We start from the raw sequence: 115,343 nt of genomic DNA on the forward strand, positions 1-115,343 counted from the left end.
CATCGCGAAGCGGCAACGAGCGTAGGCAGGCCTGATAGAGCGCTTCGGTGCAATCCGACAGGTCTGTCGCTCGTGACCCAACTCGCGTCGACGACGCGTCGGGTGCGATGAGCTGGACGGGGCTGCGCGAGTCGTTCTCGCAGAATTGATCGACAACATCTTCTAGCATAGTGGCATCTTCTAGCATAGTGGCAACCCCGCTTGGCTGTTGCGCTGCTCTGCAGGGTCCATTCGGGTGGAAACCTCCTCTCCGTGTCGGACAGAGCGTTGGTCATTGCAGACGCTACGACCGGCATATCGCGCGTTCGTTTGCCCCTGCATGATGTGCACCGCGTACCCATCGTAAAGTCGCGAACTGCAGCTGGAAGCGTACTTGCCGCTTCAGATCGATTTTTTCCGTTTCCTTGTTTCTCATTGCCGTTTTTGATGAGCAATTTAAGCGCTTCGATTCTGCAACGGCTTGGTATCTCTTAAGGGTTTCACGTGTGGTGTTGGCCTGCTTCTTGCTATTCGAACGTCAGCAATTCGCCGCAGGAGATAGCAGATCACATGGAACGGGTGATGGGCGGGGCAACGGAAACGTTTTACAGCGTGATCAGACGTCAGGGTATCACGCGTCGCAGTTTCTACAAATTCTGCAGTCTAATGGCGACGAGCCTCGGGCTCGGCTCGCTCGCGGCAAGCCAAATTGCCAACGCGCTGGAAACCAAGCCGCGTGTGCCCGTGATCTGGATGCATGGGCTCGAATGCACGTGCTGCTCGGAAAGCTTTATCCGCTCGGCCCATCCGCTGGTCAAAGATGCGGTGCTGTCGATGATCTCGCTGGATTATGACGATACCATCATGGCGGCGGCAGGACACCAAGCCGAAGCCATCCTCGATGAGACCCGCGCTAAGTATAAAGGCCAGTATATACTTGCCGTCGAGGGCAATCCGCCGCTGAACGAAGACGGCATGTTCTGCATCGATGGCGGCAAGCCGTTCATCGAAAAGCTCAGAGCGATGGCGGAAGATTCGATGGCGATCATTGCTTGGGGCACTTGTGCGTCCTGGGGCTGCGTGCAGGCGGCCAAGCCTAATCCGACTCAGGCGAGGCCGATCGACAAGGTGATTACGAACAAGCCGATCATCAAGGTGCCGGGCTGCCCGCCGATCGCAGAGGTCATGACCGGCGTGGTGACCTTCATCACCACGTTCGGAAGACTTCCCGAGCTCGATCGACAGGGGCGTCCAAAAATGTTCTATTCCCAGCGTATCCACGACAAATGCTATCGACGCGCGCATTTCGACGCCGGCCAGTTTGTCGAGGAGTGGGACGACGAGTCCGCGCGCAAGGGCTATTGTCTTTACAAGTTGGGCTGCAAGGGACCAACCACATACAACGCCTGTTCCGCCGTTCGGTGGAACGGCGGTGTTTCCTTCCCGATCCAATCCGGCCACGGCTGCTTCGGCTGCTCCGAAGATGGCTTCTGGGACAAGGGCTCGTTTTACGACCGACTCTCGGCCATCAAGCAATTCGGCCTCGAGAAGGAGGCCGATCAGATCGGCATGGCGGCCGCGGGCGTGGTCGGCGCAGCGATAGCCGCACATGCGGCGGTGACGGCGGTGAAACGGCTGACAAGCAAACGCGAAGGCGCGGCCCAAGACAATTAATCGAATTCAGAGGAACGATGGGCATCAGGACACCCAATGGGTTCAAGCTCGACGATTCGGGCAAGCGCATTGTCGTCGATCCGCTGACTCGGATCGAAGGTCACCTGCGTATCGAGGTCAATGTCGATTCTGACAATGTGATCCGAAACGCGGTCTCGAGCGGAACGATGTGGCGCGGCATCGAGACGATCCTGCGTGGACGCGATCCTCGCGATGCCTGGGCGTTCACCGAGCGGATTTGCGGCGTCTGCACCGGCACGCATGCGCTCACCTCGGTGCGTGCGGTGGAGAACGCGCTGGGCATCACCATTCCCGAGAATGCCAATTCCATCCGCAATATTATGCAACTCTGCCTGCACGTACACGATCATCTTGTGCACTTCTATCATCTGCACGCGCTGGATTGGGTCGACGTAATCTCCGCGCTCAGGGCCGATCCCAAGGTGACCTCTGCTTTGGCGCAGTCGGTCTCGTCCTGGCCGCTATCATCGCCAGGCTATTTCAAGAATCTGCAGATCAGGCTCACCAGGTTCATGGAATCGGGGCAGCTCGGTCCGTTCAAGAATGCCTATTGGGGACATCCGGCCTATAAGCTTCCGCCGGAAGCAAATCTGATGGCCTTGGCGCATTATCTGGAAGCGCTCGATTTTCAGAAGGACATCGTCAAGATCCACGCCATCTATGGCGGCAAGAATCCGCATCCGAACTGGCTGGTCGGTGGCGTGCCCTGTCCCATCAATGTCGATGGCACCGGAGCGGTGGGTGCCATCAATATAGAGCGGCTGAACCTGGTGTCCTCGATCATCGATCGCTCGATCGAATTCGTCGAGCAGGTTTATCTGCCCGACATTGCCGCGATTGGCTCGTTCTACAAGGAGTGGCTCTATGGCGGTGGTCTGTCGGGCGAGAGCGTAATGTCTTTTGGCGACATTCCCGAGAACGCCAATGATTACTCCACCAAAAACCTCAAGCTGCCGCGCGGCGTGATCCTCGACGGCAATCTCAAGGAAGTCCTGCCGATCGATCACGGCGATCCCGAGCAGATCCAGGAGTTCGTCGCCCATTCCTGGTACAAATATCCCGATGAAACCAGGGGACTGCATCCCTGGGATGGCGTCACCGAGCCGAATTTTCAGCTCGGGCCCAACGTCAAGGGCACCAAGACCGACATCAAGGAGCTTGACGAAGGCGGCAAATATTCCTGGATCAAGGCACCGCGCTGGCGTGGCAACGCCGTCGAGGTGGGGCCGCTGGCGCGATACATCATAGGTTATGCGCAAGGCAAAGCGGAGTTCAAGGAGCCGACCGAGAAGCTGCTGAAGGCGCTTGATCTTCCCGTCGCTGCGCTCTTCTCGACGCTCGGGCGCACCGCGGCGCGTGCGCTGGAAAGCCAGTGGGCCGCGCATCAGATGCGCAAGTTCCAAGACAAGCTTATGGCGCATATCAAAGCGGGTGACACCGCTACCGCCAATGTCGATAAATGGAAGCCGGAGAGCTGGCCGAACGAAGTCAAGGGCTACGGTTTCACCGAGGCGCCGCGTGGTGCGCTCGGGCACTGGATCAAGATCAAGGAGACCAAGATCGATAACTACCAGTGCGTCGTTCCGACAACATGGAACGGCTCGCCGCGTGATCCCAAGGGCAATATCGGTGCATTTGAAGCCTCGCTGATGGATACGCCGATGGCTGATCCGGAGAAGCCGCTGGAAATCCTGCGCACGATCCATTCCTTTGATCCATGCCTGGCCTGCTCGACCCATGTGATGGGACCGGACGGCCAGGAAATGGCAACGGTTAAGATCCGCTAGGGGAGGCGGCGTTGCTGGACAAAGCTCCGCAAGCGCTAAACGTCGCTGTCGCGGCCGACGCGGTACGCACCGGCCGCTGCGTCGAGCGTGACGTCTTCTACGTCTACGAGGCGCCGGTGCGGCTGTGGCATTGGATCAATGCCGCGGCAATCCTGGTGTTGGGTCTCACCGGCTATCTCATCGGCAATGGGACGCCGACCATGCCGGGTGAGGCAAGCGACGGTTTCCTGTTCGGCTATATCCGCTTTACGCATTTCTCCGCAGGCTATCTGCTCACGCTCGGCTTCCTCCTGCGCATCTACTGGGCGTTCATGGGCAACGCCTATGCCAAGCAGGTCTTCTATGTGCCGGTCTGGCGCAGGAGCTATTGGGACCAGGTGTGGCATGAGATGCGCTGGTACGCACTCCTTCCGACCAAGCCGAAGAAGCATGTCGGGCACAATCCGCTAGCCCAGCTCGCGATGTGCCTCGCGTTTATGCCGACGATCGTGTTCATGATCTTCACCGGCTTTGCACTGTATGGGCAGGGCACGGGCAACGACAGCTGGCAGAACGAGTTGTTCGGCTGGGTGTTTGCGATCTGGCCGAACAGCCAGGACGTCCATACCTGGCACCATCTCGGCCTGTGGGTGATCGTGACGTTTGCGCTCGTCCACATCTACGCGGCGATCCGGGAAGACATCATGTCGCGCCAGAGCATCATCTCCTCGATGATCTCGGGTGAGCGCGAATTCCGCGATTGATTGGGGATGCCGATGCCGACTCCGGAGAACACGAAAAGGATCCTGGTGCTCGGCATCGGCAATATCCTATGGGCCGATGAGGGGTTCGGCGTGCGTGCGGTGGAGGAGTTCCATTGCCGCTATGTCGTCCCTGACGGCGTCACTATCCTCGATGGCGGCACGCAGGGGCTTTATCTCGTCAATTTTCTCGAGAAAGCCGATTGCCTGATCGTGTTCGATGCCATCGACTATGGACTCCTGCCCGGGCAGTTGAAGCTTGTGCGAGACGACGAGGTGCCGAAATTCACCGCCGCCAAGAAGGTGAGTCTCCATCAGACCGGCTTCCAGGAGGTCTTAAGTGCGGCCGATCTGCTTGGCCGCTGCCCGCGAGAGCTCGCTCTAATCGGCTGTCAGCCGCTGGATTTGGAGGACTGGGGCGGGCCGCTGACCGCTCCGGTGCGCGCTCAGATTGCGCCTGCGATCGAACTGGCTTGCGAACTGTTGGCGCAGTGGGGTTCGCCGGCAACACTGCGGACAGAGCCGCTGCCGAAATCGCAACGTCTGCTCGCGAATGATATCGACCATGCCAACTATGAGATGAGGGCGCGACCGATTTAGCGGCTCGCGGGTTGCCATGTGCCTTGGCTTGCCAATGACCATTATTGAGACCGACGGTATGTCGGCGCTGTGCCAATATGGCAATGAACAGAGGCGCGTCTCGGTCATGCTGCTCTCCGAGCCCCCGGTCGGCGGTAAGGTGCTTGTCTGTATCGATACCGCGGTGCGGCTCTTGAATGACGACGAAGCACGGTTGTTGGGGGACGCGCTCGCCGGCATTGATGCGGCCCTCAATGGTCACGATTGCGATCGCTTCTTTGCGGACTTGACTGGTCACGAGCCGCAACTGCCCGAGCACCTGCGCTAGCCCGGTGCCGCTTGCCGACACTGCGCTCCTCGCGCTTGCCAAGATGATACATGAAAACCAACCTTGCAGCCGAGATTTACGAAATTTTTGCCAGGCGGCTTTGCGCTGCCGATCAGAGCGGGAACGCAACGGCAGGAAACAACGATCAGCGTATGCCTTACCAACACCTCATCCGGCAGAACCAATCAAAGGGGCGGCTGATGGACTTCCAGCTGGGGAAGCATGATCTGACGCGGCTCCCTCCCGAGGTGGTGCCCGCAAATGTCGACGCGGGTGCTGTGGGGGCGGTCGCGGTGCCGTCGTCGACCGGCGATACGGCACGTTGGGCCCAGAGGATCGATGTCGCAATCTCGCTTCCTGAATTGATCGATCGGTTTCAAAGGTGCCTAGTCGGCGCGGTGACTGCGCGCGAGTCTGAAGGCGAGCTAGGCCAGCGGTTCGGCGTGCGCGTCCAGCCAACGCTGATTCTATGCCGCCAGGGCGCGACGCTTGACCTGATCGCAAAGCCCCAGGTCTTGTCGAACTATATAGACGGCCTCTCGAAACTGATCGACCGTCCACGCGCCAGCGGCGCGTCTGCCGACAAGAACATCATCCCTCAGCGCACACAACGGAACCTCTCATCATGAATGCAGGTTTTACCGAAGGTGCCGAGCAGCCGGCGAGTGTGGTTCCCGTCGGCGCGGAAAGTCTCGAGGCAGTCCATAGCGGGCTGCTGGCTACGGGGGCGCTTGCCAAGCCGTCGTCGATCGATGGCGTTGAGCTGACAAGGAAGTATCCGAATGCCATTGCGCTGTTGTCGAATGTCGCCGCTGCCGTTGCCGGCCAGAAGAGCGACGCGCCGACGCAGCTATTTAAGCTCGGTGGTCTCAGCGATGTCGAGCGCAAGCTGACTGCGGACGTGCTTGGACAGGGCGAGGTAGCGGGCGTCGTTGCGCTGCCGGATGGCTCTGTGGCGCAAGTCCAGGAATCGGTACTTGCGGGAATCTGGCGCGTGCGCATCGAAACCGACGCCGCACAGGAATATGTCGAGGTCGGCGCGATCCCGGAGATCGTGCGGCGCGCCGCAACCGATCTGACGTCGACCGATCTCATGATCGGCGCAGCGCCGGACGGCGCCATGAACGTGCTGCCGGTGCTCGCGGAAATCCGCGAACGGGCGCTGGCCTGGCAACCGGGCATGCGCTCGCAGATCATCAACTTCACGCTGCTGCCAATGGGCCCGGTCGACCTAGCGTTTTTACGGCAAAGCGTCGGCAACGGGCCGATCCAGCTCATTTCGCGCGACCACGGCACTTGCCAGGTGCTGGCGACGAGCATCCGGAACGTCTGGTCGGTGCAGTTCTTCAATGCCATGGACAGCATCATACTGGATACGCTGGAGGTCGGCGGGGTGCCGATGGTTGCCTTGGCCGCGGACGAGGACTTCGAGGATTCCGCCGAACGCTTGCAGGAAATTATCGAGGCCTACTTCAAATGACGAGCTTCGAGGATTTTGGGGCCCAAGAGAATCTCGCAGACGGCGCGCGCATGGAGTGCGGTATCCGCTGGATCGTCTACGACCCGGCTGAGGGTGATGAGGCGTCGCAGATTGCCGCGGAAACGCCTTTTGCCGCGTTGCCGGAAAATTGGCGCTGTCCGAATTGCGACGCGCCAAATCGAAGTTCATGGTTACTGAAGATGACTCCTGACCGCGAACAGCATCCCCGCAGACGTGCGCACGCCGACGCGTCGGGATGGGGCGAGAAGCTCGCGGCAGCCTATCGGGATATCGCCGATCGTATCATGCGCGACCTGCCGATCTTCAACGAGGCCTTGGGCGTCGAAGCCATCGGCGTCCGCGCGCGCGAGGGCAGGGTCGTCGGCACAATGGTCACGCCCTGGTTCATGAACATGATCACACCCGTGCGCAACGGCACTTCCCAATCGTCTCGGGACGCGGGCTTGAATCTGCACTTGCGATCTCTGTCCAGCGACATCGAATCCGCCGTTAGCGAGGTCGCGCCCGTAGGCTCTATTGCGAGCTGCTCCCTGTTCTCGCCTATGTTTCAGTTTGAGGACATGGTGGCGTCCGCCCGCACCACCGCCGAATCAGTGCTCGCGGCGGTGATCTCGCCGTCCAGCCGCGTGGCATCACTTGGGCCCGGTGCACCACAGCTCAGTTCGATCGACCGCCTGCATTTCTTGCGCGGTGCACTGACGGAGCGGCGCGCATGAGCCTCGCCGTCCGCAACCAGATAGTTGTCACGGTATCGATTGCTGGCGATGCAATTGCCGCCGTCGAGATCTTACCGCGAACCCGGCCGCCACTGACGGGGCTGTTCGCCGGCAAACAGGCCGCTTCGTTGCTCAACGTGCTGCCGCGAGCCTTCTCGTTGTGTGCCGCGGCGCACCAGGTGGCATTCCTGTCCGCGTTGGAGGCGGCGCGCGGCGAAGACATCAGCCTTGCGACGAGGCAGCATCGTATCACCCTGGTCGTCGCCGAGAGGCTGACGGAATTGCTGCGGGGCCTGTTTGTCGGGCATCTTGCGCCAGATACCACCAGTGCCGCAGCCATCCGCGCCCTAATGCAGGGCGTATCGGTGCTTGTCGACAGCGCAGGGGCCAGCCGCGGCCACGTTCGACGCGAGGCAACAGCGCGGGTTGCGGCCGCTCTGGCAGCGCTCGGCATATCGAACGAAGATCGCGCGCCAACGGCCGGTAACCCACTCGCGCTTCGCATCGCGGCGTTCGATGAAGACCTATTGAAGCCAATGTCGATGCAGCACTCGTTCCTGTCCGTTGCCGATGACCGCGACGTCATTGAACGGCTGCTCGTGAATGATGCAGGATTTTGCGATTCCCCCGACCTGGAGGGCCGGATTCCCGAGACCGGTCCGTGGGCGCGCCAAATGATGCGTGATCAGCTCTCGGTAGGCCGGTCGGGGCCGGCCGAGCGGCTGAAGGCGAGGATCGCAGAAATCGCGCGGCTGTGCGCCTGGCTTCAGGCCGGTGCCCATGTTGAGACAGTGGAGGATGGGATCCTCGAAAGCTACAGGCTAGGGCCGGGCCGTGGCGCGGCCGCGGCCGAATGCGCCAGGGGACGTCTTTATCACGCGGTTGAGCTTGATCGTCAGGGGCAGCTGTCGTGTTTGGAATTGCTTGCGCCAACCGAGTGGAATTTTCACGCGCGCGGACCGCTTGTCCGCAGCCTGCAGGGCGCAGTGCTGAAGGCGAGACGACAGGGACAGCGTGCGGTTCGCGCTATGATCGCATCTTTCGATCCTTGCGTCGGGTTCACCCTCAATTTCCGCGAAGTTGGCGATGCATGAAATGGCGCTTTGTGAGGCCATCATCGAGATCGTTGAGGAAGTGGCGCGCCGGCGATGGTTCTCCAAAGTGAGAACCGTACGTTTGGAGATTGGGGCGCTGAGCCATGTCGCTCCCGAAGGGATGAAGTTCTGCTTTGAGGCCGTTGCCGCGCGAACCATCGCCGAGGGCGCGGCTCTCGAGATCGTCGAATTGCCTGGCATCGCCTGGTGCATGGCCTGTTCGAGAAGGGTTGAGATTGCGCAGCGCTATGAGCCGTGTCCCTGCTGCGGCAGTTATCAGCTGCAGGTGACTGCGGGCGAAGAAATGCGGGTGAAAGAGCTGGAGGTCGACTGATGTGTATCGTCTGTGGCTGTAGCGAAGGAATGCCCTCCACCAGACGCGCCGACGCGCAGGGTGCGCAAGCCAAGAGCCATGGCCATGGTCACAATCATGCCCATGATCATTGCACTCACCACCATGATGTGCACCGCGACCATGACGTGCATTGTCGGCACCACCATCACCACGGCCATGATTACCATCATGATCACAGCCATCAGCGTGCTCGTGGCGGAGGGACGCTTGTAGATTGCGGCGCCGACCCAGCCGGCCTGAAGATAGCGAACATGAGCAGCGATCGGGTCATACAGATCGAACGCGACATCCTCGGCAAGAACAACAGGATCGCGGCTGACAACCGTGCGCGGTTCCTGGCCGATGAGCTGCTCGTGTTCAATCTTGTTTCCAGTCCCGGCGCTGGCAAGACCTCGCTGCTCGTCCGCGCCGTCTCTGAGCTAAAAAAGAGCCGCGTCGTTGGGGTCATCGAGGGCGACCAACAGACCTCGAACGATGCTGATCGCATCCGTGCGACGGGCGTGCCCGCAATCCAGATCAATACCGGCAAGGGCTGTCATCTCGATGCTGCGATGGTTGGCGAGGCTTATCGCCGCTTGCCGCCGCTCGACGGTGGTATCCTCTTCATCGAGAATGTCGGGAATCTGGTTTGTCCCGCGGCGTTTGATCTCGGTGAGGCCTGCAAGATCGTGGTGTTCTCGACCGCCGAGGGCGAGGATAAGCCGCTCAAATATCCGGATATGTTTGCCGCATCGTCGCTGATGCTGATCAACAAGATTGATCTGGCGCCGGTGCTCGACTTCGATTTGGCCAAGGCCATCGAATATGCGAGACGAGTCAATCCGAAGATTGAGGTGCTAGCGGTTTCGGCGCGTACCGGTGAGGGCGTTGCCGCGCTCTACGCTTGGATCCGGAAGCAGGCCGCGCATCAGAGGCGCCCCGTCGAGAGCTCAACGCGATGAGGACGAGCAGCGACGCCATCACTCGCGAAGGAACCCGGCTACGCGTGCGCGTTAGCGGCGCCGTGCAGGGCGTCGGATTTCGTCCATACGTTTATCGTCTCGCCACCCGCTATGGGTTGGCCGGGTTCGTCGCCAACGATCCTGACGGCGTGATCATCGAGGTCGAGGGCGACCGTGCGTCCGATTTTACCGACGCTTTGCCGCTCGAAAAACCTCCATTGGCCCGGATTGACCACATCTCCATTCAGGAAATTGATGCGCTTGCGACGAAGGAATTTGCGATCCGCGCCAGCGAACAGGGCAGGGTTTCGACGCGGATCGTCGCCGATGCCGCGATCTGCCAGCAATGTCTCGAAGAGTTGTTTGATCCGAACAGCCGCCATTACCTCTATCCCTTCATCAACTGCTCGCATTGCGGACCGCGCTATACCATCGCCGAACGGCTTCCCTACGATCGTCGCAACACCGCGATGAAGGCGTTTGCGATGTGCGCCGCCTGCGCGGCGGAATATGCCGATCCAGCGAGCCGCAGGTTTCATGCGGAAGCGGTTGCGTGCCCGAGATGCGGTCCTCGGCTCAGTCATGGGATCAACGACATTGCTGCGGCGATCGCCGCCGGCCAAATCGTCGCGATCAAAGGGCTCGGCGGCTACCAGTTGCTCTGCAATGCCCGAAATCAAGATGCCGTGCAGCAATTGCGCAGGAGGAAGCAGCGCGACCAGAAGCCGTTCGCGGTCATGGTCGGCTGCGTGGAGCAGGTCAGCGAAATCGCGGAGGCGAATGCCGCCGAGCTCGCGCTGCTCGAATCCGTAGCCCGCCCGATTGTTCTCCTGCCGTCGCGCAACATGTTGGCGCCTTCGATTGCGTCGGGTTTGTCGCACATCGGGATCATGCTGCCAGTCGCGCCACTGCATCACGTCATCTTCCATGCGCTTCGTGCGACGGGAGCGCGGCTTAAGAGCGAGGGGGCGGTCATTGTCGCCACCAGTGCCAATCCCGGCGGCGAACCACTCCCGATCGACAACGCGGAGGCGCCGCGGCGGCTCGTGGGCATCGCCGATCTTATTGTGACCCATGATCGCGATATCCTGACGCGCGCCGACGATTCGGTGGTGTCGGTGGTGGCGGGACAGCGGCAGTTCATTCGTCGCGCCCGCGGCTATGTTCCCGAACCGATCCGGCTTGCGAGGTCTGTGCCGCCCGTCCTCGCCGTCGGTGGCGCGCTGAAATCGACCATCACCATCACGCGGGACGACCAAGCTTTCGTCTCCCAGCACATCGGCGATCTCGATACAGTCGAAGGCATCCGGGTCTTCGAAGAAACGATCCGGCACCTCACATCGATCCTCGATGTCGAACCCGTTGTCATTGCCCATGATCTGCATCCCGACATGGCGTCCACTCGCTTTGCGGAAGCAAGCGGCCGGGCGCTGATCGCTGTCCAGCATCACCACGCGCACGCTGCCGCCGTAATCGCAGAGCATGGCCTTGCGGGGCCTGCACTCGCCCTTCTGCTCGATGGCTATGGCTATGGCTCCGACGGCGGCAACTGGGGTGGCGAGCTATTGTTGTGCGACCTCGCCAGTTTTCGACGCATCGGGCATCTTGTGCCCTTGCAAATGCCTGGCGGAGATCGTGCGGCCCGCGAGCCCTGGCGCATGGCGAGCGCAATATTTCAGTTGATGGGGCGGGGAAGCAAAATCGGGCGGCGCTTCGCAGCGCAGCCGCTGGCCAAGCACCTGCCAGCATTGCTCGAGCAGCCCGGCGTGGCGACCACGACCAGCGCGGGCCGGCTGTTTGACGCAGTGGCGGCGCTGCTCGGGGTCGCGACCTTGCAGAGCTATGAGGGCGAAGCCGCGATGAAGCTCGAGGCGCGTGTTCGGCGGACTGCGGTGCTTGAGGCGGGTTGGATGATCGATGGCGGCGTGCTGTCGTTACGGCCGCTGTTTGCGCGTTTGATTGCAGACGACATTAGCGCAACGGAGGGAGCCGGGCTGTTTCATGGCACGTTCGCCGCTGCCTGCGTTGACTGGGCGGCGCGCGCGGCGCGAACGACCGGGGTTGCCACCGTCGTTCTGAGCGGCGGCTGTTTCCTGAACGCGGTGCTCGCCGATGAAATCCTGCGCGGCTGCATTGCGGCCGGCCTCACTCCGCTGCTGCCACGGCATCTCCCACCCAATGACGGTGGATTGAGCCTCGGACAAGCCTGGATCGCCGCTCTAAAGATTGCTGAACGACCGTCAGTCTTGGAAGGAACAGCCCAATATGTGTCTCTCGGTACCAGCGGAGCTTACGAAAATTCTTCCCGATGAGATGGCCATCGTGTCCATCGATGGCGTCAGCAAGGAGATATCAATCGCGCTCATCGACGATCTCGCGGTGGGGGACTACGTCCTTGTCCATGTCGGCTACGCCCTGACCAAAATCGACCCGGCGGAAGCCAAGCGCACGCTGGAGCTTATGCAGGAGCTAGCCAACGCGGGGCAGGAGCTCCAGCCATGAAATATGCCAAAGAATTTCGCGACAAGAACGTCGCACAGGGGCTCTCGCGTGCGATTGGCGCCGAAGCTGATCCGCAAAGGGCCTATCGGTTCATGGAGTTCTGCGGCGGACACACGCATGCGATTTCCCGCTATGGCTTGGAGGATCTTCTGCCTGCAAATGTCCGCATGATCCACGGGCCGGGTTGTCCCGTCTGTGTTCTCCCCACCAGCCGGATCGATATGGCGATCAGGCTAGCCGACCGGCCGGAGGTCACTGTCTGTGTGTACGGCGACCTGATGCGCGTGCCCGGCTCGCAGGGACGATCCCTGCTGCGCGCCAGGGCGCTCGGCGCGGACATTCGGATTGTCTACTCGACGCTCGATGTGATCCGGATCGCCGAACAGGCGCAGGAACGGGAGGTGGTCTTTTTTGCCATTGGATTTGAGACTACGACGCCGCCGACGGCGGTGATGATCCGGCTTGCCGAGAAGAAGCGGCTGAGGAGTTTCAGCGTGTTCTGCAACCACGTACTTACTCCCCCGGCGATGCGCAACATTCTCGAGAGTCCCGATATCGGCAATATCGAGCGAGTCAAAATCGACGGGTTCGTCGGGCCTGCGCATGTCAGCACCATTATCGGCACGGAGCCTTACGAGTGCGTCGCAGAAGAATTCGGCAAGCCGATCGTGATCGCGGGATTTGAACCGCTCGACGTGATGCAGGCGATCCTGATGCTGGTGCGGCAGGTGAACGAAGGACGATATGAGGTGGAGAACCAATACAGTCGGGGGGTGACGCGTGAAGGCAATCGGCGCGCCAAGGAAGAGGTGTCGGACATCTTCGAACTACGGGACCAGTTCGAATGGCGCGGGCTCGGGCTCGTACGCTATAGCGGACTGAAGCTGAAGCAGGTTTACGCTCAATTCGACCCGGAGGTGCGTTTCGCGATGCACGAATTGCGTGTCCCCGATAATCCGGCGTGCGAGTGCGGCGCCATCCTGCGCGGCGTGAAGAGGCCGGTCGACTGCAAGCTGTTCGGAACCGTCTGCACGCCGGAAACACCTATAGGATCCTGCATGGTCTCACCGGAAGGCGCCTGTGCCGCGCATTGGACGTACGACCGGTTTCGCGATCATCAGTTGAGGCGGATGTCATGAGAGCGAAGGCCTATCAACGCAAGCTCGACATCAAGAACGGATGCGTCGACCTGTCCCACGGCTCCGGGGGGCGCGCCATGGCGCAGCTGATCTCAGGCCTGTTTCACGAAGCCTTCGGAAATGAATGGCTCGCTCGCAGGAACGATCAGTCGGCCTTCGATGTCGGCGCGGGAAGGATGGTGATGACGACTGACGGCTATGTGGTTTCGCCGCTGTTCTTTCCCGGCGGCAATATCGGATCGCTCGCGGTGCACGGCACGATCAATGATGTCGCGATGGCCGGCGCGCGTCCCCTCTATCTGTCGGCAAGTTTCATCATCGAGGAGGGCTTCCGCTTCTCGGATCTGAAGACGATTGCGGATTCGATGGGCGAGGCGGCGCGCGCTGCCGGCGTTTATATCATCACGGGTGACACCAAGGTCGTCGAGCGCGGCAAGGCGGATGGCCTGTTCATCTCGACAACCGGGATCGGGGTGTTGTCAGATGGGCTCGATCTCTCCGCAGAGAAGGCAAAGGTCGGCGACCGTGTGTTGGTCTCCGGCAGCCTCGGCGACCATGGTGCGGCGATCATGTCAACGCGCCAGAACCTCGCTTTCCAGATCGAGATCGTTTCGGATTCCGCAGCGCTGCATGATCTCGTGGCCGTAATGGTTGCGGCTGGTGGCACCGGTATAAGGGTGATGCGGGACCCCACGCGCGGTGGTCTTGCGGCGACGCTCAACGAGATTGCTCATCAATCGGGCCTCGGGTTCCGTCTGCAGGAAGAGGCCATTCCGGTGAAGCCGGCGGTTGCCGCCGCCTGCGAACTCCTTGGGCTCGATCCTCTCCATGTCGCTAACGAGGGCAGGCTCGTTGCCATCGTGGCGTCTGACGAGGCCGATGCCGTGCTTTCAGCCATGAAGGCACATCCGCTCGGGTGCGATGCGGCTGACATCGGCGAGGCCATAGCCGACGATCATCAGTTTGTGCAGATGTTGACAAGCGTTGGCGGCGGACGAGTTGTTGATTGGCTATCGGGCGAACAATTGCCCCGCATCTGTTGAGCACGCCATGCGCATTCTGCTTCTTTCGCACACCTTCGACAGTCTGATACGGCGCTCGAACATCGAGCTCTGGAGCCGAACGCGAGACGACGAAATGCGCGATCGCCTTCCTGAATGGGTTAAGAAAGAAGTTGTTCTGATCATCGAACAGACCTCGTGGCTGATCGGCTGATCCCGGTTGACGGAAATTTTACGGCCACGATGGCGGATCGGAAACTGCCGCCGAGCTGGTGCGGGCCGGCATGGTACCTGTGCTCGAGAGACGGCATTGCTTCAGATCGCTCGCCGAAGGAAACCTGATCGCCGGCGCCATCGGCCGTGACGGGAGAGGCGACGAAATCGCGGCCGATCTCGAATGCGTTTATGCGCTGTTTCCGCGATTGAAGGAGCGCCACCGATTGATTGCCGGTCTCACCTCCGGCGGCGAGCCGCAGATGACCGTGATCGCCCGCGCACCGATGTGACGTCCATGGCTCTTGTCCTCAACAAGCCATCGATGGGGCCGTTGGTGGTCGACGGCGCCCAAAGGGCTGAACAGCGAGCAGGGGCTTTCGATCCTCGTCGCAGAGCAGAGCTCGAGGTCGCTTAGCGCTTTCCGATTCTTCGTCGTGATCGAGGACGGCCGAACTGTCTTGTCCGGCGCATCTGCGGACCTATGCCGGCGCAAAGTCGCCGGATCGATTCAAACGATCCGCGCCACATCGAGCCAAGACACGTAGTTGTTCGATTTTTGTACCAAGAACGGGCTACCACTAGTACTGCATGCAAAGGTCGATGAGCCCCGCTTATGCTCGGTGGGACGCGCGGCAGCGAGCTTTCGCGTGCCGGTTACCACCCTTCACATCCGTAACAGCTATCGCAGGACTCCTGCACCGCCCGCACGGCGATCAGCGTTAGGATAGTTGGATCCGATTCACCCCCTGCGGCTAAAGTCAAGATCTTCTCGGCGAGGCATGCCTTCAATGAAGACGTCCGCTTTGCTTCGGGCGCCATCCGGACGGCATCCTCCAGAACACCTCTCAACACATTACACAGTCTGGTTTGCGAGGATTTTGCAGGGATCATGGCGCTAATCCACAAAAAATAGAATCTCTTCCGTGCCGGTTCCAGCTGGCCCAGCCAGTGTTCCCGAAAAAGTCCATGGGACGTGACGTCCGATGGCCTATTTCGAGCGGGGCAGTCAGGTTTGGAGGCTGTCACACAGATGAATACAGGAAATTTGATTAGGTCGTGTGACAGTGAGGCTTCGCATACAACTTAATTCTTAGTTGTGCTTGTTCAGGATGATCTAGATAGCAAGTGGTGTAGGGACCGAACGCTCCGGCAGGGTGTGCATCCCGAGGCTTCGTTCAATCATTGCGTCGCCCTGAGACGGTGATCGAACCGGAATTGTCCGCCATGAGAAGCGCGCCTTCAGCGGAGCGTTGAACTCGCGCGAAGGACGGTTCGGGGCCGGCTGACAAGGGAACCCTGCTTTCTCGACGAGATCGGTAAGATCTCGCCATTGTTCCAGCCCAAGCTGCTCCCGTGCTCCAGCAGCAGGAGCTCGAGCTCGTCAGCCGCCGATCGCACCGCTATCGCCGAAACCCGCCGCAAGGCTGCCCGCTGAAGTGGTCCACCGCACTCCGATATCGAATCCGCAAGTTGCGGCTGATGCCGGATGAGATGGTGCAGCACTTGGGAGCGGCGCAAAGGCGGTCAACCGCGACCGTGTTATCTTGGCCGTCGAGAAGTTGGGGCTGGTTCCAAGCGAACGTGACTCGCCTGCTCAGGTAGACCTGGCGCCAGATCGGCTACGCGCTGAAGAGGTATAGCATCAAGACCGATCGCCCGTGACGCCGACTGTCGGGGTCATGACACGCTGTCGAGCCCAGGACACGCGCGAGACGGAATATAGCTAAGATAAATCAAGGCGCGGCATTTGGCACGAGCCTTGAAAGGAAGAAGCCGTTCCGCGTCGCCTGCAAAGGAATCGGAGTTTATGGCTTACAAGATAATCGTCTCCCAATGCACCGTCTGCGGTGCATGTGAGTTCGAATGCCCCAACGCAGCAATCAGCCTCAAGAACGACATGTATGTAATCGATCCGAAGAAGTGCACCCAATGCGAGGGACATTTTGACACGCCGCAATGTGCCGTTGTCTGCCCGGTGCCCAGCACCTGCGTGCCGGCATAGAGGAGCGGTCGATGAGCGGGTCCGCGGCACGCAGCAGGATCGAAATGCTATGGGTGGCAACCGCCCTTCTGATTGGCGGGGCCGCCGGTCCCGAGCTGCGCGTGACTGACGCAAGTCCGTATGCGGCGAAGCGGGCACGCAGCAGCCGTCGTCGGGCATGGCCGGAGTCGTTCTTGTGCGAGGGAAGCGGGCGATGGTAGCGGTACAGGAGACGGTCGACTGGGTGCGCCGGATCGACGTCGATCAGTATCGATATGGGTTCGAGACGCTCATCGAGTCCGAAAAGGCCCCCAAGGGGCTCTCGGAAGATATCGTCCGCTTCATCTCAGAGAAAAAGAACGAACCGGCCTGGATGCTGGAATGGCGCCTGGAGGCGTACCGCCGCTGGCTGACCATGACCGAGCCGACCTGGGCGCGCGTCAACTATCCCAAGATCGACTACCAGGACCTCTATTATTACGCGGCGCCGAAGCCGAAGAAGACGCTGTCATCGATCGACGAGATCGATCCGGAGATTCTCAAGACCTACGAGAAGCTCGGCATTCCCTTGCGGGAAGTCGCGATCCTCGAGGGCGTCGAGCCGCCTCCGGGCGGGGAGCCGTCGGAGCAGCGCAAGATCGCGGTCGACGCGGTCTTCGATTCGGTGTCGGTTGCGACCACCTTCCAGAAGGAACTGAAGAAGGCCGGCGTGATCTTCATGCCGATCTCGGAAGCGATCCGCGAGCATCCTGAGCTGGTGCGCAAGTATCTCGGCAGCGTTGTGCCGACCTCGGACAATTTCTTTGCTACGCTGAACTCGGCGGTGTTCTCCGACGGCTCGTTCGTCTACGTGCCGCCGGGCGTGCGCTGCCCGATGGAATTGTCGACCTATTTCCGCATCAACGAGCGCAACACCGGCCAGTTCGAGCGCACGCTGATCATCGCCGACAAGGGCTCGTATGTCAGCTACCTCGAAGGCTGCACCGCACCGCAGCGCGACGAGAACCAGCTACATGCGGCCGTGGTCGAGCTGGTCGCGCTCGATGACGCCGAGATCAAATATTCGACGGTACAGAACTGGTATCCGGGCAACTCGGAAGGAAAAGGCGGCATCTACAACTTCGTCACCAAGCGTGGCGACTGCCGCGGCGCCCATTCGAAGATCTCCTGGACCCAGGTCGAGACCGGATCGGCGATCACCTGGAAATATCCGAGCTGCATCCTGCGCGGCGACAATTCGCGCGGCGAATTCTACTCGATCGCGATCTCGAACGGCTACCAGCAGGTCGACTCGGGCACCAAGATGCTCCATCTCGGCAAGAACACGTCGAGCCGGATCATCTCCAAGGGTATCGCCGCCGGCAAGTCGCAGAACACCTATCGCGGCCTCGTCACCGCGCACCGGAAAGCCACCGGCGCGCGCAACTATACCGCATGCGACTCGCTCCTGATCGGCGACAAATGCGGCGCGCACACCGTGCCTTACGTCGAGGCGAAGAACTCGTCGGCGACCTTCGAGCACGAGGCGACGACCTCGAAGATCTCCGAGGACGTGCTGTTCTACTGCACGCAGCGCGGGCTGAGCCAAGAGGAGGCCGTCGGCCTCGTTGTCAACGGCTTCGTCAAGGACGTGCTGCAGCAGCTGCCGATGGAGTTCGCGGTCGAGGCGCAGAAGTTGATCTCGATCTCGCTCGAAGGTTCGGTTGGATAATCCTCATCCTTCGCGGGCCTGCCGTAGCGGCGCCTTGAGGATGCTACCCTAGGAAAACTGTAATGGCATTGCTTGAAGTGAAAGATCTCAAGGTCCGGGTCGAGGATCGCGAAATCCTCCATGGGCTGTCGCTCACCGTGAACGAAGGCGAGGTGCACGCGATCATGGGGCCGAACGGCTCCGGCAAGTCGACGCTCTCCCACGTCATCGCCGGCAAGCCGGGCTATGAGGTTACGGGCGGACAAATCCTGTTCCGCGGCGAGGACCTGCTGGAGATGGAGCCGGACGAGCGCGCTGCCAAGGGCGTGTTTCTGGCGTTCCAGTATCCGGTCGAAATCCCCGGCGTCGCCACCATGAACTTCCTGCGTACCGCGCTGAATGCGCAGCGCAAGGCGCGCGATGAGAGCGAATATTCGACGCCGGACTTCCTGAAGAAGGTCCGCGAAGTCGCAAATTCGCTCAACATCCCGCAGGATATGCTCAAGCGCGGCGTCAATGTCGGCTTCTCCGGCGGCGAAAAGAAGCGCAACGAGATCCTGCAGATGGCGCTGTTCGAGCCGAGCCTCTGTATCCTCGATGAAATGGATTCCGGTCTCGACATCGATGCGCTCAGGATCGCGGCCGACGGCGTCAATGCATTGCGTTCGCCCGAGCGCGCGATGGTCGTGATCACCCACTACCAGCGGCTGCTCAACTACATCGTGCCGGATTTCGTGCATGTGATGTCGCGCGGTCGCGTGGTGAAGAGCGGCGATGCGCAGCTGGCGCTGGAGCTTGAGGCCCAAGGCTACGCTCAATTCGAGAATGCCGCGTAAGATGTAAACGGACTTCGTGATGAACATTGCGTTGGCAAAGACCGGAACCGGCCGCACGGTGAGCGATCTCTTCGCCACCGCGAAAAGTCGGCTGCCGGGAACGGCGAACATCGCCGAGGCACGCCGCCAGGCGTTCGAGGCTTATGAGCGCCTCGGCCTGCCGCATCGCCGCATCGAGGAGTGGAAATATACCGATCTGCGCATGCTGATGCGCGAGGTGTTGCCGCTCGCCGCCGAGCCGGACGCAACAGCGCTGTCGCGCGCGGCCGATGCGCTCAAGGCCCAGGCAATCGAAGGCGCGCACCGGCTGGTGCTGGTCGACGGCATGTTTGCGCCGGAACTTTCCGACACCGCCGCGCTCGGGACCGATGTGAGCCTGAGAACGCTCCAAAAGGTCCTGGAGAACGACGCAAACGCTGCGAGCGGCGATCTGCTACAGACCACCTCGACCGATGCTGTGATTTCGCTCAATGCGGCATTGGCGACCGATGGTGTCGTGCTCACCGTCGCCGACGGCGCAAAACTCTCCGCGCCGATCCAGATCATCCATGTCGCCACCCAAGCCTCAGTTTCGGCCTTCATGCGCTCGAGCGTGCGGGTCGGCAAGGGCGCGCGGGCGACCATTGTCGAGAGCTTTGTCGCAGCCGCCGATGCGGCTGCCTATCAGGTGAACGACGCCGTGATCCTCTGGATCGGCGACGGAGCCGATGTTTCCCATATGCGGCTGATGGACGACGCGCCCGATGCGGTGAACATAACCTCCGCGATCGTGACGGTCGGCGGCAAGGTCAAGCTCAACTTCTTCAACATGACCATCGGCGGCGCGGCCAGCCGGCTACAGGGTTTTATTACGCTCGCCGGCGAGGGCGGCGAGCTCTCCGTCAATGGCGTCAAACTCCTGAAGAAGGCCCAGCACGGTGACATCACGCTCGTGGTCGATCATGCGGTGCCGCACTGCACCAGCCGCGAGACGTTCCGAGCCGTGGTCGACGACCGCGCGCATTCGGTGTTTCAGGGCCGTATCATCGTCCGTCCCGGCGCGCAGAAAACCGACGGCAAGATGGAGACGCGGGCGCTGCTGCTCTCCCATGAGGCCGAGGCGGACAACAAGCCTGAACTCGAGATCTTTGCCGATGACGTTTCGTGCGGCCATGGCGCAACCGCCGGCGCGCTTGACGAAAGCCTGCTGTTCTATCTGCGGGCGCGGGGGCTTGCCGAGAAGGAAGCGCAGGCGCTGCTGATCCAGGCCTTTGTCGGTGAAGCGATGGAGCAGATCACCGATGACGTTTTGCGGGAGTTCGTGATTGCCGCGGCAGCGCGCTGGCTGGAGGCAAGGGGATGAGCATCCATCCGGCGGTCGCCAACGGCTCCTACGATGTCGCGCGCGTGCGCGAGGATTTTCCGGCGCTGGCGCTGAAGATCTACGGCAAGCCGCTGGTCTATCTCGACAACGCGGCCTCCGCGCAGAAACCGAATGCGGTGCTCGACCGTATGGCCGAGGCCTACAAGACCGAATACGCCAATGTACATCGCGGCCTGCATTACCTCGCCAATGCCGCGACGGAGGCTTACGAAGGCGCCCGTACCAAGGTAGCGCAGTTCGTCAACGCCCGGCGTAGCGAAGAGATCATCTTCACCCGCAACGTCACCGAGGCGATCAACCTGGTTGCCTCGTCATGGGGCGAGCCCAATATCGGGCAGGGCGACGAGATCGTGCTCTCGATCATGGAGCACCATTCCAACATCGTGCCCTGGCATTTCCTGCGAGAGCGGCATGGCGCCGTCATCAAATGGGCGCCGGTCGACGACGACGGCAATTTCCTGATCGAGGAATTCGAGAAGCTGCTCTCGCCGCGCACCAGGCTGGTGGCGATCACGCAGATGTCGAATGCGCTCGGCACGCTGGTTCCGGTCAAGGAAGTCGTCAGAATCGCCCATGACCGCGGCATTCCCGTGCTGGTCGACGGCGCGCAGGGTGCCGTGCATCTGCCGATCGACGTCCAGGACCTCGACTGCGATTTCTACGCCTTCACCGGCCACAAGGTTTACGGCCCGACCGGCATCGGCGCGCTCTATGCCAAGCATGAGCACCTGGTCGCGATGCGGCCGTATAACGGCGGCGGCGAGATGATCCGCGAGGTCGCAAAGGACTGGGTCACCTATGGCGACCCGCCACACAAATTCGAGGCCGGAACCCCGCCGATTGTGCAGGCGATCGGGCTGGGGGCTGCGATCGATTACGTCAATTCGATCGGCAAGGAGCGCATCGCCGCCCACGAGCACGACCTGCTCACCCACGCCCAGGAGCGCCTGCGCGAGATCAATTCGCTACGGCTGATCGGCACCGCCCGGCAGAAGGGGCCGGTGATCTCCTTCGAGATGAAGGGCGCCCATCCCCATGACGTCGCGACCGTGATCGACCGCCAGGGCATTGCGGTGCGCGCCGGCACCCATTGCGTGATGCCGCTGCTCAAGCGCTTTGGCGTGATGGCGACCTGCCGCGCTTCGTTCGCCTTTTACAACACGCATGAAGAGATCGATGTACTGACGGGCGCGCTCATCAAGGCTCAAGAACTTTTCTCATGAGCGAGCGAGCCGCCTCGAAGTCCAGTACAGATGGCGGGCGTCGGATGTGACGCGAAGCGTCGCCCGATGCGCGAAACCTCAGAGCGCACGACTTCCGCGCGGGGGGACCTTTTTTGATGCTGCTTAAGAGCGGCGACATGTATCCGCACAAGGACATCGGCGAGCCGCTGGTCTATCCGAGCGATACTGGAACCGTGCGGCAGAGTTGGCGCTTCTCGGTGATTCCTTCGACTCGCTTGGTTCCATGGCAGGCCATCTTCGTCGTCATGCGCGCTCGCGAGGTGGTTGGTCTCCGGTGAACCAACTGATCTCTCCGTATAGCCGAGGTTTCAAGCATAGTGCCTCAACGCGTATGACCTAGTGTGGCCTGGACGTAGGCGCGCATGTGGAAGGTCACGAAGAGGTCGCGCGGGCAGGCTGAGATGCTCGCGCAAGCCGAGCTCCTCGAACAGCGCCAGCGGGTCGACCGCGACGATGTGGTGGCTGGCGGGACTTATAGCATTCGGATCAGGATGGGGCCGAGGCCACTCAGAATTGCGCTTGAGCATAGGTCGGCCTTCGCGGTGATGGATGGTGCTGGCGGACCGACCCGGCTGACACAGCTCGGCAGCTGGTTCGCTTAGCGGGCCGGCCAAGTACCGCAAGTCTTCCGCGGCTTTGCGATCCGCGGTGAAATGTCACGCCTAGAGCACGATGGGTTTAGGTTTGGTCATATCCGGCGTTGGCAAAGTAGTTTGCGCATTCGGCCGGTGAGACGGTGTCAAGGATCGGCGCGATGGCCTCGTAGACAGCCTCGGTGGTTCGCTGCGCGGCTTTACGCAGCCAGTGTTTGAACTTGGCGAAGAACTGCTCGATCGGGTTCAGATCGGGCGAGTATTTCGGCAGGTAGAAGAGCCGGGCGCCGGCGGCACGGATGGCACGACGTACAGCGTGGGCCTTGTGCGAGCCGAGATTGTCCATGATGACGATGTCGCCGTGCCGCAGCGTCGGAACCAGAACCTGCTCGATGTAAAGAAGGAAGGTCTCGCCGTTGATCGGCCCCTCGATGAACCAGGGAGCGGTGATGCGATCGTGGCGCAAAGCGGCCATGAAGGTCATGGTCTGCCAGCGGCCGTGCGGCACCTTGGCTTTGATGCGTTGACCGCGCGGTGCCCAACCCCGCAGCGGCGCCATGTTGGTTTTGGTCCAGGTCTCATCGATGAACACCAGGCGGGAGGGATCAATCCGATCCCGATACTTGGTCCATTGCGCCCGCCGACGGGCGACATCGGGACGGTCCTGCTCGGCGGCAATCAGCGTCTTTTTTTGTAACTGAGCTTCTCCGCGTGGACGAACTCCCACATCGTACGGTAATCGACCTTGAGGCCTCGCTCAGCGAGTTCGGCCACCAGCCCACGTATGGTAAAATCCTTCCGGCATCGTTGGATCAGCCATTGGCGGTGCGGCCCTGCGATCTTCTTTGGCCTATAGCCACCGATCTGGTCCGGCTTGACGCTGCCGGTCTCATGGAAGCGCTGTACCCAATTGATCGCCGTGCTGATGCCCACCCCAAATTGGGCCGCGGCCTGATGCCGCGACAGGCCGCCTTTGATGACAGCCCTCACTACCCGCTCACGAAGGTCGTCGGAATAAGGTCGTCCCATCCATGCTGGCCTCCATTCCAGCCAGCATGTTGAATCAGAACCAACCCGATTTGGGAATCCCCAATCGATTCAAACTAGACCCATCCCGCTCTAGTGCGCCGTTGTTTTGTTCCGAACAGGATCAAGCAAGGACGTCTGTGGACACTTTCCGATGTCGGGTTTGCAACAACAGTCTGTCTTGCCTCGCGAACAGGCTATCTACTTCCAAATGCGCTGATTTTTGTGTTCACGCAGCGCTGGCACGGTCGTTGCAAACTTGTGGCCGAGAGCCGTATCGCAACAGGAAATCTCTTGAAGGATATCAGCATGAGTCTCGCCGAGAGCCAGAGCATCGCAGAAATCAAAGCCCGCAACAAAGTGCTGATCCAGGAGGTGCTGAAGGTCTATCCGGAGAAGACCGCGAAAAGACGTGCTAAGCACCTCAACGTTCACGAGACCGGCAAGTCGGACTGCGGAGTCAAGTCCAATCTCAAGTCCATCCCGGGCGTGATGACAATACGCGGTTGCGCCTACGCGGGCTCCAAAGGGGTTGTCTGGGGACCGATCAAGGACATGATCCATATCAGCCACGGTCCGGTCGGCTGTGGACAGTACTCGTGGGGCTCGCGGCGCAACTATTACGTCGGCACGACCGGCATCGATAGTTTCGTAACCTTGCAGTTCACTTCCGACTTCCAGGAAAAGGATATTGTGTTCGGCGGCGACAAGAAGCTCAACAAGATCATTGACGAGATCCAGGAGCTGTTCCCGCTCAACAGCGGCATCACCATCCAGTCAGAATGCCCGATCGGCCTAATCGGCGACGACATCGAGGCGGTGTCTAGAGCGAAGTCGAAGGAATACGGCGGCAAGACGATCGTGCCGGTCCGCTGCGAGGGCTTCCGCGGCGTGTCACAGTCGCTCGGGCATCACATCGCGAACGACGCCGTGCGGGACTGGATATTCGACAAGATCACGCCCGAGAACAAGCCGAAATTCGAGGCGACGCCGTACGATGTCGCGATCATCGGCGACTACAATATTGGTGGCGACGCCTGGTCATCCCGAATACTGCTGGAGGAAATGGGCCTGCGCGTGATCGCCCAGTGGTCCGGCGACGGTTCGCTGGCCGAGCTCGAGGCAACGCCGAAGGCCAAGCTTAATGTGCTGCATTGCTACCGCTCCATGAATTACATCTCCCGCCACATGGAGGAGAAGTTTGGGATTCCGTGGTGCGAATACAACTTCTTTGGGCCCTCAAAGATTGCGGAGTCGCTGCGCAAAATCGCCGGCTATTTCGACGACAAGATCAAGGAGGGCGCTGAGCTGGTGATTGCAAAATATCAGCCGCTGGTGGACGCGGTGATCGCAAAATATCGCCCGCGACTGGAGGGCAAGTCGGTAATGCTATTCGTCGGCGGATTGCGTCCGCGCCATGTGATCGGCGCTTATGAAGATCTCGGCATGGAGGTGGTCGGCACCGGCTACGAGTTCGGGCACAATGACGACTATCAGCGCACCGCCCAGCATTATGTGAAGGACGGCACGCTGATCTACGATGACGTCACGGGCTACGAGTTCGAACGCTTCGTTGAGAAGATCCAGCCTGACCTGGTCGGCTCGGGGATCAAGGAAAAATACGTGTTTCAGAAGATGGGGGTGCCGTTCCGGCAGATGCACTCCTGGGACTATTCAGGTCCGTATCATGGCTATGACGGTTTTCCGATCTTCGCGCGCGACATGGACATGGCCATCAACTCACCGATCTGGAAAAAGACAAAGGCGCCGTGGAAGGACATCCCGAAGCCGAAACTGTTAGCTGCAGAATGACGCAAGTGGCCAGCTCTCTGCTGAGAGCCTGAGCCGACATTGTTCACGATTTTCGAAAAGGTCCTACCAATGGCGCAGAATGCAGAGCACGTGCTCGATCACTTCGAGCTGTTCCGCGGTTCGGAATACCAGCAGATGCTGGCCAACAAGAAGAAGATGTTCGAGAATCCCCGCGATCCCGCGGAGGTCGAACGCATCAGGGAATGGGCAAAAACGCCCGAATATCGCGAAAAGAACTTCTCGCGGGAAGCGCTGATGGTAAACCCAGCCAAGGCCTGCCAACCGCTCGGCGCGGTGTTCGCCTCAGTTGGCTTCGAGGGTACGCTGCCCTTCGTCCACGGCTCCCAGGGCTGCGTGGCCTATTACCGTAGCCATCTGTCGCGGCACTTCAAGGAACCGACCTCCTGCGTCTCATCGTCCATGACGGAAGACGCTGCGGTATTCGGGGGCCTGAACAACATGATCGACGGGCTCGCCAACAGCTATAATATGTACAAGCCCAAAATGATTGCGGTTTCCACCACCTGTATGGCGGAGGTGATCGGAGACGACCTCAACGCCTTCATCAAGACGTCAAAGGAAAAGGGCTCGGTTCCGACGAATTTCGACGTGCCATTCGCGCACACGCCAGCCTTCGTGGGTAGCCACGTCACCGGCTACGATAATGCGCTCAAGGGGATCCTGGAACATTTCTGGGGTGGAAAGGCCGGAACAGCGCCGAAACCCGAGCGCGCGCCTAACGAGAAGATCAATTTTATCGGCGGCTTTGACGGTTACACTGTCGGCAATATCCGCGAGATCAAACGCATCTTCGAACTGATGGGCATCCAGTACACCATCCTCGCCGACAATTCCGATGTATTCGATACACCGACCGACGGCGAGTTCCGGATGTATGACGGAGGCACCACGCTGGAAGACGCTGCGAACGCGGTTCACGCCAAGGCGACAATCTCCATGCAGCAGTGGTGCACGGAAAAGACGCTGCCGTTCATCGCCAACCATGGCCAGGAGGTCGTGGCTTTCAATCATCCGGTGGGCGTGTCTGCAACGGATGAGTTCCTCATAACGTTGTCGCGCATTAGCGGCAAAGACATACCGGAGGAACTGACGCGAGAGCGCGGCCGCTTGGTCGACGCGATGGCTGACTCCAGCACGCATATCCATGGCAAGAAATTCGCGATCTATGGCGATCCAGACCTCTGCTACGGGTTAGCTGCCTTCCTCCTCGAACTTGGCGCCGAACCGATCCATGTGTTATCCACTAACGGCAACAAGGCCTGGGATGAGAAGATGCAGGCGTTGTTTGCGAGCTCGCCCTTTGGGCAGAACTGCCACGCATATCCGGGGCGAGACCTCTGGCACATGCGTTCGCTCTTGTTCACAGAGCCCGTCGATTTCCTGATCGGTAACACCTATGGCAAGTATCTGGAGCGCGACACCGGCACGCCACTGATCCGCATCGGCTTCCCAATTTTTGATCGGCATCACCATCACCGCGCTCCGGTGTGGGGCTATCAGGGCGGCATGAACGTGCTGGTGAAGATTCTCGACAAGATTTTCGACGAGATCGACAAGAAGACCAACATTGCCGGCAAGACCGACTATAGCTTCGACATCATTCGTTGATGGCGAAGGACGCGCGCCATCGCCGTCAAACATCGGCGATGGCCTAAGCGCGCGATGGCTTGATCTTCGCAGATAACCTCGGGTTGGGAAAGTAGACGGATGAGTTCGCTATCGGCCACGATCCAGGACCTCTTCGACGAGCCCGGCTGCGCCAAGAACGCCAACAAGTCGGATGCCGACCGCAAGAAGGGCTGCACCAAACAGCTGCAGCCGGGCGGCGCCGCGGGTGGCTGCGCCTTCGACGGTGCCAAGATCGCGCTGCAGCCTTTTACCGACGTCGCCCACCTGGTGCACGGTCCGGTCGCCTGCGAAGGTAATTCCTGGGACAACCGCGGTGCGGCCTCTTCTGGCGCCAGCATCTGGCGTACCGGCTTCACCACTGACATGAACGAAACCGACATAGTATTTGGGGGCGAGAAGCGTCTCTACAAGGCAATCAAGGAGATCATCAACAAGTACAACCCGCCGGCCATCTTTGTCTATCAGACCTGCGTCCCAGCCATGATCGGCGACGACATCAACGCGGTCTGCAAGGCGGCTTCGCGGAGGTTCGGCAAGCCGGTCATTCCCGTGAATTCGCCGGGCTTCGTCGGCAGCAAGAATCTCGGCAACAAGCTCGCCGGCGAGGCCTTGCTCGAACATGTCATCGGCACGCAGGAGCCGGACTACACCACGCCCTACGACATCAACCTGATCGGCGAATACAATCTCTCCGGCGAGCTTTGGCAGGTCAAGCCGCTGTTTGACGAACTCGGTATCCGCATTCTCTCCTGCATGTCGGGAGATGGCAAATATCGCGAAGTCGCCTCGTCGCACCGGGCACGAGCCGCCATGATGGTGTGTTCAAAGGCGATGATCAATGTTGCGCGTAAGATGAAGGAGCGCTACGGCATTCCGTTCTTCGAGGGGTCGTTCTACGGCATCCAGGATTGCAGCGGCTCGCTGCGCGAGATTGCGCGGCTGTTGGTCGAACGCGGCGCTCCTTCCGAACTGATCGAGCGCACCGAGGCGGTAATCGCGCGCGAGGAAGCGCGAGCCTGGGCCGCGATTGAACCGTACAAGCCGCGCTTCAGAGGCAAGAAGGTCTTGTTGATAACCGGCGGCGTCAAGTCCTGGTCGGTCGTTGCTGCGCTGCAGGAGGTGGGGCTCGAGCTGGTCGGCACCAGTGTCAAAAAGTCCACCAAGAAGGACAAGGAGCGCATCAAGGAGCTGATGGGGCAGGATGCCCACATGATCGAGGACATGACACCGCGCGAGATGTACAAGATGCTAAAGGACGCGAACGCGGACATCATGCTCTCCGGCGGAAAATCACAGTTCGTCGCGCTGAAAGCGGCGATGCCCTGGCTCGACATCAACCAGGAGCGTTGCCACGCCTATATGGGCTACGTCGGTATCGTGAAGCTGGTCGAGGAGATCGAGAAGGCGCTGTTCAACCCGATGTGGGAGCACCTGCGTCGACCGGCGCCGTGGGACGAGGTGAGCAAGAATTGGCAGACCAGGGCGATCGCGCAGATGGATGCGCGGGCCGAGATCGCGGCCCATCCGGCGCTGGCGGAGAGGACCCGGCGCGCCAAAAAGGTCTGCTTCTGCAACATAGTCGATCTCGGCGCGATCGAGGATGCGATCCGCTCGCATGGCCTGACCAGCGTCGAGGCAGTCAGACAGCACACCAACGCGGTCGGTGGCTGCTGCAGGCGCCGGATCGAGCACGTGCTAGCGGCCATGGCAGTCTCCTTGCCGCCTGCCAAGCTGCAGGCCGCCGAATAGGACGGCGTCATGGCCATTGTCACCAAACCGAAGAAGGCCTGCACGGTCAACCCGCTGAAGATGAGTCAGCCGATCGGCGGCGCGTTCGCCTTCATGGGGCTGCGTGGGGCGATGCCGCTTCTGCACGGCTCGCAAGGATGCACATCATTCGGACTCACACTGTTTGTGCGGCACTTCAAAGAGGCGGTGCCGCTTCAGACCACTGCCATGAGCGAGGTGGCGACCGTGCTCGGTGGCTACGAAAATGTCGAGCAGGCTTTACTCAACATTTACAATCGGACCAAACCGGAGATCATCGGTATCTGCTCGACTGGGGTGACCGAAACGAATGGCGAGGATGTCGACGCCTACATCAAGCTGATCCGCGAAAAGCACCCGCAGCTCGCCACGTTTCCTCTCGTCTATGTCTCGACGCCCGATTTCAAGGACGCGTTTCAGGACGGCTGGGAAAAGACGGTGGCGCGCATGGTCGAGGTGCTGGTGGAGGCGCCGGCGCTCGAGGCGGAGCGCGATCTCGCGCGGGTGAATGTCCTCCCCGGATGCCACCTGACGCCGGGCGATCTCGATGAACTCAGGGCCATCCTGGAGGATTTCGGCCTGAAGCCATCCTTCCTGCCTGATCTGGCAGGATCGCTCGACGGGCATATCCCTGACGAGTTTACGCCGACGACCATCGGCGGCATCGGGGTCGACGAAGTTGCGAGCATGGGGCAGTCCGGCTGGACCATTGCCATCGGTGCGCAGATGCGGCGGGCGGCAGAAGCCATGCAGGCCAAGACCGGGGTGCCGTTTCGCCTGTTCGAACGGCTGTGTGGCCTCCTCCCCAACGATGAATTCATCGCTTTCTTGAGCCAGATCAGCGGCTGCCCCGTGCCATCAAAATATCGGCGCCAGCGCGGCCAGCTCGCCGATGCGATGCTGGACGCGCATTTCCATATCGGCGGCCGCAAGCTTGCGATCGGTGCTGAGCCCGACCTCTTATTCGACCTGTCCAGTATGCTGCATGAGATGGGTGCGCAGGTCACGGCGGCCGTGACGACCACGCAGTCGCCGGTGCTGGATCGGATCAGGACCAAGGAGGTGCTGATCGGCGATCTTGAGGATCTGGAAGAGCTTGCCAAGACAAGGAATTGCGATCTGCTGATCGCGCATTCGCATGGCCGGCAAGCGGCGGCGCGGCTGAAGATTCCGTTTTATCGTGCGGGCTTTCCGATGTTCGACCGTATCGGCGCTGGACACCAGCTTTCTGTCGGCTATCGCGGCACGCGAGATCTGATCTTCGATATCGCCAATCTCGTGATCACCGACCGCGAGGAACATCACCAGCCGACGCCCGACACCTGGCGGATCACTGACAGCGGCCTGCAGGTCCGGCCGCCGGGGCTTCATTGACTCAACCGAGAGGACGACTGCATGAAAGTTGCATTCGCAACCCAGGACTTGAAGCGCGTCGATGCGCATTTTGGCTGGGCCAAGAACATTGCCATCTATGATGTCGGGCTCGACGGGCACAAATTCGTTGAGGCGATTCAGTTCGACGGCGATCTCAAGGAAGACGGCAACGAGGATAAGCTCGTCCCCAAGATTGAGGCGATCAAGGATTGTGCCATCCTCTATGTCGCCGCCATCGGTGGTGCCGGTGCCGCACGGGTGGTGGCCAACAACATCCACCCCATGAAGGTGAACCAGCCCGAGGACATCCTGAGCTTGGTCGAGAAGCTCCAGGGCGTCCTGAAAGGGACCCCGCCGCCTTGGCTGCGCAAGGTCCTGGCAAAAGGCCAGGAGCGCACGCTCGATTTCGAGGAGTGAGGACGATATGACTGAGGCCGCAGACATCGTGCAAACCGACAGCGCCCTCAATACGCCGTTCGTGAGGGAGCTGGTCAAGATTTGGCGCGCCGAGGACACCCATGGTGCTTGGGACGGCAAGAGCGATCTCGATCTGCTCGAACCCTATGTCCTGGACAAGGAGAAGCGGCGTGCGTTGCCGATCGTCGGAGATCCTGATCCGGACACGATCTGGCGGCTGGAACTGTTCTTCAATACGGTCGCGCTTTCGATCGAGAGGGCGACGGGTGTGATGATCCAGCCGATGCTGAAGATGCACCATGAAGGCTTTGGCCGCATGGTGCTGATCGGTGGCCGGCTGATCGTAGTGAATAAGCAGCTGCGCGACGTGCACCGCTTCGGCTTCGACAATCTCGCAAAGCTTGCGGCGGAAGGCGACAAATATGTCAAGGGCGGCATCAAGATGATCCAGAGATTTCCCGACGTGGCGAACTACTGAGGGCAGCTCATGAGCGATCTCGAAACGCTGAAAGCAGAGTTAAAGAAACTATCGGCCAAAGCGACGCAGGCCAAAATGGACCTGCACGACCTGTCGGAGGAATTACCCGCCAACTGGACCTCGATCATGGCGGTGGCGCAGAAGGCGCACGATGCCTTTGCCGCACTTGAGCGCAAAAGCCGGGATCTGAAAGCGTTGAAGAAGGCGTAAAGGGTCTGATCATGTCATTTGCCACACGGGATGGCCGCGACTGGACCCCGGACTATCTGATCTCAATCGATGCCAAAAAGTGCATCGGCTGTGGCCGCTGCTTCAAGGTCTGTGGTCGCGACGTGATGACCTTGAAGGGGATCAACGAGGAGGGCGGTCTTGTCGATCTCGACGATGACGAAGACGATGAGATCGAGAAGAAGGTTATGGTGATGAATGACCAGGGCGCCTGCATCGGCTGCGGCGCCTGCGCCCGGGTCTGTCCTACCAACTGCCAGACCCATGTGCCCGCCTCGGTGGAAGCGGCTTGAGAGGCGCCGTTGTCCAACTCTCCCATGGACCGAAGAGAGATGCAACGCGAAGCATCGGGCGAGGAGACTCTCCATATGCTGCGCTCGCGGATAGGGGGGCCTCCCGCCCGATCCTCTCGCGAGGGGGAGGGAGGATCCCTCGGCCCGTCGTCCTCATCGCAGCGATGCCGAGGAGTTCACCGAGCTAACGCCCCATAACACTCGCGGTGCCCAATTTCCCGCGACTTGGTGCCTCGGCGAGTTTTGGGCGCCGATCAGTTGAACGTCCGGAGCTCCTTGTTGCCAGCGTCTCCCGATAACCTGCACAGAAGCGGACGAGCATTCCCCTGTTCATTCGACCCGATCGGCAGCACAGCGAAACCGGATCTTTAAACACGCTACGCACTGTTATGTCGGGACGGATCAAACGGTCTAATCTCAATATCAACGCGCACGATAGATGGTTCAAGCAACAATTGTCCAGCGCGGAAAAGATGGCCAATCGGGGTATGGTACTGCTAGCCCTGCCGCGCGCACTTTCTCAAGATCGGAGGGTCCACTCGTTGTTTGCTCTGGTTTTAGGCGTCATCTCGCTGCTCTACGCGACCGTGGGCCAGGCGGGCGGGACCGCGTTCCTAGCGTTAATGGCGTTCGCCAGCTTTCCGACGTCCGAGATGCGTCCAACGGCGCTCGCGCTCAACATCGTCGCTGCGACGTACTCGACCTGGGTTTTCAATCGCAAGAAAGTCGTTGATTGGCGGAAGTTGCGGCCGCTTCTGGTTTCGTCACTGCCGACGGCTCTAGCCGGCGGATTTATCGTGCTCGACAAGCATGTCTACAAGACCGCGACGGGTATCGTATTGCTGCTCGCCGGCGCGACGACGATCTTGCGGCGCGAACCGGCTGCCGATCAGGATGGCGAAACGCCGATTTGGGGTGCGTTGAGCATGGGGGCCGTCGTCGGATTGGTCTCGGGTCTCACCGGCGTGGGCGGCGGCATCTTCCTGGCGCCTGCGCTTATCGCTCTGGGCTGGGCCTCACCGAAGCAAGCTCCAGCGCTTTCGGCTCCTTTCATCCTGGCGAACTCCGTCGTGGGGTTCGTCGGCGCTCTACTTGCCGGACAAACTCCGTCTTCCTACTTCGGTCTCTATGCGACGGCCGTGCTGGGCGGAGCCATCATAGGAACCGCAATCGGCCTGCGATGGCTGGGCCAGATTGCAACTAGGCTTGTTCTAGCGGGTATTCTTGTCGCCGCCGGCTTACAGCTGATGTTCTTCTGATGACCGCTAAGGGCATTTCGACCGAGACGACGGTCTTTGCCTACCATCTGATGTCGGCTTCGCTCCAAAAGCAACTGGTTGCTCGGCCTGGGGGAGCATTGTGTTGGGCCAGATGCTTGTGATTCAAACTCCCAAACTTGGCTTCGAATCATGCGCCATGAACTCGCCGATTATGAATGGACCGGTATCAAGCCCATCCTTCCCAACAAGCCGCGTGGGGTTCCCCGGGGTAACCGAATAGACGATTAGCGTGCCGCGATCGAGCATTGCCTTTAGCTCGTCCAACAAGCAGCCGGCAAAGTCGGACGCGAAGAAGTCAATTTCTGTAGCAGCAGCGGAGATGGGCTTTAGGAAAGCCATGAGCACCAATGCTCGCGCGAATCCGTCGATCGTGCGTCGGTCGCAATGAGTTGTGGTCGTGCTTACGGCGCGGCCGCCGGATTGCCAGGACCGTGAGGCGCTCTGGCGCTTGCGCAATTCTTGCAGGGGGGATTGCAGGGTGATCAATGAAAGGCTTCTTGCCATGCATGAGCAGCGGACGCAGCCGAATACCGCCTATGCGATCTGCGGTTTCAACGACATTCCAAGCCAGCGGGCCAGGGGCTTCTATCTCATGAGGGTCGACGAGAACGGCAGCCCCAGCCCGTGGTCCATTGTTGTGGTGCGCTGGGGCAAGCGGGTATTTGGCTATCTCAACAAATGCCCGCATGACGGCGTCAATCTGGACTGGGAACGAAACCAGTTTCTTGATCCTAACGGCATGCGGCTGATGTGTGGCAAGCACGGTACGACCTTCGAGCTCAGCACGGGCCGCTGCCTTGAGGGTCCGTGCAAAGGCAGCGGGCTCATTCCCATCACGTTGACGGTGTTGGACGGCGATATCTGCGTGACCGGTGTACGGCTTGTCGAAGAGGAGGACGATCTCCGCGGCGAATGCTGAAGCCGGCGCTCAGACAGGCCGGTTCTCGTTGCGGTTTTTCACTGGCTTCATCCTCTTCAGCGCATCTTCGTAACAAATCTCGTCATAGGACGCATCGAGATCCTTGGCTGCGTCGAGCAGGTAATCGAGCTTGCCGCCCGCGTCGAGTTTCTTGATGTCGTTCTTGTCGACCCCGACAAGGTCCATCATCTCCTTCCAGACGGTGGATTCATCGCACGGTAGTACGTGGAAGGTGATCTGGCCCAGCTTGGTCCGGTATTTCGCCAACAGGTCTATGTTGTTGCAGAAAATGAAGTAGCTGCCATCGGGGCTCAGCGCGCCGTCAAGAACTTTTGCCACATCGGCAAGATAGGCGAAGGAGTGCAGATAGCCGGCCAGCACCGGAATCGTACTTTCGCCTTCCTGCGCGACTGTTAGTACCTGCTCGATCGAGTAGTCCGGCGGCCGTTTCTCGTCCGCGACCTGGGCCTGGAATTTCAATGCGATATCGCCCCGAAAGCCGAACCGGCCCGGCTTGCTGGTCCCGGCTTTGAGTACGGCGTTGAGCAGGCGCCCCTCTTTGTCCAGCCGGCCGAGCGCAGTGTTGTCGATTGTAGTCATGAAAAATCGTACTCGATCTAAGGCAATCGCCGGACACGCCGGCAGCGCGAGAGGCAATGCAAATTGTCTGCCGCCGCGTGCCTAGCGTTTCATTGGCATAACGCTAAAGAAAACACGCAAGCGCGCCGCGATCCCTCGAATAACCTTGTCAGGAACCCGACGTGGGTTACAAAGCCAACACTCGCGACTCGAAGGGGGTCAGTATCATCGAGCGCGTGCGCGCTGGCATGCGGGTTGCCAATTTCGCAGGCGCGACTGAAGCAAAGGGAGGTGAGCCATAGCCAATCTGACGGATTAGCGCAGTGAATGCGGTCAGAACACGATCTCAACATCGGCAAAGCCGGCAGCGGGCCAGTCTTTTTTGGTTTCGCCTCGCTTCGTCATCAGCGATGGACTGTCTCTGATACCCGCCTCATTCGGGAGCTGGAGCTAGCCCTTGGTGGGTGATCTCCCTCGCTTCGCCTTGATTCTGGCCCAGGCAGCCATCGCTCGGGACCCACCCAGCAGTTTTACGTTGAGCCGGCCGCCGGTGAACAGCATATCATTGAGCGCTTCCTCGATGTCGGCTGTGATGACCGAATTTCCGCCGTTACGCGCGATGCTTGATTGCGCGATGCGCCGCATGAGTTCCTTGATGAAAGCGGCGCTTAGGCCTTCAGTACGGTGCACGGCCTCGGCAACGATCTCCGCATCAAGCGGCAGTCGCATGCCATAAAGCCGGATCAGCTTGCGGCGACCGGTCGTATCGGGCAGCAGGGGAAATTCTTGAGCTTGAATGCGGTCCTGCGCTTCCTCGAGAAGTGCTTTTGCAACTGAGGGAGGATAGCGGGCGCAGATAGATAGCCTTGCTCCGCTGAGCGAGGGATTTTGCAGGCGCAATGGCATCCCGCTCCTGGTTGCCGAATACCTCGCACAGCAGCCCACGACGAAACCGAGAGGCGTCTCATCGTCATTGTGAAGAACAATCTGAATGGGCGCAGCGCCTGCGCAGCCCTTGTCCAGCCCCGGTGCCTGTTCTTGTCGTTCGGCCTCGTTTCTCATGAAAATAGCTCTCGATCTAAGCTCATCACCGGACAATTCGGCGCCGGCACGCAATGCAGATTCTTTGCCGCAAAATACGCCGCGTTTCGCCGGCGTAACACTTTGAGAAAGTACGCAAGTTGCGCTGCGGTCCTTGCAGGCGCCGTGTCAGAAAACCGACACGGGTCGCAAAGCCAACGGGCGCGATTTGAAAAGGCGAGAACTATCAAGTGCGTGCACGCTGGCATGCGACTTGCCAATTCGCAGGCACCCGATCCAAACAAATAACGAGTGAGCCATGATCAATCTGACGGATAGCGCAGTGAATGCTGTCAAGTGCGCGATATCGGGCTCGGCGCAGCAGGCAGGTGGCCTGCGTATCGTGGTCGAGGCCGGTGGCTGCGCCGGGTTCAAATACACGATGGGCCTCGCCGACGAGCCGGGGCCCGACGACACCGTGATCGAGCGCGACGGGCTCAAGGTGTTCGTCGACAACAAGAGCCATGAGCACCTCGCCGGCACGACCATCGATTTCGTGGAGGCGTCGGAGGGCTTGGGCTTCACCTTCGAGAACCCGAACGCCACGTCGAGCTGCTTCTGCGGCAAACCCTTCAACTGATGACGAGAGAGATCGGAGCATGCTGGTCGAACCCGAAGAACTGAAGCAGTCGCCGGTCACCGAGATCGATCGGGAGCAACTCATACGGGCCGTGCTCGAGGAGATCCGGCCCAATCTCCAACGTGACGGCGGCGACTGTCAGCTCGTGAAGATCAACGGCAGCAAGATCATGGTCAAGCTGACTGGTGCCTGCATGTTCTGCAAGTTTTCAAGCGCGACGCTGGAAGGCATTCAGGCGCGGCTGGTCGATAGGCTCGGCGAACTCGTTCGTCTGATCCCAGTCGCCGGCACCGCCAATGCGCGGCATTGAACGAGGTGTTTGTGCCGGTTTATCTCGACAACAATGCAACCACGCGGACCGATTCCTGCGTCCTCCAAGCCATGCTGCCGTTCTTCACTGAGAAGTTCGGCAATGCCTCCTCCGCTCATGCCTTCGGCAGCGAGGTCGCCGATGCGGTGAAGAAGGCGCGCCGCAGCCTACAGGGCCTGCTGGGAGCCGCTTACGATGATGAGATCGTCTTCACCTCCGGCGGGACCGAGTCCAACAACACCGCGATCCTCTCTGCGCTTGCAACTCAGGAAGGCCGCGACGAGATCGTCACCACCTCCGTCGAGCATTCCGCCATCCTTACGCTGGTCGAGCAATTGGCGACAAGGGGCATCAAGACGCATGTGATCCCGGTGGATTCGCGCGGCCGGCTCGACGTCGAGGCGTTTCGCTCGGCGCTTGGACCACGCACGGCAATTGCGTCGGTTATGTGGGCTAACAACGAGACCGGCACGATTTTCCCGGTGGAGTTTCTGGCTGGGTTGGCCCGCGCGGCAGGCGCGCTGTTTCACACCGATGCCGTGCAGGCCACAGGCAGGGTGCCTATCGACCTGAAGGACAGTGCTATCGACATGTTGTCGCTGTCCGGCCACAAACTGCACGGTCCCAAGGGGATCGGCGCGCTCTATTTGCGCAAAGGCACGAAATTCAGACCGCTGATTTGGGGCGGGGCACAGGAACGACGGCGCCGTGGCGGAACCGAGAACACTCCCGGCATCGTCGGTCTTGGAAAAGCTGCAGAGCTTGCGGCGGAGCGGCTCGAACCGGAGCGCGTTCGCATTGGTGGGCTGCGCGATCGCCTGGAGCAGGCGATTCTACACAACGGCCACTGCATAGCCCTCGGCGATGTCAGCAACCGGCTGCCGAACACGGCCAATATCGCCTTCGAACATCTCGAAGGCGAAGCAATCGGCCATCATCTCAATCGTGCAGGCATCGCCGTTTCGCTGGGATCAGCCTGCAGCTCCGGCCAGATGGAGCCATCGCATGTGCTGCGCGCCATGAACGTGCCTGCGAGCAGCTTGCGTGGGGCCGTGCGCTTTTCGCTCTCGCGTGAGACCACCCTCGAAGAGGTCGATAATGTCGTGGTCGTGCTGTCCGGTGTCGTGGCTCACCTGCGCGAAATTCGCGGAAGCGCGCCAATCTCGCCAGCAATTCGCCCAGATGCACGGAGTTGATCTTATGAAAGTCATGATTCGCCGCTCTCCGGATGCGGGCCTGTCGATTTACGTGCCGAAAAAAGATCTGGAAGAGCCGATCATCGAATCGGAGCACGAGACGCTGTGGGGCGGCTGGGTCAGAATAGCCAATGGCTGGGTGCTCGATCTGCCCGAGATGGCGAGCGACACGCCACTGCCGATCACGATCAACGCCAGGAAGCGCGGTGAGGACGGGGACGAGCGATGAAGGCGATCCCGCAGATCGATGTTGTCACCGCGGCCGATGCGGAGGCGATCCTCACTGACGTCGCGGCCAAGCTGCGTGCCGGCAGTATTGTCCCCTATCTCGGACCCGGCCTTGCCGAGTTGTCCAAACCGGATGTGCCGATGGCGCCAGAGGCGTTGGCTGCATTCTTCGCTTCCAGGGTCGCGCTGCCGCGCCGGGCAAATGGGAACGCATGGGCGTCGGCGCAGCACATCGAGAACAATAAGCATCGCTCCACGGTGACGGCATTGATGGCGCAGGCCTTTGCTGCGCCGGTCGAGCCGACGCCACTGCATCATCATCTCGCCGCGCTGTCCCTGCCTGTCATCGTCGACGCCTGGTACGACGGCGCGATGCGTGCGGCGCTTGGCAAGCACGAGGGATGGGGCGAGGTGCAAGGCATCACTCGCGCCGGCATCGGCGAGGGCCGCTGGTATCGCTTCTACAGTGCACAGGGCAAAGAGGTCGATCGTGCGGCGGCGCAGAAATGGACCACGGCCCTCTACAAGCCGCACGGCAGCGTGCTGCCTGCCAGGAACTTCCTGATCTCTGACGCCGATTATGTCGAGGTGCTGACCGAGATCGACATTCAGACTCCGATCCCCGATGTGGTGAAAGAGCGGCGCAGTTGCCGCAGCTTTCTCTTTATCGGCTGTCGCTTCAACGACCAAGTGCTACGCATCTATGCGCGACAGATCAGCAAGCGATCGGCCGATGGCCATTATGCAATTGTCGAGCCGGAGTCGCTCTCACGCAACGAGCTGCGATTCCTTCTCGAGCAGCGCCTGACGCCGCTCGCGATTGCACTCCCGCGTGCGGTGGAGATATTGCTCGCCAAATAGCGGTGTTGCCAAAACGCTGCCCACCTCAGCCCGCTGGCGGCGAGAGGTCGCATCCCATCGAAGGACGCGGTGCGGGTCAGGGGCTCTGCGCAATCTCAGTACGTGGATGGGTACGCGCGAGCAATCGGCGTCTCTGTGTCAGGATCGCTACGGCTGTCAGATTTCCAACATGCCGCATTATCGCTGTCATCTATGCGATAGCACGGATCGCTCGCTAACTCAGCGAGATAGTCGAGAAAAATGATCGTTCCCCAAGATGGCATGCAAGTTGCTAACTCTCTCCTTGAACGGCTCGCTCAGGGGCTTGTCCTGGGAAGCCTGTCTGGCCTGCAGGGGAGAACTGAACATGGACGCGGTTGCCGAGCGCGAAATCATCGCCGGAGATGCGGTAGATAGTAGCGACATCGTCCGGGGCATCGCTGAGCATAAGGGCTGCGGCAACTCGCGGAGCAGCGACAAGGCTGGCTGCGGGTCAAGGGCCGGCCAAGGCGATCTGCCGAGCGAAATCTGGGAAAAGGTGAAGAACCATCCCTGCTACAGCGAAGAGGCGCATCACCATTATGCCCGCATGCATGTCGCGGTTGCGCCAGCCTGCAACATCCAGTGTAATTACTGCAATCGCAAATATGACTGCGCCAATGAATCGCGCCCCGGCGTGGTGAGCGAGAAGCTCGCCCCTGAGCAGGCAGTGAGAAAAGTGCTCGCGGTCGCCTCGAACATTCCGCAGATGACCGTGCTCGGCATCGCCGGCCCTGGCGATCCCCTGGCCAATCCGCAAAAAACCTTCACGACATTCGAGCTGGTGGCCAAAGCCGCGCCCGACATAAAGCTGTGCCTGTCGACCAATGGGCTGGCATTGCCCGATCACGTCGAGACCATCGCCCGCTTGAACATCGACCATGTCACCATCACCATCAACATGATCGATCCCGAGGTCGGTGCAAAAATCTATCCGTGGATCTTCTACAAGCACAAGCGCTATAGTGGCGTCGAGGCAGCGAAGATCCTGACGAACCGCCAGCTCCAAGGCCTCGAAATGCTCTCCCAGCGAGGCATTCTCTGCAAGATCAACTCAGTGATGATCCCGGGCGTCAACGAGCAGCACCTGCTCGCAGTCAACAAGGCCGTGAAGTCGCGCGGAGCGTTCTTGCACAACATCATGCCGCTGATCTCTGCGCCCGAGCACGGCACCGTGTTTGGCCTCAGCGGCCAGCGTGGCCCGACCGCCCGGGAGCTAAAGGCGCTGCAGGATGCGTGCGAGGGCGAGATGAATATGATGCGGCATTGTCGCCAGTGCCGGGCCGATGCCGTCGGCCTGCTTGGCGAAGACCGCAACGCAGACTTCACAACCGAAAAGATCATGGCCATGGATGTCAAGTACGACCTCCAGACGCGCCAAGCCTATCAGGCCAAGATCGAGCAGGAGCGCGTCGCCAAGGTCGCGGCCGAGCAGGAGCAGTCGGCCGACCTCGCCGGCGAGATGAGTGAGATCAAGCTTCTGGTCGCAGTCGCAACCAAGGGCTCGGGCCTGCTAAACGAGCATTTTGGACATGCCAAGGAGTTCCAGGTGTACGAACTCTCGACATCTGGCGCCAAATTCGTCGGCCACCGTCGCGTCGATCTCTACTGCCAGGGCGGTTATGGCGAAAAGAACAGCCTTGCTACCATCATCGGCGCCATCAACGACTGCCATGCCGTACTGGTAGCCAAGATCGGCGGCTGTCCGAAGAGCGAGCTGATCAAAGCCGGCATCGAGCCGGTCGATCAGTACGCGCATGAGCTCATCGAGAAATCGGCGATCGCCTGGTTCAAGTCCTATCTCCACAAGGTACAGAGCGGCGAAATCCAGCATGTTCAGCGCGGCGATGCAGCGATCCGCCCGGGCGCGCTGATTACGGCCGCGTAGGGGATAGCCGATGCCGTTCAAGATCGTCGCTTCACAATGCACGAGTTGCTCGGCTTGCGAGCAGGAATGCCCGAACGTCGCAATCTCGGAGAAGGGCGGGACGTTCGTGATCGATCCGAAGAAATGCACCGAATGCGCCGGTCATTTCGACGAGCCGCAATGTGTCGCCGTCTGTCCGGTCGACAACACCTGCGTCGTCGACACATCATTGCCGCGCTACCAGGCGCGGGCATAAAGGGGCGAGGTCATGAACTTCACTGCGACGCCTGGTGCGGAAAAATTCATCCGCTTCATGTTGCGCGCAGATGGTGCGTCCGCCTCAGTTTACCGGCCCGCCGTGACGCCGGTCGGCTATTCGGAATTGTCCGCCGATGTCGCCATTGCGACGCTGGCAGACCCAGCGAGCAGATCGTCGAGCGTAACGAGCCCAAGCGGCATCTCAACGGGGAAAGCTAGCCGTTGCTCCGCCGTGCAAACCATCGATTTAACCGATACCACCGCGCCAGACGGGCATCATTTTTCAAGGTCCTAAGCGGTGCGTGCTGCGCCGACAACGCCTGTGAATGCGCTCATTAGAGGGGAACGCTATTGGATCTGGATGCTTCAGGCAATCCGCTGTCCGCGGGCGAGGGGAGGCTGATCGCGCACTCGCTGCTCGGCGAAGGCTTGCCGAGGGAAGCCGAGGATCATCTCTGGCAGGCCGGTCTTTCCTATCACCTGGATGAGATCGCGGAAAAACACCTGCGTGAGGCGCTGGCGCTGGCGCCGGGTCATGTTGCGGTCCTGATCGGCCTCTACCGCTTCTATTTCTACAGGGGACGGTTGGCGGAGGCGTTGGAGGCCGCAAAGCTCTGCATTTCGAAGGCGGCGTGTGAAAATGGGCTCGCCGACGACTATCGGCTGGTCGGCCCGGGTGATGCGTCTTTTGGTAGCTACGAGGATGTCCTGCCGCGCTTCTATCTCTTTTCGCTGAAAGGCTATGCCTACCTTCAGATGCGGCTTGGCAAGCTGGACGAAGGGCGCGCCGCCGCGAGCAAGCTGTTGGAGCTCGACCCGACCGACAAGATCGGCGCCAAGGTTCTCCTGAATGTGCTGGAGCGGATGGGGCAGGACGATGACGAATGACATCGACGAAGCTCGTGACTGGCAGGGCAACGAGGTCGACTGCGGTGCGCACAGCCATTCTTGGCTTAAGGAGGTTGCCAGCTGTCGCCCGATGGACGCCTGCGTCAATCTCCGCTACGCCCGGTGCGTCGACCGCTTCGTCAAGTACAATCCGGCGCTGGCCAATGCCTACATCGCTCATCCGCATTTCGCGGTGCAGGCGATCACGGCCGAGCGCGTCAATTTGTTTCTGTTACGGTCGCTGCTTGATGATGCGGAAGAAGCGGTGCGCTGGAATGCGGCCCCGCGGTCGCCGAAGCGGCATATCCCGCGGTTGGGAAGTGAGCTGCAGATCCGGGTCGCCAGTTCGGCTGAAAGCGAGGAAGCAGTGCCGATGTTGTCGGATGAGATCGTAGCGCGCCGCATCTCGCCACCGTTGGCTCCTCGGCTCATGCATGATGACGCGGTCGAGGTCCGCCGCGTAGTGGCCCGGCGCATACCCTATGATTGGTTGCTGCCTGCAAGGCGAGTGACCCCGATCCAACCGTGCAGACGGCGATGGCGCAGCAACCTTCGCCCGATTCGCTCGCTGTGCTGCGGTGCGATCCCGATTGGCGCGTCCAACTATGAGGGAGCGCGGCGCATCAGGAGCGCCGACTTGAAGGGGCTCACTAAGAACGAGGACAGGCTGCTACAGGAGACTGGGCGCCGCGCCGGTAGTCAGCCGTCCGGTAAGTTCGCGAGAGAATAGTACATGAGCAACATCGTTCGCGACAGCGACGTGGTCGAGCTGACCGGGCCGCCCTTCTTCAGCTTTGGCGAAAAAGTACGGGCCAAGCGCACCATCCGCAATGACGGCACTTATGCCGGCAAGGAAATCGGCGACGTTCTCGCCAAGAAAGGCGAGGTCGGCTACGTCGTTTCGATCGGCACGTTCTTGCAGCAGTTCTACATCTACGGCGTCGAGTTCCTCGAAAGCGGCAACCGCGTCGGCATGAAGCGCAAGGAGCTCGATCCTGTCGAGGCGGGCGAGGAGCTCGACGATCTACCGTTGCCAGAACAGGCGGCATCATGATCGAGCCGCGGCTTCCCAAATACCAATGGGGACAGCGCGTCAAAGCCGCGGTCGACCTCATCAACGACGGCTCCTTTCCGGAGGCGCCGGCTGATGGACTGCTGATCGGCGTCGGAGGGGTCGGCGAGATCGTGCAGGTCGGCAGGCATACCGAAGCGAACGTGCCAATCTATCTCGTCGATTTCGGCGAGCGACTGGTCGTTGGCTGTCTTGAAGAAGAGGTCACACCGCTTTGAGGGAGCTTCTTGCGATGAACGCCTCGGTAGCCAGAAGGGCACTTGTCGGGCCGACGGCCCACCCCAACGAGCTCGATTGCAAGCGGATCGAGCGCGCGCTCGCCGCGCGCAAGCGCTATCGCTATGTCTCTCCGAACGTGAAGCAGGTAAGGGGCGGCTATCTCGTCGAAAGCTGTTGCTGCTCGCGCAATATCGACAAGGACGGCGGCCTGATCGACGTCGCGCTGATCCACTATGACACAGTGAACGGGGCCTGGAAGCTGTTCCGCAAAGACCACACGCAGGGAATTTGGGAATTTTACAGTATTTACCTCCGGCTGACCTCAGCACTCGACGAACTGAACACCGATCCTGAGCGGCTGTTCTGGCAATGACCGTGCTTTAGTGAAGCAGTTAGATAGGAGTCGCGATGGCGCTCGGTACAGACGAACTGATTGAAATCGAACGGGTGCTTGTAGCGGCGGAGGCGGATGCAAGCCCGGTCCTTGAGCTGCGGCGCCGCTTTCGGCAACTCGCCGTGACGCGCTGTGATGCGTCTGATGTGACGGAGCGGCCGTTCCGAACTTTTCCGCGTTTCGACCTGCATCTGATCGATGGCTGCGATCGCTGCGTGCAGATCACGGCCGATCCGGCACGGGCGATTGGCATCCTGCTTGCGGCAAGGAGTGTTGGGCGGTGAGCGGCGTTGCACTCGCAGAGGATCACCAGGATGACGCGAATGCAATCGAGGCCGACCTATCCTTCATTCCGCTCTCCGATCCCGATATTACGTCAGCGGAGCTCTCCGCTGTGGAAGCACTGCTGTGTGCGCCGCGAATTTCAAACGGGCCGATCACTGACGCTTTCGAGAAAGCCTTTGCCACCTACCTTGACCGCAAGTATGCCGTTGCCGTTCCAAGCGGCACGATCGGGCTTCTACTTGCGCTAAGAGCGCTCGGCATCGGGCGCGGGCAGGAGGTGATCGCCTCCCCTTATTCGTTTCGTGAGACGGTGCATGCCATCAGTCTCGTGGGTGCGCGACCCGTATTTTCCGACGTCGATTATTGGTCGGGAGCCTTGGCTCCCGCGAAGGTCGAAGAGCGTATCACCGCCGACACGCGGGCGATTATTGCCGGCAATCCCAATGGTCATCCGGCGCCATGGTCGGAGCTGCGCGCCATCGCGCAGCGCCATCAGCTATTGCTCCTGGAGGATTCGACAGAGGCGATCGGATCGCGATACAAGGGCGAACTCGTCGGCTGCTTTGGCGACATCGCCGTGTTTGACTTTGCCCAGCCAATGGCCCTGGCCTGCGGCGAAGGCGGCATGGTGGTGACTGACGACATCGACACGGCGGTTAGCTTGCGTCGCCATCGCTCGCGCCGGCTGGATGAGCGCTCCTCAGTTGTCGTCAGCAGCGCAGCGTCCCACCAGGCCGGCATGAGTGATCTCACAGCCGCATTGGGGCTTGCGCAGCTCAAGCGCCTGGACGAAATCCTGGAGCGGCGCCGGCTCGCCGAACAGCTCTACAATGCACATATGCAATCCTTCGAGGGTATCAAGCCGCCCTATGTGGGTCCCCATGTGACCGAGGTGAACTGGTTCCTCTATCTCGTCCATCTCGGGACGCGCTTCACGCGATCCAGCCGGGACGCTATCATCGATGACCTGCGCATCGAGCGGGTCGAGGCCGCCGCTTATTGCCATCCCTTGCATTTGCAGCGGCACTATTTCGACCTCGGCTATCGTCATGGCGATTTCCTGGTCACAGAAAAAATCGCCGATCGCGCCCTAGCACTGCCGTTTCATACCCATCTCAACGAAAATCAGATCGAGTTCATAGTGGAAACCATGAAGGACGCGTCCATCAACGTCGGCGCCGGGGCAGCAATTTATTAGAGCCGCGTAACCCCTCAGAAGCGCTGCACTAGGAGGATTGAATGTCGATAATCACGGTCTTGCCGTCGGGCAAAATGATCGGAGTCACCGAGCGCACGTCGCTCTTGGCGGCGCTGCGTGGCGCAAAGATCGTCATTCCACACAAATGCGAGGGGCAGGCCAAATGCGGCTCATGCCACATCTTGGTTCAGAGAGGCCACACGGGACTGTCGGAGGTGACGCGGAAAGAGATTGACACACTCAATACGATCGTGGGCGTAGGCTCCAAGTCACGGCTCGCCTGCCAGGCCAAAGTGCTCGGAACCCGCAACATGATTATCGAGCTCCTGGGTTTCGACGCGGGTCTTTAGGTTCAGGGTGGAGGGGCGGGACGGAGAGGAACTTCGCAACAGGCTATTATTCCCTGAACGGGGGCAATCGTCGAACTGGGCGGTCGCTCGGTCGGCCTCACGTCGCACCAACGCTTGATGTGTCAGCAAGGGGGCCCGCAATGCCGATCAGATGCTGGCCGGTGGTCGCAGCGTGTTGCGGCTGAGCAGGGCCGTGGTCACGCCCTCCAGCAGGAAAGCGCGACGACGGCATGCGCGAAGGGAGCACCGCGACATGGGCAGCCAAGAAATCGAGGTGTTCGCCGTCTGTCACGCCGATGCCATCGAGCGGGGCGGTGCGAAGGGCTTTAGCCTGTCGCGGATTGATGAGAGTGGCGAAAGCCGGCCGTTTCTAATTGTCGTGGTGCGGACCTTCGGCAACGACTATCACGGCTATGTCAACCGCTGCCCGCATGACGGCGTCTGGCTCAACATCGGTTCCGGCGAATTTTTCTCGCCGGACCGCGCCTTTCTCAGATGCGGCCGGCACGATGCGACGTTCGAGATCGACAGCGGGCTTTGTATCGATGGCCCCTGCAATGGAAGAGCCCTTGAGCCGGTCGCGCTCGCCGTGATCGGCGGCGACGTCTGCCTGTGTGGCGTGAAGCTGCTAGAGGACGACCGGCTTGGGGATGCGTTTGAGGATAGCGACGAGACCATGGACATCATGATCCATCCGGATTAAGCGGCATGATGTCGCGATCGTTGTTCGGCTGTTCGAGGTGTTGCTGAATCTGCGGGAAAACGACCGTCGTTCTCATGAACATCGGCGCAGCTCTGTTGAGCCATCCTGCAGCCCAGCATGAATACCTGGAACGGGGACACTCGCGTAGCGAGACACACGCAGCCATGTGGTGCTTTCCGCGACAAGCGCGCTGAGATGAGAAGATAAACTTGACGGACTCTTATCAGTCCAATTCGATCTCGTCCGTCGCCTCACGCTGTAGTGGCGAGCTTCATTTTCGATGTCGGCCTCATTGGCTTTGAGATGACTAGGCAAATGGCTCACAGCCAAGGCGGATACGGCGCCGTGCCCGTGTCCCGGCGCCGCAATAAGCCCGGCGTCAGAGCTTGTAGGTGATGCCGCCTCCCACCAGCCACGGGTCGATATTGGCCCGTCCGGTGACTGGAATCGCGTTGTTTACGGTCGCCGAATAATCCGGCCGCAGCCACAACTTCTTCACGTCAACGTTGAGGCCCCAGTGGCGGTCGAGCATGTAGTCGAAGCCGAATTGGACCGCGGCGCCAACCTGGTTGCTGATGTGCAAATCCGTCACCGCAAGGCCGGCGAACGGCGTATTGGCTGCGGACTGGTTGAAGAATATGGTGTAGTTGATGCCGGCGCCGATGTACGGCTTGAACGCGCCTAACCCGGTGAAGTGATATTGCAGGGTCAGCGTCGGCGGCAACAGCCAGGCTTTGCCGATCTCGAGCCCGTTGAGCGTCGCGGTGCCGCTGATATGATGGCTGGTTGCGCCGAGGATGAGTTCGGCGGCGATGTTCGGGGTGAAGAAGTAAGTGATGTCGAGCTCCGGGATCACTTGGTCGCTGATCGAGAGCCCCGAATTCGGCGACGACAGACCTGGGACGCTGAAGACGTTGACCGAGCCGCCTCCGTCATCCGGCAACACGCCGAGCGCGCGCAGACGGATCATCCAGGGATTGAACGGTTCGACCGGCGGCGCTTTGGTGTAGACCGGCGCCGACGCCAGATCCGCAGCCTGTAGTGACACGGCGGTCCCACCGAACGCCGCCACGAGCACGAGCAGCGACGCCGTCGTCAGAATTGTTCTTGTTCTCATCAAACTCTCCATTCCCAAGTCAGCGCGGGGAGTCGCGCGACGCCTCTGTCCCACCACAAGCGCGATGGCGAAGGATTTGATGCGGCTCAAATCGGGCGGGGCATGGCGGCAATTAAGTCGCCGCGTTGCAAAAGGATCACGGCCGTAGAGCGTGATGACTTGTCTTCGAATCGTCATTCCGCTCTATATTTGTTGGAGCACGATCTTTTCGGAAAACCAGTTTCCACTTTCCGGATCATGCTCCAATGCAACCCCGCCGCAGCGCAACGCGCGATCAACGATCCTCCGAAGTTGCGCCGCTTGTCATGCCCCGCGCATGCGTCGCTCGTTCGGGAAAGATCGGATTTACGCGAAGTACAAATCCGGGTGAGGCGGACTCTTCCCGACCTGCATTAGTGGTAGAGCCTCTCACCCCTGACCTTCTCAGCGCGAGCTTCGCTCGTCGCACCTCCGTGAAGAACGGGAGGGGGAACTTCGGTCTTCGCTCGGTACGGCCAGTGAGCTCTGCGGTCTTCTCACCTCCGCGGACAGTACGTGCCGTTGAGGAACGAGTCTCCGAGATCTCCGCCGCACGGAGCCGAGCAAAGACCTGGTACGGGTTCTCTTCGTCGGACGGACAAGCTGCCGAAGCTTTCGCGTTGGCTCAGGCAAAGCACCTCGACCTCGACTGCCGCACCTTTTCGCGAAGAACCGTACGCCACAGCAACGCTCTAGAACGGGTCGAGGGGCAGTCGTCCGACTTCTCGATAGAATCCTCAAGCTTCTGCTGGGCGCCAGGCTTCGCGATGCGCTTCGTACGATAGGATTGGAGCGCTTCGCGCCTCCGCTCCTGATCGCGCGTTCCATTGATTTCGAGGGCGCAGACCTATCGAAGTCGCTCCGCTCTACCTCGGGATCTCTCCCACCCCGAGGACTGAGCTTCATGGGTGGCGAATCGTGGCCGGGCGCCTTAAAGCTCCATTATCTGAGTTTACGGCGCCTTAAGACGACGCATACTTTGGCAGAGTGATGGTGGCGTCATAAGAGGCCGCAAAGCGATGATAAGGGGATTTTAAGGCGGAAGGCATGCTCGCGTGTCTTATTCTTTACACGGTGCGCCTGGAGCCGCCGCGCCGGACGTTGTCGCAGATCCGGAATTTCTCGACGCGGCCTCCGGAGTCGTTCAAGCAATTGCTCCAGACGATAGGTACCGACGGTCCGGTGACGGCGGCAGAGCTGGCCGCCAGCTTCCTCGCGATGGAATCGAGCGAGGAGTTCAAGAGCGTGCTTTCAAACGTCGAGAAAGCCACGCGGGTATGGTCTGCCGGTGGACCGGCCGCACACGTCACCTCAGAATCGACCTTCAGTCTTGCCGAAATGGTCGACCAAACCACACCCGCTATCTGGTGGTGGATGAGGAGAAGTTGTCGGTTTACGCGGGCTTCCTGCGCGTCATGGTCGGTTGTGCCATGAATTCGCTGACCCGCGCGAAAGGTCGCCCGAAGCACAAAGTGCTTCTGTTGCTTGATGAGGCCGCCGCGCTCGGTAGCCTCGAACCGTTGGAGCGGGGGCGTAGGTTACTTGCGCGCCTATTGCACGCCGATGCTGATTTTTCAGGACATGCACCAGCTCAAGTCGCTCTATCGCCGATGGGGCTCGTTCCTTGCCAATAGCACCTGCAAGGTCTTCTTCAACATCGCGGACCTTGAGGCGGCGCGCTTCGTTTCCGAGATGCTCGGTCAGACCACCTCGGTCAGCCGCAGCGAGGGAACGTCGCAAGCCAACACCGACCTGCTGCGGCGGCAGCGTTCTTCAGGCCAATCGGAGGCCGGTCGCTGGCTTCTTGATCCTTCGGAAGTCCTGCGGCTTCCAGGCAAGCGGTCCATCGTCCTGTATCGGTCCGATATCCTGCGGTTCGCCATCCTGGCGAGGAAAGCCAATTACCGTGATTGGCGGCATATTCGGTGGTGGGGCAAGTACGACGCTTGGCCATTGAAAACGTCTACCCGTAAATCAGCAGATGCCAACGCTAGGGGCTGTTCTTCGACTTGAATTGGCGGCTCCATCGGCTGCCAACGAGTTCGCAATCTTCCGGAGAGCTTCGAAAACCGCTACAATCGCAAATTGTCGGGGTTCGTCTGGGGGGTGGCCGCATGTGGGCTCTTAAGTATCTCGCCCTCATTATAGCGTGGGCCTCAGCAACGTATGGAATTTGGTCAAAGCCAAGGACCAATGCGAAAGATTTGCGCGTTGCCGTGATCGCCACGACGATCACTACACTTGGATTGGTTGTCGGAACAGCTTTAGTCTACGTCGATGCCCAGCGAGGCATAGAACAGAATCGCGCGCAAAAGGGAGAGTTTAAGCAACAGCTGGAAGCAATCGTCGCGACCAGCGATTTGAACTCCTTCACAATTGAATGACGCTTTGAAAACGTTGGCCCAGAGATTTTGAAGATTTTCGATATCTGGAAGGTAATTCGGGAAAGCTATCTAATAAGTGATGACGGCCTATCCCGTGCGAATGCCGAGCTTCGGCAACTCATAACGGACCCAATGAAAAATGAAGAGTTTATTGCTCCTCTTGTAGTCTCCGCTGCGCTGGGAAAGACGAAAGCTGATGATTTGTTCAAGGGTGACGTTGAGGAGGCCCTGAAACAGTACGCTGCAAACGGCGACCCGCTGGAATTCCCCTCCATTTCATATCGAGGGCCAGCCTTCACTTTGCTCTTCCCCCTGAATCGAGATTTGAGTGGTGTAATCGCGTTGGGCAAATGGAAGACGATGCCGTCATTCCAGGAGCGGGTGTCGGAGGAAATAAGGATGTATACGAAGCAAATCGATTTTTTCACGCCAACTATGAGTTCAGGGTCGATGCAACAAGAGAGAAGTCGAAAGTTGAAATCACATGGGATTACGGTCGTGCCTCGATTCAACGGGCAATAACCTACAAGCCCGGCCACTCGCGGGTGACCGGCGCGTTGCCGAAAAATTTTAGCTTTGCTGTTGTTTACGAATCGATGGACAGAAAAAAGTATCAAAACACATATACGTTAGCGGCGGAAAGAGACCCACCAAAGGACACAGGACGCGATTGGTTTTCAACTTCGAAGCTGATCGTTCGCATGAATGTCGCCACAGATCTTGTGTACGTGTATGACGTCATCCGCTCTAAAACCGCCGACTATGTTATCAATGAAAAGAACTATTACGGCGACCCTCCAATGACTTTGTTTAGATATACTCTTTTCAATTGTGCCATTGCCGACGCAGAGAACAACGAGGATTCACGGACAAAAAAATAGCCCGGGCAGCGCGGAGGAGAATCCGCGTATCGGTTGGCCTGATACTGGCTTCCCTTCAGGAAGGCAGCCAGCGGCAGCGGGCGCGACCAGACGCCGGCAGTGGCGCAAGGTGATGTCCCCGCTGCCACATAAGCTGGTTGGCCCAAACCGTATGACGTGTGAGTTGGGATTCGCGGATGCCGAGCAGGGCGAGGAACAGCCGGACAAGCTGGTCAATTATCCAAAGTAATTGCCTGAGCCGCTTGCGGATAGCCATGCCGAACTGGCTGTCAAGCTGGGCGTGGACCGACACGCAATTGCCGACGCCGAGAGGGGCAAGCTCAGCACCAGCGCCGGCGTGTATGTCGGCATGCTGTGGGCGATGAACTTGCTCCCGTCGCTGGCTGACGTCGCCGACCCAAAGAACGACGAGGAGGGACTGGCGCTCAGCGGCCTTGACGAGCGCGAGCGACCGGGAAGAGGGCGCAGCGCTTTCCTGTACGAGGGATTCGGATACGACTTAAATGATCCGACGATCGCGACGGACGAGCCGGAGGAGTTGCCGACGATGCGCCGCAACTGAACGAAACCCCGACTATGTCTTGGCCGCAGTCCCGCTGGCCGTATTCCCTTAGCCGGGGCCAAGCAATCGCTACCGTAGCATATCCCCCCGGCGGGATGGATCAGGTGGGCAGTGCGCGCCGGTTCCCTCGCGTGAACATCCCGCGAGATCATCTCGCCAGTTTTGCCTAAGCAACGACGGCACGGGCTCGCGATCAAAGCCCGCGCATCTTGCGCCGTCGGCTTCGATCAGCGGACGCCGAATCAGGAGCGGATCACGCAGCATCACCAGAAGTGCGCTCGCCGCGTCGGTTGTATCCGGATTGATTTCGCCTGACTTGATACGGGACGCGAAGCGGTTGAACCAGGATGCGACCGGCGTATTGCCGAAGAAACGGCGCAGTTCCTGCGCGCACCACGGCTCCTTCAAGATATCCTTGGCAATAACGTCGTGGCCTGCGGCCTTCAGCGCCTGCATCTGGCGCGCGTTGGTGGCGCAGCCGGGCTTTTGATAGAAGATCACGGTGGACACGGCGCGCCTGGCTTATCTGAGCACTGTGAGCTGGACGATCGGCATCGCGCCGCCGCGCCCCAAGATGGTGTCGACCTTCTTACGGACGGATTCCAAGGCCAGCGGCTTGATCAGCGCGCCGTGGGCGCCGGCCTTGATGCTTTCGAGTGCGATTGCCTCGTCGGATTTGTCGCAAACGATCAGGATGCGGAGGCGAGGAAATTGCGCCGCTAATTCGGCGATCATGGTCCGACCCTTTTGCTTCCAAAAGGAAACTCCTAGCAGCACCAAATGCGATTTCAGCCAATCGACGCTTCTGGCATAAGCCTCTTCCGGGGTCGCCAGCTCATGGGTTTCGATCTCGTCATGCAGCTTAAACTGCAGCGCCGCGCGGGTGATCTCGTCTTCGTCGACCACGAACACCCGTCGCTTGTCCACACCGATCTGCATTACCGCTCTCCTGAAATCGTGCCCGACACGCTGCTACCAGTTGCGTTTGAGAGTTTCCGTCTAGCAATTTCCGTTCCGCGCATGAGTGTGCGGCAAGCGGAGTTCTGCCGGTTTGAGGCGTGTGATCGCTGTCCAGTTTCTGACAGCCGCTAAAATCCTGTTCGGTTCAAAACAGCTGGCGTGATCGTCGGATCGCAATTTTTTCAAGCCTAATCAGAAGCTTAAAGAGCGAGGCCTGGCGCTGGCACGGTGGTTGCTATTGGGATGCAGCAACACTGAGTGAGGGCTGAGTGCACGCAGACGCGCAAGACGAGCGATGCTCTCCTTCCCTTGAACCCGTGTGCCCGTTTCTGAGAAAGAAACAAGCTCGCGCGCAAAGCAGCGCGCAATCTTTGGCAAATCGGTTGATGGAGAGCAACATGTCTTCACTGAGACAAATCGCGTTCTACGGCAAGGGCGGCATCGGTAAGTCGACCACCTCGCAGAACACGCTGGCGGCTTTGGCCGAGATGGGTCACAAGATCCTGATTGTGGGCTGCGATCCCAAGGCGGACTCGACCCGCCTGATCCTGCACGCCAAGGCGCAGGACACAATCTTAAGCCTGGCGGCGAACGCCGGCAGCGTCGAGGACCTCGAAATCGAGGACGTGATGAAGGTCGGTTACAAGGACATCCGCTGCGTAGAGTCGGGCGGCCCGGAGCCGGGCGTCGGCTGCGCCGGCCGCGGCGTCATCACCTCGATCAACTTCCTGGAAGAGAACGGGGCCTATGAGGACATCGACTACGTCTCCTACGACGTGCTCGGCGACGTCGTCTGCGGCGGCTTTGCGATGCCGATCCGCGAGAACAAGGCACAGGAGATCTACATCGTCATGTCTGGCGAAATGATGGCAATGTATGCCGCCAACAACATTTCCAAGGGCATTCTAAAATATGCCAATTCCGGCGGCGTGCGGCTCGGCGGCCTCATCTGCAACGAGCGGCAGACCGATAAGGAGCTGGAACTGGCGGAGGCGCTGGCCAAGAAGCTCGGCACCCAGCTGATCTATTTCGTGCCGCGCGACAACGTCGTGCAGCACGCGGAGCTGCGCCGCATGACGGTGCTGGAATATGCGCCGGAGTCCAAGCAGGCCGATCACTATCGCAATCTCGCGACCCGGATCCACAACAATGGCGGCAAGGGTATCATCCCGACCCCGATCTCCATGGACGAGCTCGAGGACATGCTGATGGAGCATGGCATCATGAAGCCGGTTGACGAGTCCATCGTCGGCAAGACCGCCGCCGAGCTCGCCGCCTCGTAACGTGCGCACCGACGGAGGCCGGCCTCACCAATGCTCATAAGGGAGGCCGGCGTTCCGGCAAAATATTTCGTGACCAATGCAATTATGCGGCGGGTCATACTTGACCGCTGCGGAGACCTAGCCAATCCATGTTCGAAGCGCAGTTTTTTCCGCTTAAGGCCAGGGCGACTGATGCGAGCGGGGAGGTGCATAGGGGAATTGCGATCTACCGCCTGCTCACCGGGGCGCACCCCGCGGATGCCGATATCTCCAGTGACCGCAAGTTCGATCGCCACGTGCTGGCGTCCATTCTGGCGGCGGCCACCATGGATGATGGTGTGGTTTCCGAGAAGGCCGGCCTGTTCGGCCATGAGCTGGCGGCCCTGCTTGAGCAGTACTTCCCATTAATTCAAATCAAAGCCGAGGAGCTTCTCTTGCGTTTCGATCGCAATGAGAGCGACGAGGTCGCAATGTTGCGTGATCTCTTGCTCGCGCAACGGTCGACTGAAGGGGACATCGGCCGCTGGCTGGCTGCGATGATCGCGCGTCGCGCCATCGAGCCAAATCACTTGTGGGAAGATCTCGGATTGCGCGATCGTGGCGAACTCTCCCGGCTGCTAAGTCGCCACTTCGCGCCGCTTGCCGCGCGCAATGTCGACAATATGCGCTGGAAGCGCTTCTTTTATCGCTCGCTGTGCGAGAACGACGGACTCGTGATGTGCACGACGCCGGTGTGCACGCAATGCAACGACTTCGACCTCTGCTTTGGCGATGAAAGCGGCGAGAGTCGAATGGCAGAGCGCCGGCGCGACGTTCTATCGCGGGCGGCTGCTTCGGGTCGCGGCGCGCGGCTGGCTTAAGTGAGCGCGCCGGATGGATCGTCATTGGCCTTCCGACGATGACCGCGAGGGTCCCGCAGGATACGAAGAGGTGAAGGTGGACGTGGTCGAAGCCGATTCCAAAAAACTATGTCCCGGCGGGGCTTGAAGGATCTGTCTCGAAGGCGGGCTGCGCCCGACGTGCCAGTCGCGTGCTCTTAGACGAGCTGTTGTTTGCCAGGGGCGACCGGCGTCACCGCAGAGATGCCGTTTTGCGGAGGCGAGTGACGTCGGCTTTCCCGTCTGCCGGGCGACCATCTACAACGCTTTGAACTGTTTTACGCAAGCGGGCCTGTCGCGCAGGATCGGTCCCAACGGGTGGCGATCGTTTTTCGATACCAACACCACGCATCCGCATTACGATCTGCACGATCTGCCCGAGGAGAACATCCTGCTCGATATTCGCGAAGGCGATCGTTTGATTGCAAATGCCCGAGCCGTTGCCGGGGCCACGGAGTCTCCAGCGATCGATCTAGTCATAAATCTGCGCCGCAAGCCGAGTCGATCCAGCTCAGCGCACCGAAAGGCAGGCCGACGCGTCGGCCTTGCGACGTTGTCGCGTTTGCGACAATCCGACTGCGGCGAAAACTATCTCTTATTCAATGCGTTAGGGTTGGCTGGCACGTGGCATGCGGGTTGCTGAAGCGGTGCTTGGTCAAGCGCAACAAGGAGTCTCTCGTGATCGCCGTCACCGCTGCCAAATCGTCGTGGTCCGAAACGGCACGGGCCAAGCCGACCGTGCTTAATGACACGACGTTGCGTGACGGCGAGCAGGCGCCTGGCGTTGCATTCACCACTGATGAAAAGGTGGCCATCGCTCAGGCGCTGGCGCGGGCGGGGGTCACGGAGGTCGAAGCGGGGACGCCCGCCATGGGCAGTGACGAGATCTCTGCCATTCGAGCCGTTGTCGAGGCCGGGCTCCCGCTCACCACCATCGGATGGTGCCGGATGCGTGAGGCCGATGTCGACGCGGCGACCGAGGCCAAGGTGTCCATGGTTAATGTGTCGATCCCAGTCTCCGACGTGCAGATCGCGGCCAAGCTTGGCGGCGACCGCGAACTGGTGCTGGAGCAGGTGACGCGGGTGGTCGGTTACGCTCGCGAGCGGGGGCTTGAGGTCGCCGTCGGCGGCGAGGACTCCTCCCGCGCCGATGTCGATTTTCTAATCAGGCTGATCGCAACCGCAAAGGCCGCGGGAGCGCGGCGCTTTCGCATTGCCGATACGCTCAGCGTGCTCGATCCGGACTCCGCCTATGCGCTGATTGCGCGTTTGCGCGCGACCACCGATCTTGAGCTCGAATTTCACGGCCATGACGATCTCGGCCTCGCGACCGCCAATACGCTCGCAGCCATCAAGGGCGGTGCGAGCCACGCCTCGGTGACCGTCATCGGGCTCGGCGAGCGAGCGGGAAATGCGCCGCTGGAGGAAGTCGCGGTCGCGCTCGAACAGCTCTACGGGCGCGAGACCGGCATCGTGCTGCCTGAGCTCGAGAACGTCGCCGCGGTGGTCGCAGCCGCTGCTGCACGTACGATTCCTCTGGACAAGGCGATTGTTGGTGAGCATGTGTTCACCCATGAATCGGGCATTCATGTCGATGGCCTCTTGAAGGATCAACGCACCTATCAGTCGCTCGATCCGCATTTGCTTGGTCGCTCCAATCGCATCGTGATCGGCAAGCATTCCGGCCTATCGGCAATTACCTCGCTGCTTGACGAATTGCAGCTCGCCGCCAGCCTCGAGGAGGCAAGACACATCCTGTCGCGGGTCCGCAAACATGCCGTCGAGCACAAGCGGCTGGTAGCGCGCGAGACGGTGGTGGCAATCTGGCGCGAGGTCTGTGAACGCGCGTGAGGCGGTCATGTCCAGCATCGTCAAAGTTGATCACTTCGAAACGCCGCTGCGCCGCGTAAACTCTCGCTGCTCGCTCTTATCGGCGAACACGCAGGCTAATGGGCCATATGCCGCGCCGCCTGCGCCGGTCGGCGTCTGAAGGATATGACCAGCTCGTGCCGTGTCCCGACCACAGGCCGGCCGCCTAACCCAAGGGAGATTTTTCGGTGAGCAACGCACAGGCACCAGCCGGTATCCTGGATCGGCTCAATAAGGCCTCCTCGGCTGAAGATTTTTTTGCACTGCTTGACGTCGATTACAACCCCAAGATCGTCAATGTCGCGCGCCTGCATATCTTAAAGCGCATGGGGCAATATCTCGCCAAGGAAGAATTCGCCGGTGCCGCGGAGGCGGAGGTCACGGCGCGGTGCAAGGCGGTGCTGGAGCAGGCCTATGCCGATTTCGTGGTGTCCTCCCCGATCAACCAGCGGGTGTTTAAGGTCCTGAAGGATGCGATCGCGGAGCCGAAGAAGCCGGCGGCCTTCGTGCCGTTGAGCTCGCTGAAGTAACCTCGCGCATCAGCTCAGTCTGGCTCAAGTCACGCCCATGCAGCGCGTTGTGGGATATTCTTTGTCATTGAGATCAATTCTGTGCAGCGACCCGCAAAGCAGCGCTGTCGCGTTCCCGACGTGCGTCGGAATTGTACTATCACGGATCTCTAGGCCATCTTCATCAAGTCCTCTCAAGCAATTGGTGGAGCACCCGATTTTCTATGGCGCTGCAACTGGTACGACACTTGCTGTTCTCCTGCCAAGTCTCGCTACAAAAGTCCAACGCTATTTCTGGAGAAGCGCATGCATAGTGTCGCCTTCATCACGCAGGTCCCCGACTCCGCGCAGATCGGCGTGCACACCGTGACCGACACCATTGATGCGGCATGGTGTGCCGACCAGGCCCCGATTGGGGAATGGAGCGCAAGGGACGCCAGCGTCGAGGACACCTCAAAATACGACCTCCTCGGCTCGCCGACTATCGGCGAGCGCCTCTTCACGCCGTCGCCTCGCGCCGAGAAGGTGGCGCTAGCGCAACCCGCCGACCAGCCTGGCGACGAGCTCATCAAAACCATCTTCAACCGCCAACTTAAGCTACAGACGGGTCTTGTGGCGCAGGCGAGCGGGTTCTGAGGGGAATTCAAAGATATGAGCAACATCACCAAAGCTCCCGCGCCGGCCGCAGGCGGCCGAGCAGCGGCCAAGAAAGAATTGCCGGAGCACTTTAGGGCCTACAAGCATATCTGGGTCTTCGTCGAGCAGGAGCGCGGCCAGGTGCATCCCGTCTCCTGGGAGCTCTTGGGTGCGGGCCGTAAGCTTGCCGACAAGCTGAAGGTTGATCTCGCCGCGGTTGTCATCGGCCCGGAGGGAGAAGCCACGCGCAACGCCGCACTTGAATCCTTCTGTTATGGTGCCGACCTGATCTATCTCGTGACCGACAATGTTCTGTCGGAGTATCGCAACGAGTCCTACACCAAGGCGCTGACCGATCTCGTCAACACCTATAAGCCCGAGATCCTGCTGTTGGGCGCCACCACGCTCGGTCGCGATCTCGCAGGTTCCGTGGCCACCACGCTAAGGACGGGTCTCACAGCCGACTGCACCGACCTCGATGTTGACGCGGATGGTTCGCTTGCGGCCACGCGTCCGACCTTTGGCGGGTCGCTGCTTTGCACGATCTACACCTTGAATTACCGGCCGCAGATGGCAACCGTCCGCCCGCGCGTGATGGCGATGCCAGAGCGTGTCGAGCGCGATGCCGCCCGCATCATCATCCATCCGAGCGGCCTTGTCGAAGACGACATCGTCACCAAGGTGATGTCGTTCATCCCAGACCGAGAGTCCGCCAGATCCAATCTCGCCTATGCCGATGTTGTGGTCGCCGGGGGCCTTGGGCTCGGATCGGCGGAGAATTTTCAGCTGGTGCGCCAGCTCGCCGCGGTGCTTGGCGCCGAATATGGTTGCTCGCGCCCCCTGGTGCAGAAGGGCTGGGTCATGTCTGACCGGCAGATCGGGCAGACCGGCAAGACCATCCGGCCAAAGCTCTATATCGCCGCCGGCATCTCCGGCGCGATTCAGCATCGGGTTGGCGTGGAGGGCGCCGATCTGATCGTCGCGATCAATACCGATAAGAACGCGCCGATTCTCGATTTCGCCCATATTGCCATTGTCAGCGATGCCATTCAGTTGTTGCCGGCGCTGACGGCTGCATTTCGTGCGCGGCTTTCGCCACATTCGCGCGACCGGCTCGCGAGCTAGAGGAGTTGTCATGATCGAGGAGAGGTTCGATGCAATCGTGGTCGGCGCCGGCATGGCCGGTAATGCGGCAGCGCTGACCATGGCCAAGCGCGGCATGAAGGTGCTGCAGCTCGAACGCGGCGAATATGCCGGATCGAAGAATGTGCAGGGCGCAATTCTCTATGCCGACATGCTGGAAAAGCTGATCCCGGACTTCCGCGAGGACGCGCCGCTCGAACGTCACTTGGTCGAACAAAGGTTCTGGATCATGGACGATCGCTCCCACGTCGGCGTGCACTACCGCTCCGATGACTTCAATGAGGAGCGGCCGAACCGCTACACGATTATCCGCGCGCAGTTCGACAAATGGCTCTCCTCGAAGGTACGCGAGGCTGGTGCGACGGTCCTGTGCGAGACCACAGTTACTGAGCTCGCGCATGACGCCCATGGAAAAGTCATTGGTGTTCGTACAGATCGTCGCGACGGCGAAATCCTTGCAGACGTCGTGGTGCTGGCGGAAGGCGTTAATGGTGTGCTCGGGACGCGTTCGGGCCTGCGCAAGCGGCCCGAGCCCGACAAGGTGGCACTTGCAGTTAAGGAAATGCACTTTTTGCCGCGCGAGACCATCGAGGCCCGTTTCAATCTCAAGGGCGACGAAGGCGTCGTGGTCGAGGCGGCCGGCACTATTTCCCGTGGCATGACCGGGATGGGCTTCATTTATTCCAACAAGGAGTGCGTCTCGGTCGGCATCGGCTGTCTTGTCGCCGACTTTCAGCGCACCGGAGAGACGCCATATGGGCTGCTCGATCGCTTCAAGCGTCACCCATCAGTGGCGCCGCTGATCGAGGGCTCGGAGGTCAAGGAATACTCCGCGCACCTCATTCCTGAAGGCGGCTACAAGGCGATCCCGCAGCTCTATGGCGAGGGCTGGGTGGTGGTGGGCGATGCAGCGCAGCTCAACAACGCCATTCATCGAGAGGGTTCTAACCTTGCGATGACCTCGGGCCGCATTGCGGCGGAAGCGATTTGCCAGGTGAAATCGGGCGGTGATCCCATGACCGCAGCAAATCTGTCGCTATACAAGAAGATGCTGGACGCCTCCTTCGTCATCAAGGATCTCAAGAAGTACAAGGATATGCCGATGCTAATGCATACCAACTCGCAAAATTTCTTTCTCACCTATCCGGAACTCGTCTCCAGGGCGATGCAGACCTACGTGCGCGTCGACGGTACGCCAAAGGCTGAGAAAGAGAAGTTGACGTTGAAGTCCTTTGTCAATGCGCGGTCATGGACAGGTCTGTTCGGAGATGCATTCCGCTTCGCACGCGCCTGGCGCTGACCAGCCAAATCAAAGCCAAACCAAGGAAGCTCAGCTATGAATGTCGAGCCCTCAGTGCGCGTCGAGGACAAGCTGTTTTACAACCGCTATCTTGTTGACGTCGGTCGTCCCCACATCAAGGTGCGCGCACACACGAAGCCGTCGCCGCAGCTGCTTGCACTTTTGAAAGTCTGCCCTGCGCGCTGCTATGAGCTCAACGACAAGGGCCAAGTCGAGATCACCGTTGACGGCTGCATCGAGTGCGGCACCTGCCGCGTCATCGGCGAGCCCACCGGCGACATCGAATGGAGCTATCCGCGGGGCGGATATGGGGTGTTGTTCAAGTTTGGTTAGAACTGAATGGCAGCATGGTATGATCGCCAGGCGATCTCAGGGCAGACTCAGTTCGCCGCGGCCCAGTATGTGCGGAGAGGCCAAAATTCGAGGAAAGCTCGAGTATGGGTGTGAGGGACTCTCTGCAAGCGCAGCTCGTGGATACTGCCGCGACGCAGATCATCTCCCCGAGAGAGCAACGAGAGAGAGGATCACTCCGCCGCCTAAGCCCCGCCGGACTCTGCCGCCTCGATCGCAACTGCAACTGACTGGACGATCGCGGCAAAGCGCACAGCGGTCTGAATCGCAGCCGAGCTGACGCCGGTTTCTCGTAGCGCCTTCTCATGAGCGTCCATGCAGGCACCGCAGCCGTTGATGGCGCTTACCGCCAGCGACCACAGCTCGAAATCGGCCTTGTCGACCCCAGGATTGGCGATGACGTTCATCCGCAGCCGCGCCGGCATCGTCTTGTATTCCGGGTTGGAGGCGAGGTGAACGAAGCGGTAGTAGACGTTGTTCATCGCCATCACGGAGGCCGCGGATTTCGCCGCCGCGACGGCCGCCGGCGTCATCATGACGGCGGCGGCGGCTTCCATTGCGGCGATCACCACGGGGTTGCGGGTTGCGATCGCGGTCGCCACCAACAGCCCGTATTTGCTCTGAGGTGACAGCGTCTCATCAGTCACCATTGACGCCAGGTTGAGTCTGACGTCCTTGGCGAAATCGGGGATCTGGTCCTTTAACTGCTCGATTGACATGATGCCTCACGCAACTTTCAGCGTTTCGCCGCCGATTTCACGGTTGCAGGGGCAGAGCTCGTCGGTCTGCAGGGCATCCAGCACGCGCAGCGTATCCTTCGGGCTCCGGCCGACATTGAGATTGGTCGCGTAGACGTGCTGGATGGTATTGTCGGGGTCAACGATGAAGGTATAGCGATAGGCGACGCCGTCCGGCGAACGCACGCCAAGACCATCGACCAGCTCGCCCTTGGTGTCAGCAAACTGCCAGATCGGTAGATGGTGCAGGTCCTTGTGCTCGCGCCGCCAAGCGAGCTTACAGAACTCGTTATCAGTCGACCCGCCAAGCGCGACCGCATCACGATCGGCAAAATCCTTCGACAGGCGGGCAAACTCGGCGATCTCGGTGGGACAGACGAAGGTGAAATCCTTAGGGTAGAAGAAGATGATTTTCCATTTCCCAGGGAAGCTGTTTTCCGTCAACATCTCGAACGCGCTCTGCCCGTTCTCATCCTGCACGTGAAAGCCGGGCTTCACGCCTGTGACTTCGAACGACGGCAACTTACTCCCAATTCCAAGCATATTGTCCTCACAAGATTGCTTCGCGCGGAAAAGCCATGATTCCGGATTCACGCGAAGCAAGGGATATGCCAAGCGATCTCGCGGTTCAACTGGCGGAAATGCAACAATCGGGATGTTCGCCGTGAGGCTATCTAAACGCCATGATTTCGATGGATCGTTCTATCGCCCTAGCCAAGTCGTGGTGGGATTTTCCGTCCTGCAGGCTGCGGAAAGACGATGGTGGTGCGCTGCATCGCAGGCCTCGCATTTCCCCAGGTACGTTGAACTGCGCATCGCGCGTAAAACTAGCGAGCTTGCCCGCTGAAGGCGATTTCGATCCCTGATTTGGGTGTCCTCACGGGTTCCTCCTTCCGCTGAATTTGTCGATCAACGTTGCGGTAAGGATTACCGCAAGGCCGGACATCACCATGCCGACAGCAAGCCAGCGTGGGAACGAAGGCGCCGCGGAGCGGCAGCACCATGAAAGACAGCGCGTAGAAAACTGATCCGACCACGAGCCCCGAAAAAGGGAAGGTGAGGGTGCACCCGCCACAGAGTGATGCAAGGAGGCCGCGACCAGCTTCGGCTCCGCCGCGTAAGGGGCGCCGAGCGCTTTGATCGGCTGCGCCGCGGCTGCGCCGCAAGGTGCCACGGCCGGATCGTAGATCGACATTGTTGCGAAAGTCGCCGCGCCATTCACCAACTTCACAGTCGAACTCAAATTCCACAGCACGAGCTTACCCATCCCAAAGATGAAGCAGCTTTCGGGAGCCGACGGACCGCTATCGGCGAGTCTGCCCGGGCGAGAGTCCTCGGCCGAGAGACACACTTGGAATGGCGCCCCTTGCGCATCTGACTGCAAAACCGACCGCTCGCGCCAAAGCTCGAGACTGCCTCGTGCCCGGTGCTCTGCCTGAAGTAGGCTGCAATTCGCTGACCGACAGGGTGAAGTTCGCTCCGAAGGCCACATTGATGTTCGCCGCTTCTGTATTGCCAAGCGTAAGCAGCATCAAAATTGCATTGATCAGGGTCAATCAGACAAGGCCCATCCGGAATTCCTGGGATGTGCCCGCCGCGACCGCTTTGGCTGCGGCGGCTCTTTGCTCCTCATCTCAGCAATCGGCGTGCCGCTGGTGGAATCTGGTGCGCGCTTTGCTTGGTGAGAGAAAACACGCGTAACTGCCTGCCTGCCTCTGGAATGACGGTGCCGGTTGTCGAATTTCCGACACCGCCGTCCTTAAGCGGGCACAGCGGGCAGTCCAACGTGGACTTCATGAATGCCGGTCGCCTGTCAACGCCCGGCGGCTCGGATATTCGAGCTCTTATTGGGAGGAAAGTTATGACAACGATGGCAACGGCGGCGCCCGCGCGGGTATCTCGACCCTGGTACAACATCCTCTATGTCCAGGTGTTGATCGCGATCCTGATCGGCGTCCTCGTCGGCTGGCTGTGGCCATCTCTCGCGACCAATGACTGGGTCAAGGCGCTCGGCGACGGCTTCATCAAGCTGATCAAGATGGTGATCGCGCCGATCATCTTCTGCACGGTCGTGTCTGGCATCGCTCACATTCAGGATGCGAAAAAGGTCGGCCGGGTTGGGGTCAAGGCGCTAGTTTATTTCGAGGTCGTTTCCACCTTTGCCCTTATTCTCGGCCTGATTATGGGCAATGTGTTCCAGATCGGCCGTGGGCTTGCCGCCAAGCCCGATGCGGCGGCGGTGGCCAGTTACGCCAAGCAGGCGGAAGCCTCGAAGACTGTCGATTTTATCCTCAATATCATTCCCGACAGCGTGGTCGGCGCGCTGGCGCGCGGCGACATCCTGCAGGTGCTGTTGTTCGCAATTCTGTTCGGCTTCTCGCTGATGGCGCTCGGGGAGCGCGGCGAGAAGTTGCGCGGCATGATCGACGACGCGGCGCACGCGGTGTTCGGCGTCATCGCCATTGTCATGAAGGCAGCGCCAATCGGCGCATTCGGCGCCATGGCCTTCACGATCGGTAAGTTCGGACCGTCGGCGCTCGGCAATCTGATCGGTCTCATCGCGCTGTTCTATGCCACGGCCGCGCTGTTCGTGGTGGTCGTGCTCGGTCTGATCGCGCGCTTCGTTGGCTTCTCGATATTCAAGTTTATCGCTTATATCAAAGACGAGCTCTTGCTCGTGCTCGGCACCTCGTCCTCGGAAAGCGCGCTGCCGCAGTTGATGGAGAAGCTCGAGCGGTTGGGCTGCTCCAAGCCGGTGGTCGGCCTCGTGGTGCCGACCGGCTACTCCTTCAACCTCGATGGCACAAACATCTACATGACCTTGGCAACGCTGTTTATCGCGCAGGCGCTCGGGGTCGATCTCACCTTCACCCAGCAGCTCACGATCCTGATCGTAGCGATGCTGACCTCGAAGGGCGCAAGCGGTATCACGGGGGCCGGCTTCATCACGCTTGCGGCGACGCTGTCAGTGGTTAATCCGGCGCTGGTGCCGGGCATAGCGATCGTGTTCTCGATCGACAAATTCATGAGCGAGGTGCGCGCCCTTACCAATATCACCGGCAACGGAATTGCCGCGGTGCTCGTGTCTTGGTGGGAAGGCGAACTCGACCAGGCCACGCTGCATGCGCAGCTCAACCAGGAAATTGATTAAGCCGACATCGAGACCGCTAACAACACGAGGTAGGCGGCTGCATTTCTATGCGTCATTCCGGGGGACGTCGAGCTCGGGCATAGGCGAATTCGCGCAAGTCCAAGTCGGCAGCAGCCGACTTGGACTGCGGCACCCCGGAATCGCTCGCCGTAACCTGTGGATTGCCGGTTCGCTCGCTTTCGCGAGCGCTCCGGAAATAACGTCTGAAGAGGTCACCCCGTAGGACGAGGGCAAAAAAAGGTCTGCCGGGCGGTTGCTAGCGGCGGCATTCGCCTAGTACCACGACACAGAGGTTTCTGACGGATTGGTTCGGGATTTCCAAGACGGCTAGCTGTTCAGGGGAGGCCAGCGCGTCGATGCTCGCGCGCCGAGCCGGACTGGCGCGTGATGAGGCCCACGTTCGAGGGCAACACCATCTGGTGAAGCCGATTTAGGTATTCGACGAGGTCCTTCGAGCGGCCCCAGCGATCTGCGTGTGCTGTACGGCAAGAGTGTTTTCCTCGGTCGCCTTAGCATGGACATCACGGAACGCGGATTTCGCGGTTAAAGCGGATCGATTGACATAGCACAAAGACACAGGAGAGCGCAGCGGTCAAAATGATGCTCACATAGCATGGGGCGGTAACCGTTGCAGACCTCAATCCTGAAAAAGTATTGCGATGCCCGCCTGCCTTGGTACACCATCTATCCAACTGTACCGGAGTTCTCCGCGGCGGTCGGCGCCCAGGCTTGTGAGAAATGGCTGAGGCGCCTGCCGGCTGGCGACTCCGTGTCGCTCTATCTCCACATTCCGTTCTGCCGGTCGATCTGCTGGTATTGCGGCTTCCATACGAACCTCACTCGCCGGGATGCGCCGATCCTCAATTATTTGGAGGTGCTGCGCGAGGAGATCCGTTTGGTCGCCGAGCAAGCGCCGCAAGCGCTGCCCGTGAGCGACGTGCACTTCGGCGGCGGAACGCCGACTCTCATCGAGCCAGCGGAGTTCTTGGCTCTGATGGAGCTTCTGCGCCGCCGCTTCGCGTTCAGGAAAACGGCTACGGTCGCCGTCGAGATCGACCCGCGCACGTTCACGGTCGAGATGGCCGAAGCCTTAGGAGCAGCCGGTGTCAATCGCGCGAGCATCGGCGTGCAAAGCTTCGACCCCATTGTTCAAAAAGCGATCAACCGGGTCCAGAGTGAGGCGCAGACGGCGGTCGCCGTCGAAAATCTGCGCCAGCATGGAATAAGCCGCATCAACTTCGACCTTATCTTCGGTCTCCCAAATCAGACGGCGGACTCGTGCGTCCGGACCACGAAAATGGCGGTAGCTATGCGCCCCGACCGGCTTGCAGTTTTCGGCTACGCGCACGTTCCGTCTTATATGAAACGTCAGCGCCTGATCGATGAGGCGACGCTGCCGGACAACGCTGCCCGCGCCGAACAGGCCGCGGCCGTGGCCGATATTCTGGTCGGCGCCGGCTACCGCCAAATCGGGCTCGACCATTTCGCCTTGCCGGACGACGAGCTCACGCTGGCGCAGAAAGCCGGTCGCCTGCGGCGTAACTCCTTGGGTTACTCGGCCGACACCTGTAAAACCGTGATCGGCTTCGGCGCGTCAGCCATCGGCCGTCTCAGTGACGGTTACGTCCAGAACGAAGTCGCAACCGCTTCCTACGGCCAACACATCAGAGCTGGCCGTCTTGCGACGTCAAAGGGCTACCGTCTCACCGAGGAAGACCGCCTCCGAGCTGCAATCATCGAGCGGCTGATGTGCGATTTGCAGGCCGACCTGCCGGCAATCTGTGCCGCTCACGGATTTGATCCGATCCCTTTTCTCGATTCAGCTGAACGCTTGGCGATGCTCGCCGAGGACGGGATAGTGGACATCGAAAAGGGTTTCATCCGCGTGAGGCAAGAGCACCGCTTTGTGCTTCGCGCTGTTGCTGCCGCATTCGACGCTTATCTCGACCGCTCACCCTATTAGCACAGCCAAGCAGTGTGAGCGGATTCAAAAGCATCACCGCTTGTCGGTAATCGAACGATATGCGCTTGCCGGAGCCTCCAGGCCACTACCGGCTGCGGAAGGCGGTAGCAACTCACCGCCTGTAAGCTCCCGGCACAGTCGGTCACGCCAAGGAGGAGTTCGCGGTCCCGAAGTAATCCGAACGGGGCGCTTTTGGCTGAGGAGGAGACAGTTGATGGGCGCGGCCCGCTCGAAATTCAGCCGATCCGGCGGGCGGCCCAAGTGTCGGTATGGAGTTGGCCGGATTCGAAGAGTTCATCCCAAAATAACGACCCGAACAGCGAGTACCAGATCGATGCTGAAGCCAGGCTGTTCCTCGGCCATCTATTTGCGCAAGCTCCCCGAACTCGCCACGGCGGCCGAGCTAGCGAAGCGGTTTGCGTCCCTTCTCAGTGGTAGCGACATCGCCGAGCTCGATGAATGGATCACACAAGCAGCCAACAGCGAGCTCAAGAGCTTCGCCAACGGCATCACGCGCGACATCGATGCGGTCCGAGCGGCAATAACTACCTCCTGGACAACCCGTCCGGTCGAAGGCCAGATCAGCCGGATCAACGCCATCAAACGACAAACGTATGGCCGGGCAAGCTACCCGTAGTTGCGTCGACGCGTCCTCCTGGCTGCTTGAGAACGACCGGACAGCCTATCCAACTCCGATCGCTCATGCTGCACCAAATATACGGAAGAACCCCATAAAGTCGGCGCGATCATCGCGCCCCGACCGGCGCAATCGCATTCGGCAATTCTCTGACGTTTGCCCAACAATAGGCTCCTGCAGCGCACAGACCGAGGAGAAGAACTATGAGCACCAAAACCCACGGAAAGTGTCTTGACGACCCGTGCAAGACCGGCGGCGAGTCCGAAGCGGCCGCTTGATCCGTCATCTCCATCATCCCTCGCCCGACGTCCCGGTCCGGATTGGATTTTCTCGTTCACGCAACACCCCACGATGATCAAGCGCTGGAGCGAGGTCCGACCGCGACAACATCGTTATCCGCAACGTTCCCCCATCGTTTGGTTATGAGCTTCTATGAGGCGCCCTTGATGAGCAGCCGATGAGACGCTTTTGGGCATCGCCCTGCTCTACAGCATAGCGCTCGAAAGCTGAGCTCGCATCGAAGATGAGATTGGCGCCTGGGTTACAAGGATCGACGGTTAGCGTCACGTCAGGATCGGTCAGAGACGGCCCGTCAACTACCAACTTCAGCGATTGATGCAGATGACCGACACATGGCAATCGTCGGCAACGTTGCGCCGGTTACACGTCAAGGAATTAGGGATGCAATATAGATCTGTCCGGACCAACAGACGTGATGAGCGCGCTGACTTCAGCTATCAACTCTGCTCCACCCGCGATCTCTCATTTCTCACGGGAAGGCCATGATAGACGTTCTGGCGCGACCTCTGGGCGCGCAGATCTCAAAGCTCTCTGAGCTTCGGGCCTGTCAATTGCCTCGTCACTCGGCTACCGGGATGCGAACGAAGCTACGTAGAGCCAGCGCGTCCTGGCTGCCTCGCGACACCCTGCTTTCCCGTGGCTGCGATCTTCTCGACGGACACGTCTTCTCCGAGCAGGATAGTCTGCATGGCGGAAATCCTCACGCATATCTTGGAAGAGGCGGTCCTTTTCAGGTATCGGTGGCAAGGACAGCGAGGCTCCGTCGACCCGTTGCCAATATCGCGCCGAGCGAAGGCAGCCCAATAATCTTAGCCGCTCTTTGCGCCGAGAACGTCGCAGCAGAACTGCGTTGGAACTGGCGATCTCGCATCGCGGCGTTATCGCGCGCTCGGCACACACCGCGCCGATCATTGCATGGCGTGCGGTATTCCCGCCAGCAACGAGGCTCGGGAACGCTGAGCAGGTCTCGCTGAGATAGACGGTGGCGCCTGTCGCCAAGGGTTACTCCCCGGCGCCTTCAGATGCCAGATGCTGGGGTCAGCTCCGGCCAATCATGTCGGAGCGCAATCCATCAAACCTAACAATACGGAAGCGGAGCTCACTATGCGTGGTCGCGTTGTCGTCGCGATGTTCATTCAGATACATTCGGCTGCGGCACCCCTTTTCAGGTTTCGACCAACTACGAAGCAACGAGGGCTTGCTATCGCACTCTTCCTAGCGGCGATTCTCATCGGGAGTTCGGCGTTGGCACAAGCTGCGAACGTCCCTAACCCCAAGAGCGATACTCCGGATGAGGCTGCTGCTAGAACACTTCGAAAGGCCACGGATCCCGCCACGCAACGGACCCGCCGGCTCAAAGGGGCAACGCGTTCCGTCGGCAGCGCGGCAGCAGCGCAAACTGCGAATCAGCCTACAGCAAAGGGCACCAATGCGGATGAACTTGCTAGGCGTACTCAAACAAAGATCGACCCATTTGCGAAATTCGAGAATCTCCGCGAAAAAGGCATGTGGCTCATCATACCTGGTCCTGCCGACACCATAGATCAGGATAAGGGCGGTGTTAGATCCACGCTGGCAGACGTCGGCATCGGTTATGTTAGCTGGACGGTAAACAGCCTCATAGACAATCGACTGCCAAATGCAGTCAGAACCACCACTCCCAATCAGTTATACATTGGCCAGAATCCGACATTTAGTACCGTAAATTTCGTAATCGTGACCTACGATCTCAGCCGCTTTGGAATACCCGATGGTCAAATCATCGCGGGAGCCGAGCAGCAATACTGGACATGGAAACCCGGTGGGCCAGATAGAGTTGGCCTCAATACGATGGCCTACTATCAGACGTTTTTCGACAGGAAAGTCGAACTCAAAATGGGTTATCTCAGAAATGTAAACGAGTTCGCAGGCACATTGGTCGGAGGGAATGCAGGAGCAAGCGCTTTGGCCCCCTCGTCGAACATCCTGTATCAAGTAGGCATGAGTAACAACGCCGCGCCCACGCCAGCTCTCAACCTGAAGTACAATTTTGATGATCACTTGTATAACAAGGTCTCAATCCAGCGCTCAATCAGTCCAGACGGTCAATACGCGCAGATAACCGAAAATCCCACCGGCTTAAACTGGAGCACGGCCAACGCGGGCATTCTTTTCCTTGATGAAACTGGCTATAAGAACAAAGCTGCTCCGGATTTACCAGAGACCTGGTTGCGGGTCGGCGCCGGTTTCAACAACAGCAGCTACAAGAACTTGCAGTATCCGGAGCAACCGAGAGCCAACGCGAACAGCGTTTACTACGTCGCTGCGGACAGGCAACTCTGGCAGTCTGATGTCCAAGGCTCGGCATATCGTGGTATCTATGGCGGGTTCTCCATAATGTACGCTCCGCCTGACCTAAATAGAGTCACTCAATATTACGAGCTTCGTCTTTATGCGAAAGGACTGTTTGACAGCCGACCCACTGATCAGATTGCTGTTGTTGCCACCAACGCGGTCTGGAGCAACTTTTTGGTGGATGCTGCCTTGGCTAAAGGGAATCTCGTGCATCGGGACAGTACGGCGATCTCAGGCACCTATACCGCGCATCTGGCACCCGGGATTTATGCGAGCGTGGGACTGATGTACATCAACAAGCCGACGAGCATTACACACACACGCGAAACGGGACATGCTCTGAATTTGTTAGTGTCTACGTCAATATTCTTCTAACTGCCTGAAGGTGTGTACTCGTAAATAGGCATTGCGGATCAGGATGCGATTGATGTCCGCTGCGCTCCTGACACAAAGCGAATGTCGTCTACGGTCCGAAGCCATTCATCTGCCGAAGGAAATAGCTCATTCTGGCCGAGACAACGTAACTGCGCTCTTTAGCACTACAGTTGGTGCGCCGGGAGACCGGCAAGGAGTAAGTGGTGGAAGTCCACTGCGATGAAGGAGTAGCGATCCACATCGGCCCCGAGCCGTGCGCAGGCCTCCGCGAGGATGTCGGCGAAGCGTCGGCAGGGGAGCGCATAGGCCAGCCATCGAGCCGCGAAAGAATGTTTTCCCGAGAGCCGACGCTGTCAACTGAGCGGAAGGCAACACGAAGGGGCGCGATATCGCGAGCGCCCAGTCGTCTCGGCGTGGTCGCAGACCCTGGCATGTGCAGAAGCTTCTTGTACGGGAACCGGGAGCTCTCTTGGTCGGCCAGATGCTCATGGAAGCAGCCTGGTCCGCGGCGGGAAGGCGAGGAGCTGTAGCCGCCGATGAACGATCTGGAGAAGTCTGACTCCGCCATAGTAGCTATGAAGTCGCCGAACAAAGCCGGAGGTACGGTGGCGGAGGCGATGGAGCGAAGGGCGGGGACCAAGGGAAACGCGAGACAGCAAAGCACACTCCGGACACAGGGCCGGGATCGTGTGATCCAGGAGCTTGATCGCGTACGGCAAGCCGCAAGGCAGAGGAAGAAGGAGCGGTTCACCGCGCTTCTCCACCATATCAACACAGACACGCTCCGTATGGCTTTCTACGCGCTCAAGCGCAAAGCAGCCCCCGGCGTGGATGGTGTGACATGGCAGGACTTCGAGACAGATCTGGAGCCTCGGCTTGCGGATCTGCACCGGCGGTCCACGGAGGAGCGTACCGTCCCCAGCCGTCACGTCGGACGTACATCCCGAAGACTGACGGCCGGGAGAGAGCGTTGGCGATCGCTGCCTTGGAGGATAAAATCGTTCAGGGCGCGACCGTCATGGTGCTCAACGCCATCTACGAAGGCGACTTCGTCGGCTTCTCCTACGGGTTTCGACCCGGTAGAGGCCCACATGATGGGTTGGACGCCCTGGCGGTAGCGATCACCACGCGGAAGGTGAACTGGATACTTGACGCCGACGTGCAAAACTTTTTCGGAAGTGTGAACCAAGACTGGCTGGTCCAGTTTCTGGAACACCGCATCGGCGACAAGCGCATCATCCGCCTGATCCGTAAATGGCTGAAGGCGGGCATTCTCGAAGACGGGGTCGTAACTGTGGACGACAGGGGCACGGGGCAGGGATCGGTGATTACTCCCCTTACGCAAAAGGTAACTTGCGTCGCCTAGCGGTTGGTGACCTTTGGAGCGCGAGGGCGGCCCACTGCCGTCAGTTGATTCGGTTGGAGCTGGAATCGAGTGTCTGATGACAATCGTGTCATCGTCCACCAGGATCTCCTTGACCAGGAGTCGCACAATGCGCTGACGCTCCGCGACCTCCAGCGTTTTTGCCGTTTCGCGTAGTCGTGCAAGGAAGCTTGTCATGGTTTTTGCTAGACGCAGATATCCAGCGCGGTCGGCAAGTTGGGTCTCAAGCGCATTTAGCTCGGCGCTGATTGCCTGATCACGTTTGCGAAGCTCGGGCATGCGACGGCGGAGGTCGTCTAACGATATCAGTTCTTCCTGATACGCGGTCATCAAACGTTCCATGCTCTTTCGTACGCGTGCCAACTCCCGCTGCAAGTGCTCTTCACGGCGTTTGACGGGGCTGGCAGTGCGTGCCGCAGCCAATCGCCGTTCCAGTTCTTCTTGAATGAGGCGTGGATTCTCCAGCAGTTTGAGGATCTCACGCCATACCACCTCGTCAAGAAGATCTTGTCGTATCGGCTTACTATCACACACCGGCCCGCCAAGGCGGCGCCATGCGTCGGAGCCAAGACAACGATAGTAGTGGATCATACGCGCACTTGTCCGCGTCGAAGTGCGATAAAGACCGTAGCTGCATTTGCGGCACGACACCAAGCCTTGCACGACGCTGGGTGTGATCGTGCGGCGAGGCGCACGGTCTTTGTTCGCCTTAAGCCGCTCCGAAGCCAGTGCAAAGGTTTCCTCGGTGACAATCGGTGGTACCGGAATCTCGATCCAGTCCTCTCGTGGCCGCTCGTGGTGGGCGCTGTCACGTGAGGCAAATCCGCCCCGCAGACGGATTGGCCGCGTGATGCGTTGTCGTTTCGCCGTCTTCGTTTTGTTGAAGCATGCCGTTCCCTTGTACGCAGGATTGCGCAGCATCGCCCAAACCACCGAACGCTCCCAACGCGAGATACGCTTGCGCGTAGGAATGCCTTGTTCGTTCAACAGACGCGTGATGGCGCCGATGCTCAAACCCGCAACGGTGTAGTATTCATAGACCTTGCGCACCACGGCCGCCTCAGCGTCTATGATCGCGTAAGACGCGGGTGCGTGCTCAGTCTTACGGATATAGCGGTAGCCAAACGGAGCGCCGCAAAGAACGTTGACAACTCCCTGCAGTGCACGGTGCCTTTTGCCCCGGCGTGACCGCTCCAGAATTTGCGCCCGTTCATACTCGGCGATCATGCCTTGGAACTGCAACAACAGCTGATCTTCCGCTGTAGCTGTCTGGGGCGCTTTGATGAACACCGTCTGGACGTTATGTCGTGCAAATTCTTCAATGAGAAGCACCTGATATGCATACTTTCGGCTCAGTCGATCTGGTGAATAAACGAGGACTGCATCGATCTGCCCCTCCGACGCCAAATCGCGAGCCCTTTCCAGGCCCGGGCGAACGAGCGTAGCTCCGCTGTAACCCTCGTCTTCGATCACCCATTCATCGGGCACGCTGAAGCCCTGCTGTAGGGCGAAGCCGCGCAGAGCTTCCGTTTGGCTCGCAATGGTATGTTCTTCCTTCTGTTTGTCCGACGAGACCCTGGCGTAGATCGCTGCAGGCTTCACGGCCGTCTCCTCTCTTCTCGGAGTCCTGCCCTACGGGACGAACACAGTTCGCAACCAGCAGCCCATAGGCTTGTTGTAACTTGATGGGGAGCAGGCGATCGAAAGCAAATTCCAAACAAACGGCAGGACGCTCTGCAGAGCGCTTAGCCATGTCTTCCGCGCCGACGTGTTGCGGTCAAACGCTTCTCGATCGCCTCGGTGACAATCACGCTCAGCGGCAAACCGCTGCGCCTGGAATACGCACGCAATTGCGCGAGCACGTCGCGGGGAATTTTGAACGTTGCTGGCACCGACGGTTCTCCAACCGGCATCGCACGTCGGAGCGCACGCGCGCGTTGCAGATATCGATACGCTTGCCGCAGCGAGATGCCGCGTTCCTGCGCCAACATGGTCGCCGCTTCTGCCACGCTGCTTCCCCGCGACAACAGGCCGTGCGCCGCGTTCAAGTTCAGGGCCTTCTGCGTCTTCGTTGAACGTGCCATCTGACATAAACGTATTTCTTCTTGACATAACCATAGTTAACAACTCGTTTACTAGCCCCGCACGCATATTACCTTTTAAGACGCAGGTCGAGCACAGCTAGCCCTCTGCGCCAGCCACAAATCACCCGATCGAAGGTGAAGTTGCCTTTTGCGTAAGGGGAGTAATTTCGCCGCTGCTCGCCAATGCTTACCTGCACTACACGTTTGATCTCTGGGCCGAACGCTGGCGACGCCAAGAGGCCCACGGCGACATGATTATCGTGCGCTATGCCGATGATCTCGTGGTTGGCTTCGAGCATGAGGACGACGCTCGCCGTTTCCTTGATGCGATGCGTGAACGGTTTGAAGCATTCGCGTTGACACTCCATCCAGACAAGACCCGCCTGATTGAGTTCGGTCGCCGTGCGGCGGCCAATCGCAAAGGGCGCGGCCTTGGCAAACCGGAGACCTTCATGTTTCTGGGTTTCACCCACATCTGCGGTAAGTCACGCCGGGGGAACTTCCTGCTCGAAAGGAAGACCCGTCGCGACCGTCTGCGGAGGAAGCTTCAGGACATCAAGGAAGAGCTGCGACGACGGATGCATCAACCGATCCATGCCCAGGGTGGCTGAGACAGGTCGTCACCGGCCACTTCGCATACTATGGGGTTCCTACAAATGGGCGGGCGCTCTCAGCGTTCCGCTACTATGTGACCGATCTCTGGCGTCGAACGCTTCGGCGGCGAAGTCAACGAGGCGGCATCACGTGGGACCGCATGACGAGGTTGGCGGACGAATGGCTCCCACAACCCCGCATCCTCCATCCCTGGCCACGGCAGCGCTTCGCGGTCACACACCCAAGGTAAGAGCCGGATGCCTTAATTGGGCTCGTCCGGATCCGCGCGGGGGGCGCTCAGCAATGAGCGTCCCTACCGCGAACAATTTGTTCTTGAGATGGCTCTGCGCGCGTTGGCTTGATGAGCCCTGCGCCAGGACAACCAAGCGGGTAAGTGTGCATGCGAGATGCATCGCCGGGCAAGCTTCAAGGCGATGCGCCTGATTTCCTGGATCGACCAGCGGATCAAGAACGATGCTTCGGTCGAGGCCCCGATCGCGTTTTTTTGGGCGCGATGTTGGCCCGGGCACGGATGACGGCCATTATAGCAAAGGCAAGCATGACGAGTGAAACATGGCGATGCCAGCCGTGCCAGGAGCGGGCTTCGTTGTGATCAAGACCGAGTTCGTTCTTGGTCGTTTCGAAGCTGTCCTCGATGGCCCAGCGATGACCTTCTAACACCAGCTTCTGGATGGACGTGCCCTTGGGCACCACGTGGAGTAAAACGCCAAGCTGCCATCGGCAATGTTGGGGACCTCGCGTCCAATCCCTGGCAAGGCCATCGTCGTATTCACGGCCGTCGAGATCGGCCAGCTTGAGATAGGGCCAGTCGTGCCAGCGCGGACCTTTGGTCCCTTCGCCGGACGACAGGCGGCGCCAGGCCTGCTTGGGAAGGCTCTGTGCGATCGCCGAGGCGGTGCCGCCGACAGGCTGCCCCTTGCCCCAGGAATAGAACACGTGATTGGACCCAACACCCAGAACATGGCCTTTGCATGCGTTGCGCAGCAGGGTTTCAATCTCTCCCGTGCCATACACGCTGTCCGCCGCAACGAACGAGAACGGCAGCTTTGCGGCGATCGCGCGAACGATCATGCGACGCGCGATCTTGGGCTTCGTCGCAAAGCCCACATCGCGCGGCACATGCGCTGCCTTCAGGCGAACGCGGTCGTCCGTCCATTCTTTTGGCAGGTAGAGCGCACGGTCGATGAAGGTATGGCCTAGCCGCGGCACGTAGCAAGCAAATACGCCAATCTGGCAGACCGTATGTTCGTTGTCCGAGAGGTGGCTCGTCCGCAGTATGCGATGAGCGAGGGTTGCGCCGGGTGGGCCGGCACCGAGGCTCTCGCATAGGAGGACGAGCCGTGCGGCAGGATAGCAAAATCTACGTGGGACTGGATACGTCGAAGCTAAAGATCTCGGTAGCCGTGGCCGAGGCGGGGGCGCGATGGCGACGTGCGCTTCGTCGGTGAGATCGATAGCGCGCCTGATGCGGTGGAGCGACTGGTTACGAAGCTCGCCAAAAGGCACCGGGACCTCGCCTTTTGCTACGAAGCCGGCCCGACCGGCTACGGTCTCCATCGTCAGATCACACGGCTTGGCCACGACTGCATCGTGGTTGCACCATCACTGATCCCAAAGCGGCCTGGAGAACGGGTCAAGACCAACCGCCGTGATGCGCTGACCCTGGCCAAGCTGCATCGTGCAGGAGAGCTGACCGCGGTCTGGGTACCGGATCCGGAGCACGAGGCGGTGCGAGAACTGGTACGTGCCCGGGAAGCCGCGATGGAAGATCTGCGGCGGGCCCGTCAGCACTTGCAGTCCTTCCTGCGCGTCACGGCCGGGTCTTCACCGGCCGTCAAGCGTGGACCAAGGCGCATACACGATGGCTGTGCGAGCAACGCTTCGAGCATCCGGCGCAGTATCTCGTGCTGGCCGAGTATCGCCAAGCGATCGAGGCCGCCGAGATCCGGCTCAAGCGCCTGGACGAACAAGTTGCCGAGGCGGTAAGCTCATGGTCCATGGCTCCAGTTATCGCCGCCTACCAGGCGCTACGCGGCGTCGCCCTCCTGACCGCGGTCACCTTCGTCACCGAAATCGGCGACGTGCGCCGCTTCGACAGCCCGCGCCAACTGATGGCGTATCTCGGCCTGGTGCCCTGTGAAAACTCCACGGGGGAACGCATCCGGCGCGGCAACATCACCAAAGCTGGCAATGGCCGGGCGCGCCGCGTGCTCATTGAGGGCGCCCGGATGAGCCGCCTGCTGCAGGAGCGGCAGGCCGGCCTGACGAAAGCGGTGTGCGCCATTGCCTGGAAAGCCCAAGTCAGACTCTGCGCTCGCTATCGCAAGCTGATGGCACGTGGCAAACGCCAGGCAGTCGTCACCGTGGCCATCGCCCGGGAAATGGCCGCCTTCCTCTGGGCTATCGGCCGAGAGGTGGAGCCGCACAGCGCAACCTGATCGCTTGCCGAATTAGCCAACGCTTCCTTCCACCTCAACACAGGAGAACTCTCAGGAGCGACATCATTGTTGCGCATCGCTGGGGGCAGAGCCCCGGTTGGGGAACTCTCGCACCAATTGTGTGGCCGACATTGTCGATGCCCGCTGGCAGATCGAGGCAGCCCCGGACGAACAAACGGAAATGCGGTATCCAACCCGCGTATCAGAGTCTGCAAACCGTCGTCTCAGCGGCTCTGCCTCCTGCGCTGCGTAACAATCATCCATTGGCAACTCCGGCACAAACGGAGATCGCACTCTCATGCCGATAACCCTGGACAACGAACATCAGAATTGGTGATCTTGCCCGCCGAGCCAGTGTACTGGCGCGCGACGCCGCACGAGGCCTTGCCCTGCTTTAAAAACCCGGTCTCATCGATGATCAGAACCGCGTCTTGATCGCCAAGGGTTTCCAGCGCGTATTCACGTACAATGTCGCGTAGCGCGTCGGCATCGCATCGTCCCCGGCCCAGGATCGCCTGCTGGCGCCACGGGCCTTTATCGTCGGCCGCTTCCGCCCGCATCCAACCCGTCTTGCGCGGCTCGTTGCTCAACAGACCGTCGAGAAACTGCCCCGCCGAGATCGCGACCCGCTCCTGCGTAAACAGCGGACGAATTCGTTGCTTGGCCTCTCGCAACAAAGAAGCCCACAGCGTCAGCGTGTCTTCGACCGACGCTCCACCAATCATCAAGTCCCGAATCATGGTAGCCCATAGATTCAGAACCACCCAAAATTGCAACTGTAGTGCTAATCGAGTAACATCCTGTCCAATGCCGTGCGGATCTTGGTTGCTCTCGACGCCTCGATAGAGGCGCTGTATTGGCGAGAGTCTCGCTGGACAGCAAAAGCTTCGTGCCGTCCGGCCAGCGACTCTGTTTTGGGATCGCGCCTGCTGGTGCTCACATCTTCGTCTTTGATACCAGGCTGGTAGCTTGCGACCTCGTCGATTACTCCGCCGGAGTGGGAGTGCTTGTAAAACAGCGCGGGGAGGAACTGTTCCCCGTGGAAGAGGTTTATTTCGGCATATTCCAGCATGACGTCGGGTGATGGAAGGTAGTTGCTGGAATCATCCCCCTCGTCGGCAATCGTTCCAAGCCTATGAAGATTGTCATGCCAGTCTTCGAAGGTTGACGACTTTTGGTGTGCCGCCAGCGCAAATTGCATGCTGAACATCACGCAATCGCCGGCAGATTTCTGCGTGCCAACCCCGATAAAGGCCCACTTCGGCTCCGTTCCCAGCTGCTGCAGCGTTTCCCGCCCGCAACCTGGAGTATGGCGTCACGAAGGTGTAAAGGTCGGCCGGCTCCATCACGATAACTGTCGGCGGTGCGCCGGCGCGGGTTCGAACATCAGCAGCAAAGTGGTGCATCTCGCCGTCTGCCAACCGTACGACAGCGCGCCAAGCACGATCCGACGACCGGTCCGCCAACGCCTCGAGAAGCTTGGCGGGCGAGTCCATGTACTTAAGATTAAGATCCGGGTAGCGCCTGTTATAGCTGTCCGCTAGGCGATGAAGATTGGCGAGATCGAGGGACAACAATTCGTGGTCGGGCTGTATGTTGGCAGACAGATAGCGAGCTACCTGCCGACCGTATTCCATTAGACCGGACGAAATTCCTGCCTGGCTGGCACGCTCAAGTGTTTGTCCAAGCAACTGAAGCTTCTCGTCAACGCGGGCTGGAATACGGTGAGATGCGGTTTCGCCACCGGCCCCGCGAGATGGTCCGGGCGAGTGCTGCCATTCAGTACTGGATCTAGGCGGACGCGATCGCACGGAAGCCAGGTGATCAGCAAATGCGGCTTCCTGGGCGTGTTGCCCGTCATCCTGAGAGGTCCCACGCCGTACGCTCAGTCGCGAAATGCAGCCGCCCATATCTATTCTCCTGTCAGAAGGATCACCGACCGGGCCCGCACGAGTTCATCCGCAAGGGCTGCCTTGAAGTCATGATCGCGCACTTATCGGCACAGTTGCTTCGCACCGATTTGGCGTTGGTTAGCTAGCATAGTATGATACGCGAGGTCGCTGACGAGAAGCTGACGCCGCCCAGGCGTCGAGCCTCTGCGGCGCTTTTTTACGCAAAGGTCAAGCTATCCCAATTGCGCCAATTGAGGTCGCTCGCGCGATAGCGCACATGGCGTTCGCGGTATTAAGGTGCCGCGCCGCGAACAGGGTGGAAGTGCAGCGTCGACCAGGATGAGAGGGCTTTGAGCTTCCTTCTGGAACTGATTGGGGATTGCAGGAATCCATCCACCAGAAAATTGCCAGCCGGAGCCATCTCAACGATGCATCAAAGGGTGAGGAAGGCTGCTGAGGAAGCGGGTGCGCAGAAATCAATTTGAGGCCGAGCGCGTTGCTTTAGAAACTCAACTAAGTGCCAGGAAGAAGGAACTTGATTCGTTCAACCTGAGAGAGGACTACCGTGATCTCGAACAGCAGCTGGGCGGGATAGATCGAGAACTCCACGACGCGATAAACGCGAACGTCTCGGATGGTCGGTTGCGCGACTTCTATCAGGAGAGCGCGTCGGAAGTTCCCGAGGCGGATTCGACCCGGCCGATCGCCATTCTCCAGGAGGCGGGTACCATGTTCAAAGACGATACTTTGCGCAAGCTGGGCGAGATCGCGTCATTTCATGAGCAGGTCTATCGGAACCGCAAAGAGTTCTTCAAAGCGGAGGTCGATCGGCTGACTCAGGCCATACGAGCCCGAGACGCCAAGATAGATGCGCTTTCGTCAGAAAAACAGCGGGTTCTTAATGTCCTCAGGTTCGGCGGTGCTATCGAGACATTGATCGCACTCCAGCGGACAACCCGGTCTGGCTATTCAAGGTCAACGGGTCTCTGCTCAGCAATGGAACTTTGTTCCCCTGATGAATCTCCGTGCCTTAGAATCTGCAGAGGCTGTGGATGATGCGATCTGATGCAGCTTGTTCGCAGCGCAGGCATTGAGCGGTTTTCTCTGTGCCTCTCAGGCGGCGAGACGCGACTCTAATGTGGGGGCGAATGTTCCGGGAGAGAATATTCGCCCCCACAAAAACGGAGGGGCGTCGGGCGTATAGCTCGGCGGTAGACGACGCGCGCGCCGGGGGCTGCCGCGACGAAGAGCCCTGCCGCCCAGCAGCACCAGCCGGTGCAGCCTTCTGGAGACCACAATTTTGGGAAGCGACGGTCGGCCGCTCCTTCCAACCTCAGCACGGCTTCAAAGGTGAAATCGAGTTGGTAGTGTGGGACACACTCCTTTCTGATGCCCGCGCACGAAACCAAGCCTTCTTCGACAAAGTCGGTATGTCTGGCAAAAGCTACTTCAGTGCAGACTCAACGCGCCATTGTCGGAACAACAAACTCGCCAGTATAAGCATACTAGCCGCAACGCCCATCCGACCCACGGGACCGTATGCACACAGTGGCGTGCGGCTTTTTTGCGCTCGTTATATGGCGTTGCAAGTGGCGGGGCTCGTCAGCTTCTCGAAAGCTTGCCTGCGTATCTTGTGACCCCCTGTGGTCTGTGGACGTGAGGCTAGCGTGGACAATTTTGACCCATCCAATGTACCGGCTTGGTCGCAGGTGCAGCACGCCGTCTCGGAAGAGCAGCAATCGGGGCAGGCGGGGCAAGAGGCCTTTGAGCAGCAATTGGCCGAAGCGCGTGGAGCCGATGCCACTCCCGTCGTAGGAGAGGCCGTGCCTCATGACCCCGACTATCCTCATCTGCCTGAAAGTGCCCGGAGCCTCATCGACGGGGCGGTCCAGGCAGAGGCTGCGCGCCGGAAATTGAGCCAGCGCACGGCTCAGAATTATGCTGGGGCTCTTCGCAGATTGGAGAAAGATCTCGGGTCTCGCGGCGAAACGATTGCTGCACTCGATCACAATTCCCTGGTAGCTCGCGCTGAAAAGTTCTTGTCGCGTGACTCGGCAATGGCTCCCGCGTTGACGGCGCTTCAAAAATATCGCGAGCCCAATGCTCCTGATGGTGCACGTCGACGTTATGTTGTTCCCTCTGCGAAAGATGGGAGCCCCATCGACGAGGCCGTTCCTCCAGTCGACAACTATCCTCATCTGTCTGGCAGAGACCGGGATCTCATCAACGAGGCCATGCAGGATCTTGCGTTCCAGAGTCTGCAAAGGAGTACGGGTTCCAACTATGCCTGGGCGCTTCGCACGTTGGGAAATGATCTCGGGTCACGGGGCAAGACGATTGATGCGCTCGATCACGGTTCTTTGGTCTCGCACGCGAGAGTGTTTTTTCCTCGGGATGGGCATATGCTTTCCGCGTTGACGGCCCTGCATAAGTATCGTGAGCCCGGTGCTTCGGCTGACGGGGGCCGACGTTACGTCTCCTCTGAGGAAGATGCGAACCTGATCGAGGGAGCCGTCCAGGCAGCTGCAGCGCGCCGGGGGTGGATACCTCGCACCACCGAGAAGTATTATAAGAATCTTCGTAAGTTGGCGAAATCTCTCGAGTCTAAGGGGCAAACAATCGCTGCGCTTGATCACAATTCGCTCGCAGCCCATGCTAAGGCATCATACGGGGTTGATAAGGAAATGAACGCCGCGTTGGAGGTGCTTCTTGAGCATCGTGAGCCCGGTATCCTAGCTGCGCGCACTCGTGGGGATCATGTTTCCTCCGTGGAAGACAAGAGCCTCATCGAGGCTGCGGCTCGTACTAGCGGGCGCCCGGACAAGGCCGTCGAAACGTATGTTAAAAGTCTTCTCAGGTTTGCAGGGGCGCTCAATGCTGACGGCCAAAGTATTGATAACTTAGACTACATCGAGCTAGTCAAGCTTGCTAAAAAGCTGTTTCCGGGTAACAAAAGCCTCATCAGCGGGCTGGGCATGATTCGCGATTTCCGCAAGGCGGAGCACGCTTCCGGCGCGGGCGGCTTTCTACACGCGGAGGATGATCTGGCTGTCCCGTCGCCGATGTTAAGTGTCGACCCAGAAGAGCTTCGGCGGCTACTGAATGATCAACCCGTCCACTCACAGCCGGTCTACAATTCGGCGGAGCTTCCGGATGCCGGGGATCAAGCTGGCCAGCTGCCAACCGAAAGTTGGGACACAGCGAAGCTTTTGGAGATGCTCGCTTCACCCGCCCGTTCGCCAGCGGACACCGTTAATCAGCCAAGCCCGCCCGTTCCTTCGCCGGTGCAAGTTGTCGATCCGGAGCAGATTTGGCTGGGAGCGGATCAACCTGGCCAGTTGCCAGCGGAAAGTTTGGACACAGCGAAGCTTTTGGAGATGTTCGCTTCACCACGCCATTCGCCAGCAGACAGTGTTAATCAGCCGAATCCGTCTCCGCTGTGGGACCTCGGGGGCTCTAGCTCCGGCGCGGCATATCACGCGGAGCAATCGCAGCCGGTGATGCCAAAGCTAGAACTATACCTTCCCCAGGGATGGCAGCACGGCGACCAATGGGCGCCGGAAGACCTCAAGGAAGGAATGCGCTTGCATGATGTGCTCCCGAGCGCGTCTCAGCCGGAGACAAATTTGACCATCCGCGGCCTGAACTACACGGCCACTATTGGGCCGCCAGGCTTGGAGCACGAGATTTTTCTTCGCAGAACCTGAACAGGCTGGCCCACCAATCCATGTAGGTGCCTTGCAGTCCTTCTCCGGGATTCAATTTGACGGCACCCCATGGAATACAACAGCGCCCCGGGAGCGAGGTGGTCAGCTTGCTTTCCAGATGCAAGGCTGGCTCCAAAGTTAGCGGTGCGTGATAGGACAGCGTCGATTTTATGCATTTTCTCTGACGCCGAGTCGCGCCTGTGCTGTCTCCAATAGACGAACGCAATCGGCCGAGCATGACCCGGTGCGGGCCTTACAGAGACGTCCGACCGCGACAATCACAGGCACTCAACGAGTGAAAGAAGATTGTCCGGCTGAATGCCGTCCGCCGTCTTCGACCAGATGGCCGCACCGGCGTCGCCGCCGAACATCGCCAGCCCGGCGTGCCGCGTTTTTCCTTCGCGAACTCGCGAGCTCTGAGGTCGAGGAGTTCGCCGATCTTGCGCCAGGTTGCCTCAACGTCACGAGGCTCGGCAGCTCGGATCAGGTGTATGAGTTTGGCGAAGACCGGCTCGATCGGATTGAGGTCGGGGCTGCAGGGCGGCTGGAAGAGCAGATGCGCTCCCTTGGCGCGGATGGCGTCGCGGGCCGGCTTTCCCTTGTGACTGCTGAGGTTGTCGAGGATGACGACCTCGCCTTTTGCCAGAGTTGGCGCCAACACCTTCTCGACATAGAGGGTGAAGAGTTTGCCATTGATGGGGACGTCGATGACCCAAGGTGCGCTGATCTGGTCGTGGCGCAGCGCTGCGATGAAAGTCATGGTGCTGATTGATCGGGATAGGGGGACGTCTCGCGACGCCGCCCCTCCCACACCACCGGGCATACGGGTCCGTACCGCGGCGGTTCGACTGAGTTAAGCTGGCCCAGAAACCAGTATTCGGGGGAGACCGCGAGCGTCAAAGAAGTGGTTGCGCAGGGCGTGCTGGACCGCCGGGTGCCCGGACATTCGCCAGAGCCCCGTCGGTGAACCGGCGGCAATCGATGCGGCGAACTTCGTGATGCCGAGGCGGCGAAGCTCCGTGAATCGCTTGTGCCCGTTCCGCCATTGTCGCCAGAGATACATTCGCAGTCTCCGGCGAATCCAGGCTTCCAGGTTTGTGAGCACGCGGGGAGTCTGGCAGAACGCAAAGTACCCGCGCCATCCGATGAGGTAAGGCGAGAGGTCTTTGATGATCCGTTCCAGATTGGTGCCTCGCGTCCGGCGTGTGATGTCCCGGACCCGGTCCTTTGAACTTAGCGAGCGCTTTCGGCGCAATGCGTCGTTCGCAATGCTGAATCCTAGGAACTTGCGCTCTTCTGGTCGTGCCACCGCGCTCTTGGCCTCGTTGACCGTTAGCCGCAGCTTGTCGGTCAGAAGCCGGGTGATCGAGGCCATGACCCGCTCGCCGGCGCGATGACTGCGAACATAGATGTTGCAGTCGTCCGCACAGCGACAGAACCGATGGCCACGTCGAGCCAGCTCCTTGTCGAGATCGTCGAGCACGATATTACTGAGGAAGGGCGAGAGCGGCCCACCCTGAGGGGGCCCCTCATCCACCGGTCTGATCAGGCCGTCCTCCAGCACCCCGGCATTCAGGTACGCCCGGATGAGTTTGAGCACGCGCTTGTCGGTCACCCGTGCGGCGACGCGCGACATCAAGATGTCATGGTTGACTCGGTCGAAGAATCTTTCCAGATCGAGATCCACCACAACGTCGTAGCCCTCGGCGATGTAGCGTTGTGCCTGGGCTACGGCCTGGTGCGCCGACCGTCCCGGCCGGAATCCGTAGCTGTGCTCGGAGAACGTCGGATCCCATTGTTCTTGAAGAACCTGCAGCACGGCTTGCTGAATCAGGCGGTCGACGACACAGGGAACGCCGAGCCTTCTGACCCCACCATCCGGTTTCGGAATTTCCACCCGCTTAACCGGCCGTGGCTGATAGTTCCCGTTGAGCAAGTGGAGCCGAATTGCTGGCCAGTGCTCACGCAGGAATGCCTTGGCGACGTCGATGGTCATCCCATCGACACCAGGACCTCGCTTGTTTCCTTGAACGCGTTTCCACGCTCTTTGAAGGTTCTCGCGGCTACATACCTCCTCCATCAGATGTTCTGGGAAAGCCGGGCTTTCGGTCGCCGTCATCGCCACAGACGGTTCGGCTCCTCCGGTCGCGGCAGCCGGGGTTTCACCCCGACCCTCCGTGCCTGAGGCCAGTTGTTGCTGGTTTGTCTGCCGCTTTCCGTTCATGAGGTGCCGGTCCTACTTGCCTCTCTCATTCGTTCGGGCCTTCAGCCATCGTTTCCGGCTCTGCCGATCTGTTGCTCCGCTTTTCAGCTTTGGAGTGTCTCAATAGCTTCGCCGACCGCATGACCTGTCGGGTCGGAGGAGGCGCCCACTAAAGGGCTTGCCTCCGTCCGCCGCACAAACGGAACGTGCAGTTTTCCCGCATTCCGCTTTCATGAACGGGCTTTCGCGATTTGAAGAGAAGGTATCAGCGAGACAAGGCTGACAAGCTTGAACTCCATGCGCAGCCTTCGTGTGGGATACTCTTTCCAGCATGTGTTTCGCCTTCGCTTGGCGCGATGCGACCACAGCCTTTGGATTATCCACCGATCCAGCTGATTGAAGCGCTTCCTGACGTTGGAGCGACAGTAGTAGTTTCCCCATCCCCGGATAATCGGGTTGATCGTTTCGATCAATTTCCCCATGCGCAGAGGTATCCTTCTTTGCGTTAAGGCCCTGATCTGATCCTTGAATCGGTCGACCGACTTCTGTGCGGGAATGGCGTAGAGACCATGCCGATTCAGCCTGGACTTTATCCGGTCGCGATTCAGGCGCAAGTTGCCTTTCCCGCGTTGGATTTTGAATCCTAGAAACTCAAAGCCGTGCGCTACATGTACAATCCGGGTTTTCGCCTGATTGAGCTCAACGCCAAGCTGTTTGAGAATCTTCGCTGCTCGCGCCAAAGCGTATTCCGCCTCCGCACGTGTCCGGCAGGTCACCACCCAGTCATCCGCCCACCGCGTGAGTTGGTACCCTTGCCGCCTCATCTCCTTGTCGAAGGGAGTCAGCAGGATGTTACTCATCAATGGCGAGACGACTCCGCCTTGCGGGGTTCCCGTTGGAGTCGCGTATTTCTGTCCCCGCTCTTCATAGCCTGCTTTCAGCATCTGCAGAATCAACTTCAGCACTCTGCTGTCGGCGATCTGCTTTCCGATAAGGGTCAGGAGCTTTTCGTGATCCACAGACCCGAAAAAGTCTTTCAAATCCGCATCCACGATCCACTCGTTTCCGCTCTCCACTTCACGCCAAATCTTGGTCAGGGCATCCGCGGTCTTGCGACCTTTGCGATATCCAAAACTGCTCGGATCAAAGACGCGCTCAAAGATGGGCTCCAGACGGTTGACCAGAGCCTGCTGACATACTCTGGAGGGTGTCAGTAACTCAGTGTAAGATGGTTTCTGTGAGTTTACCTTTGACAGGAGACTCACATGGCTACCGATTTTTCACCTGAGATTTTGGACCAGATTCTTGCTGGGGGCAGCCTCAAGCCGGAAGACTTGGCCGGCGAAGATGGGCTTTTCCGACGATTGAAGAAGGCGCTTCTGGAGCGCGCACTGGCTGCGGAGCTGACCCACCACCTTGGCTATGAGAAGGGCGACCCGGCGGGCCGTGGATCGGGCAACAGCCGCAACGGCACGAGCAGCAAAGCGTTGTTGACGGATGACGGCGAGATCGAGATCGAGGTGCCGGGCGACCGCGCCGGCACGTTCGAGCCGGTGATCGTCGCCATGGGCCAGACCCGCTTCGACGGCTTCGACGACAAGATCATCAGTCTCTATGGGCGGGGCATGACGGTGCGGGAGATCCAGGGCCATCTGGCCGAACTCTACGGCACCGAGGTGTCCCCCGATCTGATCAGCAAAGTCACCGACGCGATCCTCGACGAGGTCCGCGAATGGCAGAGCCGGCCGCTGGAATCGATCTATCCGGTGGTCTTCTTCGACGCGCTCAGGGTCAAGATCCGCGATGAAGGGATGGTCAAGAACAAGGCGGTCTACGTCGTGCTGGGCATTACTGCATCAGGCGAGAAAGACGTGCTCGGGCTTTGGATCGAGCAGACCGAAGGCGCCAAATTCTGGCTCAAGGTCATGAACGATCTGAGGAACCGCGGCGTCGCCGACATCCTGATCGCCGTCGTCGACGGCCTGAAGGGCTTTCCCGAGGCGATCAACAGCGTCTTTCCCAAAACGATGGTCCAGACCTGCATCGTGCATTTGATCCGCAACAGCCTGTCCTTCGTGTCCTGGAAGGATCGCAAGGCGATCCTGCCCTCGATCAAGGCGATCTATCATGCCATGAATGCCGACACCGCTCTGCTCAGGCTCGAAGACTTCGAAGCCGAGTGGGGCAAGCGCTATCCCGCGATCGGGGCGGCCTGGCGGCGGGCGTGGGAGCAGGTCATCCCGTTCTTCGCGTTCGCGCCGGAGATCCGTAAAATGATCTACACCACCAACGCGGTCGAGGCGTTGAACCGTTCGCTGCGCAAGATCATCAAGACGCGCGGTAGCTTCCCCAACGACGAGGCGGCGATGAAGCTGCTTTACCTCGCCATCAGGAATGCCGGAATACACTGGCGACGACCAGTTGCATGGACCGCCGCGATGGGCCAGTTTGCCATCCAGTTCGGCGAGCGCTTTGCAGGCTCAGCGGACTGACCCCATGGGGTCAGTCCGCTGACCCCGCAATCCTCTCACAGAGGCGCTCTTACACAAAACTTCTGACACTCCCGCAACGAGTTCTTCGGTCGTCTTGCGCACCTCGCGGAACCAGCAGCATTCGCCCGCCACCTCGCCCCCCTGCGCAAGGTCGAATGGATCGTCTACGCCAAGCGGCCGTTCGCCGGGCCTGAGCAGGTTCTCGCCTATCTCGGGCGCTACACCCATCGTGTCGCGATCGCCAACAGCCGTCTGCTGGCCTGCGCGAATGGCCATGTTCGCTTCCGTTGGAAGGACTATCGCGACGAGAACAAGTCCAAAGTCATGACGCTCGAAGCCGATGAGTTTATCCGTCGCTTCCTGCTTCACATTCTGCTGAAAGGCTTCCGCCGTATCCGTCACATCGGCTTCCTGGCGAACACCTGCCGAGCCGCCAAGCTCGCACTGATCCGCAGCGCTCTCCAAGCGCCAGCACCACCGTCGACGGTCAAACCGGCTGACTATCGCGAGCGCTACGCCGTTCTGACCGGGCATCGCATCGAGCTCTGTCCCATCTGCGGAGGTCGCATGATCGAGATCGGTCTTTATCCACGCTCGCCACTGCCCCGACGTTCAGCACCGCGGTGCGACACGTCATGACCACCTTTGACCTTGAACGTCTGAGCATTGGTTACACTGATCGTAATCCCGACCTCCTCCGTCGGAATGCTCAGGCGTGCCAGTATATTCCGCTGCAGCCTCTCCGTCGTACATTTGTCATTGACGATACCGCGGTCATCACGAATGATCCCGCCGGTTATTTGCCCTACTGTCGTCGATCAAACACTCCGAGCAGATCTTCGCCGTGCGCTATGCCTTCCTCCGCGCCCAATACCTGCCTTCAACGCCCATAGGGTCCGGGCCAACAACACGCGGCTTCGTTCAATCCGGCTTCAAATGGGTCCCGCGCCCAGCAAGAGGTGACGTCGGCGACGCGGGACCCATTTGAAGCCTCCGACATTCCGCTCGATGTCGCCCACGGTTCCGGAATGATCTCGCCCACCGTTCCGATTTGATGTCGCCCGCCATCGAACGAACCCGCTACGCGGGAGTGGGAGGAGCCTGTGAACTGAGGTGTCCTGTCTGAGAGGATGTTGGCTTTTCGCACCACCCCTCTCAAGAGTCGACATCACGCGGACGATCACCTCCTCGTTGTCACGAGTTCACTAGGTAGTCGTGCCTCTGCAATGGTAGGCCCGCCTTGTCGGCTTTCCGACATCGGCGTCTTCAACCGAAAAGGATGGCTGGGACACTTTTCTGACGGCGCGCAGCGCGGGATTTCTGTCGGAAATATGACGCGGCACAAATTGCGTCAGGTTCAAGACACCGGCCGCCTTGTGCGCTGTGGATTTTTTCAAAAGCGTAATCAGGCGCTTAACGTGCTGACGATGCTGGCATGGCTGTTGCTATTGAGATGCGGCGACACCGAGCGAGGGCTGATTGCAACGCAGACGCGCAGAACGAGCGATGCTTTTCTTCCGTACAAGCGGTGTCCCCCGTTTCTGAGAGAGACAAGCTCGTGCATAAAATCGCACAACTTTTGGCAATAGCTTTGGAGATTAACATGGTGCTGCGCATGGAGTCTCCAGCTCCTCCGATCAAAATGGAGAACTGGCTGCGCGGCCAGCCCCTCACGAGCTTCCAGCCCGGGAACGTGTACATCGTCGAATTTTGGGCTACTTGGTGCGGACCGTGTTTGGCGCCGATGCGCCATCTGGTGCAGCTGCAAGAGAAGTATAAAGATAGCGGGCTTGAGGTCCTCGCGGTCGCAGCTCAGGAACGAGCTCAAACGGCGGACGAAGCTCGAACCAAGTTGGATGCGTGGTTGACCCAGAAGTTCTCGAACCTGAACTATCGAATCGGGTTCGCTTACGCAGGCGAAATGAACAAGCTTTGGATGGATGGCAGCCTTTCAGTCGCGATTCCCACCTCGTTCATTGTCGACCGAGACGGCCACATTGCCTTTATCGGTCATCCAGAGCAACTCGATGAGGTTTTGCCGAAAGTTCTTAACGGCACCTGGCGCACCAGCCATGAAGCGAAAGCCGCCGACATCGCACGGGTCGCCGAAGGCGAGCGCAAAACGCGCGAATTGACGCACAAGCGAGCGTTGACTGAGCCGATCCTAGCCAAACTTGCGCCGGCGATGAAGGCCAAGGATTGGTCGACCGCGCTTTCGGCGGTCGAAGAGGCCGTCGCTGTAATGCCAGACGACATCAACTTCCGCCAGCTTCACGCAGAGCTGCTGCTTCACAAAATGCACTTCATGCGTACCGGCTTGCCGATCATACGCCAATTGGTTCGTGACGCGATCGACAAAAAATCCGAGGTGTGGATGGCCGCGGCGCTGCGCCAACTCTTCGATCAGGCGAACGACAACTCCTACTTCCCACCTGCCGAGCGCTTTGCGATGGGCAAGGAGTTGTCCGAACACATCCTGGCATTGGATCCTCCGCAACGCGACGGCGGCTATAAGTTCCTATCTTATGGGGCCGTTGCTCAATATTATTACGAGCGCGGCAACAAGGATCGCGCGATCGAGCTGGTCGAGCTGGCACTGAAGTCGCTGGACCGTCCGGAGACCATCCCGGACGAACTGAAACAGAAACTCCTTTCGACGTTGCTACAGGCCCTGGCCAACTACAAGGGCGAGAAGGCTTGTTACGGGGGTTCTTGTGCGGCCCCGGATAACAATTTTCCGAAAGTCAAAGCGCAGCCGCCGGAGGAGAAACATGAAAAGGGGTGATAATCCGAATATGCTTGCTCCTTAATTCGTTCACTTCTCTGGCGGGCCAGTGGCAAGCAGAGTCCATCAAGCACAGTGGTGAATCGTTTGCAGGTTGAACTTCTTCGCGCAGGGCTGGCCGATGTCTCAGATCGATGCTCTCATGCCGTGAAACCTCAAAGCCTTAACGGGCCGCGCGCGCGGCATAAACCAAGCATAGCTGGCCACATCCCAGCAGCCTCAACTTCCCTACCTTGGCTGTAGCCGCTTGCCATTGCGCCGGTCAGCGCTGCCAGCGCGGTGATGCCGAATCGGATTGTCCGAGGGTGGCCTGTCTCAAGAACGGCAGTACGATGAAAGTCGGAAGGACACTTAGTTCCTGTGCTTCACATGGTGCATGCTTGTGGCGCTTATGACAAAAGCGAAACAGTCGTTCGCTCATCCTTAAACGCGAAGTGAATGTCCTTTGGGACAATATTGGCAGCTTGGATCAAGGCTATTTTCACTTCCTTGTGCGAGTATTCAGGACCGCGAACTGCTCAAAATCCCGCTAGCTGATATCGAATTGCACCAACTGGACAAAGATTATGAGCGGCGGATCTGGTGTTCAGGCGTTGATTACGAGAAACTCTTGCGTGAGGCAATACAATTCGTAGATGTCGCTTTCGCGGTCGCCGATATGAATGCAACGCTCCGGCTGTCCGAGCCGTTCGATCGATTGCCTGAGATTGTCGAGCCAACGAACGCTCTCCTTCTTCTCGATGGGAACGCGGGTCGGGGTTGATCTTCTTCTTGAGCTGCGCCGTGCCTTTGAATTTTTTCCGTGTCCAGAATTTCACCGCCGCCAATCCCAGGGGGAGGCCCTCGACGGTCACCGCGAGGCTGGAATGCATCAGCATTCCGCAGACCGTGTGATGGCGCCAACGACCACCTTTGTCCCGCCCGCTATTGACGCTCTTGGTCATGCCAATCGCGCTCGTGTTCGTGCGTTGGTAGGAGAATTCCGTGGTGTCCTGGATAAGGAGGATCGGGCCTATACAATCGTCATAGCGCGTGCGCGTAGCGGCGTAGTGGCCGCTAAGAATGTCGGCTTCCTCCACGCGCTCGTTGGCGAAGAAGCGGTAGGCCGCCTTCGTGTTCGCCCAGTCTTGGCACGCGAACGGTATACTCCCGCCCATGCCATCACCAATTTGCCTCAACAGCTCGCCAAATCGTTGACCAAGACGGGCGTCCTTGAAAGCCGTCTTGTCGATCTCGCGCTCAGTCCAGTGTTCGACGGCGCTTTCATCACGATCATCCTGGCGACCATCCGAGCCTGTCGACCGACGAGATCTCGCGCCGCTTGGACACATGAAAGCACCTCGCCGTTGCGATTCAGGTGCTCAGCAATGAATCACAAGCGATTCATCCGATTCAAGATTCTTCGATCTACCCTCCCGCAAAGGAATCAAGCACTTGTGGGTAATTGAAAGCCGGTGAAGCGGTCGATTACCCTAATCTGGTCTGCTACTTGCCATGACGACAACGCAAATGATTTGGGCGAAAACCTAATGCGGGGAGAGGCTCGTTCCCTCGATCCCGCGTGCGTCTAGGGCGTGTACGGATAAAAGCGCAGACGTCGGCTTTTTGGGGGCTGAGCAGAAATCTTCTGCTCGTTCCGAGCATTGCCGGTTTTGAACCCGGATCGGACATCGGCCAGCATTGACCTGCCACCGAACTTTCATCCAGCGGCCGGTTAGAGTCTCGGGCTCGCACCTTGCCTAGCCAAAACTGGTCCAGTTTGCCGGCCTCAGATCATCGGCAACGACCGAGGTCAGCATGAGTCCACACGACAACAGATCGAAGGAGCTTGAATCGGTCCCTGCGTCAGGTTGTACATTCTTGCGAAGACATGTCCGCGAAAGCATCGGCAAATGAAGCAACCATCTCTCACTATTGTACTATGTTCTGCTTTCGGTTTGCTCGGGCTGACTGGAGGGGCGCTCGCAGACTCAATCCGACGCTACAACTGCACCATAGACGGAACCGATCGAGAGTCGGTAGGTGATCGGAAATAGGCACGTCATTGTCAGCCTTCAATATACCTGCCACATTGCGGGTGGGCCGTTGATAGGGCGCAGTAATCACGGCGATATCAGTCAGCGAATGGGACGGTGAGAACGGGAGATGCTTGGCTCTCTCGACGTTCAAGCTTCGATGACCCTCGAAAGGGTTGTCGCGTCCTAGAATAAAGACCGGAGACATCAAGTTGGACTGCATCGCGAAGCGCCGCTTCTTGGAAATCTAGAGTGTGTTGCTCGAAAAGCATTTTTGGCTTGGTGATTGACGCGCTCTGTCGGTCTGTCGTCAAGGATCATGCAATTGACGACTCCGCGTGCTCGGATCCGACGATCCTATTCGGCCAGCCCTGTCAGATAAGACGAGGACAAGCCATCGAGCCGGCACGTAGCTATCGCGCTCGTCAGGGCAGGCAGCACAGTTTCCGCTACATTGGAGATGGATTATGAGGCCCATTGACGAGCGCGGCAAATCGCCCATTTCGGAATTTGGTGCCAACGAAGGTCGAGGCGCTGACGGTTCTAGCGCTGGACCGGCTTCTGCCCCGGGTGAAGAGGGCCGGTCATTCAGTTCCGTTGTGGAGCGGATGCGCTCTCAGTCTCAGGATTCAGATGCTTCATACTCTCGCATCGCGCCGCGCGCCGGCGATGCGGGCCGGTTTGCCGGTCCTCCCGCCGGCCCACATCGACTCCTCGGGGCTGCGCTGCAGGGCGCATTCGGTGGGAGCCGTCGTCGTTTCGGCTCCTTGCCGGAATCCGGCTCGTCGCGATCTGATGGGGAACCGCGGCGCGACGATCCAGAGGCTGAAAGCTCACTAGGACGCTCGCTCCCGTCGCACCCGGCTAGCGAACCAGAAGGGGGACACGTCCATGATGTGCCCACCCAGACGATCCAGGGCCGAGGCCTGCAGCGACCTTATAGACCTTACGGTGGGGAACCACGTCGAGACGCAGGCCCGTTGCGTGGCGAGGAGTCCTGGCGCGCCGATCGAGAGGCTGGAAGCTCGCACGCGGGCAGACGCCCGCCGGATACGCAATCCGTGTCTGAGGGAAGCGGCAGACCAGGAAGGTGGCGCGTCGCCAATGCGCCGACGCAGCCAATCCAGCGTGAAGGTCCGGAACGATGCGATCGTACTTACGATGGCGCAGCAAATCGGGAAGCACGCCTGTTGCGTTCTGATGGCGGTCGGTGGCGTGCCCACCGAACGGCTGAGAGCTCGCAAAGCGGCGAGCTCTCAGCGAATACGCAATCCGTGTCCGAGCGGGGTGACAGGCCAGGAAGCTGGCGCACCGGCGGTGTCCCTGCGCAGCCCATCCAGCCTGAGAGCTCGGAGCGAGCCCATCGAACGTATGGCGGCGGAGCCAATCTGGAGGTTGACCCTTCGCGTTCGGTTGGCAACCGGCGGCGCGCCGATCGAGCGGCCGAACGCTCGCAAACAGGCGGGCTTGTGCCGCATAGCCAATCCGTCTCTGGCTCGAGTGGCGGACCAGGAAGGCCGCACATCGACAATTCAGCCGTGCAGAACGTGTTAGGTGGAATACCGGAAAGGCATTCTAGACGATCGGATGAACTAAATGCTGCGCTAAGAGAAATCGCCAGCGCTCGCGATATCGGCATTTTCTCACGCGAAGTGGTACGTTACAGCAAGCAGCTGCGGGGGCAGGATCTTTCAGAGTTTCTGTCAACCGCGGCTGCCCGTTTCGATGCTCGATTTATTGTGCAGTTGGAAGAAAATATCCGGTCGTCATGGGGGTACGCCACGACATGCAACGCGGTAAGCCGGGAAGCCGGAGGTGACGCCGGCATACAAGCTTGCCGTGCCTTAGCGGTTCGAGTGTCGCGTCTTGACAAGATGCTTATGAAGCAAATGAATCCCAGCGCCCTTTCTCTCTTCGCATCATCGTTCGGTCGGCATCCCTCGCTGGCGGAATGCCACGCGGCAATCATCAGCATTGCCGAATTTTGTTGCGATGAAAGCTTTGCGTTTCAGGAACTGCAAAATCAAAGTCTGGCATTGCTGGTCAACGGCTTCAGTAAATGTCCAGACGAGGAGAGCTGTGGCCAAGCCACAGCCGCGATCGCCCGAGAGGTTTGTGGAGCCCGCCTGTCTGAATACATTCCGCAGAACCTGGCGAATCTGGTGAACGGCTTTAGCAAGTGGCCTGAACAGGCACACTGCTCCCAAGCCGCGGGTTTGCTTGCTGGCGAACTTAGCCGCCGCGCCGCTCGGAGGGACGGACTATTCGATTTTAATCAGCAGGGACTAGCCAACCTGGTGAACGGGTTCGGCAAGTGGCCGGAAGGCCGCTGCGGCGAGGCTATTGTCGCGATCGCCAAGGAGATCGTCGCACGCGCCGACCAACTTCCTGATTTTACTTCACAGGGACTGGCTAACCTAAAGCGGATTCCTGTCATTTAGAAGCATAGCCTGCGTGAGCGAAATAGTTGGTGCATTCGCGTGGGCTTAGTTGTGGGATGAACGAACGGATCGCGCGCGTGAGATGCGGAACTGTTCGTGCCGCGACCTTACGCAAGTATGCCTTAAATTTGCTGTAGGGCAGCTCGATCGGATTAAGATCAGGCGAGTATTTCGGGAGATACCGCACGCTCGCCTTTGCCTTCTCAATCGCGTGCCTAACGGCAGGCGCCATGTGAACTCGGCAGTTGTCCATCACGACGATGTCGTTGCGCCGAAGGGTTGGAACCAAGCACTGCTCAACATAGGCGAGGAACATTTCTCCGGTCATAGCTCCCTCGATCACCATCGGGGCAGTCATTTTATTGTGGCGCAAGGCCGCCACGAAAGTGATGGTCTCCCATGACCCCAGCGGAACGGCGCCGATCACCCTGACACCCCTTGGCGCACGCCCCCGGAGCCGCGCCAGATTTGTGCTGACCGCAGTCTCGTCGATAAAAACGAGCCGGGCGGGATCAAGAAAACCTTGCTCTCGTATCCAACGTCGGCGAGCTCGCGCAACGTCCTCTCGCTGCCGTTCAGTAGCCTGCAGGCTTTTTTTTAAAGGTGATGTTGTGACGGTCGAGAAAGCGCCAGAGCGCGCTGCGGCTGGTTCGAATTCTCCGCTTGCGCAGCTCTGCAAGCGTCTCCACCAGGGTCAGGTCTGGATGCTCAGCAACCACAGCCAAAATCTCGGTTGCGAACTCTTCGAGCGGCGAAACGCTTCCGCCGCGCGGCTTCGCAGCGGCGCTGTTATCGTCCCGCCAGCGCTGCACCCACTTGACCGCCGATGCTACACTCACCTCGAAGCGTTCGGCCGCCTCGCGCCGCGACGCGCCCGCAGCCACGGCCTCGATAACGCGTTCCCGCAGGTCACAAGAATAGGCCTTCGGCACCGCCCGCCCCCGCCGGCAAGGAGAATCAATGCACACAGTCTCCATCATCGCTAACCGTTTGGGAATCCCCCAGATTCAAATCGGGCGAAAACCGCTATAGTGAATGGTTTCAGCAAGTGGTCGGAACAGGAGGACGCCCGCCGAGCCACAGCCGCGGTCGGCGACGAGGTATTTCGCCGCGCCCAAAACAACGAGCTCCGTGGTTTTGTCTCGCAGGACCTGGCGAACCTGGTGAATGGGTTCAGCAAGTGGTCAAACGAGGCGGGATGCCGCAAGGGTACTGTCGAAATTGCAGCCCAATTCTGCCGCCGCGCCGCGCGCGACGCTTGGCTCTCTGATTTTATTCCGCAGCACTTGGCGAACCTGGTGAACGGGTTCATCAAATGGCCGAAAGAGACGGGTTGCAACGAAGCTACCCTTGCGATCGCCGACGAGGTTGTTCACGCCGAGGCGGGCCGGCTCTCTAGTCTTACTCCACAGCTCCTGGCCAACCTAGTAAGCGGCTTCAGCAGCAGGCCCGAAGAATCCTGTCGCCGAGCTACCGTCAAAATGGCAGGTGAGATCCTGTCCCGCGCGGACCGTGAGGGCCAGTTTCCTGCGTTTGGTCCGCAAGGCCTGGCAAGCTTGGTGAACGGTTTCAGCAAATGGCCGGAACAATGTCGCGACATTGCAGTCGCGATCGCCAACGAGATCCTCGCGCGCAAAGAAGAGCTCTGTGCTTTTGATCCGCAGGGACTTTCGAATCTGGTGAGCGGTTTCAGCAAGTGGCCGAAAGGGACGAACTGTCGCGAAGTTACAGTCGCGATCGCCAACGAGATCACCGCACGCAACGAGGGGCTCTCTGATTTTGATCCGCAGGACCTGGCGAGTCTGGTCAACGGGTTCATCAAATGGCCGGAAGACACGGATTCCGCTTCGGCAAAAATCGCGATCGCCAAGGAGGTCCTTGCACGCGCCGACCTACTCCCTGATTTTGCTCCGCCGGAAGTGACGAGCCTGTTCAATGCGTTCAGCAACTGGCCGGAGATGGAGGATTGCCTCAAAGCGGCAGGCTTGATCGCGGCCGAACTCTGCCGCCGCGCCGCCCACGACGACAAACTGCCTGGTTTTACGCCACAGCACCTGGCACTCCTGGCCAATGCTTTCGGCAAGTGGCCAAAGGGAGAGCTGAACTCCCGCCAAGCCGTAGTCGCAATCGCCGATGCGGTCCAAGGCCGCGCGGACGAACTTTCGGTATTTACTCCCCGGCACTTGGCGGCGGTGGTGAACGGTTTCGGCAAATGGCCGGAAGAGGATGCCTGTCTGCAAGCCACAGGCTTGATCGCTGCTGAACTGAGCCGCCGCGCCGTCAGCGATGGCGGACTTACTGACTTTACCCCGCAGCAATTAGCGAGCCTGGTGAACGGTTTCAGCAAGTGGCCGGAAGAGCAGGCCACAGGCCAGGGCATACTTGCCACCGCAAGTGAGCTCGTCCGTCGCGGCGCCGCAGGGCTCTCCCATTTCAATGACCGGCAGTTGGCAATCCTGATGAATGGCTTGAGCAAATGGCCAACAGCAGAGGCCTGTCTGCAAGCTGCACGCTTGATCGCCACCGAACTCTGCAGCCGCGCTGCGCGGCTTCCGGATTTTACCGAGCAGGGTCTAGCGATCCTGGTGAACGGATTCAGCAAGTGGCCGGAAGAAGAGCCCTCTCGCCTGGGCACAATCGCGATCGCGCGTGAGGTCCATCGTCGGGCTGACCGCCTCTCTGTGTTTTCCAGCCAGGGATTGGCAATCCTGGTCAACGGTTTCAGCAAGTGGCCGGGGGAGGCCGACACGCAACAGGCTGCACTCGCGATCGCCGGTGAGGTCTGTCAGCGCGACGATCAACTCTCTGTTTTTACGCAACAAGAGCTGGCGAACTTGGTGAGCGGTTTCAGCAAGTGGCCGCAAGAGGATTCCGCTCTCCAAGGCACAATCGCGATCGCCAGTGAAGTCCTTCGGCGCGAACCGTCTGATTTTACTCAACAGGAGCTGGCGAGTCTGGTGAACGGTTTCAGCAAGTGGCCGGGAGAAGAGGCGGCTCTCCAGGGCACAATTGCGATCGCCAGTGAAGTTCTTCGGCGCCAACCGTCTGGCTTTACTCAGCAGGAACTGGCGAACCTGGTGAATGGTTTCAGCAAGTGGCCGGAAGAGGAGTCCTCTCGCCAGGGCACAATCGCGATCGCCTGCGAGGTACATCGCCGCGTCGACCGTCTCTCTGCTTTGACTAGCCAGGGATTGGCAAACCTGACGAACGGCTTCAGCAAGTGGCGGGAGGAGGACACGCGCCAGGCCACAGTCGCGATTGCCGGTGAGGTCTGTCGCCGTAGCGACCAACTCTCCGCTTTTACTCGGCAGGAGCTGGCAAATCTGGTGAACGGTTTCAGCAAGTGGACGGAAGAGGCGTACACGAGCCAAGCCACAGTTGCGATCGCCGGCGAGGTCCGTCGCCATAGCGATCAACTCTCTCGGTTTACTCAGCAGGAGCTGGCGAATCTGGTGAACGGCTTCAGCAAGTGGCCCGAAGAGGAGGACGCGCGCCAGGCCACAGTGGCGATTGCCCGTGAGCTCCGTGACGGCGACCGGCTCTCTAACGCGGATAATCAAGCTCTAGCGACCCTGGTGAACGGCTTTAGCAAGTGGTCGGAAGATACGGACATTTGCCAAACCGCAGTCGTGATTGCGCGTGAGGTCTGTCACCGCCCGCTCTCCGATGTCACGCCGCAGCATTTGGCATACCTGGTGAACGGCTTCAGCAAGTGGCCGGAAGAAGCGGCGTGCCACCGGGCGGTAGTGGACATCGCGCGTGGACTCGGCCGGGGAGGCCAACGATTCGGTGCCTTCACGACGCCTCAGTTCAGCATGATCGCCAATGCCCTGGGGCGAAGTATCACGAGAGGGGAAGACGCGGGGGAGATCATAGAGACTTCTCTGCTGAAGGATCGCTTACACCAGCTGGCCCATCACCTGCACTATGCCAATGATCGGCTGGAGCACAGCGAAGTGCTGACCGTCGCCACCATTTTCAAGGCCTTGGCGAAGGCCCGGCTGATCGAGGATCTTGGTTTACTGGCACCGACCGGGTTAGATCGGCTCAACCAATTGCTTCGTGCCCCTGAATTTGCCGCTGAGAATAATCTCGAAACCATGGGCAATCTCTGTGCCGCACTGGTGCCGCTGGCGCGCAGCCCGCACCTGCGCTGGCACCGGAGGCAGGCTCTCTACTTGCTGAACGACGTGCAACCCGTCGTGGAGCAAAAGATCAAGGCACATTTCAACGCAAGCGTGGCCGAGCGAATCCGAGGGCCGCTCGCTAGTCGCGGTCCCGCTCTCTCGATCTATCAGGTGCTCAAGGCCCGCGCGGTCTTGGCGAACTTGTTCAAGCGACCGGATGTCGAGGGCAAGAAGTCCGATTTGCGGACGAGGAAGCAAGAGCTGCAGGAGGGGACCAGAAAGATCCTCGCCAGGACGCGCGACCTCATCCAAGGCGATCTTTCCAACATGAGCTGGAACCTGATCGCGCAGATCGAGACGGATAGTCCGCTCGACGCGCTGGATACATTCGTCGAGCAGAACGCGGCAACGATCCGGGACAAATATCCTGCGTCCATATTCCATGTCCACGAGGTCTTGCGAGCCATGGACCATGAGCCCAGGCCCCCACAGGGCGAAGCGGGTCTGATGCGGTTGCCGGTGGTGGATATGCAGGGGCGGCCACTGCCCACGGAGCCCGAGACACGATATTCGATTTTTCATCGGCTGACCTCCGGAGCGATAGAGGTGGTCGCGGTGCAGCTGCCAGCAAAGCCGAGTGCCTTCATGCTGGCGCGTACGCTCACGTATAAGGGGGTGCCATACCGCATGGACCTGTTCGGCGGCAGCAAGTTGAAGGCACCACAACGGACCGTGTTGGAAATCGCCGCCCATGCTCCAGGCAAACCGGCAGCAGCGTCTTCGGGCGGAAAGCTGCTCGCCATTCCCTATGCCGAAACCGCTCCGGGCACGTCGTTCGAGAAGCTAATGCGCGCCTGGGCGCCGTTCAAAGAGGCCTATTGGTATACTCAGCGCAGGGGGTTTGCGGCGCCTCCAGCCCTCAAGGATCTAGGCCCTCACGACTACGCGCTGGAGGGCACCTTCGGATTGTTACTGACGCCGGACCGCCCGACCAACGAGGCGCATCCCTTCAAACTGGCTGGACCGGAAGGCGCGATTGCTTTGCGACCGCACGACGGCTGTGGCTTCATCAAGGCCTCGCTGGCCGAGCGTATGCTAGCTGTTCGCCGTGCCAGCCCCCAGGAGGGCCCCGATCGGATGCCGGCCTTTGGTGAGGCAAGGAGATCGTCCGTGCCAGCCTCGGCGCTGCAACATTATCCGCGCAACGAGCGGGTGGCGGACGAGGCCCGCGAGAAGATCAAGACTTGGCTTGAGAGCAGAGGAGGGGAAAGCCTGATAGGCGAGCAGCTGTTTCGCACGGTGACGGCAGGCCACATCGACGGTCCCGGTGCGGTTGCCGTCCCGTCCAGTGATGATGACCTGCATGTGCCGAAGCGCAAGAGCGAGACGTTGACGGGAACGGGAGGCGTGTTGATCGGGCGATCCCCCTATGACAAGCCCAACCTGCGCCCGCTCGCTGCCGAACGAGTCAAGTCGGCAGCTGATGGGGATCCGACTGCGGCATTCCTCGATAGATGCGTGGCCATGCAATATAGTTTCAGTGTCGCCCAGAAATCGCGGGAGGAGCTGGCGGCCGACGATCCGACTTTCTTTGCCAAAGGCATTCTGATCGTGGTGCCGGATGAGATGTGGCCGGCCAACTACGCCGACCGTGGGCTCGTGATGTCGGCCGAGGACGTCAAGTGCCATTCGAGCTGGACTGAGCGCAAGGACCGCGCCAAGGTGGACACGCCGGTCGACTGCGTCGGCATCCTGCAGGCGACTGAGGTGTTCGCTCCAGGGTCGTTGGTTGCCGTCCCGACTGACGAGCAGAAAAATCTCGACGGCGACTTTGACGGGGATACCGTCGTTATCATCGGCGACCGGCCGCAGCTTTATGAGCATGTTCGCCAGTTCGATGAGAAGGAGCAAGCTCGCGGAGTTCGCTCGCTCAAGCCGCCAAAGTCGCATACCCCGGCGATCGAGGGCAACAATTACCAGTTCAGTCGTGCCAACCAGATCCTCGCGGCGACGCGGGATGCTTTGGAAATTTATACCGGCCTGCAGCGAAGCTTTCTGGCGCAGTCCCATCAAGCACGACGCTGGTTTGCCGAGCGTGCCGTGTTTGGAACCTACGAGGGTGTTCACTACGAGCTACGGCACGACATCCGTCAGCTACTGAACCAGGAACAGGTGAGTGGCCAGGATATAGAGGACAAGCTCGACAGAGCGAGGCGCGAGGTCAAGGTTGCAGACCATCCAGTCGCCCACGAGCTTGCCGAGTTGCTCGTCACCGACCTCCAGGCGTGGGCGGAAAGCACGGATGAGAAGGTGCTGCCCGAAACGGCCGAAAGCGTGAGCGAAACCAAGCTGATGGTGAGCCCAGCGCTTGCGGAGCTTTTCCCAAACCTGGCGGAGGCCTATCCGGCAGCCACTCACCCACGCGACCGTATCCAGGTCCTGCTCGACCACTATCCTGCGCGCATCGATCCGCGTCCGGATGGGTACATTGCGGATGACCTCGTGCAAAGCGCAAGCAACCTCCTGAGCCTCGGTATCAAGGTCGGAACGGACGCCTTTAAATCCGACACGAGCGTCGAGCTTTTTATGAAGAAAAGCCAAGGGCTCCAGCGGCTGCTGCAACAGACACCAGGCGTGAAGCCTGTGCCCTATGTCAAGAGCATGGCGGCGACTCTCAACCACGGAAGGTTCAATGTCGACACGACCTTGGAGGATCTGAAGGACAATCCCACATTGGCGGCTTCAATCATGGAAGCCTCAATCAATCTTGCTGCTGATAAAGGGATCCTGCCTGGCCCCTTTGGCCGACAGCCTGCAGAGCAATCTGCCATCACGTTGACGCTAACCCGCGAGCAGGCTTCAGAGCGCGCCCAAATTGAGGTTGCCCGCGCCGCAGCCGAAGAGACAAAGATCACTGCAGCGGCTCTGCAGGTTGCCGAAAATCTCCGGCAAACGGACATCAATGTGAAAATGCCCCATCTCGAGAATCGGTTGAGAACGGAGAACTCCCTCAGAGACCAACTCATGGAGATGAATGATGCTTCCGAAGGCGACTCACAGCTGATCAGCAATGCCGTTCGCCATGTCTTCCAAGTGCCCGACAAGGATTTTGCGCGTGCCTTCCCGCAAGCCATACTGGCGTTTGAGGAGCAAGGCTACGCCGAAATCAGCACAACCAACTGGTTTAGGATGAGCGCTCCGACGTTTGTTGGCATGAAGACTGTGCTCGCCACGCCGGATGGCTACCGCTTCGATGCGGAGTTCCATACGCCGGGCAGCTACCAGGCCAAAATTGCCAATCACGACACGTATAAGGAGCTCCAGCGACGGCGCAGAGGCGATGCACCGGATCCTCGTAAGATGGAGCAACTCGCGCAGCGCGCCCGAGACGTCTGCAAAGAAGTTGCGATACCCGAAGGTGTCAGAAACATTTCCCACTGGTCAATCGAAGGGATGCGCACCGGTGGCATCGGCGCGGCCTTCGGCTTACGATCTGCCGAACAGTCAAGGACGCTCAAGCCTAATGCAAAGGAGGTTGTCGCGGCTCTTGACGGGCGGCCGATCGTGCTCGTCGGCATGCCCAGTTCCGGAAAATCCACCATCGGCCCCTATCTTGCGCGACGACTGGGGTTGCCCTTCATCGATTCCGACAAAAAAATCGAGGCGACGGCTCGCATGTCGATAACGGACCTTTTTGAGACCAAAGGAGAGCAGCATTTCAGGGACCTCGAAGCGAGGTCGATCGCACAGGTTCTCGAGCGCGGACCGGTGGTGCTGGCAACCGGTGGCGGCGCGTTCATGCGTGAGGAGACGCGGCGCCACGTCGCCGAGAAGGCGGTCTCGATCTGGCTCAATACCGACATAGGCGAGATCAGGAAACGCCTTAGTCGTGACACCACCCGGCCGCTATTGCAGACCGCGAACCGGGAGGACAAGATCACGCAGCTGATCCGCGAGCGCGCGCCATTCTATCAACTTGCCGATCTCACGGTTGTCCCCGGCCAAAAACATGACAACAAGAACGCAGATCAATGTGTGGCCGCGCTGCATGCCCACCTCTGCGGCGAGGGGGACGCGGACCGGACACCGGCCAATGTCATGGGAGCGACATCGTGATGTCGCCGCTTACAAGGCTTCCATGATCGTCGATGTGACGCTGAGCGATCGTGCTGGACGGTCTTCGCCTCGAGCTGGCACACCACTCGATCCCGATGCAGCTACGGTTGGGCGTCCCTACGACACCTGTTTTCGATCGGCAAAACGCGAGCTTTTTGCACGCCGGTAGCGAAGTCAGTCGTCCTCAACGACTGACAGCGGCAATGGGCCGCTGATCCCGTTGGCCGGCGTGACGACTTCGGCGAAATAGCGGTCCACCGTATCCGTCCGGTGAAGCTTTCAATTACCCATAACTTTGACCACTCGGCCTGATTTGCTGATCGGCGAAATCTTGAGTCGAAAGAATCACTTGTGATTCCTTGCTGAGCACCTGATTCGCGAGGGGGTGCTCTATGGGGCTGACATTAGGGGATCGAGCGGCAAAAGGCGGTTTGCGATCCTTGAAGGCGAATGTTGGATTGATCGAGAGAGTAGTGGATGCGAGTTTAGGGACGCGCGGCTCGTCGAGAAATTCATTCGCGCGGTCGGGACACCCGATCCGTTTGCCGTCACCGTCCGGACCGGAAACCGCATCATCCTGGTGGCGCCGCCCAAGACGCCGGATGACGCCGTGGAGCTGGTCCGCCGTTACGTCGGCCAGGCCATGGTCCGCGTTGGGGTGACCCAATATCCGGCCGGGCTCGGCGTCACCGACGTCTCCGAGTTCAAGTCCGATCTGGTCGACACCTGCGCCAATATCAGGATGGGCACCGCGCTATTCGGCAAGGTCTATCGCATCGTCATGAAATGGTATGGCGCGCCGGTCGACGAGGCGTTCGGCGATGCGATCGACGCCTGGAAGAGCGGGGCATTTCGACGGGAAAGGTGTATTCGACGAGCCCGATCCCGGCAGCCTGCCAGCCCGCAAGGGGGCATCGGACGCTGGCGACAAGCCCAAGGATGACGATGACGCGGCGAGGCCTGCGAGAAGTCAGGACAATGAAACCCGCAGGACCAGGAGCCGGATGATCCGAACAAGGCAGGCATCAGGATCGATCTGACCGGCATTGGCGTCGCCAAGCCGAAATAGGCCTTTACAGGCTGCAACGACCTCGGCTGGAAAGCCAGGGACTAGCGTGGGGGCACTCCGCACCGCGCGCGGGTCCCTCCTGTCGACCCACGGGAACGGCCTCCATCGCGCTTGACGTCAAGCCAAAAGACTGAGATCAGAAAATGCACCTGACGGCTCCATCACACTGGTCGCGATCGTCGGAATGCGCAGTTGAGCGACGTAGGTCGACGCCGAGTTCGATGAGCCGCCGTCGACGCCGGCCTCGCGACGGAAGTACAGTCCGCGCGAGGTCAGGCCGTAGAAGATGACAGCGAAGAAAACGATCACCAGTACGATAGTGACGATGATCGGCAGCCGGGAGAACCCCGAGGACTTCGAAGTCGAAGTATCAGCGTTGCGGATGCGACGAATTTCCTGCAATCTCGGGCGAGCCTGGCAGGTTAAGCTGATTTTTCCCACCTGCGACTACCGCGAGGGTCTCGAAGAACTGTGCAGAAAGTGCGCGTGCCGCAGCTTGGACAAGCCGGCCTCCCGGCTGGGCAAGTTCCCCCACCTCAGCACGAGCTGCGTAGCACAGGATGGTCCGATCAGGTCCATCGGCCGCGAGAGTCACTTGTGCACCTCCCCGCACATGGCCCGCCATCCCGCCATTCCCATGCCCCGACAGCGAAAAGGACCCAGGCGCTCCGCTCTGATCCAACTTAACAGTACCGCTGAAGCGCGCCTTGACCGGGCCGATCTTAAAGACAACCCTTGCCTCTAGTTCGGTATCGGACAGCCGTTCAAGTTCTTCGAACCCTGGAACGCACCGCTTTAGCACGTTGGAGTCATTGAGTGCCGCATAGACCCGCTTCGGCGATGCTCGATCGCCACTTCATCGAACAACTCCATTCCGCCCTCCTTTGCTCATCGTCAGATTGAATGCCACTCACCTATTTGATCGCTTGTGGATTAACCGGCGAGCCGGCGCCACCCGGCAGGTGCAGCGGCGGAGCGACAAGGAAGAATTCATAGATCTTGTCGACCGCACAATCCTCCGCCAATTCCTTCACGTAAAAGATCTCGCCCATCGAGATGCCGATCGCTGGGATCACCACCCAGTGCCAGGGCTGATAGGCCTCGGTCGTCTCGTTTGGACGGACTTCGCAGCCCCAAGTGTCGGCGCAGATCGCCGCGATGTCCATTTCCCGGATCCAGTAGGCTGTCTCGAAAGCCAAGCCTGGTGCATCGCCTCCGGCGTATCCCGCCCAGCTGCCTTGCGAAAGGCACCGTTCCTGGTGGCCGGTGCGGACGATCACGAAATCGCCCTTACGAATTTCCACTCCCTGCGCCTTTGCGCAATCATTAAGGTCGGAGCTGGTTATGCCACAGCCATCCTCCAGCCAGTCGACCCGTTTCCACCGCGCGATATCCAACAAGACACCCCGCCCGACCATTTTGCTACGCATGTGCTCGATACCGAGTTTCCTCCCGCCCAAGCTGTCCACCAGCGCCGCCGAATAGCCATTGTACATCTTGCCGTCGAGAAACACGTGGCACAGCGCGTCCCACTGCGTCGAGCCCTGGCAGGGCATGGAGATGGAATCATCTGCATATTGGAGGTTCGGGCTGGTCTGATTTCCTGCCAACGCATCGGTGCCAGTCGCGAGCATCAGATGCATCGGATTCCAGCGCACACCAAAAAGGCCCGACTGGATTTTTTCCTTGAGGGACAGGCCAAGGCTGAAAACCTTGCCTCGCCGGATCAATCCTGCCGCCGCAACGATATCGGCGGGGGTGACATGGTTGATCGTCCCTAGCTGATCGTCCTCACCCCACCGGCCCCAATTGGATAGCGCTTCGGCGGCTTCATAGATTGCCTCTTTCGATACCGGCTTGTGCATTGAAATCTCCATTGATCACTTAGAAGTTCACCGGGTCCGCGCCTTTCAACGAAAGCATTTCGCGCGCGTCGTCAGGTGTCGCAACGTCCAGCCCATGCCCCTCGATAATCTTGCGAGCAAACGCCTCCTGTTCGGCGCTGGACTTGGCGAGCTTGCTTTTGCCAGCCCAAAGCGAGTCTTCAAGGCCCACGCGAATGTTACCGCCCATCGCCACGGCCATGGCACCGATTCGTAGTTGTGCGGCGCCGGCCCCCAGCACCGACCAGCGATATTGGTCACCGAACAGTCGGTCAGCGGTTCGCTTCATGTGCATCACGTCCTCGGCGTGGGTGCCTATGCCACCCAGGATGCCGAAGACCGATTGGACAAAGAAGGCGGCTTGATCAGCCCGCGTTCGACGAAATGCTTGCGTGCAGATGCAAGATCGAGGCTCCCGCTTCCGCGGCCTTCAGCGCGTCCGTCACGATCTCGTCCGGCGTAATCGGGAGATGGGGTGACAGCTGGGCGTATGGATTGAGCCGGTCACCGCACAGGTGATGATGACCTTTCGTTGAGCGCTCATAGCTGGTCCTCCTTGATGCAATTCCGCATGTCCTTCCGTGTCCCTAATCGTTAATGAGCAATTGGTCAATATCGTAAATTGGTCGGCCATTGACAGTGCGCCGATAAGTGCTGGAAAGTTCGGCCGAAAAGCCAAGGATAAAAACTAGATGAACGCTAAGCCCGTGGGCAGACCTACAGAAGCCGGCCGGCAGAGTAGGAAAACGCGCAGTGCCGCTTCCATCCAGAGTGGGTCTCGCGAGACAGGTCGGTCCTTCAGGAGCCGTCTGCCGCCACACGAGCGTGAACGGATGATCCTTGATGATGCAACCCGCTTTTTTGCAGAACACGGGTTTGAAGCCAATGTCCGCGATTTGGCAAAACGTTCCGGAATATCTCAGGGCTTGATCTTCAGATATTTCGGTTCGAAGGAGAAGCTGGTCCAGCGTGTCTACGAGACAACCTTCCTGCAACGTTGGCGGCCGGAATGGGAAAGGAAATTGACGGACAGGTCCGAACCCTTGGAGAAAAGGCTCTTCGAATTCTACTGGTCGTATCTTCAGACAGTGGACGAATACGTTTGGATCCGGATTGCACTTTTCTCGGGTCTGTCTGGAAACGACCTGACTTCCAAATATATCCGCGAAAACGTCTCCTCGTTAATGGAGACGATCGCGCTGGAACTACGGCACGAGTCGCGCGAGGCGCTCGCTCCAGGCGTCGAGCTCATGGAGATGGAGCAAGTCTGGATGCTGCACTCGACCTTCATCTACTACTTAATCCGGAAACACATCTTTAGAACCCCGACTGCGCAAATCCAGGAGGTCTATGTCGAACAGATGGTGCGGCTGTTTCTTGTTGGGCGACTGCCGCGTCTGTAACTTCTAAGATGATCATCGGCGATGTTTCCTCGACTGGGACCTCAAAGAGTTGACACGGCGGCGAATTGATGAGCAGATGCTCAATAATATGGTCGCTGGGAGGATCGGATGAAGCCGTCGCCATTCGAATATCATCGCGCCAATTCAATCGAGGATGCGATCGCAGTGCTTGCCAGGCACGGGGAGGGGGCACGACTGCTGGCCGGTGGCCAAAGTCTAATTCCCATGATGAACTTGGGGCTAGCAGCGCCGGATCTCCTCATTGACGTCGGAAATCTCTCCGATCTGGCGTATGTCCGAGTCGAAGACGGGGGTCTTCGGATTGGCGCGCTAGCGACGCACAACGCCATCATGGAAGCCGAAGCCTCAGCGTTCGCTTGCCCGATGCTTGTCGTTGCCTATCACAGCGTTGCGCACCACACGATCCGCAATCGCGGCACATTGGGCGGCAACATTTGCCACGCGGATCCTGCGTCCGAAATGCCGCTGGTGCTCGCACTTCTTGACGCCTCGATGGTGATCCGGGGCGCACGTGGTGAACGTGTTGTGATCGCTGGCAATTTCTTCATCGACGCTTTCGAGACAGAGGTGAAGACCGTTGAGATGCTGACCGAGATCCGCATTCCTGCCCAGGCTGCGGACGAGGGCTACGCCTTCGAAGAGATGTCACAGCGCAAGGGCGATTTCGCCATTGTTTCTGCCGGCTCCCGGCTGTCGATCCGAGACGGACAGATGACGAATGTGCGTTTCGGTATTACCGGAGCTGGGGTCCGAAAACGGCGGATGTCAGTGGTGGAGGCAATGCTGGAAGGTGCTGTTCCAGACGATCGAGTTCTGGCCGAGGCGGCGGAAATTGCGGTCGTCAACGCTGATCCGAGCGACGACATTCATGCCGATGCGGCATACAAACTCGACCTTGTGCGCACCATGTCGCGTCGCGTGCTGACGGTCGCGGTCAGAATGGCGGCGAAATAGAGGAGGCCGCGATGGGGACGCAGAAAGTACAGCTGATGATCAATGGCACGACCTATTCTGGCCATGTGGAGCCCCGCATCCTTCTGTCGGATTTTATCCGGCAGATCGCTCGGCTTACAGGCACCCATGTAGGCTGCGAACATGGCGTCTGCGGCGTCTGTACGGTTCAAATTGACGGTAAGACGGCGCGGTCCTGCTTGACCTTCGCGATACAAGCCGAGGGGCGTGATATCCGCACGGTGGAGGCCCTTGGCAAACAAGGCGCGCTGCACCCGATCCAACAAGCATTCTGGGAAAAGCACGGGCTGCAGTGTGGTTATTGCACCCCCGGCATGCTGATGCGAGCCGAGGAGTTCCTAGCCAGTAATGAGACGCCTCCGCGGGAGGACATCATCGAAGCCATCAGCGGCAATCTTTGCCGCTGCACCGGATACCAGACCATCGTGGACGCGATTGAGCATGCCGCAACACTTCTAAAATCGCAGAAGGCGGAGGCGTGAGATGAATGGTCAGACCAGTCGTATTCCCATGAGCCGTCAGCGCGAGAAGCCGGGCCAGAAGACAAAGTGGATCGGCACCAACATGAAGCGGGTCGAGGACCCGCGCCTCCTGACCGGTCAGGGCCGCTATGCTGACGACGTGAGCGTGCCCGGCATGCTGTATGCCGCCACTCTGTCCAGCCCCCATGCCCACGCCCGCATCATATCGATTGACGCCTCCAAGGCGCGTGCATTGCCGGGCGTAGTCGCGGCGATGACGGGGGAGGACGTGGCAAGATCAACCGGACCGTTACCCTGCTTTTCGAACCCGCCTGTGGAACAACGCTGCGTTGCGATCGACCGCGTCCGTCATGTCGGGGAGCCGGTGGCCATCATCGCGGCTGAAAGCCGTTATATCGCTGAGGACGCGGCGCATCTGATCGAAATTGAGTACGAACCGCTGCCACCGTCGAACGATCCGCGCAAGGCGATCCACGCGACGGGTGAAGGTGTGCTGCATCCCGCGCGTGGTGACACCAATATTGCAATGCACCGCAACTTCTCTTTCGGAGATGTGGCAGGCGACTTTGCCCGCGCAAAGCGCGTTGTCAAACGATCGCTCCGTTGGTCCCGGTCGGGTGCCCAGCCCTTGGAGACCTGCGGCGCCGTCAGCGAGTACGACAACGCGACAGGTAAGTTCACCATTCACGTCAACAGTTCGATGTACAACTATGTGGGATGGCTTCTGGCGGTCACGCTAGGCGTGCCGGCCCACAAGCTCAACATTGTGCCTACAATCGCTGGCGGAAGCTTCGGCTCCAAGCTCTTCATTCACAAGGTGCCGGTGATATCGGCGGTCTTGGCACGCGAGACCGGGCGTCCTGTGAAGTACATCGAGGACCGCGCCGAAAACATCATGGCTTGCGACCATCACGGCTCGGACCGCTTCTATGACTGCGAGCTCGCTCTCGATCAAAACGATATCATGATATCGATGCGCTGCAAGGTCATTGATGACTACGGCGCCTACTTCCAGTTTGGCATCGGGCATCACGGCAACGCGTTGTCGCAGATCACCGGTCCTTATCAAATCGGCAGTGTCGAGGCCGACATCACCGCTGTCATGACAAATAAATGCCAGCAGGGTGCGTATCGCGGCTTCGGCTCGGAAGTCTCGAACTACGTAATGGAGAGGATGGTCGACGCCGCGTGTTCTGAGTTCGGCCTCGATCGAGTGGAGTTCCGGCGCAAGAACTTCATCAAACCCGAACAGTTTCCCTTTTTCATCCCCACCGGCAATCTCTATGACAGTGGCAATTATCCCGCCGTGCTCGATAAGGCGTTGCAGATGCTCGACTACGATGGCTGGCGGAGCAAGCAGAAAGAAGCTCGCAAGGAGGGACGCTATATCGGGATCGGACTTGCTGCCTGCCAAGAGCGCTCGGTTTTTTCGGCAACCGAATTCTGGATGCTGAACCATGAAGCCGGTTTTGCGCTAACTTCGTCGCCGGAGGGCGTCAAGGTAAAAATCGATCCGACCGGCAATGCCGTGATTACCCTTCAGGCGCCCTTCTGGGGCAACAGCCCAGAAACCATGGCGACCATGATTCTGGCCGAGCATCTGACCATGGATCCTGCAAATATTTCGGTCACCTACGCCGATACCGATAGCGGCATAGCCGGCACCGGGCCAGGGGGAAGTCGATTCACAGTGATGGTGGCCGGGGCGATCGTATCTGCCTCTCAAGTGATCAAAAAGAAACTTTTCCTTCTTGCTGCTCACCTACTGGACGTCGCCCCTTCCGAAATGGAACTGTTCGACGGAAAGGTCAGGGTTAAGGGGCGGCAAGGCGCTGAAAAGTCCATCGCCGATCTTGCAATGATGGCGCATTTCTTCCGTCTCTCGTTTCCGGACACGTCAGAATTCGACACTGGACTCGATGCTTCCTGCACCTACGACCATCCGCTGACAACCATGCCATCGGAAGACCGCAAGGACCTGGGCATCTTCTATCCGATCATGGGCCATATGTGCCACATGCCGGTCGTCGAGGTTGATGTTGAGACCGGCAAGGTCAAGTTTCTCGACTATGTCGCCGTGCATGATTGCGGCACGATCGTAAACCCGATGACACTCGCGGGCCATGTTCGCGGAGGTACGGCGCAGGGCATCGGTTCAGCAATCTATGAAGAGTACAAGTACGCCGATGATGGCCAGATACTGAACGCAAACTTCGCCGACTATATCCTGCCTAGTATCAACGAAGTGCCTTCGAATATCCGCGTTGGCCACGTCGTAACGCCATCACCCTTTACCGAATACGGGATCAAAGGCGGTGGCGAGGGTGGCAGGATGGGCACTCCGCCCGCCATAGCCAGCGCAATCGAGGACGCGTTGAAGCCTTTCAGAATCAAGACAGACTTCTTGCCGTTGACGCCGGCGAAGCTGCGCGGCCTAATTCGTGAGGCGACGGCGAACCGGTAGCGCTTCGAACGTTACCGAACAAGTTCGAACCCCGGAAGCGCGTAGGTAGATCGCGCATACGGGGCGGCTTTTAACGGACCACCAAAGCGCCACCGGGCCAGTTCGGACGCAATCCAATCTCGCAAACCGCCTACCGTGCGAAACCCGTCCGCGGCGTAGCAACGGATCGACGGAAGGCCTGCATCATCTCGGCAAGCGGATTTACGGTCCTTGGTATGCACATGCACCTGCGTCGCGACCCGCCTGTAGCCTATCCCTTCAAATGCGTCCAGGCGTGGCCAGTGTTCCGGCAGGTCGGATGATTCAAAGACGTGAACTCCAACTTCTTTGCCCGACGGATCGAGGAGGAATCCGGGATAGCGGAGGACGGCGTCCTAGCCTGCCTCGACGAGCCTGCCTTGCAGCCATTTGCCGCTCAGTCCCGCCAGTTGGTGGTGGTTGGGGCGTCCTGGTGCAAGGGTTCCGTAAGTTGCAAGACGTGTATCGCAGTCATCATGCATGTCTGATCTCCAGATAGGCTGACAAGCTCGAGGCGCCGCGAACGATTGCGAGTGCAGACGTCGTGGCTCACCGCTGCTATCACCACTGCAACTCAAACCAGGAGGTCGAGCGTGGTCTTCCCCTGCTGCCATGCTTCCATCATAGTTGCTTCCTTGTCTGCGCGTTCCTGACCTCGCGCGAGTGGCGCCTCGACTTGGGCGGCGGTATGACAACGACGACGCGATCATCTGCGACCATCAGGTACTCACGATCGGCAACCGGGCCAGGGTGAGCGGCATGCCCAGCGAAGGTACGCTCGCCTTCGTTCTCCGCACCGAGATGCGGCGGCTGAACGCTGTAAGGCGCGGCACCCTGAGCGCAGCGACGTTACAAAGTCCGCCATCGATCACCACCCAACAATGCCAGCTACTCGGCAGCGGCTGCCAGGACTTCGCCTCAATGTATCATTTCGAAATTTCCTTCCTCTGTTTTTCCGACCTCGGGGCAGATGTGTTTTGCGCAGCATTTGACGCAAGCTAAACGCTATAGGCGATCACGCGTGCGGCCGCCGCCGGACTGTAGTCACCGTCAGGAAAACGAAAAAATTCACGCATCGCAGTCAGTTGATTGTCCATCATCACTATGCCCGGCTGCGTGTAGCAGCCGCGCTTCCGCGCGGCAGCCAGCAGCGGGGTAATCTGAGGATGAACTACGACGTCTCCCACCAATGCCTGAGGCGCCAGATCGGTGCAGTCGATCGAGATCGGGTCATCCGGTTTCATCCCAATCGGACTGGCATTCACAACAAGGTCGTATCCCCTCGCCGAAGCAGCCGAGATCCCGGAGGGTGTTCCGGCCGCCTCTAATCGGTGTGCGAGATCACTCGCGCGATCCGCCGCGATATCAAAGACATGGACAGAGGCAGCCTTCGCCTCTGCGATGGCGAAGGCGATCGCGGCGCCGGCCCCTCCCGAACCAACGACGAGCGCGCGGCGTCCATCGATGCGTTGACCTCTGCTCAGCAATCCCTTGACAAAGCCGATGCCGTCGAGAATGTCTCCACGCCAGCACCCATCATCGTCACGCCGCATGATGTTCACAGACTGCACGCGGCGTGCCCGTTCTGTAAGAACGTCAGCATGATGCACGGCCGCGAGCTTATGCGGGATCGTGACGATCAGACCTACCAGGTTTTGGATCGTTCGCAAGCTCGTGAGGAAGATCGTCAGCTCGGCGGGCTTGACATGCAGAGGGACGCAGACGGCATTGAAACCATTTGCACGAAACAGAGCACTCCAGACTTCTGGTGCGCGAACCTGGCAGATCGGATCCCCCACGATGCCAAGGATCTGCGTCGAGCCATCAACGATCTTGTGCATCAGGCAACCTCCTTGGCCGTGAGCAGATAGGCGAGGTCGTGGATCGCTGAATGCTCAACTGTGGCCTCCACGGCCTCCTTGACGAATACAAGCATGGCAGGAAACGCCGCTGTCAGCTCGAGGCCGTGCTCTCTACCCCAACGACAGCGTCCAAAATCTTCTTGCCAGTCTCGGCGTTCAACGCGCCTTCACGTGTTGTTATGCCGGTCATATCGGGAGCGGCGCGCCTAGGTGTGCGCCGCCGATACTCTCCGACATGCTATAGCGGCGGGCTCCGTTGCCGATCGCGCTGGTCAGCCGGGATTTACCTGCCGAGGTCTTGGAACAGTAGGCGATCGAAATCACGAGCGGTGCTATAGTCGACATTCTCGATGGTGGCGGCTTGCCAGAGCTTTGAGCAGCCTGCGGGCAACGCAATTTTGCCATGCCACCTCGGAGATGTTCGGATCCTCCACAAGGTGTTCTCGCACGATCCGGACCTTTTCGCCGGTCCATGGTCGCCGGCGTTCCTCTCCCGGGATCACCTCGAGATGACGATAAGAATGACCTTCCTGCCTGGCATAAAGTATGGCGATTTGCCATCGCTGCACCTCCATTGTGTCAGCGGCCCGGATTCCAGATCGCGCCACCCTCCAGGCGCGCCTGAAATCAAAGTCGCCGCTGGGCAAACAACAGCGGCACCCGCCAATGGCGCAGCAGAGCTTCAATTGGCCGGACCGCACACAATGGCGCAGAGTCTATGGCGTTCGTTAGGATCAATTGAGCAAGCTTCATCTGAACTCCTGGCGTCGACTGCGGAATACGACATGGTCCGACGGAGTCTTCACCAGCAATCGGCATGCCACCAAAAAGTCGTGCAGGCCCTGCGTGAAGACGAGCCAAATCATGCGCTTCGCGCTGCGCCGGCGGAATATGCCATAGTACCCACTTTTCCTGGAACGTGAGTCGTGATTCAAGGTCGGGATGATACCCGAAGCAAGAGAAGTCCACCTTTCGAGGAAAGATCGCAAGGTGCTTGAGGCATGCTGTCGCTCACCAGTGACGTTGCAGCGCGATTTGAAGCGGGCTCGGATAGTTCTGTTGGCTGCGGATGGGCGCAGCACCCGGTCGATCGCCAAGTAAGTTGGGGTCCAGCCGCGGATCGTCAGCTTGGCGGCATCGCTATGCCGACCACGGCCTTGAAGGTCTGCAAGACAAGGGTCGTGTCCCCGCTGGTGGTGTAGCTGGAGCGAAGCCGCTCGCGAAGCGCGCCCCCCAATAGCGCCGTAGCGGGCGGACGGCTTTGCGGTGGTCACCGGCGATTCGCCGGTAGGGTCGGGTTGCTGACACCAACCTGATTCGAGGAACCACCGATGACCGACGACATGATGAACCTGCGCGCGCTCGTGGAGAAGACCCCTGATGCCGATCTGTTGCGCGAGATGATCGGCTTTGCCGCCCACCGGCTGATGGAGCTCGAGGTCGAGGGACTGACAGGGGCCGCTTACGGGGAGAAGAGCCAGGAGCGCCTGGCGCAGCGCAACGGCTACCGCGATCGGAGCTGGGAGACCTGCGCCGGCACCGTTGAGCTGCGCATCCCCAAGCTGCGCAAAGGCTCCTACTTCCCCGGCTTCCTCGAACCGCGGCGGATGGCCGAGAAGGCGCTCACCGCGGTGGTGCAGGAGGCCTACAAGCGCTGCCTGCGGCGACGTCGATAGCAGTGAAGGACGTCGTGTCGACAGCGGCGACCCGCGGCATGTTCAGGACCAGCCTGGCTAAGAGGGGGCCCAAACGAGTAGCCAAGGGCACATAGTCGCGTCCCCGGCGGGGCCGTGGTATGAAAGTGAAAGCGCAGGAAACTCTGACTTGGCTCTCAATTTCGTAGATATTGCATTCTCCAGGCTTGTGATGCCGCAAGCGGCAGGATCGTCCGGGAGACAAAAACGTTCGGGTGCCGCGCGCCATGGAAAACTGCCCCCGGGCAGTTCCGGATGGCGTGTGACATCGGGCGCCGGTCGTTGCCGGCAAGCGGTTGTCGTGAGTGTAGGGCTAGCTCGCACCGAGGTACGATCTGGTTGGAATTGCGACCTCAGGATTGGCGCAAGTTCAACACGGTTTATACGATTGGAATCCCCGGACGGGGGGGACGCATAGATTGCCGCAAGACGGAAGTCATGAAGAACGGACCGGATATCGACCTGACCTACCTGCCTGTCGCCGGGCGGCCGGAATCGCTGGCCGCGATTAATGCGGGCATGAAAAGAATGGCTGTCGCCATTGGCAGAGGAATTCCGGGTGTCAAGGTGAATGAGGTCGCGAACCGCGCGGCAGGCATCGTTACCAAGCTGACACTCAAAGAGCCGACGCCCAGATCAAGATCGAAGTCACTCCCGTCCTTCGCGGCTGCGTCTTCAATCCCGAGATGCGATCCGTACGTCCGAGCGTCGAGGAGAGCTTTGGCTTTGCAGAGACACAGGTCATCTCGTTTTCCGACCTCTAACAAGAAAAATCGTCGCCGCCCTTTACCGCCAGCATCCTCGCGATCTTTTTGACGTCCGGGACCTTTTGACGAATGAGGGCATCAGCGACGACCTGAGGCGCGCTTTCATCGTCTATCTCATCAGCCATGACCGGCCCATTTCGGAGCTTGTGGTGCCCGGCGAAAGGATGTCCGCAACGAATTCGAGCACGGCTTCGAAGGTATGACCTCAGATCCGGTCTCGCTGGATGAGTTATTGAACGCCCGCGAGGATTTGATCACCGAGGTATCTGGAAAAATGTCGAAGCCCCATCGGGAATTTCTGATCGGATTCAAACGCGGGAAGCCAGATTGGGCGCTGTTGGAAGTCGATGGAGCAGCAAAGCTTCCCGCCGTTCGATGGAAGCAGGTCAATCTTGATAAGCTGCGTGCCGCAGATCGCGAAAAGCTTGTGGCTCAGTTGATCGCAGTTCTTGAGTGACCGCCATGGCTACTCTCACGACGTCTCAAGAATTCCTTCGCATTTCGCAAATGCTCGCGAACCTAACTGTGTCGATCCCGATTGCTCTTATGACGGCGTCGCGGATCGATGAAATCGAGACACGATCGGCAGGCGAACCGAGGCTCTCATCTCTGAACAATGAGCTGCGAAAGAAGCTGAAGGCGGTTCACGGTCCACAAGACCACACGCCGATGGCGCAGGCCTACGAAGCCTACGCCGAAGCCTCTTTCTGGCTGGAAATGGCCGACCGAGGCGTGCGTCTCGACCGGACGGCGGGGACAGGACAGTGGAGTGCCCCCCAAAAGTGAGACACGGGAAATTAGGAACAGTTCTCTGAAGCCGCAACGCCGGCGAGGTTGCGCCGCGCCGGATTCCGTGATCGGGTATCTGATCGACGAGAACGTGCTGCGCGAGTTTGGTGCGCGGGGCAATGCGAACGTGCGCAAGTGGCTTGGAACAGTCGACGATTCGGACCTCCGTCTGAGCGCCGCTACACTTTTCGAGAAACGGCGCGGCGCCGAGATGTTGAAGCGCCGCGATCCGGACAGGGCCGCGAGCTTGCTCAAGACGATCGGTGCGATCGAGAAAATCTATGCAGACCGGATCATTCCGATAGACGCAAGTGTCGTCGCGGAATGGACCCGAATGCTCGGGTCGAAAAACAAGGACCGGTGGGATCTGGCCCTCGCGGCGACTGCGCGGGTTTACGATTGTAAATAGGCGCCGGACATTGACCCCTCACGCGAGACGACGTTTTCGGCGACAATTCAAACGGTTCGACAGTACCTGCCGGGGTCAACCTTCGGCGCCGATACGGGGTTAATCAGCGCGCCGAATGACACCTCAAGCCGGCAGACGTCGTTCAAGCGGCGAGTGGACTGGCGATCAACGCGGCCGCCTTTGTGGCTCATGACCGCTATTTCTTATGCGTGCGTTCTCTGCGTATAATTTCTT

The 115,343-nt window shown here is 59.7% G+C and carries 106 protein-coding genes and 12 pseudogenes; 93 read left to right on the top strand and 25 right to left on the bottom strand.

Features of this window, described 5'->3' with window-relative positions; translation table 11 throughout:
- The first annotated feature begins 561 nt into the window (after window positions 1–561).
- The 23 genes from ACVJGD_RS38625 (at window position 562) to ACVJGD_RS38735 (ending at window position 21,965) form a co-directional block, all read left to right on the top strand.
- Window positions 562–1,653 (top strand): hydrogenase small subunit, encoded by a 1,092-nt coding sequence (locus ACVJGD_RS38625; RefSeq protein ID WP_456640513.1) that lies wholly within the window; start codon window positions 562–564, stop codon window positions 1,651–1,653.
- A gap of 17 nt (window positions 1,654–1,670) precedes the next feature.
- Window positions 1,671–3,461 (top strand): nickel-dependent hydrogenase large subunit, encoded by a 1,791-nt coding sequence (locus tag ACVJGD_RS38630; RefSeq protein WP_456639088.1) that lies wholly within the window; start codon window positions 1,671–1,673, stop codon window positions 3,459–3,461.
- An 11-nt stretch (window positions 3,462–3,472) separates the two neighbouring features.
- Window positions 3,473–4,204, top strand: a complete 732-nt coding sequence (cybH, locus tag ACVJGD_RS38635) for a Ni/Fe-hydrogenase, b-type cytochrome subunit (RefSeq protein ID WP_456639089.1) — start codon at window positions 3,473–3,475, stop codon at window positions 4,202–4,204.
- 12 nt (window positions 4,205–4,216) lie between these two features.
- Entirely contained in the window at window positions 4,217–4,801 is a 585-nt protein-coding gene (locus ACVJGD_RS38640; RefSeq protein WP_456639090.1) for a HyaD/HybD family hydrogenase maturation endopeptidase, read from the top strand.
- 16 nt (window positions 4,802–4,817) lie between these two features.
- A complete protein-coding gene (locus tag ACVJGD_RS38645) occupies window positions 4,818–5,108 on the top strand; it encodes a HypC/HybG/HupF family hydrogenase formation chaperone (protein WP_456639091.1) in 291 nt (96 codons plus the stop codon).
- Window positions 5,109–5,158: 50 nt separating this feature from the next.
- Window positions 5,159–5,737, top strand: coding sequence for a hydrogenase accessory protein (locus ACVJGD_RS38650; protein WP_456639092.1), 579 nt, complete (start codon window positions 5,159–5,161; stop codon window positions 5,735–5,737).
- Window positions 5,734–6,588 carry a hydrogenase expression/formation C-terminal domain-containing protein gene (locus tag ACVJGD_RS38655; RefSeq protein WP_456639093.1) on the top strand — a complete coding sequence of 285 codons (855 nt, stop codon included), beginning with the start codon at window positions 5,734–5,736 and terminating at the stop codon, window positions 6,586–6,588. Before ACVJGD_RS38650 ends, ACVJGD_RS38655 begins: the two co-directional genes overlap by 4 nt.
- Entirely contained in the window at window positions 6,585–7,325 is a 741-nt protein-coding gene (locus ACVJGD_RS38660) for a [NiFe]-hydrogenase assembly chaperone HybE (protein WP_456639094.1), read from the top strand. Before ACVJGD_RS38655 ends, ACVJGD_RS38660 begins: the two co-directional genes overlap by 4 nt.
- The gene (locus tag ACVJGD_RS38665; protein ID WP_456639095.1) at window positions 7,322–8,419 is read left to right on the top strand and encodes a hypothetical protein; all 1,098 of its coding nucleotides are present in this window, start codon (window positions 7,322–7,324) and stop codon (window positions 8,417–8,419) included. Before ACVJGD_RS38660 ends, ACVJGD_RS38665 begins: the two co-directional genes overlap by 4 nt.
- Window positions 8,412–8,753, top strand: a complete 342-nt coding sequence (gene hypA / locus ACVJGD_RS38670) for a hydrogenase maturation nickel metallochaperone HypA (protein ID WP_456639096.1) — start codon at window positions 8,412–8,414, stop codon at window positions 8,751–8,753. Before ACVJGD_RS38665 ends, hypA begins: the two co-directional genes overlap by 8 nt.
- Window positions 8,753–9,715 carry a hydrogenase nickel incorporation protein HypB gene (gene hypB, locus ACVJGD_RS38675; protein WP_456640514.1) on the top strand — a complete coding sequence of 321 codons (963 nt, stop codon included), beginning with the start codon at window positions 8,753–8,755 and terminating at the stop codon, window positions 9,713–9,715. The genes hypA and hypB overlap by 1 nt, the downstream gene beginning before the upstream one ends.
- Complete coding sequence (gene hypF / locus ACVJGD_RS38680; protein WP_456639097.1) at window positions 9,712–12,027, top strand: carbamoyltransferase HypF; 2,316 nt, start codon at window positions 9,712–9,714, stop codon at window positions 12,025–12,027. The genes hypB and hypF overlap by 4 nt, the downstream gene beginning before the upstream one ends.
- 1 nt (window position 12,028) lies before the next feature.
- The gene (locus tag ACVJGD_RS38685) at window positions 12,029–12,217 is read left to right on the top strand and encodes a HypC/HybG/HupF family hydrogenase formation chaperone (protein WP_456639098.1); all 189 of its coding nucleotides are present in this window, start codon (window positions 12,029–12,031) and stop codon (window positions 12,215–12,217) included.
- On the top strand, window positions 12,214–13,356 hold the full coding sequence (gene hypD / locus ACVJGD_RS38690) for a hydrogenase formation protein HypD (RefSeq protein ID WP_456639099.1): 1,143 nt from the start codon (window positions 12,214–12,216) through the stop codon (window positions 13,354–13,356). Before ACVJGD_RS38685 ends, hypD begins: the two co-directional genes overlap by 4 nt.
- Window positions 13,353–14,399 carry a hydrogenase expression/formation protein HypE gene (hypE, locus tag ACVJGD_RS38695; protein WP_456639100.1) on the top strand — a complete coding sequence of 349 codons (1,047 nt, stop codon included), beginning with the start codon at window positions 13,353–13,355 and terminating at the stop codon, window positions 14,397–14,399. The genes hypD and hypE overlap by 4 nt, the downstream gene beginning before the upstream one ends.
- Before the next feature lie 7 nt (window positions 14,400–14,406).
- Window positions 14,407–14,571, top strand: coding sequence for a hypothetical protein (locus tag ACVJGD_RS38700; protein WP_456639101.1), 165 nt, complete (start codon window positions 14,407–14,409; stop codon window positions 14,569–14,571).
- Between the two features lie 70 nt (window positions 14,572–14,641).
- The gene (locus ACVJGD_RS38705; protein WP_456639102.1) at window positions 14,642–14,863 is read left to right on the top strand and encodes a hypothetical protein; all 222 of its coding nucleotides are present in this window, start codon (window positions 14,642–14,644) and stop codon (window positions 14,861–14,863) included.
- A gap of 1,517 nt (window positions 14,864–16,380) precedes the next feature.
- On the top strand, window positions 16,381–16,575 hold the full coding sequence (locus ACVJGD_RS38710) for a 4Fe-4S dicluster domain-containing protein (RefSeq protein ID WP_456639103.1): 195 nt from the start codon (window positions 16,381–16,383) through the stop codon (window positions 16,573–16,575).
- 193 nt (window positions 16,576–16,768) lie between these two features.
- A complete protein-coding gene (sufB, locus tag ACVJGD_RS38715; RefSeq protein ID WP_456639104.1) occupies window positions 16,769–18,265 on the top strand; it encodes a Fe-S cluster assembly protein SufB in 1,497 nt (498 codons plus the stop codon).
- A 62-nt stretch (window positions 18,266–18,327) separates the two neighbouring features.
- Complete coding sequence (gene sufC / locus ACVJGD_RS38720; RefSeq protein WP_456639105.1) at window positions 18,328–19,080, top strand: Fe-S cluster assembly ATPase SufC; 753 nt, start codon at window positions 18,328–18,330, stop codon at window positions 19,078–19,080.
- 19 nt (window positions 19,081–19,099) lie between these two features.
- Window positions 19,100–20,422, top strand: a complete 1,323-nt coding sequence (gene sufD, locus ACVJGD_RS38725; RefSeq protein WP_456639106.1) for a Fe-S cluster assembly protein SufD — start codon at window positions 19,100–19,102, stop codon at window positions 20,420–20,422.
- Window positions 20,419–21,666 (top strand): cysteine desulfurase, encoded by a 1,248-nt coding sequence (locus ACVJGD_RS38730; protein WP_456639107.1) that lies wholly within the window; start codon window positions 20,419–20,421, stop codon window positions 21,664–21,666. Before sufD ends, ACVJGD_RS38730 begins: the two co-directional genes overlap by 4 nt.
- A 116-nt stretch (window positions 21,667–21,782) precedes the next feature.
- The gene (locus tag ACVJGD_RS38735) at window positions 21,783–21,965 is read left to right on the top strand and encodes a hypothetical protein (RefSeq protein WP_456639108.1); all 183 of its coding nucleotides are present in this window, start codon (window positions 21,783–21,785) and stop codon (window positions 21,963–21,965) included.
- A 400-nt stretch (window positions 21,966–22,365) separates the two neighbouring features.
- Here the strand turns inward: ACVJGD_RS38735 and ACVJGD_RS38740 are convergent.
- Window positions 22,366–23,309 (bottom strand): IS630 family transposase gene (locus ACVJGD_RS38740; protein WP_456639109.1). Its coding sequence is split into 2 segments (ribosomal slippage): window positions 22,366–22,971 and window positions 22,974–23,309, totalling 942 coding nucleotides; the frame shifts between segments, so codons are not numbered across the junction.
- Window positions 23,310–23,615: 306 nt separating this feature from the next.
- Between ACVJGD_RS38740 and nifD the strand changes: the two genes are divergently transcribed.
- From nifD to ACVJGD_RS38785, 9 genes are all read left to right on the top strand, one after another.
- Window positions 23,616–25,118, top strand: a complete 1,503-nt coding sequence (gene nifD / locus ACVJGD_RS38745) for a nitrogenase molybdenum-iron protein alpha chain (RefSeq protein WP_456639110.1) — start codon at window positions 23,616–23,618, stop codon at window positions 25,116–25,118.
- 69 nt (window positions 25,119–25,187) lie between these two features.
- On the top strand, window positions 25,188–26,747 hold the full coding sequence (gene nifK, locus ACVJGD_RS38750; protein ID WP_456639111.1) for a nitrogenase molybdenum-iron protein subunit beta: 1,560 nt from the start codon (window positions 25,188–25,190) through the stop codon (window positions 26,745–26,747).
- Between the two features lie 99 nt (window positions 26,748–26,846).
- A complete protein-coding gene (gene nifE, locus ACVJGD_RS38755) occupies window positions 26,847–28,517 on the top strand; it encodes a nitrogenase iron-molybdenum cofactor biosynthesis protein NifE (RefSeq protein ID WP_456639112.1) in 1,671 nt (556 codons plus the stop codon).
- Between the two features lie 9 nt (window positions 28,518–28,526).
- Window positions 28,527–29,909 carry a nitrogenase iron-molybdenum cofactor biosynthesis protein NifN gene (gene nifN, locus ACVJGD_RS38760; RefSeq protein ID WP_456639113.1) on the top strand — a complete coding sequence of 461 codons (1,383 nt, stop codon included), beginning with the start codon at window positions 28,527–28,529 and terminating at the stop codon, window positions 29,907–29,909.
- Between the two features lie 21 nt (window positions 29,910–29,930).
- Window positions 29,931–30,326, top strand: coding sequence for a nitrogen fixation protein NifX (gene nifX, locus ACVJGD_RS38765; protein ID WP_456639114.1), 396 nt, complete (start codon window positions 29,931–29,933; stop codon window positions 30,324–30,326).
- A gap of 7 nt (window positions 30,327–30,333) precedes the next feature.
- On the top strand, window positions 30,334–30,804 hold the full coding sequence (locus ACVJGD_RS38770) for a NifX-associated nitrogen fixation protein (protein ID WP_456639115.1): 471 nt from the start codon (window positions 30,334–30,336) through the stop codon (window positions 30,802–30,804).
- 9 nt (window positions 30,805–30,813) lie between these two features.
- Window positions 30,814–31,014, top strand: a complete 201-nt coding sequence (locus ACVJGD_RS38775; protein WP_456639116.1) for a CCE_0567 family metalloprotein — start codon at window positions 30,814–30,816, stop codon at window positions 31,012–31,014.
- Between the two features lie 11 nt (window positions 31,015–31,025).
- The gene (fdxB, locus tag ACVJGD_RS38780) at window positions 31,026–31,325 is read left to right on the top strand and encodes a ferredoxin III, nif-specific (protein WP_456639117.1); all 300 of its coding nucleotides are present in this window, start codon (window positions 31,026–31,028) and stop codon (window positions 31,323–31,325) included.
- 542 nt (window positions 31,326–31,867) lie between these two features.
- Window positions 31,868–32,584, top strand: coding sequence for a sulfite exporter TauE/SafE family protein (locus ACVJGD_RS38785; RefSeq protein WP_456639118.1), 717 nt, complete (start codon window positions 31,868–31,870; stop codon window positions 32,582–32,584).
- A gap of 123 nt (window positions 32,585–32,707) precedes the next feature.
- Here ACVJGD_RS38785 and ACVJGD_RS38790 read toward each other — a convergent pair whose 3' ends face one another.
- The gene (locus tag ACVJGD_RS38790; protein WP_456640606.1) at window positions 32,708–33,091 is read right to left on the bottom strand and encodes a hypothetical protein; all 384 of its coding nucleotides are present in this window, start codon (window positions 33,089–33,091) and stop codon (window positions 32,708–32,710) included.
- A 16-nt stretch (window positions 33,092–33,107) separates the two neighbouring features.
- On the opposite strand from ACVJGD_RS38790, the gene ACVJGD_RS38795 reads away from it, so the two are divergent.
- Window positions 33,108–33,524, top strand: coding sequence for a Rieske (2Fe-2S) protein (locus ACVJGD_RS38795; protein ID WP_456640515.1), 417 nt, complete (start codon window positions 33,108–33,110; stop codon window positions 33,522–33,524).
- A 9-nt stretch (window positions 33,525–33,533) separates the two neighbouring features.
- Here ACVJGD_RS38795 and ACVJGD_RS38800 read toward each other — a convergent pair whose 3' ends face one another.
- Both ACVJGD_RS38800 and ACVJGD_RS38805 read right to left on the bottom strand, forming a co-directional pair.
- Entirely contained in the window at window positions 33,534–34,124 is a 591-nt protein-coding gene (locus tag ACVJGD_RS38800; RefSeq protein WP_456640516.1) for a hypothetical protein, read from the bottom strand.
- Between the two features lie 429 nt (window positions 34,125–34,553).
- Window positions 34,554–35,165 (bottom strand): hypothetical protein, encoded by a 612-nt coding sequence (locus tag ACVJGD_RS38805; RefSeq protein ID WP_456639119.1) that lies wholly within the window; start codon window positions 35,163–35,165, stop codon window positions 34,554–34,556.
- 277 nt (window positions 35,166–35,442) lie between these two features.
- Here ACVJGD_RS38805 and ACVJGD_RS38810 point away from each other — a divergent pair, with 277 nt between their 5' ends.
- The 17 genes from ACVJGD_RS38810 to ACVJGD_RS38890 all read left to right on the top strand — a co-directional run bounded on the left by ACVJGD_RS38810 (window position 35,443) and on the right by ACVJGD_RS38890 (window position 45,610).
- Window positions 35,443–35,763: a HesB/IscA family protein gene (locus tag ACVJGD_RS38810; protein ID WP_456639120.1), complete on the top strand. Its 321-nt coding sequence runs from the start codon at window positions 35,443–35,445 to the stop codon at window positions 35,761–35,763.
- A 19-nt stretch (window positions 35,764–35,782) separates the two neighbouring features.
- Window positions 35,783–36,073 (top strand): NifU family protein, encoded by a 291-nt coding sequence (locus tag ACVJGD_RS38815; protein WP_456639121.1) that lies wholly within the window; start codon window positions 35,783–35,785, stop codon window positions 36,071–36,073.
- Window positions 36,074–36,084: 11 nt separating this feature from the next.
- On the top strand, window positions 36,085–37,269 hold the full coding sequence (gene nifS, locus ACVJGD_RS38820; protein ID WP_456639122.1) for a cysteine desulfurase NifS: 1,185 nt from the start codon (window positions 36,085–36,087) through the stop codon (window positions 37,267–37,269).
- Between the two features lie 4 nt (window positions 37,270–37,273).
- Window positions 37,274–37,498, top strand: coding sequence for a putative nitrogen fixation protein NifT (gene nifT / locus ACVJGD_RS38825; RefSeq protein WP_456639123.1), 225 nt, complete (start codon window positions 37,274–37,276; stop codon window positions 37,496–37,498).
- Window positions 37,495–38,358 carry an SIR2 family NAD-dependent protein deacylase gene (locus tag ACVJGD_RS38830; protein ID WP_456639124.1) on the top strand — a complete coding sequence of 288 codons (864 nt, stop codon included), beginning with the start codon at window positions 37,495–37,497 and terminating at the stop codon, window positions 38,356–38,358. The genes nifT and ACVJGD_RS38830 overlap by 4 nt, the downstream gene beginning before the upstream one ends.
- 346 nt (window positions 38,359–38,704) lie before the next feature.
- Complete coding sequence (gene nifB / locus ACVJGD_RS38835; protein WP_456639125.1) at window positions 38,705–40,264, top strand: nitrogenase cofactor biosynthesis protein NifB; 1,560 nt, start codon at window positions 38,705–38,707, stop codon at window positions 40,262–40,264.
- 10 nt (window positions 40,265–40,274) lie between these two features.
- The gene (locus tag ACVJGD_RS38840; RefSeq protein ID WP_456639126.1) at window positions 40,275–40,499 is read left to right on the top strand and encodes a 4Fe-4S binding protein; all 225 of its coding nucleotides are present in this window, start codon (window positions 40,275–40,277) and stop codon (window positions 40,497–40,499) included.
- 12 nt (window positions 40,500–40,511) lie between these two features.
- Window positions 40,512–40,796, top strand: coding sequence for an iron-sulfur cluster assembly accessory protein (locus ACVJGD_RS38845; protein ID WP_456639127.1), 285 nt, complete (start codon window positions 40,512–40,514; stop codon window positions 40,794–40,796).
- Window positions 40,797–40,852: 56 nt separating this feature from the next.
- A complete protein-coding gene (locus ACVJGD_RS38850) occupies window positions 40,853–41,389 on the top strand; it encodes a hypothetical protein (protein ID WP_456639128.1) in 537 nt (178 codons plus the stop codon).
- A complete protein-coding gene (locus tag ACVJGD_RS38855; protein WP_456639129.1) occupies window positions 41,379–42,119 on the top strand; it encodes a 4Fe4S-binding leucine-rich repeat protein in 741 nt (246 codons plus the stop codon). Before ACVJGD_RS38850 ends, ACVJGD_RS38855 begins: the two co-directional genes overlap by 11 nt.
- 3 nt (window positions 42,120–42,122) lie before the next feature.
- Entirely contained in the window at window positions 42,123–42,443 is a 321-nt protein-coding gene (locus tag ACVJGD_RS38860; RefSeq protein ID WP_456639130.1) for a nitrogen fixation protein NifZ, read from the top strand.
- On the top strand, window positions 42,440–42,679 hold the full coding sequence (locus tag ACVJGD_RS38865; protein WP_456639131.1) for a nitrogen fixation protein NifZ: 240 nt from the start codon (window positions 42,440–42,442) through the stop codon (window positions 42,677–42,679). Before ACVJGD_RS38860 ends, ACVJGD_RS38865 begins: the two co-directional genes overlap by 4 nt.
- Before the next feature lie 14 nt (window positions 42,680–42,693).
- Entirely contained in the window at window positions 42,694–43,053 is a 360-nt protein-coding gene (locus ACVJGD_RS38870) for a DUF3024 domain-containing protein (protein ID WP_456639132.1), read from the top strand.
- Window positions 43,054–43,088: 35 nt separating this feature from the next.
- Window positions 43,089–43,358 carry a hypothetical protein gene (locus tag ACVJGD_RS38875; protein WP_456639133.1) on the top strand — a complete coding sequence of 90 codons (270 nt, stop codon included), beginning with the start codon at window positions 43,089–43,091 and terminating at the stop codon, window positions 43,356–43,358.
- 44 nt (window positions 43,359–43,402) lie between these two features.
- On the top strand, window positions 43,403–44,557 hold the full coding sequence (locus ACVJGD_RS38880) for a DegT/DnrJ/EryC1/StrS family aminotransferase (protein WP_456640517.1): 1,155 nt from the start codon (window positions 43,403–43,405) through the stop codon (window positions 44,555–44,557).
- Window positions 44,558–44,598: 41 nt separating this feature from the next.
- Window positions 44,599–44,907, top strand: coding sequence for a 2Fe-2S iron-sulfur cluster-binding protein (locus ACVJGD_RS38885; protein WP_456639134.1), 309 nt, complete (start codon window positions 44,599–44,601; stop codon window positions 44,905–44,907).
- A 253-nt stretch (window positions 44,908–45,160) separates the two neighbouring features.
- Complete coding sequence (locus ACVJGD_RS38890; RefSeq protein WP_456639135.1) at window positions 45,161–45,610, top strand: Rieske (2Fe-2S) protein; 450 nt, start codon at window positions 45,161–45,163, stop codon at window positions 45,608–45,610.
- Between the two features lie 379 nt (window positions 45,611–45,989).
- Here ACVJGD_RS38890 and ACVJGD_RS38895 read toward each other — a convergent pair whose 3' ends face one another.
- Window positions 45,990–46,727 carry an OmpW/AlkL family protein gene (locus ACVJGD_RS38895; protein ID WP_456639136.1) on the bottom strand — a complete coding sequence of 246 codons (738 nt, stop codon included), beginning with the start codon at window positions 46,725–46,727 and terminating at the stop codon, window positions 45,990–45,992.
- A gap of 1,065 nt (window positions 46,728–47,792) precedes the next feature.
- Here ACVJGD_RS38895 and ACVJGD_RS38900 point away from each other — a divergent pair.
- From ACVJGD_RS38900 to ACVJGD_RS38925, 6 genes are all read left to right on the top strand, one after another.
- Window positions 47,793–48,179, top strand: coding sequence for a hypothetical protein (locus ACVJGD_RS38900; protein ID WP_456640607.1), 387 nt, complete (start codon window positions 47,793–47,795; stop codon window positions 48,177–48,179).
- A complete protein-coding gene (locus ACVJGD_RS38905) occupies window positions 48,161–48,379 on the top strand; it encodes a hypothetical protein (RefSeq protein ID WP_456640518.1) in 219 nt (72 codons plus the stop codon). The genes ACVJGD_RS38900 and ACVJGD_RS38905 overlap by 19 nt, the downstream gene beginning before the upstream one ends.
- Window positions 48,288–48,758: a type IV secretory system conjugative DNA transfer family protein gene (locus tag ACVJGD_RS38910; RefSeq protein WP_456639137.1), complete on the top strand. Its 471-nt coding sequence runs from the start codon at window positions 48,288–48,290 to the stop codon at window positions 48,756–48,758. Before ACVJGD_RS38905 ends, ACVJGD_RS38910 begins: the two co-directional genes overlap by 92 nt.
- 101 nt (window positions 48,759–48,859) lie before the next feature.
- Window positions 48,860–49,129 carry a hypothetical protein gene (locus ACVJGD_RS38915; protein ID WP_456639138.1) on the top strand — a complete coding sequence of 90 codons (270 nt, stop codon included), beginning with the start codon at window positions 48,860–48,862 and terminating at the stop codon, window positions 49,127–49,129.
- Window positions 49,130–49,479: 350 nt separating this feature from the next.
- On the top strand, window positions 49,480–50,010 hold the full coding sequence (locus ACVJGD_RS38920) for a hypothetical protein (RefSeq protein WP_456639139.1): 531 nt from the start codon (window positions 49,480–49,482) through the stop codon (window positions 50,008–50,010).
- Window positions 50,011–50,239: 229 nt separating this feature from the next.
- Entirely contained in the window at window positions 50,240–50,572 is a 333-nt protein-coding gene (locus ACVJGD_RS38925; protein ID WP_456639140.1) for a hypothetical protein, read from the top strand.
- A 69-nt stretch (window positions 50,573–50,641) separates the two neighbouring features.
- Here the strand turns inward: ACVJGD_RS38925 and ACVJGD_RS38930 are convergent, their stop codons facing one another.
- On the bottom strand, window positions 50,642–51,082 hold the full coding sequence (locus tag ACVJGD_RS38930; RefSeq protein WP_456639141.1) for an ArsC/Spx/MgsR family protein: 441 nt from the start codon (window positions 51,080–51,082) through the stop codon (window positions 50,642–50,644).
- Between the two features lie 12 nt (window positions 51,083–51,094).
- The gene (locus tag ACVJGD_RS38935) at window positions 51,095–51,511 is read right to left on the bottom strand and encodes a response regulator (RefSeq protein WP_456639142.1); all 417 of its coding nucleotides are present in this window, start codon (window positions 51,509–51,511) and stop codon (window positions 51,095–51,097) included.
- Window positions 51,512–51,930: 419 nt separating this feature from the next.
- Between ACVJGD_RS38935 and nifH the strand changes: the two genes are divergently transcribed.
- From nifH to ACVJGD_RS38980, 9 genes are all read left to right on the top strand, one after another.
- Window positions 51,931–52,815, top strand: coding sequence for a nitrogenase iron protein (nifH, locus tag ACVJGD_RS38940; protein ID WP_456639143.1), 885 nt, complete (start codon window positions 51,931–51,933; stop codon window positions 52,813–52,815).
- Window positions 52,816–52,943: 128 nt separating this feature from the next.
- Window positions 52,944–53,654 carry a nitrogen fixation protein NifQ gene (locus ACVJGD_RS38945; RefSeq protein ID WP_456639144.1) on the top strand — a complete coding sequence of 237 codons (711 nt, stop codon included), beginning with the start codon at window positions 52,944–52,946 and terminating at the stop codon, window positions 53,652–53,654.
- Between the two features lie 286 nt (window positions 53,655–53,940).
- Window positions 53,941–54,315, top strand: a complete 375-nt coding sequence (locus tag ACVJGD_RS38950; RefSeq protein ID WP_456639145.1) for a hypothetical protein — start codon at window positions 53,941–53,943, stop codon at window positions 54,313–54,315.
- 35 nt (window positions 54,316–54,350) lie between these two features.
- A complete protein-coding gene (gene nifV / locus ACVJGD_RS38955) occupies window positions 54,351–55,523 on the top strand; it encodes a homocitrate synthase (protein ID WP_456639146.1) in 1,173 nt (390 codons plus the stop codon).
- A gap of 206 nt (window positions 55,524–55,729) precedes the next feature.
- Window positions 55,730–56,071, top strand: coding sequence for a nitrogenase stabilizing/protective protein NifW (gene nifW / locus ACVJGD_RS38960; RefSeq protein WP_456639147.1), 342 nt, complete (start codon window positions 55,730–55,732; stop codon window positions 56,069–56,071).
- A 285-nt stretch (window positions 56,072–56,356) separates the two neighbouring features.
- A complete protein-coding gene (locus ACVJGD_RS38965) occupies window positions 56,357–56,686 on the top strand; it encodes a hypothetical protein (RefSeq protein WP_456639148.1) in 330 nt (109 codons plus the stop codon).
- A 15-nt stretch (window positions 56,687–56,701) separates the two neighbouring features.
- Window positions 56,702–57,811 carry an electron transfer flavoprotein subunit alpha/FixB family protein gene (locus ACVJGD_RS38970; protein WP_456639149.1) on the top strand — a complete coding sequence of 370 codons (1,110 nt, stop codon included), beginning with the start codon at window positions 56,702–56,704 and terminating at the stop codon, window positions 57,809–57,811.
- Between the two features lie 10 nt (window positions 57,812–57,821).
- Window positions 57,822–59,129 carry an FAD-dependent oxidoreductase gene (locus tag ACVJGD_RS38975; RefSeq protein WP_456639150.1) on the top strand — a complete coding sequence of 436 codons (1,308 nt, stop codon included), beginning with the start codon at window positions 57,822–57,824 and terminating at the stop codon, window positions 59,127–59,129.
- A gap of 36 nt (window positions 59,130–59,165) precedes the next feature.
- Window positions 59,166–59,462, top strand: coding sequence for a ferredoxin family protein (locus tag ACVJGD_RS38980; protein ID WP_456639151.1), 297 nt, complete (start codon window positions 59,166–59,168; stop codon window positions 59,460–59,462).
- 203 nt (window positions 59,463–59,665) lie between these two features.
- On the opposite strand, the gene ACVJGD_RS38985 is transcribed toward ACVJGD_RS38980, so the two are convergent.
- Both ACVJGD_RS38985 and ACVJGD_RS38990 read right to left on the bottom strand, forming a co-directional pair.
- The gene (locus ACVJGD_RS38985) at window positions 59,666–60,199 is read right to left on the bottom strand and encodes a carboxymuconolactone decarboxylase family protein (protein ID WP_456639152.1); all 534 of its coding nucleotides are present in this window, start codon (window positions 60,197–60,199) and stop codon (window positions 59,666–59,668) included.
- 6 nt (window positions 60,200–60,205) lie between these two features.
- On the bottom strand, window positions 60,206–60,760 hold the full coding sequence (locus tag ACVJGD_RS38990) for a peroxiredoxin (RefSeq protein WP_456639153.1): 555 nt from the start codon (window positions 60,758–60,760) through the stop codon (window positions 60,206–60,208).
- Window positions 60,761–61,573: 813 nt separating this feature from the next.
- On the opposite strand from ACVJGD_RS38990, the gene ACVJGD_RS38995 reads away from it, so the two are divergent.
- From ACVJGD_RS38995 to ACVJGD_RS39020, 6 genes are all read left to right on the top strand, one after another.
- Window positions 61,574–61,918 (top strand): hypothetical protein, encoded by a 345-nt coding sequence (locus ACVJGD_RS38995; protein WP_456639154.1) that lies wholly within the window; start codon window positions 61,574–61,576, stop codon window positions 61,916–61,918.
- 160 nt (window positions 61,919–62,078) lie between these two features.
- Entirely contained in the window at window positions 62,079–63,368 is a 1,290-nt protein-coding gene (gene dctA / locus ACVJGD_RS39000; protein WP_456639155.1) for a C4-dicarboxylate transporter DctA, read from the top strand.
- Between the two features lie 628 nt (window positions 63,369–63,996).
- Window positions 63,997–65,331: an oxygen-independent coproporphyrinogen III oxidase gene (gene hemN / locus ACVJGD_RS39005; protein WP_456639156.1), complete on the top strand. Its 1,335-nt coding sequence runs from the start codon at window positions 63,997–63,999 to the stop codon at window positions 65,329–65,331.
- 334 nt (window positions 65,332–65,665) lie between these two features.
- Window positions 65,666–65,968: a transposase gene (locus tag ACVJGD_RS39010; protein WP_456639157.1), complete on the top strand. Its 303-nt coding sequence runs from the start codon at window positions 65,666–65,668 to the stop codon at window positions 65,966–65,968.
- Between the two features lie 1,545 nt (window positions 65,969–67,513).
- The gene (locus ACVJGD_RS39015) at window positions 67,514–68,977 is read left to right on the top strand and encodes a carbohydrate porin (protein ID WP_456639158.1); all 1,464 of its coding nucleotides are present in this window, start codon (window positions 67,514–67,516) and stop codon (window positions 68,975–68,977) included.
- 841 nt (window positions 68,978–69,818) lie between these two features.
- A complete protein-coding gene (locus ACVJGD_RS39020) occupies window positions 69,819–70,343 on the top strand; it encodes a reverse transcriptase domain-containing protein (protein WP_456640519.1) in 525 nt (174 codons plus the stop codon).
- A 552-nt stretch (window positions 70,344–70,895) separates the two neighbouring features.
- Here ACVJGD_RS39020 and ACVJGD_RS39025 read toward each other — a convergent pair.
- Window positions 70,896–71,963, bottom strand: a pseudogene (locus ACVJGD_RS39025) (recombinase family protein); the annotation flags it as partial.
- Window positions 71,964–72,106: 143 nt separating this feature from the next.
- Window positions 72,107–72,445 (bottom strand): ribbon-helix-helix protein, CopG family, encoded by a 339-nt coding sequence (locus ACVJGD_RS39030; protein ID WP_456632515.1) that lies wholly within the window; start codon window positions 72,443–72,445, stop codon window positions 72,107–72,109.
- A 191-nt stretch (window positions 72,446–72,636) separates the two neighbouring features.
- On the opposite strand from ACVJGD_RS39030, the gene ACVJGD_RS39035 reads away from it, so the two are divergent.
- Entirely contained in the window at window positions 72,637–73,056 is a 420-nt protein-coding gene (locus ACVJGD_RS39035) for a reverse transcriptase domain-containing protein (protein ID WP_456640520.1), read from the top strand.
- A 448-nt stretch (window positions 73,057–73,504) separates the two neighbouring features.
- Here the strand turns inward: ACVJGD_RS39035 and ACVJGD_RS39040 are convergent, their stop codons facing one another.
- Window positions 73,505–74,338 (bottom strand): IS701 family transposase, encoded by an 834-nt coding sequence (locus tag ACVJGD_RS39040; protein ID WP_456640521.1) that lies wholly within the window; start codon window positions 74,336–74,338, stop codon window positions 73,505–73,507.
- Between the two features lie 62 nt (window positions 74,339–74,400).
- Between ACVJGD_RS39040 and ACVJGD_RS39045 the strand changes: the two are divergent.
- Window positions 74,401–75,498: pseudogene (locus ACVJGD_RS39045) on the top strand (IS110 family RNA-guided transposase).
- Between the two features lie 320 nt (window positions 75,499–75,818).
- On the opposite strand, the pseudogene ACVJGD_RS39050 reads toward ACVJGD_RS39045, so the two are convergent.
- From ACVJGD_RS39050 to ACVJGD_RS39060, 3 genes and pseudogenes are all read right to left on the bottom strand, one after another.
- Window positions 75,819–76,238 (bottom strand): annotated as a pseudogene (locus ACVJGD_RS39050) (transposase); the annotation flags it as partial.
- Window positions 76,239–76,282: 44 nt separating this feature from the next.
- Window positions 76,283–76,783 (bottom strand): YopJ family acetyltransferase, encoded by a 501-nt coding sequence (locus tag ACVJGD_RS39055; protein ID WP_456640522.1) that lies wholly within the window; start codon window positions 76,781–76,783, stop codon window positions 76,283–76,285.
- A gap of 46 nt (window positions 76,784–76,829) precedes the next feature.
- A pseudogene (locus tag ACVJGD_RS39060) lies at window positions 76,830–77,408 on the bottom strand (YopJ family acetyltransferase); the annotation flags it as partial.
- Between the two features lie 447 nt (window positions 77,409–77,855).
- On the opposite strand from ACVJGD_RS39060, the gene ACVJGD_RS39065 reads away from it, so the two are divergent.
- Complete coding sequence (locus tag ACVJGD_RS39065; RefSeq protein ID WP_456639159.1) at window positions 77,856–78,446, top strand: hypothetical protein; 591 nt, start codon at window positions 77,856–77,858, stop codon at window positions 78,444–78,446.
- 611 nt (window positions 78,447–79,057) lie between these two features.
- Window positions 79,058–81,097, top strand: a complete 2,040-nt coding sequence (locus ACVJGD_RS39070; RefSeq protein WP_456639160.1) for a hypothetical protein — start codon at window positions 79,058–79,060, stop codon at window positions 81,095–81,097.
- A gap of 424 nt (window positions 81,098–81,521) precedes the next feature.
- Here ACVJGD_RS39070 and ACVJGD_RS39075 read toward each other — a convergent pair.
- The 3 genes and pseudogenes from ACVJGD_RS39075 to ACVJGD_RS39085 all read right to left on the bottom strand — a co-directional run.
- Window positions 81,522–81,863 (bottom strand): annotated as a pseudogene (locus ACVJGD_RS39075) (transposase); the annotation flags it as partial.
- A gap of 87 nt (window positions 81,864–81,950) precedes the next feature.
- Window positions 81,951–83,321, bottom strand: coding sequence for a group II intron reverse transcriptase/maturase (gene ltrA, locus ACVJGD_RS39080; RefSeq protein ID WP_456639161.1), 1,371 nt, complete (start codon window positions 83,319–83,321; stop codon window positions 81,951–81,953).
- Window positions 83,322–83,530: 209 nt separating this feature from the next.
- Window positions 83,531–84,565 carry a reverse transcriptase domain-containing protein gene (locus ACVJGD_RS39085; RefSeq protein WP_456639162.1) on the bottom strand — a complete coding sequence of 345 codons (1,035 nt, stop codon included), beginning with the start codon at window positions 84,563–84,565 and terminating at the stop codon, window positions 83,531–83,533.
- On the opposite strand from ACVJGD_RS39085, the gene ACVJGD_RS39090 reads away from it, so the two are divergent.
- The 3 genes and pseudogenes from ACVJGD_RS39090 to ACVJGD_RS39100 all read left to right on the top strand — a co-directional run bounded on the left by ACVJGD_RS39090 (window position 84,566) and on the right by ACVJGD_RS39100 (window position 88,577).
- Complete coding sequence (locus ACVJGD_RS39090; protein WP_456639163.1) at window positions 84,566–85,792, top strand: IS256 family transposase; 1,227 nt, start codon at window positions 84,566–84,568, stop codon at window positions 85,790–85,792.
- Window positions 85,793–85,873: 81 nt separating this feature from the next.
- Window positions 85,874–86,431, top strand: a pseudogene (locus ACVJGD_RS39095) (IS91 family transposase); the annotation flags it as partial.
- A gap of 964 nt (window positions 86,432–87,395) precedes the next feature.
- On the top strand, window positions 87,396–88,577 hold the full coding sequence (locus tag ACVJGD_RS39100) for a TlpA disulfide reductase family protein (RefSeq protein WP_456639164.1): 1,182 nt from the start codon (window positions 87,396–87,398) through the stop codon (window positions 88,575–88,577).
- 518 nt (window positions 88,578–89,095) lie between these two features.
- Here the strand turns inward: ACVJGD_RS39100 and ACVJGD_RS39105 are convergent.
- Window positions 89,096–89,908 (bottom strand): IS4/Tn5 family transposase DNA-binding protein, encoded by an 813-nt coding sequence (locus tag ACVJGD_RS39105; protein WP_456639165.1) that lies wholly within the window; start codon window positions 89,906–89,908, stop codon window positions 89,096–89,098.
- A gap of 2,222 nt (window positions 89,909–92,130) precedes the next feature.
- Here ACVJGD_RS39105 and ACVJGD_RS39110 point away from each other — a divergent pair.
- Window positions 92,131–93,033: a hypothetical protein gene (locus ACVJGD_RS39110; RefSeq protein ID WP_456639166.1), complete on the top strand. Its 903-nt coding sequence runs from the start codon at window positions 92,131–92,133 to the stop codon at window positions 93,031–93,033.
- Here the strand turns inward: ACVJGD_RS39110 and ACVJGD_RS39115 are convergent.
- A protein-coding gene (locus ACVJGD_RS39115; RefSeq protein WP_456640512.1) for an IS630 family transposase occupies window positions 93,026–94,010 on the bottom strand; the annotation gives its coding sequence in 2 pieces (ribosomal slippage) (window positions 93,026–93,617 and window positions 93,616–94,010; 987 coding nt in all). The genes ACVJGD_RS39110 and ACVJGD_RS39115 overlap by 8 nt on opposite strands.
- Before the next feature lie 54 nt (window positions 94,011–94,064).
- On the opposite strand from ACVJGD_RS39115, the pseudogene ACVJGD_RS39120 reads away from it, so the two are divergent.
- The 3 genes and pseudogenes from ACVJGD_RS39120 to ACVJGD_RS39130 form a co-directional block, all read left to right on the top strand.
- Window positions 94,065–101,276, top strand: a pseudogene (locus tag ACVJGD_RS39120) (shikimate kinase); the annotation flags it as partial.
- A gap of 385 nt (window positions 101,277–101,661) precedes the next feature.
- Window positions 101,662–102,219 (top strand): hypothetical protein, encoded by a 558-nt coding sequence (locus ACVJGD_RS39125; protein WP_456639167.1) that lies wholly within the window; start codon window positions 101,662–101,664, stop codon window positions 102,217–102,219.
- Window positions 102,170–102,345: pseudogene (locus ACVJGD_RS39130) on the top strand (hypothetical protein). The gene ACVJGD_RS39125 and the pseudogene ACVJGD_RS39130 overlap by 50 nt, the downstream one beginning before the upstream one ends.
- A gap of 117 nt (window positions 102,346–102,462) precedes the next feature.
- Here ACVJGD_RS39130 and ACVJGD_RS39135 read toward each other — a convergent pair.
- The 4 genes and pseudogenes from ACVJGD_RS39135 to ACVJGD_RS39150 all read right to left on the bottom strand — a co-directional run bounded on the left by ACVJGD_RS39135 (window position 102,463) and on the right by ACVJGD_RS39150 (window position 104,772).
- Window positions 102,463–102,786, bottom strand: coding sequence for a hypothetical protein (locus ACVJGD_RS39135; RefSeq protein ID WP_456639168.1), 324 nt, complete (start codon window positions 102,784–102,786; stop codon window positions 102,463–102,465).
- A pseudogene (locus tag ACVJGD_RS39140) lies at window positions 102,716–103,177 on the bottom strand (SRPBCC family protein); the annotation flags it as partial. The gene ACVJGD_RS39135 and the pseudogene ACVJGD_RS39140, both read right to left, overlap by 71 nt.
- An 82-nt stretch (window positions 103,178–103,259) precedes the next feature.
- A complete protein-coding gene (locus tag ACVJGD_RS39145; protein ID WP_456639169.1) occupies window positions 103,260–104,210 on the bottom strand; it encodes a cyclase family protein in 951 nt (316 codons plus the stop codon).
- 19 nt (window positions 104,211–104,229) lie between these two features.
- A pseudogene (locus tag ACVJGD_RS39150) lies at window positions 104,230–104,772 on the bottom strand (3-keto-5-aminohexanoate cleavage protein).
- Window positions 104,773–105,061: 289 nt separating this feature from the next.
- Here ACVJGD_RS39150 and ACVJGD_RS39155 point away from each other — a divergent pair.
- The 5 genes from ACVJGD_RS39155 to ACVJGD_RS39175 all read left to right on the top strand — a co-directional run bounded on the left by ACVJGD_RS39155 (window position 105,062) and on the right by ACVJGD_RS39175 (window position 110,590).
- Window positions 105,062–105,631, top strand: a complete 570-nt coding sequence (locus ACVJGD_RS39155) for a TetR/AcrR family transcriptional regulator (protein WP_456639170.1) — start codon at window positions 105,062–105,064, stop codon at window positions 105,629–105,631.
- A gap of 108 nt (window positions 105,632–105,739) precedes the next feature.
- Complete coding sequence (locus ACVJGD_RS39160; protein ID WP_456639171.1) at window positions 105,740–106,606, top strand: FAD binding domain-containing protein; 867 nt, start codon at window positions 105,740–105,742, stop codon at window positions 106,604–106,606.
- An 11-nt stretch (window positions 106,607–106,617) separates the two neighbouring features.
- Window positions 106,618–107,106: a (2Fe-2S)-binding protein gene (locus ACVJGD_RS39165; protein WP_456639172.1), complete on the top strand. Its 489-nt coding sequence runs from the start codon at window positions 106,618–106,620 to the stop codon at window positions 107,104–107,106.
- Between the two features lies 1 nt (window position 107,107).
- On the top strand, window positions 107,108–109,570 hold the full coding sequence (locus ACVJGD_RS39170) for a xanthine dehydrogenase family protein molybdopterin-binding subunit (protein ID WP_456639173.1): 2,463 nt from the start codon (window positions 107,108–107,110) through the stop codon (window positions 109,568–109,570).
- A 777-nt stretch (window positions 109,571–110,347) separates the two neighbouring features.
- Entirely contained in the window at window positions 110,348–110,590 is a 243-nt protein-coding gene (locus ACVJGD_RS39175) for a hypothetical protein (RefSeq protein WP_456639174.1), read from the top strand.
- Here ACVJGD_RS39175 and ACVJGD_RS39180 read toward each other — a convergent pair.
- Window positions 110,587–111,429, bottom strand: a complete 843-nt coding sequence (locus ACVJGD_RS39180; protein ID WP_456639175.1) for a shikimate dehydrogenase family protein — start codon at window positions 111,427–111,429, stop codon at window positions 110,587–110,589. The genes ACVJGD_RS39175 and ACVJGD_RS39180 overlap by 4 nt on opposite strands.
- A gap of 963 nt (window positions 111,430–112,392) precedes the next feature.
- On the opposite strand from ACVJGD_RS39180, the pseudogene ACVJGD_RS39185 reads away from it, so the two are divergent.
- The 6 genes and pseudogenes from ACVJGD_RS39185 to ACVJGD_RS39210 all read left to right on the top strand — a co-directional run.
- Window positions 112,393–112,633 (top strand): annotated as a pseudogene (locus tag ACVJGD_RS39185) (helix-turn-helix domain-containing protein); the annotation flags it as partial.
- Between the two features lie 148 nt (window positions 112,634–112,781).
- Window positions 112,782–113,120 (top strand): annotated as a pseudogene (locus tag ACVJGD_RS39190) (transposase); the annotation flags it as partial.
- 796 nt (window positions 113,121–113,916) lie between these two features.
- On the top strand, window positions 113,917–114,114 hold the full coding sequence (locus ACVJGD_RS39195) for a nucleotidyl transferase AbiEii/AbiGii toxin family protein (RefSeq protein WP_456640523.1): 198 nt from the start codon (window positions 113,917–113,919) through the stop codon (window positions 114,112–114,114).
- Window positions 114,111–114,368 (top strand): hypothetical protein, encoded by a 258-nt coding sequence (locus ACVJGD_RS39200; protein WP_456639176.1) that lies wholly within the window; start codon window positions 114,111–114,113, stop codon window positions 114,366–114,368. The genes ACVJGD_RS39195 and ACVJGD_RS39200 overlap by 4 nt, the downstream gene beginning before the upstream one ends.
- Window positions 114,369–114,373: 5 nt before the next feature.
- Window positions 114,374–114,697, top strand: a complete 324-nt coding sequence (locus ACVJGD_RS39205; protein ID WP_456639177.1) for a hypothetical protein — start codon at window positions 114,374–114,376, stop codon at window positions 114,695–114,697.
- 67 nt (window positions 114,698–114,764) lie between these two features.
- Window positions 114,765–115,109, top strand: coding sequence for a type II toxin-antitoxin system VapC family toxin (locus tag ACVJGD_RS39210; protein WP_456639178.1), 345 nt, complete (start codon window positions 114,765–114,767; stop codon window positions 115,107–115,109).
- Window positions 115,110–115,343: the final 234 nt, after the last annotated feature.

It is taken from the genome of Bradyrhizobium sp. USDA 10063, assembly GCF_054063735.1.

Coding starts and splice junctions, on each gene's coding strand:
- ACVJGD_RS38625 (WP_456640513.1), top strand. CDS start 562: ATGGGCGGGGCAACGGAAACGTTTTACAGCGTGATCAGACGTCAGGGT.
- ACVJGD_RS38630 (WP_456639088.1), top strand. CDS start 1,671: ATGGGCATCAGGACACCCAATGGGTTCAAGCTCGACGATTCGGGCAAG.
- ACVJGD_RS38640 (WP_456639090.1), top strand. CDS start 4,217: ATGCCGACTCCGGAGAACACGAAAAGGATCCTGGTGCTCGGCATCGGC.
- ACVJGD_RS38645 (WP_456639091.1), top strand. CDS start 4,818: ATGTGCCTTGGCTTGCCAATGACCATTATTGAGACCGACGGTATGTCG.
- ACVJGD_RS38650 (WP_456639092.1), top strand. CDS start 5,159: ATGAAAACCAACCTTGCAGCCGAGATTTACGAAATTTTTGCCAGGCGG.
- ACVJGD_RS38655 (WP_456639093.1), top strand. CDS start 5,734: ATGAATGCAGGTTTTACCGAAGGTGCCGAGCAGCCGGCGAGTGTGGTT.
- ACVJGD_RS38660 (WP_456639094.1), top strand. CDS start 6,585: ATGACGAGCTTCGAGGATTTTGGGGCCCAAGAGAATCTCGCAGACGGC.
- ACVJGD_RS38665 (WP_456639095.1), top strand. CDS start 7,322: ATGAGCCTCGCCGTCCGCAACCAGATAGTTGTCACGGTATCGATTGCT.
- hypA (WP_456639096.1), top strand. CDS start 8,412: ATGCATGAAATGGCGCTTTGTGAGGCCATCATCGAGATCGTTGAGGAA.
- hypB (WP_456640514.1), top strand. CDS start 8,753: ATGTGTATCGTCTGTGGCTGTAGCGAAGGAATGCCCTCCACCAGACGC.
- hypF (WP_456639097.1), top strand. CDS start 9,712: ATGAGGACGAGCAGCGACGCCATCACTCGCGAAGGAACCCGGCTACGC.
- ACVJGD_RS38685 (WP_456639098.1), top strand. CDS start 12,029: ATGGCCATCGTGTCCATCGATGGCGTCAGCAAGGAGATATCAATCGCG.
- hypD (WP_456639099.1), top strand. CDS start 12,214: ATGAAATATGCCAAAGAATTTCGCGACAAGAACGTCGCACAGGGGCTC.
- hypE (WP_456639100.1), top strand. CDS start 13,353: ATGAGAGCGAAGGCCTATCAACGCAAGCTCGACATCAAGAACGGATGC.
- ACVJGD_RS38700 (WP_456639101.1), top strand. CDS start 14,407: ATGCGCATTCTGCTTCTTTCGCACACCTTCGACAGTCTGATACGGCGC.
- ACVJGD_RS38705 (WP_456639102.1), top strand. CDS start 14,642: ATGGTACCTGTGCTCGAGAGACGGCATTGCTTCAGATCGCTCGCCGAA.
- ACVJGD_RS38710 (WP_456639103.1), top strand. CDS start 16,381: ATGGCTTACAAGATAATCGTCTCCCAATGCACCGTCTGCGGTGCATGT.
- sufB (WP_456639104.1), top strand. CDS start 16,769: ATGGTAGCGGTACAGGAGACGGTCGACTGGGTGCGCCGGATCGACGTC.
- sufC (WP_456639105.1), top strand. CDS start 18,328: ATGGCATTGCTTGAAGTGAAAGATCTCAAGGTCCGGGTCGAGGATCGC.
- sufD (WP_456639106.1), top strand. CDS start 19,100: ATGAACATTGCGTTGGCAAAGACCGGAACCGGCCGCACGGTGAGCGAT.
- ACVJGD_RS38730 (WP_456639107.1), top strand. CDS start 20,419: ATGAGCATCCATCCGGCGGTCGCCAACGGCTCCTACGATGTCGCGCGC.
- ACVJGD_RS38735 (WP_456639108.1), top strand. CDS start 21,783: ATGCTGCTTAAGAGCGGCGACATGTATCCGCACAAGGACATCGGCGAG.
- nifD (WP_456639110.1), top strand. CDS start 23,616: ATGAGTCTCGCCGAGAGCCAGAGCATCGCAGAAATCAAAGCCCGCAAC.
- nifK (WP_456639111.1), top strand. CDS start 25,188: ATGGCGCAGAATGCAGAGCACGTGCTCGATCACTTCGAGCTGTTCCGC.
- nifE (WP_456639112.1), top strand. CDS start 26,847: ATGAGTTCGCTATCGGCCACGATCCAGGACCTCTTCGACGAGCCCGGC.
- nifN (WP_456639113.1), top strand. CDS start 28,527: ATGGCCATTGTCACCAAACCGAAGAAGGCCTGCACGGTCAACCCGCTG.
- nifX (WP_456639114.1), top strand. CDS start 29,931: ATGAAAGTTGCATTCGCAACCCAGGACTTGAAGCGCGTCGATGCGCAT.
- ACVJGD_RS38770 (WP_456639115.1), top strand. CDS start 30,334: ATGACTGAGGCCGCAGACATCGTGCAAACCGACAGCGCCCTCAATACG.
- ACVJGD_RS38775 (WP_456639116.1), top strand. CDS start 30,814: ATGAGCGATCTCGAAACGCTGAAAGCAGAGTTAAAGAAACTATCGGCC.
- fdxB (WP_456639117.1), top strand. CDS start 31,026: ATGTCATTTGCCACACGGGATGGCCGCGACTGGACCCCGGACTATCTG.
- ACVJGD_RS38795 (WP_456640515.1), top strand. CDS start 33,108: ATGCATGAGCAGCGGACGCAGCCGAATACCGCCTATGCGATCTGCGGT.
- ACVJGD_RS38800 (WP_456640516.1), bottom strand. CDS start 34,124: ATGACTACAATCGACAACACTGCGCTCGGCCGGCTGGACAAAGAGGGG.
- ACVJGD_RS38805 (WP_456639119.1), bottom strand. CDS start 35,165: ATGAGAAACGAGGCCGAACGACAAGAACAGGCACCGGGGCTGGACAAG.
- ACVJGD_RS38810 (WP_456639120.1), top strand. CDS start 35,443: ATGATCAATCTGACGGATAGCGCAGTGAATGCTGTCAAGTGCGCGATA.
- ACVJGD_RS38815 (WP_456639121.1), top strand. CDS start 35,783: ATGCTGGTCGAACCCGAAGAACTGAAGCAGTCGCCGGTCACCGAGATC.
- nifT (WP_456639123.1), top strand. CDS start 37,274: ATGAAAGTCATGATTCGCCGCTCTCCGGATGCGGGCCTGTCGATTTAC.
- ACVJGD_RS38830 (WP_456639124.1), top strand. CDS start 37,495: ATGAAGGCGATCCCGCAGATCGATGTTGTCACCGCGGCCGATGCGGAG.
- nifB (WP_456639125.1), top strand. CDS start 38,705: ATGGACGCGGTTGCCGAGCGCGAAATCATCGCCGGAGATGCGGTAGAT.
- ACVJGD_RS38840 (WP_456639126.1), top strand. CDS start 40,275: ATGCCGTTCAAGATCGTCGCTTCACAATGCACGAGTTGCTCGGCTTGC.
- ACVJGD_RS38845 (WP_456639127.1), top strand. CDS start 40,512: ATGAACTTCACTGCGACGCCTGGTGCGGAAAAATTCATCCGCTTCATG.
- ACVJGD_RS38855 (WP_456639129.1), top strand. CDS start 41,379: ATGACGAATGACATCGACGAAGCTCGTGACTGGCAGGGCAACGAGGTC.
- ACVJGD_RS38860 (WP_456639130.1), top strand. CDS start 42,123: ATGAGCAACATCGTTCGCGACAGCGACGTGGTCGAGCTGACCGGGCCG.
- ACVJGD_RS38865 (WP_456639131.1), top strand. CDS start 42,440: ATGATCGAGCCGCGGCTTCCCAAATACCAATGGGGACAGCGCGTCAAA.
- ACVJGD_RS38870 (WP_456639132.1), top strand. CDS start 42,694: ATGAACGCCTCGGTAGCCAGAAGGGCACTTGTCGGGCCGACGGCCCAC.
- ACVJGD_RS38875 (WP_456639133.1), top strand. CDS start 43,089: ATGGCGCTCGGTACAGACGAACTGATTGAAATCGAACGGGTGCTTGTA.
- ACVJGD_RS38885 (WP_456639134.1), top strand. CDS start 44,599: ATGTCGATAATCACGGTCTTGCCGTCGGGCAAAATGATCGGAGTCACC.
- ACVJGD_RS38890 (WP_456639135.1), top strand. CDS start 45,161: ATGGGCAGCCAAGAAATCGAGGTGTTCGCCGTCTGTCACGCCGATGCC.
- ACVJGD_RS38895 (WP_456639136.1), bottom strand. CDS start 46,727: ATGAGAACAAGAACAATTCTGACGACGGCGTCGCTGCTCGTGCTCGTG.
- ACVJGD_RS38900 (WP_456640607.1), top strand. CDS start 47,793: ATGCTCGCGTGTCTTATTCTTTACACGGTGCGCCTGGAGCCGCCGCGC.
- ACVJGD_RS38905 (WP_456640518.1), top strand. CDS start 48,161: ATGGTCGGTTGTGCCATGAATTCGCTGACCCGCGCGAAAGGTCGCCCG.
- ACVJGD_RS38915 (WP_456639138.1), top strand. CDS start 48,860: ATGTGGGCTCTTAAGTATCTCGCCCTCATTATAGCGTGGGCCTCAGCA.
- ACVJGD_RS38920 (WP_456639139.1), top strand. CDS start 49,480: ATGGAAGACGATGCCGTCATTCCAGGAGCGGGTGTCGGAGGAAATAAG.
- ACVJGD_RS38935 (WP_456639142.1), bottom strand. CDS start 51,511: ATGCAGATCGGTGTGGACAAGCGACGGGTGTTCGTGGTCGACGAAGAC.
- nifH (WP_456639143.1), top strand. CDS start 51,931: ATGTCTTCACTGAGACAAATCGCGTTCTACGGCAAGGGCGGCATCGGT.
- ACVJGD_RS38945 (WP_456639144.1), top strand. CDS start 52,944: ATGTTCGAAGCGCAGTTTTTTCCGCTTAAGGCCAGGGCGACTGATGCG.
- ACVJGD_RS38965 (WP_456639148.1), top strand. CDS start 56,357: ATGCATAGTGTCGCCTTCATCACGCAGGTCCCCGACTCCGCGCAGATC.
- ACVJGD_RS38970 (WP_456639149.1), top strand. CDS start 56,702: ATGAGCAACATCACCAAAGCTCCCGCGCCGGCCGCAGGCGGCCGAGCA.
- ACVJGD_RS38975 (WP_456639150.1), top strand. CDS start 57,822: ATGATCGAGGAGAGGTTCGATGCAATCGTGGTCGGCGCCGGCATGGCC.
- ACVJGD_RS38980 (WP_456639151.1), top strand. CDS start 59,166: ATGAATGTCGAGCCCTCAGTGCGCGTCGAGGACAAGCTGTTTTACAAC.
- ACVJGD_RS38985 (WP_456639152.1), bottom strand. CDS start 60,199: ATGTCAATCGAGCAGTTAAAGGACCAGATCCCCGATTTCGCCAAGGAC.
- ACVJGD_RS38990 (WP_456639153.1), bottom strand. CDS start 60,760: ATGCTTGGAATTGGGAGTAAGTTGCCGTCGTTCGAAGTCACAGGCGTG.
- ACVJGD_RS38995 (WP_456639154.1), top strand. CDS start 61,574: ATGGCGCCCCTTGCGCATCTGACTGCAAAACCGACCGCTCGCGCCAAA.
- dctA (WP_456639155.1), top strand. CDS start 62,079: ATGACAACGATGGCAACGGCGGCGCCCGCGCGGGTATCTCGACCCTGG.
- ACVJGD_RS39010 (WP_456639157.1), top strand. CDS start 65,666: ATGCTGAAGCCAGGCTGTTCCTCGGCCATCTATTTGCGCAAGCTCCCC.
- ACVJGD_RS39020 (WP_456640519.1), top strand. CDS start 69,819: ATGGCAGGACTTCGAGACAGATCTGGAGCCTCGGCTTGCGGATCTGCA.
- ACVJGD_RS39030 (WP_456632515.1), bottom strand. CDS start 72,445: ATGGCACGTTCAACGAAGACGCAGAAGGCCCTGAACTTGAACGCGGCG.
- ltrA (WP_456639161.1), bottom strand. CDS start 83,321: ATGAACGGAAAGCGGCAGACAAACCAGCAACAACTGGCCTCAGGCACG.
- ACVJGD_RS39090 (WP_456639163.1), top strand. CDS start 84,566: ATGGCTACCGATTTTTCACCTGAGATTTTGGACCAGATTCTTGCTGGG.
- ACVJGD_RS39100 (WP_456639164.1), top strand. CDS start 87,396: ATGGTGCTGCGCATGGAGTCTCCAGCTCCTCCGATCAAAATGGAGAAC.
- ACVJGD_RS39105 (WP_456639165.1), bottom strand. CDS start 89,908: ATGTGTCCAAGCGGCGCGAGATCTCGTCGGTCGACAGGCTCGGATGGT.
- ACVJGD_RS39145 (WP_456639169.1), bottom strand. CDS start 104,210: ATGCACAAGCCGGTATCGAAAGAGGCAATCTATGAAGCCGCCGAAGCG.
- ACVJGD_RS39155 (WP_456639170.1), top strand. CDS start 105,062: ATGATCCTTGATGATGCAACCCGCTTTTTTGCAGAACACGGGTTTGAA.
- ACVJGD_RS39160 (WP_456639171.1), top strand. CDS start 105,740: ATGAAGCCGTCGCCATTCGAATATCATCGCGCCAATTCAATCGAGGAT.
- ACVJGD_RS39165 (WP_456639172.1), top strand. CDS start 106,618: ATGGGGACGCAGAAAGTACAGCTGATGATCAATGGCACGACCTATTCT.
- ACVJGD_RS39170 (WP_456639173.1), top strand. CDS start 107,108: ATGAATGGTCAGACCAGTCGTATTCCCATGAGCCGTCAGCGCGAGAAG.
- ACVJGD_RS39175 (WP_456639174.1), top strand. CDS start 110,348: ATGCCCAGCGAAGGTACGCTCGCCTTCGTTCTCCGCACCGAGATGCGG.
- ACVJGD_RS39180 (WP_456639175.1), bottom strand. CDS start 111,429: ATGCACAAGATCGTTGATGGCTCGACGCAGATCCTTGGCATCGTGGGG.
- ACVJGD_RS39200 (WP_456639176.1), top strand. CDS start 114,111: ATGACCTCAGATCCGGTCTCGCTGGATGAGTTATTGAACGCCCGCGAG.
- ACVJGD_RS39205 (WP_456639177.1), top strand. CDS start 114,374: ATGGCTACTCTCACGACGTCTCAAGAATTCCTTCGCATTTCGCAAATG.